This window comes from Arthrobacter sp. AOP36-F1-5, assembly GCF_058137995.1.
Genome location: NZ_CM176892.1, coordinates 3,031,567 through 3,143,237 on the forward strand (window position 1 = coordinate 3,031,567; position 111,671 = coordinate 3,143,237).

The 111,671-nt window shown below is 68.0% G+C and carries 105 protein-coding genes, 1 tRNA gene and 2 riboswitches (2 of these 108 only partly in view); of the genes, 46 read left to right on the forward strand and 60 right to left on the reverse strand.

Annotated elements, in window-relative coordinates:
* Window positions 1-1,812: the 5' portion of an MMPL family transporter gene (locus tag AC3ZI9_RS13885; RefSeq protein WP_489923696.1), read on the reverse strand. 351 nt of this gene lie to the left of the window's left edge; 1,812 of the gene's 2,163 nt are visible here — the first part of the coding sequence; its start codon is at window positions 1,810-1,812; the stop codon falls past the left edge of the window.
* Between the two features lie 137 nt (window positions 1,813-1,949).
* On the opposite strand from AC3ZI9_RS13885, the gene AC3ZI9_RS13890 reads away from it, so the two are divergent.
* Genes AC3ZI9_RS13890 through AC3ZI9_RS13905 form a run of 4 tightly spaced genes read left to right on the forward strand, consistent with a single transcriptional unit; the run spans window position 1,950 to window position 5,733 of the window.
* Window positions 1,950-2,420 (forward strand): MarR family winged helix-turn-helix transcriptional regulator, encoded by a 471-nt coding sequence (locus AC3ZI9_RS13890; protein ID WP_489923697.1) that lies wholly within the window; start codon window positions 1,950-1,952, stop codon window positions 2,418-2,420.
* Between the two features lie 27 nt (window positions 2,421-2,447).
* On the forward strand, window positions 2,448-3,074 hold the full coding sequence (locus AC3ZI9_RS13895; RefSeq protein ID WP_444554877.1) for a LysE family transporter: 627 nt from the start codon (window positions 2,448-2,450) through the stop codon (window positions 3,072-3,074).
* A 54-nt stretch (window positions 3,075-3,128) separates the two neighbouring features.
* On the forward strand, window positions 3,129-3,632 hold the full coding sequence (locus AC3ZI9_RS13900) for a low molecular weight protein-tyrosine-phosphatase (protein WP_444554876.1): 504 nt from the start codon (window positions 3,129-3,131) through the stop codon (window positions 3,630-3,632).
* Window positions 3,622-5,733, forward strand: a complete 2,112-nt coding sequence (locus AC3ZI9_RS13905; protein ID WP_444554875.1) for a chorismate-binding protein — start codon at window positions 3,622-3,624, stop codon at window positions 5,731-5,733. The genes AC3ZI9_RS13900 and AC3ZI9_RS13905 overlap by 11 nt, the downstream gene beginning before the upstream one ends.
* Before the next feature lie 10 nt (window positions 5,734-5,743).
* Here the strand turns inward: AC3ZI9_RS13905 and cls are convergent, their stop codons facing one another.
* Complete coding sequence (cls, locus tag AC3ZI9_RS13910; RefSeq protein ID WP_444566929.1) at window positions 5,744-7,183, reverse strand: cardiolipin synthase; 1,440 nt, start codon at window positions 7,181-7,183, stop codon at window positions 5,744-5,746.
* A 116-nt stretch (window positions 7,184-7,299) separates the two neighbouring features.
* On the opposite strand from cls, the gene AC3ZI9_RS13915 reads away from it, so the two are divergent.
* Window positions 7,300-8,190, forward strand: a complete 891-nt coding sequence (locus AC3ZI9_RS13915; RefSeq protein WP_444566919.1) for an aminodeoxychorismate lyase — start codon at window positions 7,300-7,302, stop codon at window positions 8,188-8,190.
* 6 nt (window positions 8,191-8,196) lie between these two features.
* Here AC3ZI9_RS13915 and AC3ZI9_RS13920 read toward each other — a convergent pair whose 3' ends face one another.
* Complete coding sequence (locus AC3ZI9_RS13920; protein ID WP_444566920.1) at window positions 8,197-10,635, reverse strand: ATP-binding cassette domain-containing protein; 2,439 nt, start codon at window positions 10,633-10,635, stop codon at window positions 8,197-8,199.
* Between the two features lie 4 nt (window positions 10,636-10,639).
* Window positions 10,640-11,260 (reverse strand): ECF transporter S component, encoded by a 621-nt coding sequence (locus tag AC3ZI9_RS13925; RefSeq protein ID WP_444554872.1) that lies wholly within the window; start codon window positions 11,258-11,260, stop codon window positions 10,640-10,642.
* A gap of 53 nt (window positions 11,261-11,313) precedes the next feature.
* Window positions 11,314-11,440: riboswitch (TPP riboswitch) on the reverse strand.
* 69 nt (window positions 11,441-11,509) lie between these two features.
* Here AC3ZI9_RS13925 and AC3ZI9_RS13930 point away from each other — a divergent pair.
* Window positions 11,510-11,779 (forward strand): DUF4235 domain-containing protein, encoded by a 270-nt coding sequence (locus tag AC3ZI9_RS13930; RefSeq protein WP_444566921.1) that lies wholly within the window; start codon window positions 11,510-11,512, stop codon window positions 11,777-11,779.
* A gap of 6 nt (window positions 11,780-11,785) precedes the next feature.
* Here AC3ZI9_RS13930 and mnhG read toward each other — a convergent pair whose 3' ends face one another.
* The 6 genes from mnhG to AC3ZI9_RS13960 are packed head-to-tail and all read right to left on the reverse strand — an operon-like array spanning window position 11,786 to window position 18,296.
* The gene (gene mnhG, locus AC3ZI9_RS13935) at window positions 11,786-12,184 is read right to left on the reverse strand and encodes a monovalent cation/H(+) antiporter subunit G (RefSeq protein WP_444566922.1); all 399 of its coding nucleotides are present in this window, start codon (window positions 12,182-12,184) and stop codon (window positions 11,786-11,788) included.
* On the reverse strand, window positions 12,181-12,447 hold the full coding sequence (locus tag AC3ZI9_RS13940; protein ID WP_444554869.1) for an MrpF/PhaF family protein: 267 nt from the start codon (window positions 12,445-12,447) through the stop codon (window positions 12,181-12,183). Before AC3ZI9_RS13940 ends, mnhG begins: the two co-directional genes overlap by 4 nt.
* A complete protein-coding gene (locus AC3ZI9_RS13945; protein ID WP_444566923.1) occupies window positions 12,444-13,112 on the reverse strand; it encodes a Na+/H+ antiporter subunit E in 669 nt (222 codons plus the stop codon). Before AC3ZI9_RS13945 ends, AC3ZI9_RS13940 begins: the two co-directional genes overlap by 4 nt.
* Window positions 13,109-14,740, reverse strand: a complete 1,632-nt coding sequence (locus AC3ZI9_RS13950; RefSeq protein WP_444566924.1) for a Na+/H+ antiporter subunit D — start codon at window positions 14,738-14,740, stop codon at window positions 13,109-13,111. Before AC3ZI9_RS13950 ends, AC3ZI9_RS13945 begins: the two co-directional genes overlap by 4 nt.
* Complete coding sequence (locus AC3ZI9_RS13955) at window positions 14,737-15,309, reverse strand: Na(+)/H(+) antiporter subunit C (protein ID WP_444566925.1); 573 nt, start codon at window positions 15,307-15,309, stop codon at window positions 14,737-14,739. The genes AC3ZI9_RS13950 and AC3ZI9_RS13955 overlap by 4 nt, the downstream gene beginning before the upstream one ends.
* A complete protein-coding gene (locus AC3ZI9_RS13960; protein WP_444566926.1) occupies window positions 15,306-18,296 on the reverse strand; it encodes a Na+/H+ antiporter subunit A in 2,991 nt (996 codons plus the stop codon). Before AC3ZI9_RS13960 ends, AC3ZI9_RS13955 begins: the two co-directional genes overlap by 4 nt.
* A 150-nt stretch (window positions 18,297-18,446) precedes the next feature.
* Here AC3ZI9_RS13960 and AC3ZI9_RS13965 point away from each other — a divergent pair, with 150 nt between their 5' ends.
* Together AC3ZI9_RS13965 and AC3ZI9_RS13970 are read left to right on the forward strand one after the other, a co-directional pair.
* Complete coding sequence (locus AC3ZI9_RS13965; RefSeq protein ID WP_444566927.1) at window positions 18,447-19,790, forward strand: MFS transporter; 1,344 nt, start codon at window positions 18,447-18,449, stop codon at window positions 19,788-19,790.
* Entirely contained in the window at window positions 19,787-20,554 is a 768-nt protein-coding gene (locus AC3ZI9_RS13970) for an SDR family oxidoreductase (protein WP_444566928.1), read from the forward strand. Before AC3ZI9_RS13965 ends, AC3ZI9_RS13970 begins: the two co-directional genes overlap by 4 nt.
* Before the next feature lie 6 nt (window positions 20,555-20,560).
* On the opposite strand, the gene dcd is transcribed toward AC3ZI9_RS13970, so the two are convergent.
* The gene (dcd, locus tag AC3ZI9_RS13975) at window positions 20,561-21,142 is read right to left on the reverse strand and encodes a dCTP deaminase (protein ID WP_444554862.1); all 582 of its coding nucleotides are present in this window, start codon (window positions 21,140-21,142) and stop codon (window positions 20,561-20,563) included.
* A 103-nt stretch (window positions 21,143-21,245) separates the two neighbouring features.
* On the opposite strand from dcd, the gene AC3ZI9_RS13980 reads away from it, so the two are divergent.
* Entirely contained in the window at window positions 21,246-22,187 is a 942-nt protein-coding gene (locus AC3ZI9_RS13980; protein ID WP_444554861.1) for a M15 family metallopeptidase, read from the forward strand.
* Between the two features lie 24 nt (window positions 22,188-22,211).
* On the opposite strand, the gene AC3ZI9_RS13985 is transcribed toward AC3ZI9_RS13980, so the two are convergent.
* Together AC3ZI9_RS13985 and AC3ZI9_RS13990 are read right to left on the reverse strand one after the other, a co-directional pair.
* Complete coding sequence (locus AC3ZI9_RS13985; RefSeq protein WP_489923586.1) at window positions 22,212-23,204, reverse strand: IS481 family transposase; 993 nt, start codon at window positions 23,202-23,204, stop codon at window positions 22,212-22,214.
* Window positions 23,205-23,328: 124 nt separating this feature from the next.
* Window positions 23,329-25,035, reverse strand: coding sequence for a fumarate hydratase (locus AC3ZI9_RS13990; protein ID WP_444566826.1), 1,707 nt, complete (start codon window positions 25,033-25,035; stop codon window positions 23,329-23,331).
* Window positions 25,036-25,167: 132 nt separating this feature from the next.
* On the opposite strand from AC3ZI9_RS13990, the gene AC3ZI9_RS13995 reads away from it, so the two are divergent.
* The 7 genes from AC3ZI9_RS13995 to AC3ZI9_RS14025 all read left to right on the forward strand — a co-directional run bounded on the left by AC3ZI9_RS13995 (window position 25,168) and on the right by AC3ZI9_RS14025 (window position 29,775).
* A complete protein-coding gene (locus tag AC3ZI9_RS13995) occupies window positions 25,168-25,656 on the forward strand; it encodes an SseB family protein (protein ID WP_489923698.1) in 489 nt (162 codons plus the stop codon).
* Between the two features lie 109 nt (window positions 25,657-25,765).
* Window positions 25,766-26,248 carry a cation:proton antiporter regulatory subunit gene (locus tag AC3ZI9_RS14000; protein WP_444554858.1) on the forward strand — a complete coding sequence of 161 codons (483 nt, stop codon included), beginning with the start codon at window positions 25,766-25,768 and terminating at the stop codon, window positions 26,246-26,248.
* A 9-nt stretch (window positions 26,249-26,257) separates the two neighbouring features.
* Window positions 26,258-27,451, forward strand: coding sequence for a cation:proton antiporter (locus AC3ZI9_RS14005; RefSeq protein WP_444554857.1), 1,194 nt, complete (start codon window positions 26,258-26,260; stop codon window positions 27,449-27,451).
* Window positions 27,452-27,545: 94 nt separating this feature from the next.
* A tRNA-Gly gene (locus AC3ZI9_RS14010) sits at window positions 27,546-27,616 on the forward strand.
* Between the two features lie 57 nt (window positions 27,617-27,673).
* Complete coding sequence (panD, locus tag AC3ZI9_RS14015) at window positions 27,674-28,105, forward strand: aspartate 1-decarboxylase (protein ID WP_444554856.1); 432 nt, start codon at window positions 27,674-27,676, stop codon at window positions 28,103-28,105.
* A gap of 4 nt (window positions 28,106-28,109) precedes the next feature.
* The gene (locus tag AC3ZI9_RS14020; protein WP_444554855.1) at window positions 28,110-29,039 is read left to right on the forward strand and encodes an AEC family transporter; all 930 of its coding nucleotides are present in this window, start codon (window positions 28,110-28,112) and stop codon (window positions 29,037-29,039) included.
* Between the two features lie 67 nt (window positions 29,040-29,106).
* Window positions 29,107-29,775 carry a hypothetical protein gene (locus AC3ZI9_RS14025; protein ID WP_489923699.1) on the forward strand — a complete coding sequence of 223 codons (669 nt, stop codon included), beginning with the start codon at window positions 29,107-29,109 and terminating at the stop codon, window positions 29,773-29,775.
* 199 nt (window positions 29,776-29,974) lie between these two features.
* Here AC3ZI9_RS14025 and AC3ZI9_RS14030 read toward each other — a convergent pair whose 3' ends face one another.
* From AC3ZI9_RS14030 to AC3ZI9_RS14055, 6 genes are all read right to left on the reverse strand, one after another.
* A complete protein-coding gene (locus AC3ZI9_RS14030) occupies window positions 29,975-31,663 on the reverse strand; it encodes an MDR family MFS transporter (protein ID WP_489923700.1) in 1,689 nt (562 codons plus the stop codon).
* A gap of 67 nt (window positions 31,664-31,730) precedes the next feature.
* On the reverse strand, window positions 31,731-32,231 hold the full coding sequence (locus tag AC3ZI9_RS14035) for a MarR family winged helix-turn-helix transcriptional regulator (protein ID WP_444554851.1): 501 nt from the start codon (window positions 32,229-32,231) through the stop codon (window positions 31,731-31,733).
* Between the two features lie 146 nt (window positions 32,232-32,377).
* Complete coding sequence (locus AC3ZI9_RS14040) at window positions 32,378-33,595, reverse strand: cystathionine gamma-synthase (RefSeq protein WP_444566824.1); 1,218 nt, start codon at window positions 33,593-33,595, stop codon at window positions 32,378-32,380.
* Between the two features lies 1 nt (window position 33,596).
* Entirely contained in the window at window positions 33,597-34,985 is a 1,389-nt protein-coding gene (locus AC3ZI9_RS14045; RefSeq protein WP_444554849.1) for an O-acetylhomoserine aminocarboxypropyltransferase/cysteine synthase family protein, read from the reverse strand.
* A gap of 86 nt (window positions 34,986-35,071) precedes the next feature.
* Window positions 35,072-37,462, reverse strand: a complete 2,391-nt coding sequence (gene metE, locus AC3ZI9_RS14050) for a 5-methyltetrahydropteroyltriglutamate--homocysteine S-methyltransferase (protein ID WP_444566823.1) — start codon at window positions 37,460-37,462, stop codon at window positions 35,072-35,074.
* A 63-nt stretch (window positions 37,463-37,525) separates the two neighbouring features.
* Window positions 37,526-38,461, reverse strand: coding sequence for a methylenetetrahydrofolate reductase (locus AC3ZI9_RS14055; RefSeq protein ID WP_444554847.1), 936 nt, complete (start codon window positions 38,459-38,461; stop codon window positions 37,526-37,528).
* Window positions 38,462-38,952: 491 nt separating this feature from the next.
* Between AC3ZI9_RS14055 and AC3ZI9_RS14060 the strand changes: the two genes are divergently transcribed.
* Window positions 38,953-39,945: a zinc ribbon domain-containing protein gene (locus tag AC3ZI9_RS14060; RefSeq protein WP_444554846.1), complete on the forward strand. Its 993-nt coding sequence runs from the start codon at window positions 38,953-38,955 to the stop codon at window positions 39,943-39,945.
* A gap of 6 nt (window positions 39,946-39,951) precedes the next feature.
* Here the strand turns inward: AC3ZI9_RS14060 and AC3ZI9_RS14065 are convergent, their stop codons facing one another.
* The 10 genes from AC3ZI9_RS14065 to AC3ZI9_RS14110 all read right to left on the reverse strand — a co-directional run bounded on the left by AC3ZI9_RS14065 (window position 39,952) and on the right by AC3ZI9_RS14110 (window position 50,782).
* Entirely contained in the window at window positions 39,952-41,238 is a 1,287-nt protein-coding gene (locus AC3ZI9_RS14065; RefSeq protein WP_444554894.1) for an MFS transporter, read from the reverse strand.
* A gap of 5 nt (window positions 41,239-41,243) precedes the next feature.
* A complete protein-coding gene (locus AC3ZI9_RS14070) occupies window positions 41,244-41,684 on the reverse strand; it encodes a MarR family winged helix-turn-helix transcriptional regulator (protein ID WP_444554845.1) in 441 nt (146 codons plus the stop codon).
* Window positions 41,685-41,839: 155 nt separating this feature from the next.
* Window positions 41,840-43,789: an NHL domain-containing thioredoxin family protein gene (locus AC3ZI9_RS14075; RefSeq protein ID WP_444566822.1), complete on the reverse strand. Its 1,950-nt coding sequence runs from the start codon at window positions 43,787-43,789 to the stop codon at window positions 41,840-41,842.
* A gap of 131 nt (window positions 43,790-43,920) precedes the next feature.
* Window positions 43,921-44,754, reverse strand: a complete 834-nt coding sequence (locus AC3ZI9_RS14080; RefSeq protein ID WP_444554843.1) for a hypothetical protein — start codon at window positions 44,752-44,754, stop codon at window positions 43,921-43,923.
* Complete coding sequence (locus tag AC3ZI9_RS14085; RefSeq protein WP_444554842.1) at window positions 44,744-46,882, reverse strand: bifunctional copper resistance protein CopD/cytochrome c oxidase assembly protein; 2,139 nt, start codon at window positions 46,880-46,882, stop codon at window positions 44,744-44,746. The genes AC3ZI9_RS14080 and AC3ZI9_RS14085 overlap by 11 nt, the downstream gene beginning before the upstream one ends.
* Window positions 46,883-46,976: 94 nt before the next feature.
* Window positions 46,977-48,254, reverse strand: a complete 1,278-nt coding sequence (locus AC3ZI9_RS14090) for a Dyp-type peroxidase (RefSeq protein ID WP_444566821.1) — start codon at window positions 48,252-48,254, stop codon at window positions 46,977-46,979.
* On the reverse strand, window positions 48,254-48,787 hold the full coding sequence (locus tag AC3ZI9_RS14095; RefSeq protein WP_444554840.1) for a copper chaperone PCu(A)C: 534 nt from the start codon (window positions 48,785-48,787) through the stop codon (window positions 48,254-48,256). Before AC3ZI9_RS14095 ends, AC3ZI9_RS14090 begins: the two co-directional genes overlap by 1 nt.
* Before the next feature lie 176 nt (window positions 48,788-48,963).
* On the reverse strand, window positions 48,964-49,656 hold the full coding sequence (locus AC3ZI9_RS14100; protein WP_444566820.1) for a copper resistance CopC family protein: 693 nt from the start codon (window positions 49,654-49,656) through the stop codon (window positions 48,964-48,966).
* Between the two features lie 47 nt (window positions 49,657-49,703).
* Window positions 49,704-50,342 (reverse strand): hypothetical protein, encoded by a 639-nt coding sequence (locus tag AC3ZI9_RS14105; protein ID WP_444554838.1) that lies wholly within the window; start codon window positions 50,340-50,342, stop codon window positions 49,704-49,706.
* A gap of 155 nt (window positions 50,343-50,497) precedes the next feature.
* Window positions 50,498-50,782, reverse strand: coding sequence for an HU family DNA-binding protein (locus AC3ZI9_RS14110; RefSeq protein ID WP_087001218.1), 285 nt, complete (start codon window positions 50,780-50,782; stop codon window positions 50,498-50,500).
* A gap of 306 nt (window positions 50,783-51,088) precedes the next feature.
* Here AC3ZI9_RS14110 and AC3ZI9_RS14115 point away from each other — a divergent pair, with 306 nt between their 5' ends.
* Window positions 51,089-51,763, forward strand: coding sequence for a DnaJ family domain-containing protein (locus AC3ZI9_RS14115; protein WP_444554837.1), 675 nt, complete (start codon window positions 51,089-51,091; stop codon window positions 51,761-51,763).
* 102 nt (window positions 51,764-51,865) lie between these two features.
* Here the strand turns inward: AC3ZI9_RS14115 and rpsN are convergent, their stop codons facing one another.
* The 4 genes from rpsN to AC3ZI9_RS14135 all read right to left on the reverse strand — a co-directional run bounded on the left by rpsN (window position 51,866) and on the right by AC3ZI9_RS14135 (window position 53,490).
* A complete protein-coding gene (gene rpsN / locus AC3ZI9_RS14120; RefSeq protein ID WP_087001213.1) occupies window positions 51,866-52,171 on the reverse strand; it encodes a 30S ribosomal protein S14 in 306 nt (101 codons plus the stop codon).
* Between the two features lie 4 nt (window positions 52,172-52,175).
* The gene (gene rpmG, locus AC3ZI9_RS14125) at window positions 52,176-52,343 is read right to left on the reverse strand and encodes a 50S ribosomal protein L33 (protein WP_087001211.1); all 168 of its coding nucleotides are present in this window, start codon (window positions 52,341-52,343) and stop codon (window positions 52,176-52,178) included.
* 1 nt (window position 52,344) lies between these two features.
* The gene (rpmB, locus tag AC3ZI9_RS14130; protein WP_087001209.1) at window positions 52,345-52,581 is read right to left on the reverse strand and encodes a 50S ribosomal protein L28; all 237 of its coding nucleotides are present in this window, start codon (window positions 52,579-52,581) and stop codon (window positions 52,345-52,347) included.
* Between the two features lie 435 nt (window positions 52,582-53,016).
* On the reverse strand, window positions 53,017-53,490 hold the full coding sequence (locus tag AC3ZI9_RS14135; RefSeq protein WP_444554893.1) for a MarR family winged helix-turn-helix transcriptional regulator: 474 nt from the start codon (window positions 53,488-53,490) through the stop codon (window positions 53,017-53,019).
* Between the two features lie 177 nt (window positions 53,491-53,667).
* Here AC3ZI9_RS14135 and AC3ZI9_RS14140 point away from each other — a divergent pair, with 177 nt between their 5' ends.
* Window positions 53,668-55,545, forward strand: a complete 1,878-nt coding sequence (locus tag AC3ZI9_RS14140) for an acyl-CoA dehydrogenase family protein (RefSeq protein WP_489923701.1) — start codon at window positions 53,668-53,670, stop codon at window positions 55,543-55,545.
* Between the two features lie 11 nt (window positions 55,546-55,556).
* Here the strand turns inward: AC3ZI9_RS14140 and AC3ZI9_RS14145 are convergent, their stop codons facing one another.
* Window positions 55,557-56,291, reverse strand: a complete 735-nt coding sequence (locus tag AC3ZI9_RS14145; RefSeq protein ID WP_444566819.1) for a class I SAM-dependent methyltransferase — start codon at window positions 56,289-56,291, stop codon at window positions 55,557-55,559.
* 225 nt (window positions 56,292-56,516) lie between these two features.
* Here AC3ZI9_RS14145 and AC3ZI9_RS14150 point away from each other — a divergent pair, with 225 nt between their 5' ends.
* The 3 genes from AC3ZI9_RS14150 to AC3ZI9_RS14160 all read left to right on the forward strand — a co-directional run bounded on the left by AC3ZI9_RS14150 (window position 56,517) and on the right by AC3ZI9_RS14160 (window position 58,305).
* Window positions 56,517-56,657, forward strand: coding sequence for a hypothetical protein (locus tag AC3ZI9_RS14150; RefSeq protein ID WP_444566818.1), 141 nt, complete (start codon window positions 56,517-56,519; stop codon window positions 56,655-56,657).
* Window positions 56,658-56,738: 81 nt separating this feature from the next.
* Window positions 56,739-57,221 (forward strand): hypothetical protein, encoded by a 483-nt coding sequence (locus AC3ZI9_RS14155; protein ID WP_444566817.1) that lies wholly within the window; start codon window positions 56,739-56,741, stop codon window positions 57,219-57,221.
* Window positions 57,222-57,354: 133 nt separating this feature from the next.
* The gene (locus tag AC3ZI9_RS14160) at window positions 57,355-58,305 is read left to right on the forward strand and encodes a metal ABC transporter solute-binding protein, Zn/Mn family (protein WP_444566816.1); all 951 of its coding nucleotides are present in this window, start codon (window positions 57,355-57,357) and stop codon (window positions 58,303-58,305) included.
* A 76-nt stretch (window positions 58,306-58,381) separates the two neighbouring features.
* Here AC3ZI9_RS14160 and AC3ZI9_RS14165 read toward each other — a convergent pair whose 3' ends face one another.
* The 7 genes from AC3ZI9_RS14165 to gcvP all read right to left on the reverse strand — a co-directional run bounded on the left by AC3ZI9_RS14165 (window position 58,382) and on the right by gcvP (window position 68,630).
* Window positions 58,382-59,521 carry a baeRF2 domain-containing protein gene (locus tag AC3ZI9_RS14165; protein ID WP_489923702.1) on the reverse strand — a complete coding sequence of 380 codons (1,140 nt, stop codon included), beginning with the start codon at window positions 59,519-59,521 and terminating at the stop codon, window positions 58,382-58,384.
* A gap of 124 nt (window positions 59,522-59,645) precedes the next feature.
* Entirely contained in the window at window positions 59,646-61,004 is a 1,359-nt protein-coding gene (gene mgtE, locus AC3ZI9_RS14170; RefSeq protein ID WP_444566814.1) for a magnesium transporter, read from the reverse strand.
* A 324-nt stretch (window positions 61,005-61,328) separates the two neighbouring features.
* On the reverse strand, window positions 61,329-62,738 hold the full coding sequence (locus AC3ZI9_RS14175) for an L-serine ammonia-lyase (RefSeq protein WP_489923703.1): 1,410 nt from the start codon (window positions 62,736-62,738) through the stop codon (window positions 61,329-61,331).
* Window positions 62,739-62,836: 98 nt separating this feature from the next.
* Entirely contained in the window at window positions 62,837-64,162 is a 1,326-nt protein-coding gene (gene glyA / locus AC3ZI9_RS14180; protein ID WP_489923704.1) for a serine hydroxymethyltransferase, read from the reverse strand.
* Entirely contained in the window at window positions 64,159-64,539 is a 381-nt protein-coding gene (gcvH, locus tag AC3ZI9_RS14185; RefSeq protein ID WP_444555572.1) for a glycine cleavage system protein GcvH, read from the reverse strand. Before gcvH ends, glyA begins: the two co-directional genes overlap by 4 nt.
* A gap of 39 nt (window positions 64,540-64,578) precedes the next feature.
* Window positions 64,579-65,706 carry a glycine cleavage system aminomethyltransferase GcvT gene (gcvT, locus tag AC3ZI9_RS14190; protein WP_444555571.1) on the reverse strand — a complete coding sequence of 376 codons (1,128 nt, stop codon included), beginning with the start codon at window positions 65,704-65,706 and terminating at the stop codon, window positions 64,579-64,581.
* 38 nt (window positions 65,707-65,744) lie between these two features.
* Window positions 65,745-68,630: an aminomethyl-transferring glycine dehydrogenase gene (gcvP, locus tag AC3ZI9_RS14195; RefSeq protein ID WP_444566810.1), complete on the reverse strand. Its 2,886-nt coding sequence runs from the start codon at window positions 68,628-68,630 to the stop codon at window positions 65,745-65,747.
* A 190-nt stretch (window positions 68,631-68,820) separates the two neighbouring features.
* Window positions 68,821-68,919, reverse strand: a riboswitch (glycine riboswitch).
* A 205-nt stretch (window positions 68,920-69,124) separates the two neighbouring features.
* Here gcvP and AC3ZI9_RS14200 point away from each other — a divergent pair.
* Both AC3ZI9_RS14200 and AC3ZI9_RS14205 read left to right on the forward strand, forming a co-directional pair.
* Window positions 69,125-70,621, forward strand: a complete 1,497-nt coding sequence (locus AC3ZI9_RS14200) for an amino acid permease (protein ID WP_444561805.1) — start codon at window positions 69,125-69,127, stop codon at window positions 70,619-70,621.
* Between the two features lie 117 nt (window positions 70,622-70,738).
* Entirely contained in the window at window positions 70,739-71,293 is a 555-nt protein-coding gene (locus AC3ZI9_RS14205) for an RDD family protein (RefSeq protein WP_444561803.1), read from the forward strand.
* 33 nt (window positions 71,294-71,326) lie between these two features.
* Here AC3ZI9_RS14205 and AC3ZI9_RS14210 read toward each other — a convergent pair whose 3' ends face one another.
* Window positions 71,327-72,061 (reverse strand): VIT1/CCC1 transporter family protein, encoded by a 735-nt coding sequence (locus AC3ZI9_RS14210; RefSeq protein WP_444561802.1) that lies wholly within the window; start codon window positions 72,059-72,061, stop codon window positions 71,327-71,329.
* Window positions 72,062-72,089: 28 nt separating this feature from the next.
* Complete coding sequence (locus tag AC3ZI9_RS14215; protein ID WP_444555568.1) at window positions 72,090-72,851, reverse strand: SGNH/GDSL hydrolase family protein; 762 nt, start codon at window positions 72,849-72,851, stop codon at window positions 72,090-72,092.
* 180 nt (window positions 72,852-73,031) lie between these two features.
* Here AC3ZI9_RS14215 and AC3ZI9_RS14220 point away from each other — a divergent pair, with 180 nt between their 5' ends.
* Together AC3ZI9_RS14220 and AC3ZI9_RS14225 are read left to right on the forward strand one after the other, a co-directional pair.
* Window positions 73,032-73,319 carry a hypothetical protein gene (locus tag AC3ZI9_RS14220; protein ID WP_443384133.1) on the forward strand — a complete coding sequence of 96 codons (288 nt, stop codon included), beginning with the start codon at window positions 73,032-73,034 and terminating at the stop codon, window positions 73,317-73,319.
* Complete coding sequence (locus tag AC3ZI9_RS14225) at window positions 73,316-74,131, forward strand: FAD:protein FMN transferase (RefSeq protein ID WP_443384132.1); 816 nt, start codon at window positions 73,316-73,318, stop codon at window positions 74,129-74,131. Before AC3ZI9_RS14220 ends, AC3ZI9_RS14225 begins: the two co-directional genes overlap by 4 nt.
* Before the next feature lie 16 nt (window positions 74,132-74,147).
* Here the strand turns inward: AC3ZI9_RS14225 and AC3ZI9_RS14230 are convergent, their stop codons facing one another.
* Window positions 74,148-75,293 carry a serine hydrolase domain-containing protein gene (locus tag AC3ZI9_RS14230; RefSeq protein ID WP_444555567.1) on the reverse strand — a complete coding sequence of 382 codons (1,146 nt, stop codon included), beginning with the start codon at window positions 75,291-75,293 and terminating at the stop codon, window positions 74,148-74,150.
* A gap of 55 nt (window positions 75,294-75,348) precedes the next feature.
* The gene (locus AC3ZI9_RS14235) at window positions 75,349-76,377 is read right to left on the reverse strand and encodes an RNase H family protein (protein WP_444555566.1); all 1,029 of its coding nucleotides are present in this window, start codon (window positions 76,375-76,377) and stop codon (window positions 75,349-75,351) included.
* A gap of 85 nt (window positions 76,378-76,462) precedes the next feature.
* Between AC3ZI9_RS14235 and AC3ZI9_RS14240 the strand changes: the two genes are divergently transcribed.
* Complete coding sequence (locus AC3ZI9_RS14240) at window positions 76,463-76,936, forward strand: hypothetical protein (protein ID WP_444555565.1); 474 nt, start codon at window positions 76,463-76,465, stop codon at window positions 76,934-76,936.
* A gap of 32 nt (window positions 76,937-76,968) precedes the next feature.
* The gene (locus AC3ZI9_RS14245) at window positions 76,969-77,418 is read left to right on the forward strand and encodes a hypothetical protein (protein WP_444555564.1); all 450 of its coding nucleotides are present in this window, start codon (window positions 76,969-76,971) and stop codon (window positions 77,416-77,418) included.
* 7 nt (window positions 77,419-77,425) lie between these two features.
* Here AC3ZI9_RS14245 and AC3ZI9_RS14250 read toward each other — a convergent pair whose 3' ends face one another.
* Window positions 77,426-78,538 carry a glutathione S-transferase family protein gene (locus tag AC3ZI9_RS14250; protein ID WP_444555563.1) on the reverse strand — a complete coding sequence of 371 codons (1,113 nt, stop codon included), beginning with the start codon at window positions 78,536-78,538 and terminating at the stop codon, window positions 77,426-77,428.
* A 92-nt stretch (window positions 78,539-78,630) separates the two neighbouring features.
* On the opposite strand from AC3ZI9_RS14250, the gene AC3ZI9_RS14255 reads away from it, so the two are divergent.
* The 5 genes from AC3ZI9_RS14255 (at window position 78,631) to AC3ZI9_RS14275 (ending at window position 83,140) form a co-directional block, all read left to right on the forward strand.
* Window positions 78,631-79,893, forward strand: a complete 1,263-nt coding sequence (locus AC3ZI9_RS14255) for an Nramp family divalent metal transporter (RefSeq protein WP_444566807.1) — start codon at window positions 78,631-78,633, stop codon at window positions 79,891-79,893.
* Entirely contained in the window at window positions 79,890-80,606 is a 717-nt protein-coding gene (locus AC3ZI9_RS14260) for a metal-dependent transcriptional regulator (RefSeq protein ID WP_444555561.1), read from the forward strand. Before AC3ZI9_RS14255 ends, AC3ZI9_RS14260 begins: the two co-directional genes overlap by 4 nt.
* A gap of 47 nt (window positions 80,607-80,653) precedes the next feature.
* Window positions 80,654-80,986: an ArsR/SmtB family transcription factor gene (locus AC3ZI9_RS14265; RefSeq protein WP_444566806.1), complete on the forward strand. Its 333-nt coding sequence runs from the start codon at window positions 80,654-80,656 to the stop codon at window positions 80,984-80,986.
* Window positions 80,974-81,657 carry a cation diffusion facilitator family transporter gene (locus AC3ZI9_RS14270; RefSeq protein WP_444555559.1) on the forward strand — a complete coding sequence of 228 codons (684 nt, stop codon included), beginning with the start codon at window positions 80,974-80,976 and terminating at the stop codon, window positions 81,655-81,657. Before AC3ZI9_RS14265 ends, AC3ZI9_RS14270 begins: the two co-directional genes overlap by 13 nt.
* A gap of 181 nt (window positions 81,658-81,838) precedes the next feature.
* Window positions 81,839-83,140 (forward strand): MFS transporter, encoded by a 1,302-nt coding sequence (locus tag AC3ZI9_RS14275; protein ID WP_489923705.1) that lies wholly within the window; start codon window positions 81,839-81,841, stop codon window positions 83,138-83,140.
* A gap of 41 nt (window positions 83,141-83,181) precedes the next feature.
* On the opposite strand, the gene AC3ZI9_RS14280 is transcribed toward AC3ZI9_RS14275, so the two are convergent.
* Window positions 83,182-84,567: an MFS transporter gene (locus AC3ZI9_RS14280; RefSeq protein WP_444566804.1), complete on the reverse strand. Its 1,386-nt coding sequence runs from the start codon at window positions 84,565-84,567 to the stop codon at window positions 83,182-83,184.
* Between the two features lie 215 nt (window positions 84,568-84,782).
* On the opposite strand from AC3ZI9_RS14280, the gene AC3ZI9_RS14285 reads away from it, so the two are divergent.
* Window positions 84,783-86,033 (forward strand): phospholipase D-like domain-containing protein, encoded by a 1,251-nt coding sequence (locus tag AC3ZI9_RS14285; RefSeq protein ID WP_444566803.1) that lies wholly within the window; start codon window positions 84,783-84,785, stop codon window positions 86,031-86,033.
* Between the two features lie 241 nt (window positions 86,034-86,274).
* Here AC3ZI9_RS14285 and AC3ZI9_RS14290 read toward each other — a convergent pair whose 3' ends face one another.
* Entirely contained in the window at window positions 86,275-88,143 is a 1,869-nt protein-coding gene (locus tag AC3ZI9_RS14290) for an ABC transporter ATP-binding protein (protein WP_489923706.1), read from the reverse strand.
* A gap of 101 nt (window positions 88,144-88,244) precedes the next feature.
* On the opposite strand from AC3ZI9_RS14290, the gene AC3ZI9_RS14295 reads away from it, so the two are divergent.
* On the forward strand, window positions 88,245-88,751 hold the full coding sequence (locus AC3ZI9_RS14295) for a MarR family winged helix-turn-helix transcriptional regulator (RefSeq protein WP_444555554.1): 507 nt from the start codon (window positions 88,245-88,247) through the stop codon (window positions 88,749-88,751).
* Between the two features lie 39 nt (window positions 88,752-88,790).
* On the opposite strand, the gene AC3ZI9_RS14300 is transcribed toward AC3ZI9_RS14295, so the two are convergent.
* Both AC3ZI9_RS14300 and AC3ZI9_RS14305 read right to left on the reverse strand, forming a co-directional pair.
* Entirely contained in the window at window positions 88,791-89,132 is a 342-nt protein-coding gene (locus AC3ZI9_RS14300) for a carboxymuconolactone decarboxylase family protein (protein ID WP_444555573.1), read from the reverse strand.
* A gap of 136 nt (window positions 89,133-89,268) precedes the next feature.
* Window positions 89,269-89,844, reverse strand: a complete 576-nt coding sequence (locus tag AC3ZI9_RS14305; protein WP_444555574.1) for a DUF488 domain-containing protein — start codon at window positions 89,842-89,844, stop codon at window positions 89,269-89,271.
* 154 nt (window positions 89,845-89,998) lie between these two features.
* Here AC3ZI9_RS14305 and AC3ZI9_RS14310 point away from each other — a divergent pair, with 154 nt between their 5' ends.
* Window positions 89,999-90,952: an oxidoreductase gene (locus AC3ZI9_RS14310; RefSeq protein WP_444555575.1), complete on the forward strand. Its 954-nt coding sequence runs from the start codon at window positions 89,999-90,001 to the stop codon at window positions 90,950-90,952.
* Window positions 90,953-90,984: 32 nt separating this feature from the next.
* Here AC3ZI9_RS14310 and AC3ZI9_RS14315 read toward each other — a convergent pair whose 3' ends face one another.
* Window positions 90,985-91,491, reverse strand: a complete 507-nt coding sequence (locus tag AC3ZI9_RS14315; RefSeq protein ID WP_444555576.1) for a GNAT family N-acetyltransferase — start codon at window positions 91,489-91,491, stop codon at window positions 90,985-90,987.
* 66 nt (window positions 91,492-91,557) lie between these two features.
* Entirely contained in the window at window positions 91,558-93,291 is a 1,734-nt protein-coding gene (locus AC3ZI9_RS14320; protein WP_444555577.1) for an SIP domain-containing protein, read from the reverse strand.
* 77 nt (window positions 93,292-93,368) lie between these two features.
* Between AC3ZI9_RS14320 and AC3ZI9_RS14325 the strand changes: the two genes are divergently transcribed.
* Window positions 93,369-94,187, forward strand: coding sequence for an MBL fold metallo-hydrolase (locus AC3ZI9_RS14325; protein WP_444555578.1), 819 nt, complete (start codon window positions 93,369-93,371; stop codon window positions 94,185-94,187).
* Between the two features lie 250 nt (window positions 94,188-94,437).
* On the forward strand, window positions 94,438-95,241 hold the full coding sequence (locus AC3ZI9_RS14330; protein WP_444555579.1) for an SDR family NAD(P)-dependent oxidoreductase: 804 nt from the start codon (window positions 94,438-94,440) through the stop codon (window positions 95,239-95,241).
* A 90-nt stretch (window positions 95,242-95,331) separates the two neighbouring features.
* Here AC3ZI9_RS14330 and AC3ZI9_RS14335 read toward each other — a convergent pair whose 3' ends face one another.
* The 7 genes from AC3ZI9_RS14335 to AC3ZI9_RS14365 form a co-directional block, all read right to left on the reverse strand.
* Window positions 95,332-96,810: a S8 family peptidase gene (locus tag AC3ZI9_RS14335; protein WP_444555580.1), complete on the reverse strand. Its 1,479-nt coding sequence runs from the start codon at window positions 96,808-96,810 to the stop codon at window positions 95,332-95,334.
* 264 nt (window positions 96,811-97,074) lie between these two features.
* On the reverse strand, window positions 97,075-97,830 hold the full coding sequence (locus AC3ZI9_RS14340) for an iron ABC transporter ATP-binding protein (protein ID WP_444555581.1): 756 nt from the start codon (window positions 97,828-97,830) through the stop codon (window positions 97,075-97,077).
* Window positions 97,827-98,894: an iron chelate uptake ABC transporter family permease subunit gene (locus AC3ZI9_RS14345; RefSeq protein ID WP_444555582.1), complete on the reverse strand. Its 1,068-nt coding sequence runs from the start codon at window positions 98,892-98,894 to the stop codon at window positions 97,827-97,829. Before AC3ZI9_RS14345 ends, AC3ZI9_RS14340 begins: the two co-directional genes overlap by 4 nt.
* Window positions 98,887-99,873, reverse strand: a complete 987-nt coding sequence (locus AC3ZI9_RS14350; RefSeq protein WP_444555583.1) for an ABC transporter permease — start codon at window positions 99,871-99,873, stop codon at window positions 98,887-98,889. Before AC3ZI9_RS14350 ends, AC3ZI9_RS14345 begins: the two co-directional genes overlap by 8 nt.
* A gap of 15 nt (window positions 99,874-99,888) precedes the next feature.
* Window positions 99,889-100,863: a siderophore ABC transporter substrate-binding protein gene (locus AC3ZI9_RS14355; protein ID WP_489923707.1), complete on the reverse strand. Its 975-nt coding sequence runs from the start codon at window positions 100,861-100,863 to the stop codon at window positions 99,889-99,891.
* A gap of 159 nt (window positions 100,864-101,022) precedes the next feature.
* Window positions 101,023-102,339 (reverse strand): permease, encoded by a 1,317-nt coding sequence (locus AC3ZI9_RS14360; protein ID WP_489923708.1) that lies wholly within the window; start codon window positions 102,337-102,339, stop codon window positions 101,023-101,025.
* On the reverse strand, window positions 102,336-103,103 hold the full coding sequence (locus tag AC3ZI9_RS14365) for an ABC transporter ATP-binding protein (RefSeq protein ID WP_444555586.1): 768 nt from the start codon (window positions 103,101-103,103) through the stop codon (window positions 102,336-102,338). The genes AC3ZI9_RS14360 and AC3ZI9_RS14365 overlap by 4 nt, the downstream gene beginning before the upstream one ends.
* A 347-nt stretch (window positions 103,104-103,450) precedes the next feature.
* Between AC3ZI9_RS14365 and AC3ZI9_RS14370 the strand changes: the two genes are divergently transcribed.
* The 5 genes from AC3ZI9_RS14370 (at window position 103,451) to AC3ZI9_RS14390 (ending at window position 108,731) form a co-directional block, all read left to right on the forward strand.
* Complete coding sequence (locus AC3ZI9_RS14370; protein ID WP_444555587.1) at window positions 103,451-103,990, forward strand: AMIN-like domain-containing (lipo)protein; 540 nt, start codon at window positions 103,451-103,453, stop codon at window positions 103,988-103,990.
* Between the two features lie 79 nt (window positions 103,991-104,069).
* Window positions 104,070-105,047, forward strand: a complete 978-nt coding sequence (locus tag AC3ZI9_RS14375) for a PhzF family phenazine biosynthesis protein (protein WP_444555588.1) — start codon at window positions 104,070-104,072, stop codon at window positions 105,045-105,047.
* A gap of 37 nt (window positions 105,048-105,084) precedes the next feature.
* Window positions 105,085-106,614 carry a DHA2 family efflux MFS transporter permease subunit gene (locus AC3ZI9_RS14380; RefSeq protein ID WP_444555589.1) on the forward strand — a complete coding sequence of 510 codons (1,530 nt, stop codon included), beginning with the start codon at window positions 105,085-105,087 and terminating at the stop codon, window positions 106,612-106,614.
* 26 nt (window positions 106,615-106,640) lie between these two features.
* A complete protein-coding gene (locus AC3ZI9_RS14385) occupies window positions 106,641-107,354 on the forward strand; it encodes a TetR/AcrR family transcriptional regulator (protein WP_444555590.1) in 714 nt (237 codons plus the stop codon).
* 108 nt (window positions 107,355-107,462) lie between these two features.
* Window positions 107,463-108,731: an acyl-CoA dehydrogenase family protein gene (locus AC3ZI9_RS14390; RefSeq protein ID WP_489923709.1), complete on the forward strand. Its 1,269-nt coding sequence runs from the start codon at window positions 107,463-107,465 to the stop codon at window positions 108,729-108,731.
* Here the strand turns inward: AC3ZI9_RS14390 and AC3ZI9_RS14395 are convergent.
* Window positions 108,721-109,497 (reverse strand): alpha/beta fold hydrolase, encoded by a 777-nt coding sequence (locus AC3ZI9_RS14395; RefSeq protein ID WP_444555592.1) that lies wholly within the window; start codon window positions 109,495-109,497, stop codon window positions 108,721-108,723. The two genes, AC3ZI9_RS14390 and AC3ZI9_RS14395, sit on opposite strands and share 11 nt — an antisense overlap.
* 281 nt (window positions 109,498-109,778) lie before the next feature.
* Here AC3ZI9_RS14395 and AC3ZI9_RS14400 point away from each other — a divergent pair, with 281 nt between their 5' ends.
* From AC3ZI9_RS14400 to AC3ZI9_RS14410, 3 genes are all read left to right on the forward strand, one after another.
* On the forward strand, window positions 109,779-109,949 hold the full coding sequence (locus AC3ZI9_RS14400) for a hypothetical protein (RefSeq protein ID WP_444555593.1): 171 nt from the start codon (window positions 109,779-109,781) through the stop codon (window positions 109,947-109,949).
* Between the two features lie 326 nt (window positions 109,950-110,275).
* Window positions 110,276-110,905 (forward strand): hypothetical protein, encoded by a 630-nt coding sequence (locus AC3ZI9_RS14405; RefSeq protein ID WP_444555594.1) that lies wholly within the window; start codon window positions 110,276-110,278, stop codon window positions 110,903-110,905.
* 93 nt (window positions 110,906-110,998) lie between these two features.
* Window positions 110,999-111,671, forward strand: the 5' portion of a protein-coding gene (locus AC3ZI9_RS14410; RefSeq protein WP_444566801.1) for an aldo/keto reductase. It continues 389 nt past the right edge of the window; the window shows 673 of its 1,062 coding nt (coding positions 1-673); its start codon is at window positions 110,999-111,001; its stop codon lies off the right edge, out of view.

The window sequence follows — 111,671 nt, forward strand, 5'->3', positions numbered from 1 at the left end:
GGGGTCGGCCCCGGGGAAGTCGAAGATCCCGTTGAACACCCAGGCCGAGACGCCCATGGCCGTCCCGTAGGACAGCACCGTGGTGATGACCAGCAGCACCGGGGCCAGGATCGAACGCAGCAGCAGCATGAGGATCACCAGGATGGCCAACAGGATCAGCGGGATGATCTTCACCAGGTCCTCCTCGGCAGTGACGTTGGTGTCCAGGGAGATCGCGGTGGGACCGCCGATGAGTGCGTCCGGATCCACCTGCCGCGCTTCTCGGCGCAGCGACACTACCGACTGTTCCGCTGCAGCGGAATCGGCCGCCGCGTCGAGGGTGATGGAGATCAGGTTCCGTCCGTCCACCTCCTGGGCGGGGCGCTCCCGCCCCGGGGCTCCGACCCCTGCCGGCCCGCCGCCCTCCGCCTGCAGGTAGGCCGAGGCCACGCCGTCGTCCTTCTTCACCGTCTCGAGCATTGTCCCGGCGCTGCCGCTGGCGGTGATCAGCACCGCCGGGCTGCCGGCTCCGGCGTCGAAGTGCCGGGCCAGGACGTCCTGGCCGGTCGCCGATTCGGTCTCGCCCAACACCAGCTCGCTTTGGGGCACCCCGGTGGCCTTGAGCTGGGTGATGCCCAGGGACCCGACGATGAGCACCAGCGCCGTGGCGATCCAGATCCGGCGTGGATGCCTGCCAACCAGCCGGGCCACCGAGCCCCAGAGGCCGATCGCGGCCACGGGAGAGGGATCGAGATGATCGGCATGGTGCGGAACGAACGGCCAGTAGGCGGTCCTGCCCAACAGGGTCAGTGCCGCCGGCAGGAACGTCAGGACGGCAATCACCGAACAGATGATCCCCGAGGCCCCGATCGGCCCGAGCGCCTTATTGGAGTTCAAGTCCGAGAACGTCAGGCACAACAACCCGACGGTGACCGTCCCGGCCGAGGCGACGATGGGTTCGGCGGCCCCCTTCAGCGCCCGGGCGGCGGCATCGAATCCGCGGTGGCCGGCTGCAATGGTCTCCCGATGGCGGGCCACCAGCAGGAGCGAATAGTCGGTGGCGGCGCCGATCACCAGGATCGAGAGGATCCCCTGGCTCTGTCCATCGAGTTTGATCCAGTCCCATTTGGCCATCCAGAACACCGCAAGGATCGCCAGGCACAGGGCGGCGACGGCGGTGAACAGCACCGTGAACGGCAGCAGCAGGGAACGGTAGACCAACAGCAGGATCACCAGGACGGCGCTCAGGGCCACGAGCAGCAGGATCCCGTCGATCCCGGCGAAGGCCTCCACCAGGTCGGCGGTGAATCCCGCCGGGCCCGTGACATAGGCGTCCACCCCGTCGGGGACCTGCTGGGCCAGGACCTCGCGCAGCTCGGCCACGGCGGCGTCGGCTTCCATGTCCTCGGTCAGCGGGACCACCAGTTCCAACGCCGTGCCGTCCTCGGACGGGAAGGGCCCGGCGATGTCCCCGGAGACCAGGTGCTCCGCCTCGATCTTCTTCTTCAGTGCGTCGGCGTCGAAGGAGTCGACATCGGCCGCGGTTCTTCCTTCGAGCACCACGACGGCGGGGACTGCTTCGCTCTCGCTGAAGCCGGCCTGGGCGTCCAGGGCCTGTGTGGCCTCGGCCGTGGCCGGGAGGAACCCCGCCTGGTCGTTGGTCTGCACCTGGTCCAGCTTCCCGAAGGTCGGACCTCCGACCCCGGCCACCCCGAGCCAGACCGCGACCACGAGCACCGCCAACAGGGCCCGAAGCACCGGCCCCCGGTTCCGGCGGCTCCCGGCCGGTGTCAAGGGCGAACCGGTCTGGGGGTCCTGGCTCTGCTGGGTCATCTCTACTCCTCGGCCCGGGCGGCACGGCCGTCCCCGATGTTCGTTTCCCTCAGATCCTACTTTAGTTCCACCATGAAATAATATGATTTTCTGATAAAATTATCGGCCTCCACGTCTGCCCGGCATAAACTGTCTGCATGGAAAGCCCGCCGGATCGTCGCCTCATCGAACTGCTCCAACGGTTCGTCATGGCCACGGACCGCTACGTGGAGACCGCCGGCGCGGGGCACGGAATGCACCGGACCGATCTCAATGCACTGTCCTTCGTCATGCGCACCGAACAGGAAGGCCAGGCCCCGACGGCCAGCAACCTCTCCGCCGTGCTGAACCTGAGCTCACCGGCGACCACCGCCCTACTCAACCGCCTCGCCGCCTCCGGACACATCACCCGCGAGCGCAACGACGACGATCGCCGGGTGGTCAGGATCCGCAGCACCGCCAGTGCCGCGCAGGACGGGCGGGCCATGTTCACCGCCCTGGCCACCGAGCTCGGCGAGGTCATTGCCCGCTTCGACCCCGCCGAGCGCCTGGTCCTGACCCGATTCATGGCCGACGCCTCGGCGGCCGTGGACCGGGCGACCGGGGCGCACCGCCCCGAAACCACGTAGCCGGCTCCGGACCCCTAGAATCCTTGGGTGACCCTCTCCCTCTGGCTTTCGCTGCTGGGTGCCTGCATCCTGATCAGCTTCACCCCCGGCGCCGGGGCGATCAACACCATGAACAACGCCCTCAATGCGGGGTTCCGGCGCTCGTTCTGGGGCATCCTGGGACAACAGGCCGCCTTGCTGGTGCACGTGATGATCGTCGCCGCCGGCATCGGGGTGCTGGTGGCCAACTCACCGGTGGCCTTCGCCGCCATCCGCTATCTGGGCGCCGCCTATCTGGTGTATCTGGGCGTGGGCCTGCTGCGGGCCAAACCGGACCCCGATACGGCGGCGGTTGACGTCAGGGCCCATGAGTCCGGCGTGTCCATGTTCCGGCGCGGGCTCTGGGTGAACCTCCTGAACCCGAAGGCGATCGTCTTCTTCCTGGCGTTCACCCCGCAGTTCATCCGGCCCGCCGCTCCCCTGCTGCCCCAATACCTGATCCTCATCGGGACCATCGTTGCGGTGGACATCCTGGTCATGTGGTTCTTCTTCGCCGCCACGGCCAAGGGATTCCGCCGTTTCACCCGCAATGCCCGCGGCCAACGCATCCTGAACCTCTGCTTCGGGACCTTGTTCATCTTCGTGGCCGCCCTGCTGGTGCTGATGCACCAGTAGCCCCGCCGGGGCGTGAGGCTGTCACCGGAACCACGGCGCACCTAGACTGGCAGCATGTACAGGATCACGACAGTGTGCACCGGCAACATCTGCCGGTCCCCGATGGCCGAACACCTGCTCCGCGCCGCCCTGCAGGAGGCCGGCGTCGAGGGCGTGGACGTCGATTCGGCGGGAACGAGCGACTGGGAGATCGGGCGTCCCATGGATCCGCGGGCCGCCGAGCTGCTCAGGCGCCAGGGCCTCGACCCGTCCGGGCATGCCGCCCGCCAGTTCGCCGCCGAGGACTTCGCCGACACTGATCTGGTCCTGGCCCTGGACACCGACCACTTCGGGGCCCTGCGCCGGCTGGCCGGAAACGAATCCGATCGTTCAAAGGTCCACATGCTGCGGTCCTTCGACCCCGAGGTGGCCCAGAAGGCCCCCGCCCAGCAAGGCATCTACGACCCCTGGTACGGCGACGAGGCGGACTTCGCGATCACCGAACAACTCATCACCGCCGCCGTGCCGGGGCTGGTACGCCACATCAGGACCCGGACCGCGGATCCGCGTGGCGCGTAGATCACCGGTCATCATTGCGGTCGATGGCCGCTCCGGGGCCGGCAAGTCCACCCTGGCCCTGGAACTGGCCACCAGTCTGAGGGTCCACCGCAGCGTCTCCCTGTTCCACCTCGAGGACATCTACACCGGCTGGGACGGGCTCGCCCGCGGCCGCGAACGCTATGTCACCGAGGTGCTGGACTCCCTGTATTGGGGTGAGGACGCCCGCTGGACCTCCTGGGATTGGGAGCACGGCACCGACGGCGAGCGCCGCACCACGGTGGCCGCCGACGTCGTCATCGTCGAGGGGGTCGGGGCCTCCTGCCGTCAAGCACGCGCCTATCTGGATGCCAGCATCTGGGTCGAGGTGGAGGACGACGTCCGACGGCGGCGTGCCCTGGCCCGGGATGGCGACACCTTCGCCCCGCATTGGGAGCGCTGGGCGGCACAGGAGCAGGGGTGGCTGGACCAGGACCCGGTGATCGAACGCGCCGATGTCATCGTGGCGAACCATGCCGACGGCAGTGCCCCGCCCGATGCACTCCGGGCCCTGACCCAGCTGCCGGTGCTGCAGGAACCCCTGCGGCCCGAACTCCAGGCGGCAGCGAACGGGTCGCTGCTCGCCCGCCGTCTGCCGCTGCCTGACATCCCACAGGTCGCGACCAGCCTCTTTGAACGGTTCTTCCCCGGCGAACATGCCGTCCTGCTGGAATCCTCGAACGCCTCCTGCCCCGGGGCCACCCGCAACCGCTTCAGCATCCTGGCGGACGATGCCGGCGAGGCCGCCGCCCGGGCCGAACACCATGACGGCCTGACCGAGGTGGTCATCGGTTGTGCCCGGGTGCGGGTGGCCGGCCCGTTCTTCGCCTGGCTGGACCGCAACTGGGGCACCGCCCGGCTCCAGGGGCCGGCGGGACTGGACTGCGGCTTCGCCCTGGGGTGGCTCGGCTGGCTGGGCTACGAGCTCGGCCGCGAATCCGGGGCGGTCCCCAACGCCTCCAGCCCGACCCCCGATGCCGCTCTCCTGCACCCGGGACGGGCCCTCGTGATCGACCATGAACGCGCCGAAGCCTGGCTGCTGGCCCTGGAGTCCCCGGATGCCCGCAACTGGCTGGATTCCACGGCCGACGCACTCCGGCGGCTCCCCGGCCCCCGGGCCCATCCGGCCATGGGCGAACCGCCCCTCCCCCCGGAGCCCGCCGCCGCGACGAACCCACCCCCGCGTTTCACCGCACGGGACACCCGGGAGGGATACCTGGCCAAGATCCTTGCCGCCCAAGCCCAGATCACCGAGGGCAACAGCTATGAGATCTGTCTGACCACCGCGGTGGAGGCCACCGTCGCCCCGGAGGCCTTCGACCCGTGGCGGACGTATCTGGCCCTGCGTCGGACGAGCCCCGCCCCGTTCGCCCACTACATCCGGTGGGGTGGCACCGTGGTGGCCAGCTCCTCCCCCGAACGTTTCCTGTCCCTGGACGCGGCCGGCCTGTTGCGGGCCGAACCGATCAAGGGCACCCGCCCGCGCTCGCAGGACCCGACCCTGGACGGCAGGCTGGCCCACGATCTGGCGACCTCGCCGAAGGACCGGGCGGAGAACATCATGATCGTGGATCTGCTGCGCAACGATCTCTCCCGCTTTGCTGTTCCCTCGACCCTGCGTGTTCCGCGCCTGTGCGCGGTGGAGAGCTACGCGACCGTCCACCAGCTGGTGTCCACGATCGAGGCCCGGCTGCTCCCCGACGCCCCGCGGGCCGAGGCCGTGGCCGCCGCCTTCCCGCCGGGGTCCATGACCGGGGCCCCGAAGATCTCGACGATGGCCATCCTGGACCGGCTCGAGGAGGGCCGGCCCCGCGGGGTGTATTCGGGGGCCGTCGGATACTTCTCCCACACCTCGGCCGCCGATCTGGCCGTGGTCATCCGCACGCTGGTCGCCCGACAGGATCCGGGGACCACCTCGGGGCCCGACGTCGCGCAGGCAGCCCCCGGCCCGTGGCGACTCGGCCTGGGACTGGGCGGGGCCATCACCGCCGATTCGGATCCGGCCGGGGAATGGGATGAGGTCACGACCAAATCCCGGGGCGTGCTCTCGGCCCTGGGCACCGGGTTCGACGCCGGGGACTGACCGCCTTGCCCTACTGCAGGGTTGCGGTCAGCCGGGCCACGTTGTCCAGGTAGCGCATGGTGCGTGGACGGTCCAGCCAGTCCTCCAGGGTGAGCAGGGTGCACTTTTCCTTATACGCGTCCTGGACCTTCTTGATCTCCCCCACGGCCCGGGATCCCAGCAGCATCAGGGACACTTCCAGATTCAGCGAGAAGGACCGCATATCCATGTTGGAGGACCCGAAGACCGCCACCTCGTCGTCGACGGTGAAGCACTTGGTGTGCAGAACCATCGGCTGCTGATACCGGTAGATCTTCACCCCGGCCTTCAACAACTGCAGGTAGTAGGACTGTTGGGCGTGATGGACCAACGCCTGGTCGCCGCGTTCGGAGACCAGCAGCTCGACCTCGACCCCCCGCTGGGCCGCGGTGGTGACCGTGTAGAGCATCGAATCATCCGGGACGAAGTACGGGCTGGTGATCGTCAGTTTCTCCGTGGCCGAATACATCAGCGTGTTGAACAGGCGCAGGTTGTTCTCCGACTCGAATCCCGGTCCGGAGGGAACGATCTGTCCGGTGGTCGTCCCGCAAGGCAGGGGGACACCGCCCTCGTTGAGGTCCTCCAGCAGGTACTCGTCCGTCTCCTGCGACCAGTCCGTGGCGAAGACGACGTCGAGGCCGGTGACCATCGGTCCTCCGACGCGGGCCATCAAATCGATCCATTCGCGGCCGAGCTTATGCGAGGACTTGCGCTTATAGCCGGGCTCGATGAGGTTCTGGCTCCCGGTGAAGGCGGTTTCGCCGTCGATGACCAGGATCTTCCGGTGGTTGCGCAGATCCGGGCGCCGCCACTTCCAGCGCAGCGGTGAGATGGGAAGCATCCGCCGCCATTCGATGCCGCTGCCGCGCAGACGCCGTAACAACTCGCGGTATCCCTCGGTGCGCATGGTGCCCAGATGGTCGAAGAGGAACCTGACGCGCACCCCGCGGTCGGCGGCATCCTCCAGCGCCGTCAGGAAGGGGCCGGTGAGCTCGGGATCGTCGCCCACGATGTAGAACTGGGCGTTGACGTAGTCCTTCGCCTGGTTGATCGCCTCGGTCATCCGGCGGATCGATTCGCTCGAATCGGTGATGAAATCGAACTGGTTTCCTTCCTGCAGGGGGAAGGCCCCGAGGTTGCGGTTCAGTTCGATCGCCGACCGGACCCACTCCGGGGCGTCCGGGGGGCCGTTGTCCACGTCCAGGGTCGCGGTGGCATCGATCACCCGTTGGTTGACGTCGGTTTGCCGGTCGATCCGGCGTTGCGAGAGCTTGAAGTTCCCGAACAGCAGGAACAGACCCAGTCCGACGACGGGGAAGAAGAAGATGGACAGCAGCCAGGCCATCGCGGTGGTCGGCCGCCGGTTCCCGGGGACGACACCGAGCATGACGATCCGGATCCCGAGGTCGACCACCCAGAGGAGCGACACCATCCATCCGGGAAGGTTCTGCCAAAGGAACAGCGATTCGGTCAAGGACGCACCTCTCAACGATGTCGGGACGGTCCAAGCCTAGTGGCAGGAACAAACCGCAAGGGTATTCTTGGCCCATGACAGTCTTGGTGTTCTTGGACCCCTCCAGGCCGGCCGGCCGCCTCGCCGATGCCTCCGCCGCGCAGTTGCTCGTCACCGATCAGGGGGTCATCCGCGGCGACGGGGTCTTCGAGTCCATGTTGTATACCGCCGGCGCCGTACGGAAACTGGACGCCCACCTCTCCCGGCTCAGGGGCTCGGCGGCCAGCTGCGACCTGGACCTGCCCGGGGAGCAGTCCTGGCGGGCGGCCATCGCCACCGCGGTGGCCCGGTATGACCAGGAGCGTACCGCGGACCCGGAGGACCCCGATGAGGCCGTGGTGAAACTGATCGCCACCCGGGGCCCGGAGGACCAGCCCCACGGCACCGCCTGGGTCACCGTCTCCCCCGCCCCGGAGTCCGGACGCCGCCAACGCACCGAGGGTGTCGCCGTCGTGCTCCTGGACCGCGGTTACGACTCCTCGTTGGCCGAACGGGCCCCGTGGCTGCTCCAGGGCGCCAAGACGCTTTCCTACGCGGTGAACATGGCCGCCCTGCGTCATGCCCACACACTGGGGGCGGAGGACGTCATCTTCACCTCCAGCGACGGACGCGTGCTCGAGGGGCCGACCTCCACGGTGCTGCTGGCCACCCGAGTGAACGGGGTCAAGCAGCTGGTGACCCCGATGGTGGAGACCGGAATCCTTCCCGGAACCACCCAGGGCGCGATCTTCGCGGCCGCCGAAGCCGCCGGCTGGACGTTGGGCTACGGCCCGTTGGAACCGGCGGACCTGTTCGATGCCGACGCCGTATGGCTGGTCTCCAGCCTCCGGCTGCTGGCCCCGGTCACCTCGATCGATGGCACCCCGATCTCCCGGGATCGGGCCCTGGGCACCGAACTGGCGGCCCTGCTCGAAGCCGTCGGCTAGGACCGGCTAGCCCCAGACGAGGTTCCAGGCGCCGGTGAGCAGGGCGGCCGCCGTGGCCACCACCCCCAGGGACAGGCCTCCGGCCACCAGGGCCCCGTCCCGCCAGGAGAAGGTGGCGGTCCGCGCCCAGGTGCGGTGGGTCCCGCCGAAGCCCTTGGCCTCCATCGTGACCGCCAGCCGCGAGGCGCGGCGGATGGCCTGGACCATCAGCCCCAGGCTCTGCCCCGCATTGGCCCGCAGACGCTGCACGAATCCTCCTTGGGCGCCCACGCCCCGGGCCCGGCGGGCCATGCCCAACGTCACCCATTCCTCGGCCAGCAGCCCGATCAGGCGCATCCCGGCCAAGGCACCCAACACGAAACGGTGCGGAAGCCTGGCTTGTTGGGCCAGGGCATTGGCCAGATCGGTGGGGTCGGTGCTCGAGAGGACGATGACCGCGGGAACCGCTACCGCGAAGATCCGCAGTCCGGTGGCCACCCCGGAGACCAGGGACCCCTCGCTGATCGTGGCCACCCCCAGGTCCAGCAGGACCGCGCCGGCATCGTTGCCGACCAGCGCGGTGCCCCAGGCGGCAAACAGGGCCGCCACCAGTAAAGGCCACGCCCGCAGGAGGAAGCGTCCCGGGGCGATCCCCCCGAGCCGGAGCAGCAGCAGGCTGGCGAGGACGACGATGCTGGAGGTCACCAGGTCCAGGGAGGCGATCAACGGCACCGTGGCCAGCACCACCGCAGCAAGCTTGGCCAACGGGTTGCACAGCCCGAAGAAGCTCGCCCGGGCCCCGGCATCGGGTTCCAGCCCCGGCATCCCCCCGGAGGCCCGGGCGGTGGTGGGGTCCGGGCCCTGCGGTGTGGTCCTGCCCGGTTCCCGGCAGGGGCGTCGATCGGCGACGACCTCGACCGTGGAAGCCCCCAAGGCGGCGGCGAAGCCCGCATCGTGCGTGACCGCGACGACGGCGACGCCGTCCTGGAGTTGTTCGCGCAGCAACAGCGCCAGTTCCCTCCAGGTATTGGCATCCTGGCCGAAGGTCGGTTCGTCGAGGATCAGTAGTCGGGGGCGGGCGGCGAGCACGGTGGCCACCGACAGCCGGCGCTTTTCGCCTCCCGAGAGGGTGAACGGGTTCGCCTCGGCCAGATGCCTCAGCCCCAACCGGTCCAACAGCTCATCGACCCGTCCGGTGATTTCCTCGTCGGTGTACAGCCGGGTCTTCGACCCCGGTCTGCGGGCCCGTCGTGGGCCGAAGGCCAGTTCCTCGCGCACGGTGGCGGTGACGAATTGGTGCTCGGGCTCCTGGAAGACGGTGCCGATCCGGGCGACCAGTTCCCCGGCCCGCCACCGGTAGGGCCGGTCGGCGTCCCCGGGGTCGGAGGCCCCCGCGGCGCCCTGGTCGCCGCTGAGGCCCGGCAGGGCGGCGACGCTGCCGGCCCGTTCGGGCAGCAGCCCGGCCAGGGTCAACGCCAGTGTTGATTTGCCCGCCCCGTTGGCCCCGGTGATGCACAGCGCCTGCCCGGCGTCGATCCGCAGGTCAAGACCCGATACGGCGGCAGGACCCTGGGCCGTTCTGGACACGGCCAACCCCCGTCCCCTCAACAGGCCGGCGGCCGGTGCTGCCGGCTTCGGCCGGGCCGGCAGCACGGGAGTGTGGCCGGGAACCCAGACCCCGGCGTCGATGAGCCGGTCCCGGATGGGTCCGGGGGCGAAGAGCCGGGCCGGTGTGCCCTGGTAGGCGATGCCGCCGCCGGGCTCCAGGACGATCACGCGGTCCACGGCGTCGGCCCAGGCCGCCAGCCGGTGTTCGACGATGATCATCGTCGCCCCGCTGGCGCCCACGGCGTCGATCACTGCGTCACGGACCTCCAGCACCCCCTCGGGGTCGAGGTTCGCGGTGGGTTCGTCCAGCAGGACCAGTCCCGGGCGCATGGCCAGGATCCCGGCCAGGGCCAGTCGTTGCTTCTGTCCCCCCGACAGGGAGGAGGTGGGGTGGTCCAGGGGCAGGCTGAGCCCGACGGCGTGCAGGGATTCGATGACGCGGGGCCAGATCAGTTCCGGATCCACCGAAAGGTTTTCCGCCCCGAAGGCGACGTCGTCCCCCACCCGGGCCTGGACGATCTGGGTCTCGGGGTCCTGCTGCATCAGCCCGGTCCGGCCGTGGGCGGCCGCGGCGGGTCGGCCATCGATGAGCAGTTCCCCTGCGGAGGCGTTGTCCTCATCGTCCTGCAACACCCCGGCCAGGGCATGCATGAGGGTCGATTTACCGGCCCCGGACGGGCCGACGAGCAACACCTTCTCCCCGGCGTCGATGTCCAGGTCCAGCCCCAGCACGGCGGGCTCCTCGCGTCCGGCATGCTGCCATCCCCAACCGCTGGCCCTGACCGCCGCCGCGCGGACGTCGCCGACCCCGGTGGCCGGTGAAGGGCCCCGGGCCCCGGTCGGTGCATCATGTGTCATCGGTTCAACCCAGGACCCGTTCCTGGGCGGCCTTCCGCGACGCCATCGAGGACAAGGCCCCGGTTCGCGACAGGGCCCGGGTCAGTGCCCAGGATCCCAATCCGGCGATGACCAGGCCCGAAATGGCCATGAACACCACATAGGCCAGTTTCATGCTCTCGGTGTAGTCGGGGAACCAGGAGAAGACGAAGGCGTCGTTCACTCCACCGAAGATCCCGGTCAGCAGCCCGGCGAACAGCGCCACCGGCAGCGACCAGCGGCGGTAGAGCAGCACGGCGAAGACGATTTCGGCGCCGAGGCCCTGGATGATCCCCGAGGCCCAGACCGTCCAGCCGTATTCGGAGCCCAGGAGCGAGGAAACGACCGCGGCTACCATCTCGCAGAACAGTGCGGCCCCTGGTTTGCGGATGATCAGTGCCCCCAGGACGGCGGGGAAGAGCCACATTCCGGCCAGCAGGGCGGATGAGGGCGGGAAGGCCACGAAGATGAAGTCGAAGGCGTGGTGGGTGGTGTTCCAGGCCCAGAAGATCACCCCGGAGGCCACGGCGATGACGGAGGCGACGACGATGTCCACGACGCGCCAGGTGTAACGGGCGGTCGGTGCCGCCGAGAGGGTGCTGCTCATGTGGTGTTCCTCCTTGGGTCCAAGGAGGGGAGGACCCCGCGGCGGTTCCGCGGGTCCTGAGATTCTCGACTCCCTTCGCCGGTACGAGCCGGAGCAGGTTCGAGGGTCTGCGGTGTTCCGCACTCTCAGCGTCGAAGATTCCGGCCGTGGCCGGTCGGCGACGCTCCCCTGTCGTAGGTGATTCAGTAGGGCCGAGTCTACAGCGCGTTATGCTGGGCAGGTAATCACCTACCGACGGGAGAATCGTTCGTGAACGCATTATTGAAGATCGTCGGCGCGGTCGTGTCGATCGGCGCCGGCTTCGTCGGCGGCAAGCTCGTGGACACCATCTGGTACAAGGTCACCGGAGAGAACCCCCCGAAGCCGAACGACAAGGAAGCCCAGGCCGAGGCATCGATGCGTCATGCGCTCGGGTTCGCTGTGGTCTCCGCCGTGGTGTCCGCAGTGATCCAGGTCCTGACCAACCGTGGCACGCAGCGGGCCATTGCCCGCTTCAACCACACGGCCGACGAGGTCTGATCCTCGTCAGCGGCCTTCGTCCAGGCGGCGCTGGGCCTCGGAGACCACTTCATTGAGGTCGTCGAGGACCAGCGTCTCCTGTTTGAGGTGCCGGGTCCGGTAGCCGGCACGACCGACCATATGGGCGGTCACCGGGGCGGTGAGCAGCTGGAAGAACCAGGCCAGCACCAGTATCGGCACCGCGGACCAGGCCCTGATCTGCAGGGCGACGGAGAGCAGCATCAGGAACAATCCCAGGACCTGCGGTTTCGTGGCCGCGTGCATGCGGGAGAAGAGGTCCGGGAAACGCAGCAGGCCGATGCCTGCGGCCACGGACAGCAGAGCCCCGGAGACCATGCTGATCACCACGATCCAGTCCAGGACCTGGTCCAGCATCCCGCCCTCGGTCAGTCCAAGCACGATCATTGCCCCCTCCGATCGGTGACGTAGCGGGCGATGGTGACCGAACCGATGAAGGCCACCAGCGACCCGACGACGATGAACACGATGTGGTTCAGATGCCGGTTCACGACCATGTCCACGCAGAGTCCGCACAGGATGATGATCAACAGGACGTCCAGGGCCAGAGTCCGGTCCAGGATCGACGGGCCCCTGGCCAACCGGATCAGTGCCATGACGGCGCCAAGCGCCAGGGCGACCCCGGCGATCCAGGCAGCGACGATGATCATGGGTGCTCCTTCATCGATCGGTTCGCTCGTGCTGCGGGGTCGGGGCCTGCGGGGCCCTCGGCGTCCAGGGCCGCCAGTTCCTCCCGGCTGCCCATCATCCGGATGATCCTCGCTTCGATGGACCTGACCTGCCGCCGGAAGTCCTCGGCCTCCTGGACGGTGTTGATGTCCAGCACGTGCAGGTAAAGCGTGGAGGTCGTCCGGTCGATCTCCACGACGAAGGACCCCGGGATGAGGGTCAGCACATGCCCCAGGACCGTGGCCATGAGGTCTTCCTGGCTGCGCATGCGGATGCCGATGACCGCGTTGCGCACCTTCGGCCCGCGCCGGAGGACCACGAGCACCACCTGGATGCTCGCCCGCACGATTTCACGCAGGAACAACACCGTGAACACCAGCCCCTGCCAGGGGTTGAACCGGCCGGAGAGCTCCACGGGAGGCAGTTTGAAGGTCGTCACCACCCCCAGGGCGATGACGAACCCGAAAATCAGGTTCCCGGGGCTGAAGTCCCGCCAGAGGGCGCCCCACACCAGGACCAGCCACAACATCAGGGGAAGTTCGATCAGGAAGCGGGCACGACGCCGTCGTGCCCTGGTCCGGGCGCTGCGGGCCCCGGTGAGCAGTTCCGAGGGCCGTGCCGGACGCGGATGCCGGTGCGGGCTCATCGTCCGCCTCCCGTCTCGGAGGCGCCCAGGACGGCCTCGATGTAGGGCGTGCGTTCGAGCATCTGCTGCGAGGCCTGGTCGGCCAGGTCGAAGAGCGGCCCGGCGAAGATGGTCAGGGCCACCCCCAGGGCCACCAGCACCCCGGTGGCGAAGACCATGGTCGGGGGCAGCACGGCCGCATCCCCCCGTCCGCTCAGGCGATGTGGCTGGGTTTTGACGCCGGTCGTCCCGGTGGCGGGACGGCGGGCCTCCTCCGCGGCGATCAGCAGGATCGGGTCGGCGTCCTCGGCGTCCTCGGCGCGACGCCAGAACGCCCGGTTCCAGACCCGGGCGACGGCCAACAGGGTCAGCAGGGAGGTCACCAGGGCCCCGGCCAGCAGGACCCAGGCCAGCGGGGTCCCCAGGTCCACGCCGCCGCGCAGCAACCCGACCTTGCCCAGGAACCCGGAGAACGGCGGGATGCCGGCCAGGTTCATCGCCGGGATGAAGAACAGTACCGCCAGCACCGGTGACAGCTTGGCCAACGACCCGAGCCGGTCCACGTTCGAGGTCCCGCCCCGGCGTTCCATCAGCCCGGCGACCAGGAACAGCGAGGTCTGCACGATGATGTGGTGGGCCACGTAGTAGACGGTGGCCGCCAGGGCGACGGCGCTGCCGGTGGCGACCCCGAACATCATGTAGCCGATGTGGCTGGTCAACGTGAAGGAGAGCATGCGTTTGAAGTCGGCCTGGGCGAGGGCGCCGAGGATCCCCACGAGCATGGTCAGCAGGGCGACCACCAGCAGCGCCGTGTTCAGCCGGCCCCCGGGGAAGAGCAGGGTTTCGGTCCGGATGATCGCATAGACACCCACCTTGGTCAGCAGGCCGGCGAACACGGCCGTCACCGGCGCAGGAGCCGTCGGGTAGGAGTCGGGGAGCCAGAAGGACAGCGGGAACACCGCGGCCTTGACGCCGAAGGCGACCAGCAGCATCACATGCAGGATCTGTTGGGTTCCGGGGTCGATCTCGGCGAGCTTGCCGGCCAGATCGGCCATGTTCACGGTCCCGGTCGCGGCGTAGACCAGCCCGATCGCCAGCAGGAACAGGATCGAGGAGACCACCGAGACCACCACATAGGTGACCCCCGCACGGATCCGGGCCGTGGTCCCGCCCAGGGTCAGCAGCACGTAGGAGGCGGTCAGCAGGATTTCGAAACCGACGTAGAGGTTGAACAGGTCGCCGGCCAGAAAGGCGTTGGACACCCCGGCGACCAGGATCAGGTAGGCGGGGTGGAACACCGAGATGGGCCCGTCCTCGTCCCCGTCGGCCATGCCTTGGCCGGTGGCGTAGAGCAGCACGGTCAGGCTGACCGCCGTGGAGACCACGAGCATCAGTGCGGAGAACTCGTCGACCACCATGGAGATCCCGAACGGTGGGGCCCATCCGCCGATGACGACCGCTTGCGCCCCATGTCTCCAGGCCGATACCAGGAGCCAGGATTCCAGGGCGAGGGTCAGGCACAGGGTCCCGATCGTCGCGGTGCGCTGGGCCAGCGGGTGCCGTCGCAGCACGAAGGCCAGGGCGGCGCCCAGGATGGGCAGCAGCACCGCCAGGGGGGCGACGTCGATCGCGGCCAGGTCCTCCATCATCGGGCCTTCCTGTTGCGTCGTTTGTTGTTGGTTCCCGCACTCTCCTCGGAGGAGGCCTGCCGCAGTTCGCTGGCCAGCCGTTCCCCGGCGACCCGGGCGGCCGCCGCCCTCCGCGATTCCTCGGTGTGGACCCCCTCCCCCTCGTCATCGATATCGGCCGGGAACTCCGAGGTCTCCAGCTCGACTTCGGAGTCCTCCTCGAAGTCGAAGGTGTCCTTGGAGGCTACCCGGCGGTCCTCGGCGTCGTCGGTGAGTTCGTCCCGGCGGGCGATGACCCAGGACCGGTAGATCATGGCCAGCAGGAACGCGGTGACCGCGAAGGTGATGACGATGGCGGTGAGGATCAGCGCCTGCGGAAGCGGGTCGGCATAGTCCTCCGCCGGGGTCCCCGCCTCGTAGAGGGGGGCGAGCCCGCTGCGCCCGCCGGCGGCCAGGATCAGCAGGTTCACCCCGTTGCCGACCAGGATGATGCCCAGCAGCACCCGGGTCAGACTGCGTTCGAGCAACAGGTAGATCCCCGCCGCGAAGAGCACGCCCATCACGATCAGCAGGGTCATGTTCACACTCATTGCCGGTCCCCCGCCCGTTGGACGACGGGCCGGCGAGGCCGGCGCACCCCGCCGGAGAGCAGTCCGCGCTTCTCGGTCTTCTCATCGATCTCCGAGCCGAGGCTGCGCAGCACGTCCACGACCAGCCCCACCACCACCAGGTACACCCCGATGTCGAAGAACGTGGAGGTGACGAATTTCTGCTCCCCGAAGACGGGCAGGGCGAATTCAAGGACCGCGGTCTGGAACAGTTGGCCGCCCAGCAGCAGGGGGACGACGCCGGAGAGGGCCGAGGTGGCCAGACCGAGGCCCAGCAACGTGCCGGGGCTGATGGGGGTGGCTTCGGCGAGTTCGAACCGCCCGCCGGCCAGATAACGGATGGTCAGGGCCAGTCCGGCCAACAGCCCGCCGGCGAATCCGCCGCCGGGGGAATTATGTCCGGCCAGCAGGAGGTAGATGGAGAAGATGATGATCGTGTGGAAGACCAGCCGGGCAACCACTTCGAAGATGATGGACCGGCGTTCGGGGGCCAGCGTCTTGCCGGCCACCAGCCAGGCGTCCTTCGCCGACTGGGCGAAATGCCGGGCGGTCGCCAGGGCCGCCGCGGCGCGGGTGCCGCCGGGCTGTGGTCTGGCCCGCCCCACGGATCCGGGTTCCGCCTCGACCACCCGGTGCCTGATGTCGCCCCGGCCGCGGACGAAGATCAGCGAGGCCACCCCGGTGGCGGCCACGGCCAACACGGTGATCTCCCCGAAGGTGTCCCAGACACGGATGTCCACGAGGGTGACGTTGACGATGTTCTTGCCGGCCCCGCCGAAATAGGCCAGTTCCGGGAAGGACAGCGACACCGGGTCCGCGGTACGTGAGGCCATGGCGGCTGCGGCGATGCCGATCATCGCCACCCCGAACCCGATCCCCAGCAGGGCCCGCGCCATGCGGTGCCCCGTGGGGTTCAGCGTCCAGAGCGGTGGGGGAAGCACCCGCAGCGCCAGCACCATCGCCACCAGGACGATCGTTTCCACCAGCAATTGGGTCAGCGCCAGGTCCGGGGCACCCTGCAGGGCGAAGATGAAGGCCATGCCGTACCCGGTGACGGAGACCATCAACACGGCCAGGAAGCGCCGGTTGGCCCGGATGGCCGCCAGGGCCCCGACGATCATGCAGAGTCCGGCGATCAGTTGGGCGGGGGTGTCGAACCAGACGATGTTCTCCGGCAGGGGTGTCTGGTTGGTCAGCCCCGCGACCGCCGGGACCACCAGGGCAACCAGGAGGATGACGCCCAGGTAGAACGGCAGCGAACCACGCTGGGTCCGCCCGGTGGTCCAGACGGAGACCTCGTCGACCGCGTTCAGCGACCACTTGTACACCTGCTCGGCTTCGAGCAGGGCCGGGACGCGGGACTGCAGGGCGCCGAATCCGGCCCGCCACCGATGCACCAGCAGCCCGGCGGCGATGACGAGCACCGAGAAGCCCAGCACCGGGGTCGGACCGTGCCATAGGGCCAGCTGGACCGGGTGCTCGGAGGCCGGGAACAACGAGGCGAATCCGGCCGCAGCCTTCCCCAGCGGCGTCGGGAGGAACCCGAACACCACTGTTGCCGCGGTCAGGACCGCCGGCGCCGCCAGGAAGGACCACGGGACGGCCTTGAACGCCGTGGCCGGCATGCCCGGTTTGGAAGCGAAGCCGCCCCAGATGAATCGTGCGCTGTAGGCGACGGTGAAGACGGAGCCGAGCAGCACCCCCAGGAACACGATGATCCCCGCGATGTCATGAGCACCGGCCAATAGGACCTCGAGCACCGATTCCTTGGCGACGAAGCCATACAGCGGTGGGATGCCGGCCATCGAAGCCGCCGAGATCACCGCCACGACGAACAGTTTCGGAGCGGTCCGCCACAGTCCCGACAGCAGTCTCACGTCGCGGGTTCCCGCCTGGTGGTCGATGATCCCCACGACCAGGAACAATGCCGCCTTGAAGAAACCGTGGGCCAGCATCAGGGCCAGCCCGGCGAGGGCGGCATCCGCGGTGCCCTGCCCCACCACCAACATGATGAAACCCAGCTGGGAGACGGTCCCGTAGGCCAGCACCAGTTTGATGTCGGTCTGTCGCAGGGCCCTCCAGCCACCGACGAGCATGGTCGCCAGCCCCAGCCCGATGATCATCCCGTCCCAGTAGGTGGTCCCGGAGAATCCGGGGGCCAGGCGGGCCACCAGGTAGACCCCTGCTTTCACCATGGCGGCGGCATGGAGGTAGGCGGATACCGGGGTTGGTGCGGCCATGGCACCGGGGAGCCAGAAATGGAAGGGTACCAGTGCCGATTTACTCACGGCCCCGAGAAGCACCAGGGCGATGGCGATATCGATGAGGGTTCCGCGCGAGGCCAGTTCCGGGGCCATGGCCATGATTTCGGAGAGCCGGTAGGTGCCGGCGGTCTGGCCGATCATCACCAGGCCCAGCAGCATGGCCAATCCGCCGAAGGTGGTCACCAGCAGCGCCTGCAGGGCGGAGCGGCGGGCGAAGATGCGGGTCCGGGCGAAGCCGACCAGCAGATAGGACAGGATCGTCGTGATTTCCCAGAAGATGAACAGGAGGATCAGGTCATCGGCGATCACCAGCCCGAACATGGCCCCGGCGAAGGCCAGCAGCTGGGCGCCGAAGGGCCCGATGTTGGCGTCCTCGTTCTTGAAATAGCGCGCGCAGTAGAACAACACCAGCGCACCGACGCCCAGGATCAGCAAGCTCAGGACCGCGGCCAACGCATCCATCCGGAAAGCCAGGTCCAGTTGCAGGACGGGGATCCAATGGAGCAGTAATCCAGGTGGCGCATTCGGTTCCCCGGCGGCCGCCGATTGGTCGGCGGAGATGAAGGAATCAAAGTTGACCAGCAGCCACACGAATGCGGCGGCGGGGACGGCACCGAGGAGATAGAACGAAGCCCGGCCGAAGCGGCGGAACAAAAGCGGCGCCACGGCGCTCACCGCAAAGAGCGCGATGAGGACCACGGCCACGATGTTCTCCTGAGGGGTTCTGGGCCACGCATGGTTCGACACTGCAGCACTCGGTCAGGTAATTAATTTAGTTTAACAGTTCATCAATCCGATTCCGTAGAAAGCACCTTAATAGGCCGGTAATTTCGCGCAGGGCGTTACGCTTCAGGAATGAGCCCGAACGCCACGCCCACGGCGCTGCCCGAGCGCGGAGCACGAACGATTTCGAAACAAGTCATTGCCTGGGCCTCCTGGGACTGGGGCGCCTCGGCGATCAACGCGGTGATGACGACCTTCGTGTTCACCGTCTACCTGACCAGTTCCGCGTTCGGGGATACCGATTCCAACACCTCCGCGCTGTCGCTGGCGCTGACCGTCGCCGGTTTCACGATCGCCCTGTTGGCCCCGGTGACCGGCCAGCGGTCGGATGCGGGCGGCCGCCGCCGCTTCTGGCTGGGCGTGAACACGGCCCTGGTGGCCCTGGCCACCGCCGCCGCCTTCTTCGTCTTCCCCGATCCGCGCTTCCTGGTGCTGGGGGTCGGTCTCATCGCCGCAGCCAGCGTCTTTTCCGAATTCGCCGGCGTCAACTACAACGCCATGCTCCCGCAGATCTCCACCCCGAAGACCATCGGCAAGATCTCGGGCTTCGGATGGGGCATGGGCTACGTCGGTGGCATCCTGGCCTTGTCCCTGGTCTTGTTCCTCTTCGTCCAGCCCGTGGTCGACTGGCCGGGTTCCAACACCGACAACGCCTTGAACATCCGGCTGGTCGCGGTCTTCTCCGCCCTCTGGTTCTTCGGTTTCGGGCTGCCGGTGCTCTTCGCCGTCCCCGAGGTCTCCCGGCGGCAGAAGATGGCCAAGGTCAGCATCCTGGAGTCCTACAGACAGCTGGGCCGCAACGTCGCCTCGCTCTGGCGCACCGAGCGGAACACGGTCTTCTTCCTCATCGCTTCGGCCGTGTTCCGCGATGGGCTGGCCGCCGTCTTCGCCTTCGGCGGGGTGATCGCCGCCGGAACCTTCGGCTTCGAACTCTCCGAAGTGATCGTCTTTGCCATCGTCGGGAACCTCGTGGCTGCCGCGGGCGCCCTGGTCGGTGGGGTGCTGGATGACAAGATCGGCCCCAAGGCGGTCATCATCGGCTCCCTCGTGGGCCTGCTCGTCGCCGCTGGGGGGGTGTTCCTTTCCCCCGACGCCACCGGCTTCTGGATCTTCGGCCTGATGCTGACCCTGTTCGTCGGGCCCGCACAGGCCTCGTCCCGCGCGTTTCTGGCCCGGCTGGCCGCCGAAGGCCGCGAAGGCGAGCTCTTCGGCCTGTATGCCACGACCGGCCGCGCGGTCTCCTTCCTGGCCCCGGGCTTCTTCACCATGGCCATCGTCCTGGCCACGAGCCACGTGGCTGAAGGCGGCGCCCAGCGCTACGGCATCCTCGGGATCATGCTGGTCCTGCTGTTCGGATTGCTCCTGCTGCTGCCGGTGCGCAAACCCACCCCCTCAACCGATCAGGAGAACGCATGACCATCCCCCCGAACACCCCGGAATCAACCGTCCGTGTCGCCGTCGTCACCGGTGCCGGCTCGGGGATCGGCCGGGCCGTGGCCCATGAACTACTGGATCACGGCTGGTACGTCGCGCTGGCAGGACGACGGTCCGGGGCCCTGGAACAGACGGCACGGGCCAACGACCGGGCCCTGGTCGTCCCCACGGACATCACCGACCCCCAGCAGGTCGAGGCCCTGTTCTCGACGGTGACCGGAACCTGGAACCGGGTGGACGTCCTGTTCAACAACGCCGGCGCCTTCGGCCCCCGCGCCTCGGTCGACGAGATCCCGCTTTCGGATTGGAACGACGTGGTGGCCGTGAATCTGACCGGCAGCATGCTCTGCGCCGCAGCGGCCGTCAGGGCGATGAAGTCCCAGGATCCGCAGGGCGGCAGGATCATCAACAACGGGTCGATCTCCGCCCACGCACCGCGACCGCAATCGGTGGCCTACACGACGACGAAACATGCCATCACCGGGCTGACGAAGTCCATCGCCCTCGATGGGCGCACCTCACGGGTCACCGCCTCACAAATCGACATCGGCAACACCGCCACCGAATTGACGGCGGGATTCACCACCGGGACCCTCCAGGCCGACGGCAGCACGAAGAACGAGCCGGTCTTCGACGTCCATCATGCGGCCCGGGCGGTGAGGCAGCTGGCCGAACTCCCCTTGGAGGTCACCGTCGACTCATTGGTCATCACGGCCACCGGCATGCCGTTCACCGGTCGCGGCTGAGCCGGTTCAGGCCTGCAGGTCGGTGCGGTGGAAGTTCAGGTGACTCCGCGACGCCGTCGGACCGCGTTGGCCCTGGTAGCGGTTCCCGTAGGGTCCGGAACCATAGGGGTGCTCCGTCGGCGAGGTGAGCTTGAAGAAGCAAAGCTGGCCGATCTTCGATCCCGGCCACAGTTTGATCGGCAGGGTCGCCATGTTCGACAGTTCCAATGTCACATGCCCCGAGAAGCCTGGATCGATGAAGCCCGCGGTGGAGTGCGTGAGCAGTCCCAGCCGGCCCAGCGATGACTTCCCTTCGAGCCGGGCCGCGACGTCGTCGGGCAGCGTGACCCGTTCGTAGGTCGAGCCGAGCACGAATTCCCCCGGGTGGAGGACGAACGCCTCGGTGGGGTCGACTTCCACCAGGCGGGTCAGCTCCGGTTGGTCCTGCGAGGGGTCGATATGGGCGTATTTGTGGTTGTCGAAAAGCCTGAAATAGCGGTCCAGGCGGACGTCGACGCTGGCGGGCTGGATCATCCCGGGCTCATACGGGTCCAACCCGATGCGCCCGCTGTCCAGTTCGGTCCGGATGTCGCGGTCAGATATCAGCACGGTTCCCAAAATAGCCTATGCCGGGCCCCCGGCGTTATCCTGTAGCTCGGTGGGTCGAACGGCCCTGCGAGGTCCGCAGGCTGCTCCACGCACCACACACACCATGATGACTACACCCGACACGCTCCGCCGTCTTCCCGCAGTGGCGACCAGCATCGCGCTCGCGGCTGCCTTCCTGCTGCCTGCCGCCACGGCCCAGGCCTCCCCCGTCGGTGACCTGCAAAGCACCCAGGCCACGCCCTCCAGCGCGGCCACCGCAGAGGCGACGCCCGGGAAGAATTCGAAGTCCTCCACCTCCGATCACCAGTACGCCGCCTACAGCACCGACCCCGCCTCCCCGTTGGTGCTGGTCAACAAGGATCATCCGTTGCAGCCGCGCGACTACGCGCCCAAGGATCTGGTCTCGGTCTCCGGAAACGGCACCGAGATGGTTCCCCGCGCCGCCAAGGCCATGAAGAAGCTCATCGCCGGCGGCGCCCGGGATGGGCAACGACTCACGGTCATCAGCGCCTACCGCTCCTATGACCACCAGCTCGCCCTCTTCCAGCGGTACACGAGGAAGTACGGCAAGGACTATGCCGCACGCATCTCGGCCAAGCCGGGAACCAGCGAACATCAGCTCGGGCTTTCCGCCGACGTCGGAGCCGCCAGTGGCCAATGCGCCCTGAAGGCCTGCCTGGCCGATCTGCCCTCCGGCAAATGGATCGCCGCCCATGCCGCCGACTACGGTTTCATCGTCAGGTACCCCCAGGACGAGCACGAAACCACCGGCTACAACTTCGAGCCGTGGCATCTGCGCTATGTCGGCACCAAGGCGGCACAACGGATGGACCAGCAGGACATGGCCACCTTCGAAGAGTATTCCGATCATTTGGTGGCCGACCGGAAGAAGCAGAAGTCCAAGACCGCGAAGAAGGAAGCCGCGGCAGAACGGCAGGCCGCCCGGGAAAAGGCGGCCCGCGACGCCGAATGGGAGCGTCAGGAGCGCCGCGCCGAGGAAACCCGCTGGTGGCCCGACTGGGCCCGCAGCGCCTTCACCGAGTAGCCTTCCGGCCCCGGTCCGGGGCGCCTAGCTGTACTGCCCATAGACGTTAGTTAAGCGGCTGATTGGTGGCTGGTTCCCGATTGCAGTGTGGGGCCTGTGGTGATTGTACGCATGGATCCAATCCGGCAGTGCTTCGCGGCGGGTGGCCTCGCTGCCATAGAACCTGGCGTAGGCCCAACCGTCGTTCAGGGTCCGATGGAACCGCTCGATTTTCCCATTGGTCTGGGGCCGGTAAGGGCGGGTCCGCTTGGGCGTGATGGCCAGCTCGGCGCAGGCGTCACGCCAGGCATGCGAGCGGTAGGCGGACCCATTATCAGATAGCACGCGCTCCACGACGACGTCACGGGCAGCGAACCACGCCACGGCCCGTTCCAGTACCGCGATGGCCGTTACCGACTTCTCATCATCATGAATCTCGGCATAGGCGATACGCGAGTGATCATCGATGACCGTGTGCACGAAGGCGGTTCCCATTTTCGGGGTGTGGTTCGCATTGCGGGGCTTGTCCGGGGTTGCTGCACGGTTCTTGTCTCCGGCCTGCCGGCCCACGAACCGGTGCCCGCCGCCGTCGGGAATATTGCCGAATTTGGTGACGTCCACGTGGATCATCGATCCCGGATAGGGGTGCTCATAGCGGCGGATTTTCTCACCGGTGACCCGGTCGATATAGCGCAGCCTGTTGATCCGGCAACGTACCAGCACTGCGTGCACCGTCGAGGCAGCCAGGCCCAGCCGGTAGGCGATCTGGACGGGCCCCAAGCGCTTGCGCCAGCGCAGTGCCACGATTTGTTTGACCGCTGCCTGCGGGGTGCGTGCAGGACTTGTCCGGGGTCTGCTGGGCTTGTCGGCCATCCCGGCCGCGCCGTGGGCTCGGTAGCGGTCGGCCCAGCGTTTGGCGGTGGGCCAGGAGACCATGAACATTTTCGCTGCGGTGGAGACGCTCCACTGCTGGTCAACGATGAGCTTGGCGATTCTCAGACGTGCTTTGGGGGTCAGGGCTGCATTAGCGTGGGACATGAAGGCCTCCTGTTTGTGAAGTGGTTTCTTAGACAGCTCCACTCCACATCGGGGGGCCTTCGTCATCCCATCAATTCAGACCGTGTCGTCGCACGAGTTCAACCAACGTTGCTGGGCAGTACACCTAGCCCGCCCGGACTGGGATCGCGGTGAAGGTCGGGGTCAGGGGCTCGGCGAAGAAGTCATTGCCCTGGTCGTCGACCACGATGAAGGCCGGGAAGTCCTCCACCTCGATGCGCCAGATGGCTTCCATCCCCAGCTCCTCGTACTCGAGGACCTCGACCCGGCGAATGCAATCCTGCGCCAACCGGGCCGCGGGGCCGCCGATCGAGCCCAGATAGAAGCCGCCATGCTTCTGGCAGGCATCGGTGACCTGCCGGGACCGGTTGCCCTTGGCCAGCATGACCATCGAACCGCCGGCCGCCTGGAACCGGTCGACATAGGGATCCATCCTCCCCGCCGTGGTCGGGCCGAAGGAACCGGAGGCCATGCCCTCGGGGGTCTTCGCCGGGCCGGCGTAGTAGACGGGGTGGTCCTTCAGGTACTGGGGCATCTCCTCCCCGGCATCCAGTCGTTCGCGGATCTTCGCGTGGGCGATGTCGCGGGCCACCACCAGCGGACCGGTCAACGACAGGCGGGTCTTCACCGGGTGTCTGGATAGTTCGGCGAGGATCTCCGGCATCGGACGGTTCAGGTCGATCCTGACCACCGAGGAGCCACCGGTCCCGCTGACACCGTCGGTGTCGTCGTCGTGCGCGGCGACCGCCGGGTGATCCGTTTCGGGCATGAAGCGGGCCGGGTCGGTTTCAAGCTGTTCGACGAAGACGCCTTCGGCAGTGATCTTCGCCAACATCTGGCGGTCGGCCGAGCAGGAGACGGCGATCGCCACGGGAAGCGAGGCACCATGGCGGGGCAACCTGACGATGCGGACGTCGTGGCAGAAGTATTTGCCCCCGAACTGGGCTCCGATACCGAAGTGGCGGGTCAGCTCCAGGACCTTCTCCTCCAGGTCGATGTCGCGGAATCCCCTTCCGGTCATCGCCCCGGTGGTCGGCAGGTGGTCCAGGTATTTGGCCGAACCGTATTTGGCGGTCTTCAACGCGAATTCGGCGCTGGTTCCCCCGATGACGATCGAGAGGTGGTACGGCGGGCACGCAGCGGTGCCCAGCGAGCGCAGCTTCTCGTCGAGGAAGGCCAGCATGGCATTCTCGTTCAGGATCGCCTTGGTCTCCTGGTAGAGGAAGGACTTGTTCGCTGATCCCCCGCCCTTGGCCATGAACAGGAACTTGTACTGTTCCTCGTGGCCGGGCTCGGTGTCGGCATAGAGCTCGATCTGGGCCGGCAGGTTGTTCCCGGTGGAGGTTTCCTGCCAGGTCGTCAGCGGGGCGAGCTGCGAATAACGCAGGTTCAACTGGGTGTAGGCATCGTAGATGCCCTGCGAAAGGGCCTTCTCGTCCGGGCCTTCGCTGAGCACCTGCTGGCCCCGCTTGCCCATCACGATCGCCGTGCCGGTGTCCTGGCACATCGGTAGGACCCCGCCGGCGGCGATGTTCGCGTTCTTCAGCAGGTCAAGCGCCACGAACTGATCGTTCGCGCTGGCTTCCTCGTCGTCGAGGATGTTGCGCAACTGCTGCAGATGGGCTGGACGCAGGTAATGGGAGATGTCATGCAGGGCGGTGCGGGCCAGATGCGCCAGGGCCTCGGGGGCGACCTGGAGGAAGCTCCGTCCCCCGGGGCCCTCGAGGCGGCGGACCCCCTCGGTTCCGATGAGGCGGTAGGGGGTGTCGTCCTGGCCGATCGGCAGCAGGTCCTCGTACTGGAACTCGGTCATGGGGCATCCTTGGCATCCGGTGGGTTGGTTGCCGCCCAGTCTAATTCGGCCCGCGTCCGAACCCCGAACCGCCAGCTACTTGATCCGGGGCACGGCTTGCACATCCTCTACGGGCGTGATCGGCTGGAAGGCATGAGCGACGAGCCAACGCAGAACCCATCCGAAAATCCGGACCCCGACGAACCGCAAACGCACCTGGAGACCGTGCTGCAGCAGGGCCAGGCCGATGAGGCCATGGCCGGTCAGGTCATTGCGACCTTCCTGTCCGAGGAAGTCTTCTTCCTCAGCCGCGAGGAAGTAACCGAGGAGACCGACAACGTCCAGCCGCTGCTGCTGCAGAACAAGGACGGCGAGCCCGTAATCGCTCTGTTCACGCAGGTGAACCGGATCCCCGAGGCCTACACCACCGAGGCCCCCTACGCCGTGCGCGTGGTCGGCGCAGCGGTCGTCGACAACCTCAACGGTGCCGGTGTGGTCCTGAACCCGGGCCACCAGCTCGGTTTCGAGATCCCTGCCGAAGGCGTCGACGCCATCCGCCGCGATTTCGCCCCCGATGGTTCCCCGGCACCGCAGGAGCCCACCGAGGGCACCGCCGACGGCGAATCACCCCCGGAGGCCTGAGCCCCGACACCACCATCACCCAAGGGCCGTCGCCGGAACACCGGCGGCGGCCCTCTGTGTTCGGTGCCCCGGGGCTGCCAGGGACTGCCCCGGGGTCTACGCTGGTGTCATGAATCTGGAAGAAACGCCCCTTCCGGGCATCGGCACGCGCCGCGACGTCATGTTGGCCACGGGACGACGCGTCGGCGTCGTGATCAAACGCGAGGGCGGCATGGAGCTGATCATCTCCGAAAAGCAGGACCCCGATGCCTGCCAGGCGGCCATCCCGCTGACCTCGGAGGAAGCCGCGGCGATCGGCGGCCTGCTCGGTGCCCCGCAACTGGTCTCCGATCTTTCCGCGGAGCATCGCGAACTACCGGGGGTGAACACCCAGCAGTTCGTCATCAGCCAGGACAGCCCCTACGCCGACCACACACTGGGTGACACCCATCTGCGCACCCGCACCCACGCCTCCATCGTCGCTATTTCCCGTAGTGGCCAGGTATTCGCCTCCCCCTCGCCATCATTCGAACTCGAAGCCGGTGATGTCGTCATCGTGGTCGGCACGGCCGAGGGCCTCGACAAGGCCGCCCACCTGCTGAATCACGGATAGGGCCTGCCCGTGGACCCCACCACCATCGTCCTGATCGAACTCGGCGCCGTCTTCCTCGGCCTCGGGCTTCTCGGACGTCTGGCGGCCCGGGTCGGCATGTCACCGGTCCCGCTGTACCTGCTGGGCGGGTTGATCTTCGGCCATGGCGGCCTGGTCCCGCTGTCGGGGATCGAATCGTTCGGGGACGTCGCCAGCGAAATCGGCGTGGTCCTGCTGTTGCTGATGCTGGGGCTGGAATACACCGCCAAGGAGCTGGTCACCGGTCTGCGCCGGTCCTGGTTGGCAGGTCTGGTCGACCTGGTCCTGAACTTCGTCCCCGGTGCCGCCCTGGCCCTCATCCTGGGATGGGGGGTCATCGGCGGTCTGGTCCTCGGCGGGGTCACCTACATCTCCTCCTCGGGGATCGTGGCCAAGGTCCTGACTGATCTGGGGCGGTTGGGCAACCGCGAGACCCCGGTAGTGCTGTCCATCCTGGTGCTCGAGGACCTCGTGATGGCCGTCTACCTGCCCATCCTCACCGCGGCCTTGGCCGGGGTGAGTTTCTGGGGTGGGTTCCGGGCCGTGGGCGTCGCCCTGCTGGCCGTGACCCTGGTGCTGCTGCTGGCCCTGCGGTATGGACCCCAGATTTCCCGGCTCGTCCACTCCCCCGATCAGGAGAACTTCCTGCTCAAACTCATCGGCGCCGCGCTGCTCGTGGCGGGCCTCGCCGCGGCCTTGCAGGTCTCGGCGGCCGTGGGCGCCTTCCTGCTGGGCATTGCGATCTCCGGTTCCACGGCACATTCCGCAGCCAAGGTCCTGGCCCCCCTCAGGGATCTGTTCGCCGCCATGTTCTTCGTCCTGTTCGGCATCAACACGGACCCGGCGACGATCCCCCCGGTCCTGGTCCTGGCCCTGGCTTTGGCCCTGGTGACCTCGGTGACCAAGGTCCTCACCGGGGTCTGGGCCGCCCGTCGGGCCGGGATCGGCGTACCGGGCCGGATCCGCGCCGGCACGGCACTGATCGCCCGGGGCGAGTTCTCGATCGTGATCGCCGGACTGGCCGTCGCCGGTGGAGGTGCCTCCCCGGAACTGGCCGCCCTGGCCACCGCCTATGTCATGTTGTTGGCCGTTCTGGGCCCGATTGCCACCAAGCTGGCCGAACCGGTGGCGCGGGCCCTGACGGGCCGCCCGGGCCGGTCCCCCCAACGGGCGGGGCATGATTAGCACGCTGGGTGGGTGGAGTTCCAATATGCATGTGAACGCCCATTGGGCTATGCTGAGATGCACCCGCGGGTACGAACGGACCGGCGGGTGTTTTGCGGGCGTAGCTCAATGGTAGAGCGCCAGCTTCCCAAGCTGGACACGCGGGTTCGATTCCCGTCGCCCGCTCTCTTCATGCCAGGGCCGGGAGTCCAACCACCGCACGGCGCGTAGACTAGGAGTGCCATGAAACGCACAATGTTCAAGTCGAAGATCCACCGCGCCACTGTGACCCATGCCGATCTGCACTATGTCGGTTCGGTGACCGTCGACCTCGATCTCCTCGAAGCCTCCGACATCCTTCCCGGGGAACTGGTCAGCATCGTCGATGTCACCAACGGCGCCCGGCTCGAGACCTACACCATCGCCGGGGACCGCGGAAGCGGGGTCCTGGGGATCAACGGTGCCGCCGCACATCTGGTGCATCCGGGCGATACGGTCATCCTCATCAGCTTCGCCGAGATGGAGAATGCCGAAGCACGCAGCTATGTGCCGCGCATCGTCCATGTCGACGCCAACAACACGATGATCGCCCTGGGGAGCGACCCCTCCGAGTCGCTGTCCACCAATGCCGTGCGCCCACCGCACGCCATCGCCGGCTCCGCCGCGGACTCCTAGGACCGTGCTCGGGGTCCTCTCGGGATTCTCGATCGTCTGGGCCGTCATCATCGTCGGCTACCTCGTCGGACGCACGGGGGTCCTCGGACCCGAGGCCCGCTATGTCCTGAATCGACTGACGTTCTTCGTCGCCAGCCCGGCCCTGCTCTTCGTCACCGTCGCCGACGCCGATCCCCGCGCCGTCCTGGGGCCCAGCCTGGCCGTGGCGGCCATCAGCGCCACGGGTGTTGCCCTGCTTTATTTCGGTGTCACCGGCTGGTGGTTGCCCCGCGGGCGCCCCGAACGACTGGTCGGGGCCATGAGTGCCTCGACGGTGAACTCGGCGAACCTCGGGCTGCCGATCGCCGCCTATGTCCTGGGCAGCACGGCGCATGCGGCCCCGGTGATCCTCTTCCAGCTGGCCCTCTGGAGTCCCGTCTTCCTGTCCCTGCTGGATTCAAGCACCTCGGGCCGACGTACCACCCCGACCGCCCTGGTGCTCAGCACCCTGCGCAACCCGATGATCGTCGCCTCGTTGGCGGGACTGTTGTTCGCCGTCTTCGACTGGACGCTCCCGCAGCCGATCGCCGACCCCGTCGAGCTCATCGCCGGTGCATCCATTCCGGCGATGCTCCTGGCCTTCGGCATTTCCCTCGTGGGTTCCAAACCCCTGGAAAAAGCCACCCACCGACGCTCCGACGTCCTGATCGGCACCGGGTTGAAGCTGATCGCCCACCCGGTGCTGGCCTGGCTCGCCGGGGCCCTCCTGTTCCGGCTGCACGGGGCGGAACTGTTTGCCGTGGTCATCATGGCTGCATTGCCCTCGGCCCAGAACGTCTTCGTCACGGCTTCCCGGTATGAGCAGGGCCTGGTGGTCGCCAAGGACACCGTCCTGCTGACCACGATCGCCGCCGTCCCGGCGATGATGCTCGTTCCCTTGCTGCTGAACTCCTGAATCAGCCGGTAGGGGAAAGAGGGTGCGGCGGCTTCGGAAGGCCACCGGCACCCGGGATAATTGATGCGTGGCTAGGAAGCGTCTTGAAATCAGTTGGATCGGATCGGTCGGCTCCGCCTTGGGCGCCGTCACCTCCGCGGTGGTGTTGTCCACCTTGGGTGTGGGCGGAACCATCATCGGGGCCGCGCTGGGTAGCTTGGTGATCACCGTCGGCGGGTCGATCTACTCGCAATCCCTGCAGCGGACCAAGGACCACGTGGGCGAAAGGGTCAACGTCGGGCGCCCCAAGCCCCGGCCGTCCAACGGCGCGCAGCCACCACATGCGACAGCGCGGGACGCCGGCCCTGTTGGAACGAGCGTCGATGAGGTCGACAAACCATCGAAGGACGCCGGGCGCGGAATCCTGCAACGGTTGCCGTGGAAGCACATCATCGGCGTCACCGTCGCCCTGTTCGCCATCACCATGGCCCTGATCCTCGTCTTCGAGCTCTCTGCCGGGCGCAAGGTGTCCTCGTTCACCGGCGGTACCAGCGGAACCGGCGGCACCTCGATCCCGGGGATCAGCGGGACCACCCACCAGAGCGATGACTCCGGAACCATCAACCAGGACCCGGACGCCCCGGCAGGAGACGACGCGCCCGACCAGGAACAGCAGCAGGAACCGAACCAGGAGCCCGCACCGCAAAACCAGGAACCCGCCCCGGCCCCGGCACCGGATCAGCCTGTGGAGCCGTAGGCCACCAGCTGCCAGCGGAATCTGGACGGGACGTCCAGTACCGGAAAGCCAGCAAACTCCGACGGGGCTCACAGTGCGGTCAAAGGACCGTTTCCTAGTATTGAAAGTGCCTCATCAAGGTGCGAGTGATGCATAAGGTCCCAGCCGTTCCCCCTCGGCTGGGACCTTTTTGCGTGTCACGGCGCCGCGAACCTGGCCCCTAGGGTGCCGGCGGCCGGTGGAGATCCTGATCGTTAGCCCGGTGGCGCCCCTTGGCCGGTAGCTCGGCTGGGGCGGCAACGTCCTGCGCCTCGGACCGTCCGGGCTCCTCAACAGAGGGGGATTCCTGAGCCGGTTCCACCCCTCCCACCTCGGTACGTAGTGCCTGTTCATGAATGAACACCACCAGGACAAGCCCGGCCAGCATGACCGGAACGCCGTAGAGGAACAGAGGCGGCAGGGCCTCGGCGAACCCCTGGGCGATGAGTTCCTGGACCGGGGCCGGGAGCTGGGCCAAGAGTTTCGGTGTTAGTGAGCTGACGGAGTCCGCGCTGAAGCCCCCCTTTCCGGCGCTTGCCGGAAGCGATGAGAAGGCATCGGTCAACCGGGAGACGAAGAGCGCCCCGAACACCGAGATGCCCAGCGAGGCCCCGATCTGACGGAAGTAGGACGCCGAACTGGTGGCTACTCCCACGATCCGGTGGGGGACGCTGTTCTGTACGACGACGACGAGGTTCTGCATCGAACACCCCACCCCGAGCCCGACGACGAACATGGCCAGGGCGGTGTACCAATACGGGACGCCCACCCCGATCTGCGCCAGCATGAACAACCCCGTGGCACCAATGGCGGGCCCGACCAGCAGCCACACCTTATAGCGCCCGGTGGAGGAGACCAGCCGCCCGGTGGTGATCGTGGCCAGGAGCATGCCGGTGGTCATCGGGATCAGCATGAGGCCGGATTCGGTGGCGTTGACCCCCTCGACCATCTGCAGGTAGGTCGGCAGATAGGCGATGGTGGCAAACATAGAGATGCCGATGGTCACCCCGGCCAGGGCCGGGAGGATGAAGTTGCGTTCGGTGAACAGGGTCAACGGGATGATCGGCTCGGCGGCCCGACGTTCGGCCAGCACGAACACCACCGCCGACACGACTGCCACGGCGCCCAGGACCAGCACCTGGACGCTGCCCCAGGCGTAGGTGGTTCCACCCCAGCTGGTGATGAAGACGGCCGCCGCGCTGAACACGGCCAGAGTCAGGGTGCCCAGGACGTCGATCCGTGGTGCTGCCCCGGAGGGCCGGGGCAGGTGCAGGGCGAAGATCACGGTCCCCAGCGCCGCCAGGCCCAGCGGGATGTTGATGTAGAAGATCCACCGCCAGCCCATGTTGTCGGTGAAGAAGCCGCCGATCAGCGGCCCCGCGACGGAGGCCAGACCGAATACGGCGCCCATGAAGCCCATGTATTTTCCGCGGTCACGGGGGGAGACGAGGTCGGCGATGATGGCCTGCGCTCCGATCATCAGGCCACCGCCGCCAATGCCTTGGATGGCGCGGAAGATGATCAGCTGGATCATGTTCGTCGCGGTCCCCGACAGGATCGAGCCGGCCAGGAAGACGACGATGGCGAACACGAAGACCGATTTGCGCCCGTAGAGGTCACCGGCTTTGCCGTAGATCGGTAGGCCTATTGTTGCCGCCAGCATGTAGGCGGTGATCACCCAGGAAATGTGCTCGAGCCCGTTGAGGTCGCCGACGATGCTGGGCAGGGCCGTCGCAACGATCGTCTGGTCCAGTGCTGCCAGGAGCATGGCCAGCAGCAAGCCGGTGAAGGCCCAGACGAACTCGCGTTTGGTGCGGACCGGTTGCCGGTCGTCACGAGCTGGGGATTCTTGTGCCGTGTCGTGTGCCATGTGGGTTCCTGCGGTTCTGGAGGGGAGGTACGGGTGGTGTTGCCGGCCTCCCGGACAGTGAAAGCGTCTAGCAGGAGGGAGACGGTGTCGAAGCAGCCGGGGCGCCCGGCCAGCCGTCGGCACTGAGCAGGACCTTGAGCAACAGTCGTCGAAGTTCGACGCGCTCGTCCTCGGCCAGTCCCGAGAGGAGGTTCAGCTCCGCCTCCGTGGAAGCCGCGGCAACGTCGCGAGCGATCTCAGTTCCGGCACTGGTAATGGCGACGATGATGCGTCGTCGATCCGTGGGGTCGGGGCGTCGTTCAATGAGACCGCTGCGTTGGAGGGATTCCACGTAGGTGCTCACATGAGATCGGTCGGTGTTCAGCCGGGTCGCCAACTCGTGGGGAGCCAACGGGCCGAGATCCACCAACGCCATCAATACCGCGTAGTGAGGGAAGCCCAAACCGCGGTCTTTGAGCGTGGCGACCATGCCTGCTTTACCCAGTCGGGCCAAGTTTCCGGCCAGATAGGTCGTCCGGGACATGAGCGATGGCGGTGGAAGACCGACCTGCTCTTCAACTTGAGGCATGGGACCATAATAGCGCGATGCCACTACCGACGAACAGGGTTCTGGACTGCTGGATTCAAGCCTCGCGGTTCGTCAGGCCCCGGGTCCCGACCTACCGGAACCAGCCGTGGCCGTCCCCGTTACCGAGCTCATCAGCCACGCCCGGGCTACCGGGCGCCCACCGGCACGCGTAACGAGGCGACGGTGGCCAGCGCCTGGTCCAGGTCCCCCCGCAGGTCACGAACGTCCTCCACCCCGACCGAGAGCCGCACCAGATCCGTGGGGGCGGCCAGCTCGGTGCCGCGCACCGAGGCGTGGGTCATTTCCGAGCTGTAGCAAACCAGGGATTCGACTCCGCCGAGGCTGACCGAGAGGCCGAAGAGACGCGTGGAAACGGCGAATTTCCGGGCGGCGGCCTCCCCTCCGGCCAATCGGATCGAGACGATGCCGCCGAAGCCGTCCATCTGCCGAGCGGCCAACTCGTGCCCGGGATCTTCGGGGAGTCCCGGATAGTGCACGGCGGCGATCTCCGGCTGAACCCGGAGCCATTCGGCGAGCGCGAGCGCATTGGCCCCGTGCCGGTCCATGCGCAATCCCAGGGTCTTCAGCCCGCGGGCGGCCAGATAGCAATCCTGCGGCCCGGCGACGGCCCCGGCGGCGAACTGCTGGAAGCCCACCAGTTCGGCCACCGGCTGCCCGCGGTGGAGGGCGTCGGAGACGACGACGGCTCCCCCGAGCACATCGGAGTGGCCGCCGATGTACTTCGTGGTCGAATGCACCACGACGTCGGCCCCCAGGTCCAGGGGGCGCTGCAAATAAGGCGAGGCAAAGGTGTTGTCCACGACCAGCAGCGCCCCGGCGTCGTGCGCTATCCGCGCCCATCCGGCGATATCGGCGACGGCCAGCAACGGGTTCGACGGCGTTTCCAGCCACAGCACCACGGTGCCGGAGGGGCGCACCGCTGCCCGGACCGCCGCCAGATCGGTGATGTCCACCGCGGTGTTCTCCACGCCCCAGCGGCCCAGGATCTGGGTGATGAGCCGGTGGGTTCCGCCGTACCCGTCGGCACCCAGGATCACGTGGTCTCCCGGGGACAGGACGGCACGCAGCAGGGCATCCTCGGCGGCGATGCCCGAGGCGAAGGCGTAGGCCGAGGCGCCGTGTTCCAGGGCGGCGAGCTGGGTTTCGAAGCCGTTGCGGGTGGGGTTGGAACCACGTGAATACTCGTGCCCCCCGCGCAGGACGTTGATGCCGTCCTGGATGAAGGTGCTGGTCTGGTAGATCGGTGGGATGACGGCCCCGGTCAGCGGGTCCGGTTCCTGCCCGGCATGGATGGCCGTGGTGTTGAAGCCCCGCGGCTGGTCGGTGGCACCATGGATGGTCATTTCAGGCCCTGCTTCCTGCGGTGGAGGGGGCGGAACGGCCCCGGTGGTCGGTGGGGACGGCTTCGCCGACGACGGCGTCCAGGCACCGACACAGATCGGCGATGAGGTCCTCGGGGTCCTCCAAACCAATGGACAGCCGGATGGTGGTCGCCCCGATGCCGGCCGCCGTGCGCTGGGCCGCACTGAGCCGGCAATGGGTCATGGCCGCCGGATGGGCCACCAACGACCGGGTGTCACCCAGGTTGGCGACCAGCTTGAACAGCGACAGGGCGTCGATGAAGGGCCCCACCGTCTCGGCGGTGGCCGCCAGGTCGAAGGAGAACACGGACACCTGCCGCCGCCGGTCGGGTCCCCCGGCGTCGTCCAGGCCGGGGTGGTGGACGCGGGCGACGGCGGGATGGGTGTCCAGGAACCGGGCCACCCGCAATGCGTTGGCCCCGTGCCGTTCCAGACGCAAGCCCAGGGTCTCCAGGCCGCGGCTGATCTCTGCGGCTGCCGGCGCGGACAGGCTGGGACCGAGGTCGTGCAGGTATTTGCTGCGGGCCAGGGCCAGATAGGCGGCCCGGCCGTGGCGTTCACTGAGAACCTGTCCCCCGTATCTGGCCTTCGGGGTGGCCAGTTGCGGCCATTTGCCCGGGTCGGCGGCGAAGTCAAAGCGTCCGGCCTCGACGATGACCCCGGCCAGCGCGGTGCCGTGGCCGCCCATGAACTTGGTGGCCGAATGCACCACGATGTCGGCCCCGTGGTCGATCGGCCGGTACAGGGCAGGGGTGGCCAGGGTGTTGTCCACGACCACCGGGACGCCTGCTGCGTGGGCGATCGTCGCGATCGTGGCGACGTCGGGCAGCGTGGACAACGGGTTGGTGATCGATTCGACCAGGACGGCCCGGGTGTCGGGCGTGATGGCCCGTTCCCAGGCGCCGGGATCGTCCTGGTCCACGAAGTCGACGCGGTAACCGAAGTCGGCGAAGGAGTCGGTCAGCAGGTCCACGGTTCCGCCGTAAAGCTGGGAGGAGGCCACGACATGGTGCCCTCCGGGCAGCCGGGCCCCGTCCTCATCGCGTCCCCCACCAAGCAGGGCGAGCAGAGCGATGGCGACCGCCGATTGTCCGGTGGCCGTCGCGATCGCCCCGATCCCGCCCTCCAGCGTGGCCACCCGTTCCTCGAAGTCGGCCACGGTGGGGTTTCCGGTCCGCGAGTAGGTGAAGCCGGGGGTCCGCAACGCGAACATCTCCACGGCGGTGGCATGGTCGGGGAATTCGAAGGCCGCCGAATGCACGATGGGTGGGGCCACGGCAAAGTGCGGGGCGGCGGGGGTGTAGCCGGAGTGGATGGCCGCGGTGGCCGGGCCGATGGGTGCTGCGGGACGTTCCGGGGTGCTGGTGCTCATGGCGGGGCTCCTGGTCCAGAGGCTGGGTGGTGGAAGGTGGTCTCCGGTGCCGTGCCGGCCGGAACCGGCACGGCACCGGAAGGGGATCAGGCTCCGGCGACGACGGCCGGTTCCCCGGCGGTGAGCCCGCTGCGGGCGGATCTCGCCGCGGCCACCAGATGGCGCAGCGACTCCTCGGTTTCGGCGTAGCCGCGGGTCTTCAGCCCGCAGTCGGGGTTGATCCACAGCCGGGAGGCGTCCAGCCCCTGCAAGGCGGTGTCGATGAGCCCGGCGATCTCCTCCTCGGTCGGCACCCGCGGGGAGTGGATGTCGTAGACCCCGGGCCCGATGCCGCGGCGGTAGCCGAAGCCGGCCAGGTCGGCGACGACCTCCAGGCGGGAGCGGGCCGCCTCGAGGCTGGTGACATCGGCGTCGAGACCGTCGATGGCGCTGATGACCTCACCGAATTCCGAATAGCACAGGTGGGTGTGGATCTGGGTGGCATCCCCGACCCCGGAGGTGGCCAGCCGGAAGGCGGAGACGGCCCAGTCGAGGTAGGCGTCCTGGTCGGTGGCCCGCAGCGGCAGCAGTTCACGCAGGGCCGGCTCATCGACCTGGATGATGGCCGTTCCTGCCTCCTCGAGTTCGGCGATCTCCCCGCGCAGGGCCAGGGCCACCTGGTTCGCCGTTTCGGCCAGCGGCTGGTCGTCGCGGACGAAGGACCAGGCCAGGATCGTCACCGGTCCGGTGAGCATCCCCTTGACCGGGCGGGCCGTCAGCGACTGGGCGTAGCGGGTCCATTCCACGGTGATGGCCTCGGGCCGGATCACGTCCCCCCACAGGATGGAGGGCCGGGTGCAGCGGGACCCGTAGGACTGGACCCACCCGTGCTCGGTGGCGGCGAAACCATCCAGGTTCTCGGCGAAGTACTGGACCATGTCGTTGCGTTCGGCCTCGCCGTGCACCAGCACGTCGAGGCCGATGTCCTCCTGCAGTTCGATCACCCGAGCGATTTCACGGCGCAGGAACTGCTGGTAGTCGGCCTCGGACAGGGTTCCCTTCCGCGCCGCGGCGCGGGCGGTGCGGACCTCGGTGGTCTGCGGGAAGGAACCGATGGTGGTGGTCGGCAGCAACGGCAGCGACAGGCGTTCGCGCTGGTCTCCGGCCCGGGCTGCGGCGTCGCCGCGTTCGAAGTCCGCCGGGGCCAGCGCGGCGGTACGCGCCCTCACAGCCTCGAGGTGGACGCCGGCGCCGTGTTCACGGGCGGCCCGCGCCGCGGTGGCGGCGTCGAGCTGCGTCCGGATGGCCCCGGAGCCTTCGGCCAGGCCGCGGGCCAGGGTCAACACCTCGGTGGCCTTCTCGTCGGCGAAGGCCAGCCAGTCGGCCAGGTCAGCGGACAGGGAGGTTTCCACGTCGAGGCGGTGCGGGACGTGGAACAGCGAGGTGGTGGTGGCCACCGAGGGGGCCGTGGTGGTCTCCGCCAGGTTCTCCAGCGTGCCCAGCGAGGCGTCGAGGTCGTTGCGCCAGATGTTCCGTCCGTCGACGATCCCGGCGACGAAGCGGGTCCCGAAGGCCCCGATGCGCAGCAGCGTCTCCGCCTGGGGCAGGGCCCCGCGCCGCAGATCCGCGTGGACGGCGTCGACCCCGAGTTCGGCCAGCACCGCCAGGGTCTCCCCCGGGGTGTCCCGCGACCCGGCGGTCCCGTAGCCGGTGGTGACCAGCACGGCAGGACGGTGTCCGCCGTGGTAGGAGGTTCCGCCGTCGTCGGCGGCCAGCAACGAACGGTAGGCGCGTTCGACGGTTCCCGTATGGGCGGCCCCGCGGTCGGTGACCAGACCGGGTTCGTCGAGCTGGATCCATTCGGCCCCGGCATCGGCCAGGGCGGCGAGGATCCCGCGGTAGGCGGCGACGACGTCGTCCAAGCGGTCGAGCGGGTCGAAGCCTTCCGGTGCCCCGTCCTCGGCCTTGGCCAGCAGCAGGTAGGTGAACGGTCCGACCAGGACCGGGCGCAGCGTCCTGCCGGCCCGCCGGTGCCCGGCGATCAGGCTGGTCAGTGCGTGGGCCAACGGGGCGAAGGGGGTCTCCGGGCCGATTTCGGGCACGAGGTAGTGGTAGTTGGTGTCGAACCATTTGGTCATTTCCAGCGGCTGGCGCTCGGCATCACCGCGGGCGAGGGTGAAGTAGCCCTCCGTGTCGATCGATCCGTCGGGACCTGCCAGGTCCGCGAAGCGGGCCGGCAGGGCGCCCAGGGCGACCGTGGCGTCCAGGACCTGGTCGTAGAGGGAGAAGTCGGCCGGGATGGAGGAGTCGGTGGCGGAGAGGCCCAGTTCGGTCAGCCGGGAGATGGTGCCCTCCTGCAGCGCCTGGCTGGCGGCCTGCAGTCCGGCCGCGTCGAGCCGTCCGGCCCAGTGGGCGTCCAGTGCCTTCTTCAGTTCGCGGTTCGGTCCGATGCGCGGGTAGCCGAGGATGGTTGCTGCGGGGAAGTTCGCGGTGCTCATGGTGGTGCTCCTGTCGGTGGTGGTCATTGGGTGGGTGGTTCGGTGGGGCGGTGGTGACGCGGCTCAGGCGGGTACTGCCGTGAGCCGGCCGTACTGCGGGGCGGGATCGCCGAACCGGCCGGTGAGGCCGAGGCGGTCGACCACGTCCAGCGGGCCGCGGTGGTCGTTGAAGGTGTACAGATGCAGACCGGGGGCCCCGTCGGCCAGGGCGCTGCGCCCGAGCTCCACCGCGGTTTCGACTCCGATCCGGCGGCGTTCCTGCCCGTCGCGGGCGGCTTCCAGCCGGTGGGCCAGCACCGGGTCCGGGGCGATGCCGGCCAGTTCGCTGAGTCGGGTCAACCGCCGGACGGAGTCGAAGGCGATCAGCCCGGGCACGATGGGGATGCCCACCCCCGCCTCGCGGGCGCACTGCAGGAGGTGGGCGTAGTCCCCGGGACGGAAATACACCTGGCTGATGGCGAAGTCGGCGCCGGACCGTTCCTTGGCCAACAGCACTTCGACGTCGTGTTCGAAGGACGGTGATTCGGGGTGGCGTTGCGGGTAGGCGGCGACGCCCACGGAGAGCCGTCCGCCGCAGAGGGCGGCGGAGTGGCTGCCCTCCACGTCGCGGATGAGTTCGATGAGGTCCCCGGCGAAGGGCAGGTCCCCCCGCGAGGTGCTTCGGTCCTCTGGCAGGTCCCCGCGCAGGGCCAGGACCCCGCGGACCCCCAGGCCGATGAGGCGTTCGACCAGGGACGTCAACGAGGCCCGGCTCTCCCCGACGCAGGTCAGGTGGGCCAGCGGGCGCAACCGGGTGTTGGCGGCCAGATGCCCGACCAGTTCCAGGGTGGCTTCGCGGCGCTGTGGTGCCCCGCTGTAGGTGACGGCGACGTAGTCGGGTCGGGCGGCCGCCAGTTCCCCGATGGTCTTCACGACCTTCGGGACCGCCGCGTTGTCCAGCGGCGGGTAGAGCTCGAAGGACAGGGCCGGTGGGGCCGTGCCGTTGCTGTCATGGGGCATGTGGTTCCTCGCAGTGTCGGTGCGAGGGAGCGCACCGGCCTGCGCCGGATCGAACGATCCCCCGGGGCCACGGGCGGCCGTGGTTCCGAGGGGTCCGCGGATGCGTCTCCATCGCTTCTGGCGGGAGCACCGGTCGCCTGGTCCCCGGTCCTTCCGGGGGGCGGTGGTTGCTGCGGCGTCGTCGATCCAGATCTCTCGGCCGCTCTTGATGGGTTGGTCCAACCATCTAACGCAGCCCCGCAGCGCCACGGCAAGCGGCGTCGACCCGGCCGCGTCATGATCGGGAACATGACCCGATGTTGCGCGGATCCGAGCCCGTACGGCGTCATCCGGGGCCCGGGGCCCGTCATATGACGGCTCCATGACGGGAGGCCTCGGCAGGCGGTGGCGGGCGGGCCCACAGCGCCCTATCCTCGCGCGCGTCGCCGGTTCCTGCCTCGCCGTCGTCGGGGGTCCACCGCGGCGCCGGCATTCCCGGTAACGTGGAGCAGGTGAAAAACGCTTCCCCGCCCATCCGTGTCCTGGCCGCCTGGCTGGCCGCACTGATGGTCCTTGCCGTGGCCGCGGTCATCACCATCACCCTGGTGAACCAGAAGGTCTTCAGCCCCGAACAACAGGTGGGCCAGTACTTCTCCCTGCTCCAGGAGGGCGAGGGCGAGCAGGCGATGGGGCTGCTCGATCCGGAAACCCCGCAGGGCAACTCCGTGCTGCTCGACGGCGAGGCGCTGCAGGCCTCCGTGGAACCGATCCAGGATTTCCAGGTCGAAGACGCCCGGGAGGTCACCGATGGCGCGGTGGAGGTCGCCACCAACTACACGGTGGACGGGCAGAAGCACCAGACCATGTTCCATCTGAAGCGCAGCGGCCGGGACTGGCTGTTCTTCGACCGCTGGCATTTCGCCGCGACCGACATGCCGCAGCTCTCGGTGTCGGCCGATACCACCAACCAGGTGCGCGTCAACGGCGAGGATGCCCCGCTGACCAAGGGCACCGCCAAGCTTCCGGTCTTCCTGCCGGCCGTGGTCGACGCCAGCTACCGCGAGAAGTACTTCCAGGGGGCCAAGCGCCGGGTCGTCGTCGATTCCCCCTCCGCGGCGGGGACCGATGGGTTGGAACTGACGACGAAGCCGACCAAGGAACTGGTCCAGGAAATCGACGACCAGTTGCATGAATATCTCGATGATTGTGCCGCCCAGCAGGTCCTCAAGCCCGCAGGATGCCCGCTGAGCTACAACACCGAATCCCGGGTGGCCGGCGATTCGATCCATTGGAAGATCACCGATTACCCCGAGGTCAAGGTCGGCCCGTACGACGGCGGATGGGTCCTGCGCTCGCTGAAGGTCGGCACCTCGTTGAATCTGGTGGAGCAGAACCTGATGACCGGTGCCAAGAGCGGGAACACCGTCAGGCACGACTTCGGGTTCACCGCCAAGCTGGAGGTCTCCGGGGACTCGGTGACCGTCACCCCCGTCGTCGGGGACTGAACCGGACTACGCCGTCGGTTTCCCGCTGCTGGTGGGGACCCCTCCCCCGCGGGTGTCCTGGGGGTCCTGGGGGTCCTCGACGGTGGCGAAGACCGGTTTGTTCAGCTTGCCCTTGCGCACATGCTGCAGCGCCCAGAGCCCTGCGGCCAGGGCGATGAGCCCTCCGGCCGCGATCGACCAGCGGGCTCCGAATTCGGTGCCGAGCCAGCCCACCAGCGGGGCACCGATCGGGGTTCCGCCCTGGATGACCATCACGTAGATGGCCAGCACCCGGCCGCGGAACCGCGGTTCGACGGAAAGCTGGATCGAGGTGTTGCAGCTGTTCAGGAACGTCAGGGAGGCCAGCCCGACCGGGACCAGGGCGATGGCATACAGCCAGAACGTCGGCATGACCGAAGCGGCCGTGGTGAAGACGCCGAAAAGGATCGCCCCACCGATCAGGTAGCGCAGCCGGAACCGTCCCCGGCGGGCCGCCAGGAGGGCCCCACCCAGGGTGCCGACGGCCATGACCGAACCCAGCAAACCGTATTCGCCCGGGCCCACCCCGTAGACCCCGGTGGCCATCATCGCGTTGGTGATCTGGAAGTTCAGTCCGAAGGTGCCGATCAGGCCGGCCAGGACCAGGATCATCACCAGATCGGGGCGGCTGCGCACATAGTGCAGCCCCTCGCGGATCTGTCGCTTCCCGCGGACCGCCGGTTTGGGGGTGTGGAGCAGTTCGGGCTTCATCTTCCAGATCGAGAACAGCACGGCGGCGAAGCTGGCGGCATTGATCAAAAAGGCCGGGGCGGTGCCCACCGCGGCGATCACCAGGCCGGCGACCCCGGGGCCCGCCAGCCGGGCCAGGTTGAAGGAGGCGCTGTTCAACGCCACCGCGTTGGGGACGTCGTCGGGGCCGACGATCTCCGAGACGAAGGCCTGCCGGGCAGGAGAGTCGAAGGCGCTGGCGAGGCCGAGCACGAAGGCCAGGGTGTAGACATGCCATAGTTCGGCGGTTTCGGTGAGTACGAGCAGCCCCATGACCAGGGCGCAGAGGCCCATGACGCTCTGCGTGACCAGCAGCAGCTTGCGTTTGTTGTACCGGTCGGCGACCAGTCCCGCATAGGGGCCCAGGAAGAGGATCGGGACGAACTGCAGACCGGTGGTGATGCCGGCGGCCGTCCCCGAGTTGTCGGTGAGGATGGTGAGCACCAGCCAGTCCTGGGCCACGCGCTGCATCCAGGTGCCGATGTTGGACACCAGGGCACCGGAGACCCACAGCCGGTAGTTCGGCGATCCCAGGGCCTTGAACATCTTGCTCACCAGGCGTTCATCTCCTTGAGGAGTTCGGCGGCGCGCCCCAGGACGGCCCGGTCGGCGGGGCCCAGCTCGGCGACGTGCCGTGAGAGCCAGGCGGTGCGCTGGCCCCGGACGTCCTCCACGATGGCCCGGCCTGCGTCGGTGATGGCGATGAGGACCTGCCGGCCGTCCTCGGGGCTGGTCCTGCGTTCGACGTAGCCTTGTTCCTCGAGCGCCTTGGCGATCCGGGTCATCGAGGGCGCCTGGACGCGCTCTCGCTCGGCCAGCTGGCCCAGGGTGCGCGGTTCCTTCCCGAGGCAGATCAGGACCGAATACTGTCCTGCGGTGACCGCCCCCGCCCCGACGTCGACCCGGAGCCGACGCGATACACGCATGATCGCCACCCGCAGGTGGACGGCGAGGTCGTCATCGACGACCGGTTCGGGGGCATTCGGGGACACTGGACTCCTGGTCTCGATTCCGGGGCGGACGGGCGGCATCCACCACGGGGAATTAGTTGCTTAGCACTGCTAACCATACTCCGCTGGTTTCCCGTGCGCCATGGTTCCCGTCACGAACCCGGGAGCGCTCCGTCATGGAGCGCCCCCGCAATGACTCAGTCCAGTCCGCGCAGATCCAACGTCAACCCGTCATCGCCGTCCCGACGCAACACGACCGGGATGCCCCAGTCCTGCTGGTACAGGTGGCAGGCGGCATGATCGGGGATCGCTCCCCCGGCTTCGCCGTCGCAGGCCGCGGCGCGGGCCGTGATGTGCAGGACGCCCTCGGGGACCTCGGGGTTCAGCTCCAACTGCCGGTGCAGCCCGGTGGAGGTCCCCCCGCCGGAGAGGAGCAGTTCCTCGGGTGAAGAGGAGATCTTCAGCTGGGTGGGATCCCCCCACCGGTCGTCGAGCTTCTGCCCCGTCGGAGCGGAGAAGCGCACGCTGATCCGGTGCCCGCCCGGGGCGACCGGAGTCTGCGGGCGCTGGGTCTGCGAGGCTCCTTCGTCGACGCTGAGCGCCTCATGGGGCAGCGGCAGCCGGACCAGCCGGTGCTGGTTCGTCTCGACCACCAGCAGGACGGGGTCCCCGTCGAGCGAGGTGTCCAGCAGGACGTCCGAGGGCTCGGCGAGGTCACGGGCCAGGGTGGTAACCGACGACGTGCCCGGATCGTAGCGGCGGACCGCCCCGTTGTAGGTATCGGCCACCGCCACCGAACCATCCGGCAGCACGGCCACCCCCAAGGGGTGCTGCAGGCGTGCCTCGGCGGCCTGGCCGTCACGGAACCCGAAGTCGAAGAGCCCGGTCCCGATGGCCGTCTCGACCGTGTCGACGGATCCTGACTGGCCCACGCGCAGCACGCGCAGGGCCGAGGTCTCGGAGTCCGCCACCCAGATCTCCCCTGCGGGCCCTTCGGCCAGTCCGGAGCTCTGGGCGAACCAGGACCTGCCGGGGGCCCCGTCCTCCAGGCCTTCGAGCCCGGTGCCGGCGAAGACGTCCAGGGCCCCGGTCACCGGGTCGAAGGCGAATATCTGGTGGGTTCCGGCCATCGCGACGATGACGCGGGAGGCCTTCGCGGACCAGAGCACGTCCCAGGGCGAGGACAGCGAGGTGTTCAGCGGGTCGTCCCCGAGATCGCTGATCCAGGCATCCGGGTCGTTCGCCGCCTCACCGGCGGCGAGTGCCTGTTCGGCGTCGAGCAGGCGTTGGATGCCGTTGCCGGCGACCGTGGTGACGTTGCCCGTGGCCAGGTCCACCCCGCGCAGCCGGTGGTTGACCGTGTCGGCGACGACCAGGTCGTAGCCGGTCCGACCGGCGACCTCGGCGGGCAGCAGGGCCAGACCCTGCGGTTCGTTGAAGGAAGCCGCCTGCGCCGTACCGTCGGCGTGACCGCGTTCCCCGGAACCGATGGTGCGCAGCACCGTCTTCAGATCCGAGTCCAGTTGCACGATCCGGTGGTGTCCGGTGTCCCCGACCAGGAACGTGCCATCGGGCAGGGTCAGGACCTTGCCCGGGAAGCGCAGGTCCCCTTCCCGCGGGGCGGGGGCGACGTACGGGCCGTCTCCGCGGTTCAGTGTTCCCTGGGCCTCGTGTTCGGCCACGAGCTCCTCGATGAGCGATTCCAGGCCCGGGGCATGGCCCTCCCCGGAGAGGTGGGCGGCCACGTAGCCCTCGGGGTCCAACACCACCAGGGTCGGCCAGGCCCGGGCCGAGTAGGCCTGCCAGGTCTCCAGTTCCGGGTCGTCCAGCACCGGGTGGGCGATTTCGTAGCGTTCCACGGCGGAGGCGAGGGCGACGGGGTCGGCTTCGTGTTCGAACTTCGGGGAGTGGACGCCGACGATGACCAGCAGGTCCCGGTACTTCTCCTCCAACGGGCGCAGTTCGTCGATCACATGCAGGCAATTGATGCAGCAGAAGGTCCAGAAATCGAGGATGACGATCTTGCCGCGGAGTTCCTTCAGCCCCAGTTCCTTGCCGCCGGTATTCAACCAGTTGCGGCCCACGAGCTCGGAGCCGCGCACCCGGTAGGCGGCACGGACTGAATCGGTGGTGGAATCTGCACTCATGTAACGGCTCCCGTTGGTAGTTGGCTGGCATGGGGTCCCAACCCCAGTATGGCTTCAGTTGTTCCCGGCAGCGGGATCGATGACGCCCCACGGCACCGGAACCCGCCGGTGCGCAGGCCGCGTGGGCCGGCTCAGCCCAGGTCGTTCAGCGTGGCGGTCAGGATCCCGTCGGCCATGGTGGCGAACTTCGGGTCGTCGATCCCGCGGGGCCCGATGAACGAAACCATCGCGACCTGACCCGCCCGTTCGCCGATGAGGACCAGTGCCTGCTGTTCCAGCTCGCTGCCCGTCGAGGCCCTGCTCCAGAGCAACGCCGATTCCGCTCCGGCCTCCGGGCTGGTTTCGGGGGCGCTGCTACGCAGGGGGACCTCGGATCCGGAGATCGACAGGGTCACTTCGGAGCAGTCCCCGAGCATCTGCTTCACGGTGGCATAATGCTTGCGCAGCTGGGCCCGGTCGGTGACCCGGGCGACTTCGATGGATCCGGTGGCTTCCACCCCCTCGGCGGCGAAGTCGGTGCGGGCCGGGTCCTGGCCTCCTTGGGCCGGGGACCAGTTCAGCTGCCGGACCGCGTCCAGGCAGGAGGCCGGCTTTACGGTCGCCCCTTCCAGGGTGTCCTGCGGATCCGCGGACAGGGACTCCAGTTCGGCATCGGAGGCCACCGCGGAGAGCGTGAAGTTATAGGAGGCCGCCCGTTCCACGCCGGCGGCCACGGCCTCGGCGGCAGCACCCGAGGGGGCGGGCCGCGAGGAGGCTGCTGCCGGCGGGGCCGTGGCACTGCCCGACCCCTCGGCGGCCTCCCCCGAGGCGGTGGACTCGCCCCCGGCGTCGGAGGAACAGCTGGTCACCGCGATCACGATGGCGACGATGAGGACCGCCAAGGCCAACCAGCGGGCCACGACCAGTGCCGTCTTCTGGGCCCGGACCCCCGGCGGGGGTGTCCTGCCGGCTGGTTTACCTGCCACTGGCGTCGTACCTCCGGTCCTGCTCCTTCAGTTGCGCGAACATCTGGTTGTAGGCAGCCAGATCGGCTTCGTTGTTACGATCGGCTTGTCGGTCCCGGCGCACGGCTTCGCGGGTGTCGGACCGGTTCCAGGTCACCACCACCCCCAGAGCCAGCATCAGCGTGGGTACCTCGCCGATCCCCCACATGGCCCCGGCCCCGAGCTTCTGGTCGGCCAGGGGGGTCGGGCCCCAATCCCGGCCCATGTTGCCGAACCAGCTGGCCTGCATCAGCGATTCGCTGCCCATGATGGAGACGCCGTAGAAGGCGTGGAAGCTCATCGTGGCCAGCAGGATGACCAGCCGCATCGGGTAGGGCGCCCGGCGGGGCAACGGATCGCCGTCGATCATGTTCAGGGCGAAGATGTAGCCGGTGAGCAGGAAGTGCAGGTTCATCAATTCGTGCCCGGTGTGTTCGGCCAGGGCGAAATGGAAGGCGTCGGTCGCGTAGAACAGCACGATCGATCCGGCGAAGTTCGCTGCCGCGAACAGCGGGTGGGTGACGAGTTTGGAGAACCGCGAGTGGATCCCTGCGAGCATCCATTCACGGGGCCCACGAGTCCCGTCGGCGCGTGCGGGGATGGCCTTCAACGCCAGGGTCATGGGCGTGCCCAGGACCAGGAAGAACGGGGCCACCATGGTCATCGCCATATGCCCGACCATGTGCATGGAGAACAGGACGACGCCGTAGACGGCCATCGCCCCGGAGGTGATGTAGAACAGGGCGATCAACCCCAGGAACCAGGACACCGTGCGCATCACCGGCCAGGAATCGCCGCGACGGCGCAGCGTACGGATCCCCTGGAGGTAGGCGATGGCCAGGAAGATGACCACGGCCAACCAGAGCCAGTCCATGCGCCAGACGGTCAGCCAACTGGATCCGGTCAGTTCCGGGGGCAGATCGTAGCCGGTGAGGATGCGCGCCGGAGTTGCTTCGGGGGGCAGTTCCTCGGGGACCGGAGGCGCGGTGCGCGACAGGGCCGTCGCCACCGCCATGGTCGCCGCCATGACGATCACTTCGCCGGCGACGATCCGCCAGGCGGTCGTGGTCGCCCGCAGTTTGCCGGCCATCAGCTTCGGGATGACCCAGCGCCGGTGTCCCAGCCCCATCAATCCCAGCACCAGGGTCAGTACCGCCTTGATCAGCACCAGACCGCCATAGCCGCTGAGCAGCTGCGACCAATGGTCCATGCGGACGGTGGCACTGACCACCCCGGAGGCGAAGACCACGAAGAAGGACATGGTCGCCAGGGCCGAAAAGCGGTGCAGGACGACGCCGGCGAGCACCGGCCGGGTGGAGGAGAACTTCCCGGGGGCCGGGGTCTGGAGCTGTGGGGCGACGCAGGCCAACACGACGATCCCGCCCACCCAGATGCACAGGCCCAGCAGATGCAGCAGGATCCCGTTGACCGCGCCCCAGTGGTCGTCGCCTCCGGCGGCGTGGCCGATCAAGGACAGCGGGATGATCCCGAAGAGCGAGAAGACGGCGCTCAGGCCCACCCCCACCGGGGAACGGACCACGAAGGCCAAGGAGCTGGCCACCGCGGCGATCACGATCATCCAGGCCCACGCCTGGCCCAGCGAGATGTTGAGGATGTAGTCCTTCATTGAGTCCGTGTAGGCGGCATCCGCTGAAAGCGGCAGGCCGGAGACGTCGGAGAAGGTCAGGATCAGCACGGCCACCGCGGCCAGGGTCCACACCATGGCCGCTCCGGCCGCGATGTTCATCGTCCGGGCGAAGGCCGGGTGCACCTCCCCACCGTCGGTCCCGTGCGAGCCCTTGCGGGCCCGATGCGGTTTGGTCGACCTCGGCAGGACGGTGGCCGCGAAGACCAGGGCCCCGATGGTGACGGCCATGGCGCTGTGGTGGATCAGGGTGGCAAAGGGCAACGCCCACCGGGTGAAGGCCCCCGGGTCCGAGAGTTCGGTGCCTTTCGCCGCCCCAGAGAACTGCAGGGCCAGCACGAGCACGAGGGCGCCGATCGGGATCGCCGGCAGCACCAGGTCGGGGCGCCACGTCGACGCGGGCCGACGTTCCGGGCCACGGGGGCCCGCGCCGGACACCTTCTCCGGTAGTACGCCCTGGCTCATCGTTGCATCCCTGTCCGCATGCCTTCCATTCTCTCACCTTCGACCCGGACCGCACTGCCGTCGTGGCCCGGCTCACCCCCGGGCCCGACGCCGCTCATCCGAACAACTCCTCCCCGATGAACCCGCCCTCGGGACACCCCGGAGGGATGGCGTAAACGGCCGATCCGATCGGGGTGGTCCATTCGTTGAGCATGTCCGATTCGTCCAGTCGACGCTGGATCGGCAGGAACTGGCGGTCCACATCGGCCTGGTAGGAGGCGAAGAGCAGCCCCGAACCTGGCAGCCCGTGGGAGTCCGCGGCCCCGTCGTCGTAATTATAGGCCCGGCGGACGATCTTCTCCCCGGGCTTCTGCGCCGTGGCCCGGGCGACATGGCTCTGCGGGGAAATGACCTTCAGACCCCCGTCGTCGGTGGCGCCCAGGTTCGGCACATCGTGTTCCTTGCTCCCGGTCAGCGGGGCGCCGGTGCTCTGGTGCCTGCCCAGTGCGAAGTCCCGGCCGGGCCGGTCGACCCGATCCCATTCGTCCAGGTCCATGGCGATCCGGCGCAGCACCAGCGAGGTGCCTCCCGGGGTCCAGGCCGGGATCCGGTCCCCGCCCCAGAGGGCCTGCTCGCGGGCCTCGCGCAACGGATTTCCGGTGCCGTCGAGCTGGCCGAAGAGGTTGCGCATGGTCGCCCCCTCCTCGGCCGAACCATAGGCGGTGCGGAATCCCGTCTGGATCCACCGCAACCGGGTGAAGGAGCGGGCGTCCTTGAGCAGCATCCGTTGGGCATGGGCCAGGGCCAGCGGGTCGTCCGAGCAGATCTGCAACAACAGGTCCGTCTGCCCGTACTCCTCGGTGAGTTCGTCGATCCCGAAGGCCGGCAACGGGCGCAGCCATTCGGGCTTCTGCGCCGGGGCGACGGCATCCAGCAACCCGGGGCCGAACCCGAACGTGATGCTCAAATTCGACGGGGAGACCGCCAGCTCCGGTTCGCTGTCCGCCAGCGGCGGGCGCCCGGCACACAGCCGGGACGCGTCGTCGCTGAGCAGACGCAGGAGTCGGCGGACATCGTCGGCCGGTGGATGCTTCCGGCCCTTCGGGGCCAGCAGGTCCAGCCCCACGAACCCCGCATGCGCCTGGGCGGTGGTGTCGACCCCTGCCTGCCGGTTCCCGTGGAACCCGACGGTCGAGCCCGCGTTGGCCCCGTCCTCGTCGCGGCCCGCCGCCGGTTCCGGGGCTTCCTCCGAGGCCAGGGCCGCCGCCGTTCCACCGGCCCCCGCGGCGGCACCCACGGCGGCGCCGGCCGCCCCGAACAGGAAGCTGCGCCGTCGCGGATGGCGCGGGGAGACGGGGCATCCTTCCCCGGGTGTTCCGTTGTCGGGCACCATTACTCCTGCTCGCCGTATGATTCGTCGGCGCCGCTGTAGTCCTTCGTGGTGAACGGGACCGTTGCCGTGGAGCCGTCCGCGTACGTCAACGTGATGTCCACCGGGTCCCCGGCCTTCAGTTCGTCCTTGAGCTTCATCAACATGATGTGGTCTCCGCCCGGTGCCAGCTCGGCGCTCTGGCCGGGGGCGATGCTGAAGCCGCCGTCCTTCTCCTGCATCGACATCGACCCGGAGGTACCGGTCATTTCGTGCAGTTCGACCATGCCGGCCTCGGGGCTCTCGGCCTTGACCAGCACCGCCTCGGAGTCGGAGGTGTTGGTCAGGGTTCCGAAGGAGCCGCTCATATCGGTGTCGGTGGCCTTGGTCCAGGTGTCCTGGACCTCCACGGCGTGGGCCTGATCGGTCGCGGTGGACGCGGAGGGGGTGGAACCGGCCTCTGCGGCGTTCCCGGCACAACCGGCCAGGGCCACGGCGGCGGCGGCGACCAGGGCGGCGGTTGCGGTGGTGCGGGGGGTGGGAAGGGTGATGTTCATGGTCTGGATCCTTGGGGTCGTGGCGCAGGGGCGCCGGAAGCTGTGATGGGTCGGCCCGGCACGCCCCGCAGGGGGCGGCGGAGGGCAGGGCGTATCAGCGGATCCGCGACCCCGGGACGTGCCGGGGCGTGCCGGGGCGTGCAGAGCCTACTGAGGTCCCTCGGGTGGGGGCTGGGCTACTTGCCCGAGCCCGACTGACGGCGCACCTTGGCGAATACGACGCCGGCGGCGGCGATGACGGCGACGGCGAGGATCACCCAGATCAGGGCGGTCGGCAGACCCCCGTCGCTGGAGGCCTGCTCATCCGGGGCCTGGGTCGCCGAGGTGTCTTGCGCGGCGGGGGCCGACAAGGCCGTGTTCTGGGTCCCCTCGGCGGCGGAGGAGGAGCCGGTCGCCGGTGAGGAGGAGGGGGTCGAGGCTTCGGCCTCGCCACCCTCCACGGTGAAGGTCAGCGCCTCGTTGTTGTCGCTGGTCCCCTCGATCGGGTGTCCGTCGCTGGAGACCGCACGCCAGGTGAGCGTGTAGTCACCGGCCGGCAAGGCCTGCCCGAAATCCACGGTGAGCACATTGCGGCTGACCGAGGTGTCGGCGTCGTACTTCTTGCCCTCGGCGTCGGCGAGGCTGACCTCCGTGCCGATCGACTTGAGTTCACCGCTGAAGTTCAGGTCCACGGAGTCCAGCGGCTCGGTAACGGTCGCCCCGTTCTTGGGAGTGGAACCGATCAGCGAATCATGGGCCAGCGCGGCCGGTGCGGTGCTCAGCGCCAGCCCCATCAGCAGGGCGGCGGCGGCAGCAGCGAGGATCGCACGAAGCGTGCCGGGCCGCTGGCGGACCGCTGTTCGGGGGGCATGGGGGTGTTCGGTGTTCATCTTTGTCCTTTGGTATCCCCGTCTGGCGGGGCCTGCGTTCGACGTCTCTAGGATGCGAAGGCGGGAAGGACGGGCGGACCCCGGTCACGCAAGGCGCGCAGTGGCACACCCAGGTCGGGGAGACCGGGGACCTGGACCCAGACCAGGCGCGGCGGCCCGATGGAGGCGATCGGTGGACGGGGGCGCAGGATCCGGCGCGGTACGGCCAGGCCCAGGACCTGCATCAGGGCCAGGACCGCCAGCCCGCCCTTGCGCAGCACCAGGATGGTCAGGATGGCCGCGACCACGTGGGCGATCCACATGCCCAATGCCATGGCGTTCGCGTCCTGCGTGGCCGCCCCGGTCAGCAGGGCGTCCGGGTCGACGGAGATCAGGTGGCCGGCATGGGCGCCGGTGCCACCGGCAGACAGCAGATGGTGGTCGTGGCCACCGTGATGGCCCCCGAGCATGCCGAAGGCCGAGTGGTAGATCCCCTGGCTGATCAGCACGGCAGCAGCGGTGCGCCAGAAGGAAAGGGCCCGTCCGGCCAGGGCGGTGCAGGCGGCCCCGGAGAGGGCCAGGATCAACGCCAGCAGCGCCGGTTCGGGAAGCGCGCCTCCGGCCACCGTATGCGAGGCGGCCGCCAGGGCGGTTGCGGCCAGGGCACCGAGCCATCCACGCACCAGGCGCAGGCTTCGATACTCCACGACGGCTCCCCTTCATCGGGCCCGGCGGCCCTTCATGATCCATCAGGGATTCTACGCCATGTAGAAGCTTCTGCCGAAGCCGGTCCGCCCGGAGCCAGAACAGGGCCCGTTCCACCACCTGGTGGAACGGGCCCTGTCGACCGCTGGTGCGGGAACTACTTCTTGGAGACGGCAGCCTTCAGCTTCGAGCCGGCGGTCAGCTTCACGGAGTGGCCTGCCGGGATCTGGATGGTCTCGCCGGTCTGCGGGTTGCGGCCGGTGCGGGCGGCACGGTCGGTGCGCTCGACGGCGAGCCAGCCCGGGATGGACACCTTCTCGCCCTGGGAAACCTGCTCGACGAAGGTGTCGAACACCGAATCCAGCACGGCGTTCACGGCGACCTGCGAGTTGCCGGTCTTCTCGGCGACGACTGCAACGAGTTCACTACGGTTCAAAGCCAATGTATTTCCTCCTGGACTAATTCGTGCCCGCCCGTTTCCGGCCGGGTTGCCCTGCGGTTGCGGGGACTACTGTGAAGGAAACTATCAGGCCTCACTGACGGACACGCCCAGTTTTGGGGCGTTTGGCCGGAATTTTTTCGATATTCCCTGCAAATTGGCGGTTTTTGGGTCCCGACCGGGTATTTGGGGTCTTCATCCCACCCCGGCACCGACGGCACCGATCCACTGGCGGAAACCCTTGAGGGCCGGTGTCACGGGTCGCTACGCTGGAGCTCAGGAACCATCGGATCCAAGGCGGTGCCCACGATGAGCCCAGAACCTACCGCGTCCCATGACGCCGCCCGGTTGCAGGCCGCCCGTTACCGCGACGCGCAGGACGCAGTGTTGGAACCGGCTCCCGTGGACGAGTATGAACGCCGTTCCGGGGAACTCTTCAGGGCCAAGGCCGAACAGGCGGGGATCGAGGTCCAGGGTGCCCCGGAGGCACCGCCGGTGTTCCACTCCACGGACTCCGCCGGGCAGGTCGCCACCCCCAGCATCGACCGGGCCATTGCCCGGGGGGATTTCGACCACCTCGCCTATGCGGGCCTGCCGCTGCCCTCGCTGGATTCCACCGACCCCGACTGGTGGATGAAGTCGCTCATGCGGCGGGAGCGGATCAGTGGGGTCGGCCCGCCGGCCCTGCTGCTGCGAACCGAGGACGCCGCCCTGGACGACACGCTCGATGCCTTGCCCGGCGAGTTGGCCGTCCGCGAGACCGTCACCGATTTCAACGCCCGCATCCGGGAGGCCCGGCGCCAGCTGCTGGGTGGCCCACCGGTGATCACCGACCCCCGGGACCCCGACGAGGAGATCCGGCGCTGGCGGGAACGCCGGGCCGTTGACGGGCCGCCCCGCTCCCCCGCCGGCCCGACCGGGACACCCCGGCCCGCGGGGCGGTGGCGCCGCCTCTGGGTCTGGCTCTGGTCGCCGTCGACCTAGGGCAATCCGCAGGCCGCGGTGGGCCATGACCTGCTCCTGGGATTAAAAAAACCCGGGGCCCCTTCTGTTGCCAGAAGGGGCCCCGGGGAAAATCGCTGGTGTCTACCAGGACGACTTGGTGATGCCCGGAAGTTCGCCACGGTGGGCCATGTCGCGGAAGCGGACACGGGAGATTCCGAACTTCTGGAACGTACCGCGCGGGCGGCCGTCGATGGAGTCGCGGTTACGCACGCGAACCGGCGACGCGTTGCGGGGCAGCTTCTGCAGGCCCAGGCGGGCCTCTTCGCGTGCCTCGTCGGTGGCGTTTTCGTTGATCAGGGTCTTCTTGAGCTCGGCACGCTTCGCGGCGTAACGCTCCACGATGACCTTGCGCTGCTCGTTGCGAGCAATCTTGGACTTCTTAGCCATGTGTTTAGCGCTCCTCTCGGAAATCGACGTGCTTGCGGACGACCGGGTCGTACTTCTTCATGACCAGACGGTCAGGGTTGTTACGACGGTTCTTGCGGGTCACGTAGGTGAACCCGGTACCGGCAGTCGACTTGAGCTTGATGATGGGGCGTACATCCTGGACTCTTGCCATGTTAGAGCTTCACACCTTTCGCCAGCAGGTCAGCGACAACGCGGTCGATGCCACGGGCATCGATGGTCCGAATGCCCTTGACCGACAAGGTCAGCGTGACATTACGGCGCAGGGACGGAACCCAGTAGCGCTTCTTCTGGATGTTCGGGTCGAACCGACGCTTGGTGCGGCGGTGCGAGTGGGAGATGCTGTGTCCGAAGCCCGGAACTGCACCTGTCACCTGGCATACAGCTGCCATGATCACTCCTCAGTAGTAGTAAATATTGGCGGTACTCGATAAAACAGATCACAGCGCGGTGTTGCTGCCTCTGAACCTGCGTTGAAGAGTCCCGCCACCAGTTGTGACACCGTGTATTACTGCGACGTGCGAAGGTAACCAGGCTGGGTGAGAACCAACCGAAGCGCCTTACTTGCGCGAAAGACGGTGAATACAGCGTCCAGGTTGAGCATTTTTCCCTACTCGGTCGGGACGCGTTATTCGGTTTACGGGCAACCACGCGATCCCCTTGACCCACTCCTCACGGAGCACGCCACGACGAACACGTGACTTAACGCCTTACCATCCTAGAACGGCGGGCCGCAGATGACAAACTGCAGGGTACGACGCCGGTACCCCTCTCCCGCGTCGACTCGCCGGTCCCTTCCGGGTCGCCGGCCGCCCCCACGGGAGTGCTCAGCGGAGGATCCAGTGCTGCGGGTCCATCCCGCCGACCAGTTTGCGTCCGATCCGGGTCAGATCCACGATGTCCTGCTCGTCCAACCCGTCGAAGACCAGCCGCCGCACCGACTCCACGTGTTCGGGCGCCAGGCCGCGCAGCATGTCCAGGCCCGGATCGCGCAGGTGGGCGACGCTGACCCGGGCGTCGTCGGTGCTCTGGGAGCGTTCGACCCAGCCGCGGCCCTCGAGCTTCTTCACCACATGGCTCAATCGCGACAGCGAGGCATTGGTTCGTCCAGCCAATTCACTCATCGGCAGCAACCGCCCCTCGGACTCCGAGAGCATCGCCAACACGTGGTAATCAAAGAGCGTGATGCGTCCTTGCCGGTGCAGTTCGGTATCGAGCAGGCTCGGCAATTGCATCGAAAGGGCCATCAGTGCCATCCAGCACTCACGTTCCTGGGCTGAAAGCCAGCGGGTCGCGGTCATGGAAACCATGATGACACATGAACATTCAGCTAAATCCACGCGGCCGCCACCGGGGAGGAACCCCTCTTGATCCGGCGGCGTAGCCTTGAGGGACAGCGTGTGGGCCACCGTCCCGCGGCAGGCCCCGGTGCTTTCCACCGCGCGGCCTGCGGCACGCCGAGGTCCGAGGGAGTGGTCATGGACGCCACCGTTTCCAGCAGCACGATCGATGAAAAAACCGCCCGCGCAGTGGCCGAAGCAGCCCGCGATGCCGGTGACGCCCGCCCGAGTTTCGCCCAGGGCCTGTATCTGGGCAAAACCGATTTCGGGCTCATCCACCCGCATCCACGCCCCACCGCCGAGCAGACCGAACGCGGCGAAGCCTTCCTGGCGAAGTTGCGGGAGGCCGTCGCCTCCTTCGACGGGCGCCTGATCGACCGTGAATCCCGCATCCCCGACGAATACATCACCGTCCTGAAGGACCTGGGGGTCTTCGGGATGAAGATCCCCACCAGGTATGGCGGGCTGGGCCTGACGCTGGCCTACTATGGCCGGGCCCTGATGCTGTTGGGTTCCATCAGTCCCAGCATCGGCGCCCTGGTCTCGGCGCACCAGTCCATCGGCGTCCCCGAACCGGTGAAGATGTTCGGAACCGCCGAGCAGAAGGACCGTTTCCTGCCCCGCTGTGCCGCCGGTGCCATCACGGCCTTCCTGCTGACCGAGAACGACGTCGGTTCGGATCCGGCGCGTCTGGGCACGACGGCGACCCTGGCCCAGGACGGGCAGTCCTACGTGCTCGAGGGGGCCAAGTTGTGGACGACGAACGGCTCGGTGGCCGATCTGGTCGTGGTCATGGCGCGGGTACTCCCCCACCCCGGCCCCGACGGCACCCGGGAACGCGGGGGCATCAGCGCCTTCGTCGTCGAAGCCGATAGCGAGGGCCTGGTGGTGGAGAACCGCAATGTGTTCATGGGCCTGCATGGCATCGAGAACGGGGTGACCCGCTTCCACGGCGTCCGTGTTCCGGCGGCCAACCTGCTCGGGCGTGAAGGCCAGGGATTGAAGATCGCGTTGAGCACGTTGAACACCGGCCGCCTGTCCATCCCGGCGCTATGCGCCGGGGCCGGGAAATGGAGTCTGAAGATCGCCTACATCGCGGCGACCTCGTTCGCCGTGGAATCCGTCTTCGAGCTCTCCGCCGCACTGGCGGACGCAGGCATGAAGGATGTGCGGATAGAGGCGGCCCTGGCGAAGCTGTTCTGCAGCGAGAAGACCTCGCAGATGGCCGACGAGCTGCTGCAGATCCGCGGCGGCCGGGGGTATGAGACGGCTGATTCCCTGGCGGCCCGCGGCGAACGCGCCGTGGCGGTGGAGCAGTTGGTGCGTGACCTGCGGATCAACAGGATCTTCGAGGGCTCCACCGAGATCATGCATCTGCTGATCGCCCGTGAGGCGGTGGACGCCCACCTGAAGGCGGCCGGGGATCTGGCCAGCCGGGATGCCACCACCCAGGAGAAGATCCGTGCCGCTGCCGGGGCCACCGGGTTCTACGCCAAATGGCTGCCGACCCTCGCCGCGGGTCCGGGCCTGTTGCCGACGTCCTATTCCGGGGCCGGAAAGCTGGCCCCGCATCTGCGGTACGTGGAACGGGCTTCGCGCCGGCTCGCCCGGCACACCTTCGCCGGAATGGCCCGTTGGCAGGCGGGACTGGAGACCAAGCAGGCCTTCCTGGGCCGGGTGGTGGACATCGGCACCGAACTCTTCGCCATGTCGGCGTGCGTCTCACGCGTGGAGTTGCTGCGCGAGACGGAGCCGGGGCGGGCCCACGGCGCCGCCCGGCTCGCAGACGCCTTCTGCCACCAATCCCGCCACAGGGTGGAGGCGCTGTTCGATGACCTATGGGAGAACTCCGATGCCACCGATGCCCAACTGGCCAAGGAAGTGTTGGCGGGGGACTACGAGTGGGCGGAGGAAGGGGTGATCGACCAGTCCGAAGGCACCGGTCCGTGGATCGCCGGCTGGTCCGATCCCGAAGAACACCGCCCGGATCTGCGCCACCCCTACGGAAGTGACTAGGGGCCGCCCGATCAGGCCTTGGACAGCGAGTGCAGCAGGTACCCGTAGTCCAGGGCGGTCCGGCCGGGGCGCGCGGCGATATGGGCGTCGGCGACCTCGGCCGGGAACTCCAGCCGCAGGACGGCGTCCCGGTCGGTCGCGGTCTCGAACCTCCAGCTGCTCATCACCTCGCGGGTGGTCGCCCCGCGGGTGGCCCACCAATCACGAATGAACTCCCCGGCGCCTTGGTAGGTCTGGGCACTATCGGAGGCACGCAGCAGTTCGGCGAACTCGCCGTTAGCCTGGTCGTTGTCGATGACCACCAGCGTCCCGCCCGGTTTGAGCACGCGCATCGACTCGCGCAGACCCGGAAGGCAGTCATTGGCCGGGGTCGGGAAGAAGTAGGCGAATCTGGCGTGGACCACGTCCACGCTGGCATCCTCCAATGGAAGGTGTTCCGCCGAACCGTGAAGAACCTCGACGTTGGTCAGCCCATCACGCTGGACCCGTTGCCGGGCCAATTCAAGCAGACCGGAATCGGGTTCGACGCCGAGGACCGAGCCCGCGGTCGACGCATAACCCGTCAGCCAGAATCCACTGCCGCAGCCCAGATCCACCACGGTGCGCCCCGAAAGATCGGCGGTCTCCTCGAGGGCCTGCCACAGGGTGCCTTCGTGGTCGATGGCCCGGTTTTCGATCTCATATAAGCCGGGGGCACCCGCCTGGTTCGGGGCCGGGGTGAAGTCCGTCAGCTGCGTGGTGTCCATCGTGACAGCATAGTTGCCTTCAACCATTTTCTTGTTGACACTGCTCGTCAGATGCGGCTCCGGCCTGCTGCGGGGCCACCTTCCAGCGGTTGAAGTACCGTGGTTTGCGGGGGCGGGGGCACGCTCGATCACCGACCGCCCCTTCCCCGACCGCTGGAACAACGTTCAGTTGGAGGAAATCGTCATCGGAGGACAGTGGAAAAACTAGTACGCGTTGTCGGCACAGTGAGCATTTTCGTGGTCTTCTTCGCCGTATTGGGGGCATGGGACCTCAACGGTGCGGTTCGGGTGATCTTCTCCGCCATGTTCGCGGCCGCCTTCGGCGTACTGGTTTTCGGGCCGAGCCGGAAGAAGGCCACCCGGTAGATCCCTGCCGGCCCCCGCGCAGACCCGGGATCGTGCCACCGCTGGTTGACAGTAGTTATCCGGAGTCTCTAGGTTCAAAAGATGGAACACATCTGGGCTTTTGAGTCATCGGCCATCACCGCGGTCCTCGTGGATTTCCTCGATCCGGCCCTCGTCGATCAGCCTGATATCCGAGAACGCGGGGTACGCCTGGAGATCCGCCCGATGGAGGTGGCCAGCCCGAACACGATCTACTCCTCCCCCCTGGCCTCGTTGCGTCCCGCCGTCGTTCGGATCGACATGCTTGAATCGGCGCCCCATGAAGCCGACCGGATGCATTTCCATCCCGGCATGGTGGACGGGGAACCCGGGGACCGGACGTTCGACGAGCACATGGTGGAAAGTCCCATCGACTGGCTGCGCTCCTACCTGAGGCAGCTGCACGAGGTGGTGGGGCCTGTCGACGGCGCGGCCATTGCCGAGGCAGCGGAAGTCATCGCCCGGGAAGCTGCCCGTCTGCTCGAGGAGGCCCGCCAGCCGTGGCCCGACGTGACCCACGATGAGCGCGGTCTGGTCGTCGGTTAGACGGGACGATTCACGGCGCCGGCAGTGAGGCGTCCTGCCCTCCCCGCATCGATGACACACACCTCGAAGATGCAAACGATTCTCATTTAGTATAAGATGTGAGGGCTTCCTTCCCCTGCCCGAAAGGCCGCCCGTGCATTCGCGTTTCGTCGTCGTCCCCGCCCTCCTGCTGGGTCTGGGACTGTCCGCCTGCTCGGGGCCTGCTTCCGGAGAGGGGGACGACACCCTCACGGTGGTCACCTCCACGAGCGCCTACGGGGATATCGTCCGCCAGGTCGCCGGGGACTCCGTCACGGTGGATTCGATCATCGACAGGCCTTCACAGGACCCGCATTCCTACGAGGCCACCCCACAGGACAAACTCACGCTGTCCCATGCCGACCTCGTGGTGGAAAACGGAGGCGGCTACGATTCCTTCGTCGATCTGCTGATCCGGGGGCTGGGGATCGACGACTCGGCCATCATCACGGCCATCGACTACTCGGAGGCCGCCCACGCCGAGGACCACGAGCCGGAACCGGAGGCCGGGCCCGATGACCACGACGGGCATGACCACACCAGCTTCAACGAACACGTCTGGTACGACCTGCCCACCGCTTCGGCCGTGGCCGCGGAAGTCGCCGACCGCCTGGGCGAGCTGAAACCGGAGGAAGCGGAGACATTCACCGCCAACGCCCGGGAGTTCGCCACGAAGATCGACACCTTGGAGGAACGCCTCGGGAAGCTTTCCACCACGACGGAGGGCCACCAGTACGCCATGACCGAGCCGGTGCCCTACTACCTGCTGGAGCGGGCCGGCCTCTCGGATGGAACTCCCGAGGGATTCAGCGGCGCCATCGAAGCCGGCAACGATGTCTCCCCGCTACTGCTGAACGCCTTGGACGAAAAGCTTTCCGCGGGAGGGATCTCCCTGCTGGCCTTCAACCCCCAGACCAGCAGCCCGCAAACCCAGATAGTCCGCGCCCAGGCCGAGGATGCCGGGGTCCCGGTCGTGGAATTCACCGAGACGCTCCCGCAGGACACCGACTACCTGGGCTGGATGGGGGCGAACATCGACGCCATCCAGGCGGCCGTGAAGGACTGACCGCCGGCCGTCCGGGGGATGTATCCGCAGCCGGCGGGATGGACCACCGGCTGCGGAACGGCCCCGAGGATTCCGATCAGGCCGCTTCGGCCTTGGGCCACCGCAGCAGTGCCGCGATCCCGGCCCCTCCGGGAAGCACCCCGGCGGGGACGTACCTGATCGAGGCATCGGTCATGGCGACGGCGCGGAGCAGGACCTCCGGTGCGGGCCATGAGCCCAAGGCCCCCGATCCTTGGAGATCGGCCCCCTCGGAAGCCAGCCAGGGCTCCCCTTCAAGGGCCAGCAGCGAATGGTCGTCCTGGAATTCGGCCACGACGACCGTGGCGGCCTGACCCTGTTGCAGAGCCCAGACGACGTCCTCGAAGCCGAGCACCGCCCCCGGCTGGACGGCGTTGACCTGGTTGGAGATACGTTCCGAGAGTTCACGGATGTCCTCGGCCAGCAGGGCCGCGACATGCGCTTCGACTTCCTTCTCCACGGCCGTGGCATCGGCGCCTCCGGTCCGTGTGTGCTGGTCAAGTGTCACCGCCAGGGCCCGGGTCGGTTCGGCCAGTTGGGACAGGACGAGCTCGCGGGCCTTCGTGTCCCCGGACAGGACCACCAGCCGGGCCCGGGTGTCACGAGCCACCTCGTCGACCAGCCGGGCGATCTCGTCGGCGTTCCGGCGCCAGACCTCTGCCGTCTGGTGCTGGTTCTTCGATTCCTCGTATCGGCCGGGCACCCGCCGGGCATGGTGGGCGTCGTCGCGATCATTGGCCACCCGGTACTCCTCGGCGACCCCGGCCACGGCCGAATGGCGCAACCGCACCTCTCCCCCGTCACGGCCGACTTCGGCGACCAGGTAGGGGAACTGTCCACCGTGGGCCCGCGCCAGCGGCACCAGGTTGGGGAACTCGCTGCAGTCCACCTGCGGTGAATCGGTCTTCACCCCCTGGACCAGCTCATCCAGGACGACCTGTCCGTCGCAGACGGCGACGAAGCGGGAGACCGGCGAGGGACGCCCCTCGGCGGGATGCATGGCGGCGCGCATCGCATCTATGTCGGGGGCGCTGGCCTGTTGGCTTTTCAGAAGTCGGGCAACTGTATCGGGCAGGGCATCGGCGGCTTCCTGGGCTGCCGTAGTACCGAGCGAGGCATCTACGAAGGCCGTGCACCACGGACCTTCTTGTCGAAACAACGTGGCATCAATTCCGCTGGAACCTGCCCTATTTGCCATGGGGAAACTCCTTCCCACGCGACGCCTTCGCCGCGTGACTACTGGGTCCGTGAGCCCACCGTAGCATCGCCGGGACCCGGCGAACAGAGCCTGTTTCCCCGCCCCGGCAGCCCCGCTGCCGACCCTAGATACCCAGCACTGCCTTCGCGATCACGAAGTACAGGATCAGGCCGGCGGCGTCCACGAAAGTGGTGATGAACGGGTTGGAGAACACCGCCGGGTCGGCCTTGATCGCCTTGCCCAACAGGGGCATGATCCCGCCGACCGTGGCCGCCATCGTGCAGACCCCGCCCAGGGTCAACCCGATCACCCAGCCGATGTCGGGACTGTAGATCAGCGCCGCGATGGCGAAGCCCAACGCACCCAACAGCAGGCCCAGCATGGCGCCCACCCGTACTTCCCGGGCGAACACGCGCAGGATGTCGCGGGCCCGGACATCACCCAACGCCAGGGCGCGGGTGACCGTGGTGGCAGCCTGGTTGCCGGTGTTGCCACCGGTGCCGATCAGCAGCGGAATGAACGAGGTCAGCACCGCCACCTCCATCAGGGTCGCCTCGAATTCGTGCAGGACCCGCACCGTCAACGTGGCGCCGATGGCCAGGACCAGCAGCCACACCACCCGGGACTTGACGATCTCCCAGATCGGGGTCGCCAGATAGGGCCGGCGCAGCGGTTCGGTACCACCACTGCGGGCCGCATCCTCGGATTCGGCGGCTTCGATGATCCGCAACGCATCGTCGACGGTCAGGATGCCCAACAGCCGGTTCTCCGTATCGACCACCGGCAGCGCCAGCACCTGCAGGTCGGCGCAGCGCCGGGCCGCGGTCTCCTCGTCCACGGTGGCCCGGACGGATTCCGCATCCACCATGATCTCGCCCACCGTCTTGCCCGGATCCGCGCGCAGCAGGTCACGCAGGCTGATGATCCCCACCAGGGCCCGCCCGGCATCGGTGACCGGCAGGGTGTAGATGGTCTCGGCGTCGTCCAGGCCCGTGCGGACCTTCTCCAACGCCTGGTCCACGGTGGTCCAGGGGTGGGCGCTGATGAATTCGGGGCTCATGCTGCGCCCGATCGAGCCCTGTCCGTAACCCAGCACGGCGTCGGTCAGGGCGCGTTCCCGGCCGGAGAGGCCCAGCAGGAGTCGACGGGCCACCACCGAGGGAAGCTCGTCGAGCAGGCCCACCCGGTCATCCGGGCTCAGGTTGTCGAAGACCTCGGCGACGTCGGTGTCCTTCAGCCCCTGGATGAGTTCGGATTGCAGGGTCGGGTCCAGCCGTTCGAAGACGGCCAGGGCCCGGTCCTTGTCGAGCAGGCGGTAGAGCACCGCCCGGTCGCGGTCGTTCAGCCGTTCCAGTTCGTCCAGGGTCTTGGAGATGGGCAGGTGGGCAACCAGCCCACCCGCGGCGGCCAGGTCATCACGGTTGAGGGCCTGCTTCAGGGCCTCGATGGTGTCATCGATTTCCACGGTGTCTTCGGGGTTCATGATCCGGGTTCCCTCCGGTACGCGTCCCCTCGAGGGACGCTAGCTGATGACTGCGCGAGGCGCAGGGGAATACCGACGGCCCACAAGGAACGACGGCGAGGTGTGTGGACCCGCGGCGGGCGCGGGTTCTCGAGACGGTCCGTCGTCCATATGCGGGTCACCTCCCGATTCGGCAAGCCATACGCGGGCACGGGCCATCAGCCCGGCAGGCGTCGATCAGCGAAGCACGCCGATCCCGACGGCTCCAAGCCCCACCCTAATCCGAATCGGTGTTCCGCGCCAAAGCAGCACCGGTACCCCGGCAGCATCCCCCACGACCGGGAACTAGCACTCCACCACGTTCACGGCGAGCCCACCCATCGCGGTTTCCTTATATTTATCGCTCATGTCCTTGCCGGTTTCGCGCATGGTCACGATGACTTCGTCCAAGGAGACCCGGTGTTCGCCATCGCCCATCAGCGCCATCTTCGCCGCGTTGACGGCCTTGGAGGCGCCGATCGCATTGCGTTCGATGCACGGGATCTGCACCAGACCGCCGATCGGATCGCAGGTCAGCCCGAGATTGTGTTCCATGGCGATCTCCGCGGCGTTCTCCACCTGGGCCGGGCTGCCTCCGAGGACCTCGGCCAGTCCCGCGGCGGCCATGGAGGAGGCCGAGCCGACCTCGCCCTGGCAGCCGACCTCGGCACCGGAGATGGAGGCCTGCTCCTTGTAGAGCACCCCCACGGCGGCGGCAGCGAGCAGGAAGCGGACGATGATGTCTTCCTTGTCCTCGCCGGTGGCGTATTCGGTTCCGGGCAGGTAGTGCGTGGCGTAGAACATGACCGCGGGGATGATCCCTGCCGCCCCGTTGGTCGGCGCGGTCACCACGCGCCCGCCGGTGGCGTTCTCCTCGTTCACGGCCAGGGCGACGAGGTTGACCCATTCCTGCCAGTAGCGCGGGTCGCGGTCCTTGTCCTCCTTGGTCAGGCGCTCATGCCAGTCGGGGGCCCGGCGACGGACCTTCAGGCCCCCCGGCAGCAGCCCTTCGCGGGCGATGGCCGAATCCTTGCACTGTTCCATGACGTCCCAGATATGCAGCAGGCCGGCACGGATCTCCTCGCGGGACCTGTAGGTCAGCTCATTGGCGAGCATCACGTCGGCGATGCCCATTTCGCTGGCGTGGCAGTGTTCGAGCAACCGGGCCGCGGTGGTGAAGGGGTAGGGGATCTCTTCGTTGACCTCATCGAGTTCGGCGGCCGCGGCATCCTCGTCGCCGTCACGGACGATGAATCCGCCCCCGACGGAATAGTAGGTCTCATCCAGCAGGACGCCGCCGGAGGCGTCCAGGGCCTGGAAGCGGATGCCGTTGGTGTGCCGGGGCAGGATGGTCAGCGGACGCTGGACCATGTCATCGGCGGAATAGGACAGATCCTTCCGGGCCCCTAGTTCGGCGGCCAGGCGCAGGGTTCCGGTGGCGGCGATGTCCTCCAGCCGCTCCTCGACCTGGTCGGGCAGGATGCTCTCGGGCTCGAACCCCTCCATCCCCAGCAGGACTGCGGTGAACGTCCCATGGCCCTTGCCGGTGGCGGCGAGCGACCCGTAGACGTCGATCTGCAGATCGGCGGTGGCTTCAGCCAGTTGGCCTTCCACGAGGTGCGCGGCGAAACGCTGGGCGGCACGCATGGGCCCGACGGTATGGGAACTCGAGGGGCCGATGCCGATCGAGAAGAGGTCGAAGACGCTGATGGCCATGGTGTGGTTTCCTTTGCACGAGGTGGGTGCGGTCATGCGTCGGGCCCGGGGTTCGATGCCCCCGGGCCCGACGACGCCCGTGAGGGGCTGGAGGCGGCTCAGCAGAGCTGAGGAAGTTCCGGGTAGAGCGGGTGGGCGGTGGCCAGGGCGGTGACCCTGGCCTTCAACCCGTCAAGGACCGCCGCGTCGGCACCGCCGTCGGCGGTCCCGGCGATCAACGCCAACGCGATGATGTCGGCGACCTCGGTAAAGGCCGCCTCCGAGAAACCACGGGTGGCCAACGCCGGGGTCCCGATCCGTAGCCCCGACGTCACCATCGGAGGCCGCGGATCGAACGGGACCGCATTGCGGTTGACCGTGATCTCGATCTTCGCCAACAGGTCCTCGCCTTCCTGGCCATTGAGGACCGAATCCCGCAGATCCACCAACACCAGGTGCACATCCGTGCCCCCGGTCAACACGCTGATCCCGCACTCGGCGACATCTGCGGCCGTGAGGCGTTCGGCCAGGATCCTCGCCCCGGCCAACGTGCGCGCCTGGCGCTCGGCGAACTCTTCGGAGGCGGCGATCTTGAACGCCACCGCCTTGCCGGCAATGACATGCTCCAACGGCCCGCCCTGCTGACCGGGGAACACCGCGGAGTTGATCTTCTTGGCGATATCGGCCTCGTTGGTCAGGATGATCCCGCCGCGCGGGCCGGCCAACGTCTTATGCGTGGTGGAGGTGACCACATGGGCATGGGGCACCGGGGAAGGATGCAACCCGGCAGCGACCAGACCGGCGAAATGGGCCATGTCCACGAACAAGTAGGCACCGACCTGATCGGCAATGGCCCGGAAGCGTTCGAAGTCCAGCTGACGCGGATACGCCGACCAGCCGGCCACGATCATCTTGGGCTGGTGCTCGATCGCCAACGCCTCGACCTCGTCCATATCGATCCGCAGATCCGTTTCGGACACCGAGTACGGGACGATGTTGTACAGCCGCCCGGAGAAGTTGATCTTCATCCCGTGGGTCAAGTGACCGCCATGGGCCAGGTTCAGGCCCATGACCGTGTCCCCGGGACGGATCAACGCGTGCATCACCGAGGCATTGGCCTGGGCGCCCGAATGCGGCTGGACGTTGGCGAAACCGGCCCCGAAGAGGGCCTTGACCCGCTCGATCGCCAGCGACTCGATCACGTCGACATGCTCGCAGCCGCCGTAGTACCGGCGCCCGGGGTATCCCTCGGCGTATTTATTGGTCAGCACCGAGCCCTGGGCTTCCATGACCGCCTGGGCGGTGTGGTTCTCCGAGGCGATCATTTCCAGACCGTCCTGCTGGCGGGCCAGCTCGGCATCGATCCGCGAAGCAACCTCGGGATCAAGCTCCGCCAGCGGGGCCGTGAGGCTGGAGGAGAGGACCTGTGCGGATTCGATGGTCACTCGACATCGCCACCGTTGGCCGAGGCGTAGTCCGCTGCCGAGAGCAGCGGTCCCTCTTCGGAAACCTCGACGGTGAACAGCCATCCGCCGCCGTAGGGGTCGTCGTTCAGCAGGGCCGGGTTGTCCTCCACGGCCGGGTTGGTCTCCACGATGGTGCCGGTCACCGGCGCGTAGAGGTCGGAAACCGACTTGGTGGATTCGACTTCCCCGCAGGTCTCCCCGGCGGTGACGGTCGAGCCGACCTCGGGCAGGTCGACGTAGACGACGTCGCCGAGTGCGTCGGCGGCGACCTGGGTGATGCCGACCTTGGTCGGGGTGGAGTCGTCAACCCACTCGTGCTCGGCGGAGTAACGGAGGGTCGAAAGAACCTTGCTCATGTGTTGTCCTTAGTCTCTGGATCCACGGATGTGGGGGATTTACTTCTGGCGGGAGTAGAACGGCAGGGCGACGACCTCGAAGGGCTGGGCCTTGCCACGGAGGTCGACATCCAGTGCGGTGCCGGCCTCGGTGAGTTCGACATCGACGTAGGCCAACGCGATGGGGTGGCCCAGCGTGGGGCTGGGCTGGCCCGAGGTGACCTCGCCGACGACGTTCCCGTCCTTCATCACAGCGTAGTGGGAACGTCCGGCTCGACGCCCCAGGCCCTTCAGACCCACGAGCTTGCGCGCCACGCCTTCGGCCTTCTTGGCTTCCAACGCGGTCCGCCCGAGGAAGTCCTCCTCCTTCTTGAAGGAGACGATCGGTCCCAGACCGGCATCGAACGGGGTGATGTCCGTGGACAGCTCGTTGCCGTAGAGCGGCATCCCGGCCTCCAGGCGCAGCGAGTCACGGCTGGCCAGTCCGGCGGGAATGAGCCCTGCCTCGGTGCCGGCCTCGAGCAGTGCCTTCCACAGGGTGGTGGCCTCGGCGTTGGGCAGGTACAGCTCGAAGCCGTCCTCGCCCGTATAGCCGGTGCGGGCCAGCATCACGTTGATCCCGGCGACGGTGACGTCATCGGCCGCGTAGTACTTCATCTCCTGGACGGTCTCGACGTCGGCGCCGGTGACCAGCCCGGTGAGGATCCCCGCGGCGGCGGGTCCCTGGATGGCGATCAGGGCCGTCTCGGCCGACTCGTCGGTGACGGTGACCTCGAAGCCGGCGGCGCGTTCGGCCAGTGCTGCCGCCACGACGTCGGCGTTGCCGGCGTTGGGGACCACGAGGAAGTCCTCCTCGGCGCGGCGGTAGGTGATCAGGTCATCGAGGATCCCGCCCTCGGCGTTGCAGATCACCGAATATTTGGCCTTGCCGATCTTCATGATGGCCATGTTCCCGGCCAGCGCACTGTTCAGGAACTTCGCGGCCTCGGGGCCTTCGACCCGGACCTCGCCCATATGGGAGAGGTCGAAGAGCCCCGCGGCTTCGCGGACGGCCTGGTGTTCGGCCAGTTCGGAACCGTATTTCAGCGGCATGTCCCAGCCACCGAAGTCGGTGAAATGCGCGCCCAGTGATTCGTGTTCGCCGTGCAGGGGCGTCTGCTTCGGCGTGGTGGTGGTTTCGGTGCTCACAGCTCAGGCTGCCTTTCGTCGGGTTCCGCGGATCCGGTCTAGTTCTCGAATGCCTCGGGTGGCGGGCAGGAGCAGATCAGGTTCCGGTCGCCGCCGGCCCCGTCGATGCGTCCCACCGGGGCGAAGTACTTGTCCTGGCGCAGCCCGGGCAGCGGGAAGGCCCCCTGCTCGCGGGTGTAGGCCCGGTCCCAGTCGCTGGAGACCACGGCGGCCGCGCTGTGCGGGGACAGCCGCAGCGGGGATTCCGCCGCGGTGAACTCCCCGGAAAGGACCTGCTCCATTTCGGCCCGGATCGCGATCATGGCGTCGATGAACCGGTCGATTTCCGCCAGGTCCTCGGATTCGGTCGGCTCCACCATCAGCGTGCCGGCGACCGGGAAGGCCAGTGTCGGGGCGTGGAAGCCGTAATCGATCAGGCGCTTGGCCACGTCCTCGGCGGTGATGCCGGTCTTGGCGGTGGCATCGCGCAGATCCAGTATGCATTCGTGGGCGACCAGGCCCTGGTTGCCGGTGTAGAGCACCGGGAAGTACTCGTTGAGCCGCGAAGCGACGTAGTTGGCGGTCAGCAACGCGTTCTTGGTGGCGTTGGTCAGGCCCTCGGCGCCCATCATGGCCACGTAGGCCCAGGAGATGGGCAGCACGCCGGCCGACCCGTAGGTGGTCGCGGCGACCGCGGTGCCGGTGCGTGCGGTGGCTTCGCCGGCCGGGGCTCCGGGCAGGAACGGGACCAGGTGCTCGGCCACGGCGACCGGGCCGACGCCGGGTCCGCCGCCGCCGTGCGGGATGCAGAAGGTCTTATGCAGGTTCAGGTGCGAGACGTCGCCGCCGAACTGGCCCGGCTGGCCGAGGCCGACCAGGGCGTTGAGGTTGGCTCCGTCGATGTAGACCTGTCCGCCGGCGGTGTGGACCTTATCGCAGACCTCGCGCACATCGTCGTCGTACACCCCGTGCGTGGACGGGTAGGTGATCATGATGCCCGCCAGTGCCTCGCGGTGGGTTTCGATCTTCGCGTCCAGGTCGGCGGAGTCGATGGTGCCGTCGGCTGCGGTCTTGACGACCACGACCTTCAACCCGGCCAGCACCGCCGAGGCTGCGTTGGTCCCGTGGGCCGAGGCCGGGATGAGGCAGACGGTGCGTTCGGCGTCGCCATTGGCCAGGTGGTACTGGCGGATGGCCATCAGACCCGCGTATTCGCCCTGCGAACCGGCATTGGGCTGGATGGAGACCCCTGCGTACCCGGTGATGGCCGAGAGCCTGGATTCCAGGTCGTCGATCAGTTCACGCCAGCCCACGGTCTGGTGGGACGGGGCGTAGGGGTGGATGGAGGCGAACTCCGGCCAGGAGATGGATTCCATCTCGGCGGTGGCGTTGAGCTTCATGGTGCATGAGCCCAGCGGGATCATGGTGCGGTCCAGTGCCAGGTCGCGGTCCGAGAGGCGACGCAGGTAGCGCAGCATCTGGGTTTCGGAACGGACCGTGTGGAAGATCGGGTGGGTCATGTACTCGCTGGAGCGCACGACGGCGGCCGGAAGCTGTTCGGTGGCGGCGGCTTCGGCCTGTTCGATGGCGGCGGCCGCGTCGGCGACGCCGAAGGCCTCGGCGATCGCGACCAGGTGGGCGGTGGTGGTGGTCTCGTCGGTGGAGATGCCCACCGTGTCGGCGTCCAGGCGACGGAGGTTGATGCCGTTGTCCTCGGCGGCGGCCACCAGCTCATCGGCCCGGCCGGGGACCTGCAGGGTCAGCGTGTCGAAGAAGGATTCGTTGGCCACGGTGAAGCCCGCGTCACGGAGCACCGAGGCCAGGGCACCGGCCCGCAGGTGGGCCCGCTGGGCGATCGCCTTGAGGCCCTCGGGGCCGTGGTAGACGCCGTACATCGAGGAGGTGATGGCCAACAGCGCCTGGGCGGTGCAGATGTTGGAGGTGGCCTTCTCGCGGCGGATGTGCTGCTCACGGGTCTGCAGGGCCAGACGGTAGGCGGGTAGTCCGGTGTCGTCCTTGGACACCCCGACCAGGCGGCCCGGCAGCGAGCGCACCAGGCCGTCGCGTACCGACATGTAGGCGGCGTGCGGGCCACCGAAGAACAGCGGGACACCCAGGCGCTGGGTGTTGCCCACCGCGATGTCGGCTCCCTGCTCGCCCGGCGGGACGATGAGGGTCAGGGCCAGGATGTCGGCGGCGACGGTGACCATCGCCCCGCGCTCCTTGGCGGCGGCGATCACGCCTGCGTGGTCGGAGACCCGGCCCGAGTTCCCCGGCTGCTGGAGCACGATGCCGGAGATCTCGCCGTCGGGCAGCCCCTGGGACAGGTCGGCGATCTCGAGTTCGAAGCCCAGTGCCTCGGCGCGTCCCTTCACCACGGCGATGGTCTGCGGGAACATGTCGGCATCCAGGACGGTCTTGGCCTCGGCCTTGGCCTTGTTGGCGCGGCGCATCAGCAGGACGGCTTCGGCGACGGCCGAGGCTTCATCGAGCAGCGAGGCGTTGGCGATCGGCAGCCCGGTCAGATCCGAGACCATGGTCTGGAAGTTCAGCAGGGCCTCGAGCCGGCCCTGGGAGATCTCCGGCTGGTATGGGGTGTAGGCGGTGTACCAGGCGGGGTCCTCCAGAACGTTGCGCAGGATGACCGGCGGGGTGATCGTGTTGTAGAACCCCTGGCCGATCATCTGGGTCTTGACGATGTTCTTCGCCGCGATGGCACGCAGGTCATCCAGGACCTCGGCCTCGGAGCGGGCCGCCGGCAGGTCCAGGGGCTTGGCCTGGCGGATGTCGGCGGGGACCGCGGTGTCGACGAGATCGTCGAGGCTCGCGTAGCCGAGCTGCCGGAGCATGGTCTCGGTGGCGTCGCCGCGGGGGCCGATATGACGGTCGGCGAAGGCAAGTTCGCCGGCGGTGCTGGTGGTGGGACGGGCCGTGGTCTCGGTCATCAGGGGAACTCCAAGTGTGGTCGATGTGTGGTGCACACCGAATGAGCTTCGGTTCCTCCCCGACTCTGTATTGGACCTGAGAGATTCCGCTACGTCCGGAGTTGACCGGCCGCGGCTTGCACCGTCGGTGAGCGCTTCGCCTGCTGGTCGGGTGCCCCCGGCCGGCGATGCGTCTTCTTTCCAGAGTTGCCTCTGCGCGGCGGTACGGGGGCCTGAGAGATTCCCGGGGAGGGTATTGCTCCTACGGCGCCCGCCAGTGGATCTGACGGGACTCTCCCGCCGCAAGTCATAGGCGTGTGCCCTAGTGGACACGTCTTCATGATACGTGGAGACCCATGCCACGGACAACCTCCGCGTCGCGCCATCGATTTTCATATTCATGCATGATGGTGCGAAAATATGTAAGTTCATTTGCCGACACCGGCACCTGCCGCGATCCGACGGGCGCCGCCCGACCGCAGGCCCACCCGGCCCCGCCAAGGACCCAGTTGCAGATTCCATCGAAGCATCCAGCCCCGGACCTCCCTGCCCCGGCCGCCGGCCGCCGGCCCTTGACGCTGGGCCGGCAGCTCCTGCTCCGCAAGGACGTCGAAACACTACAGGCCGACGCCGGCCACGGTTCCGGCGGCGGGACCATGCGCCGCACCCTGGGGGTGCTGCAACTGACCATGATCAGCGTCGGTGCCACGCTGGGCACCGGCATCTTCGTCGTGCTGGGCTCCTCGGTGCCGATGGCCGGGCCCGCGGTCTGGATCTCCTTCACCATCGCCGGGGTGGCCGCCCTCCTTTCGGCGCTGTCCTACGCCGAAATGGCCGGGGCCGTCCCGGTTTCGGGGTCCAGCTACTCCTACACGTACGCGACCATGGGTGAAGGTCTGGCCTGGATCTGTGGCTGGTGCCTGCTGCTTGAATACGGGGTCTCGGTGGCCGCCATCGCCGTGGGCGCCGGGGAATACGTCAACGAACTCGCCGGGGTCTTCCAGCTGGACCTGCCCGCAGCGCTGACCAATCCCCCCGGAGCCGACGGCGGCCTGTTCAACGTCCCGGCCGTCCTGGTCGTCGCCCTGGCCATGGTCCTGCTGATGCGCGGGGCCAAGGAGTCCGCGACGGTGAACACGGTGCTGGTGTTCGTGAAGATCGTCGTGCTGCTCTTCTTCGTCGTCATCGCCTTCAGCGCCTTCCATACCGGGAACTTCACCCCGCTGCTGCCCATGGGCACCGCGGGCGTCTCGGCCGCGGCGGCCCGGCTGTTCTTCTCCTACATCGGTTTCGACGCCGCATCCACCGCCGGCGAGGAGGCGGTGAACCCGCAGCGCGATCTGCCACGGGCCATCATCGCCTCGATGATCATCGTGACCGTGCTCTACATCCTGGTCGCCATCGCCGCCGTCGGGGCCAAGGACTGGCAGTGGTTCATCGGCAAGGAGGCGGCCCTGGTCCAGGTCCTCGAAGCGATCACCGGCCAGGCCTGGGTGGCCCTGGTCTTCTCCGTCGGCGCGGTCGTGGCGATCATCAGCATCGTCATCACGGTGCTCTACGGCCAGACCCGCGTCCTGGTGGCCATGTCCCGCGACGGGATGGTCCCCCGCGTCTTCGGCCAGCTCAACCCACGGACCGGGACCCCGGTCCTGAACACCTTGATCACCGGCGGCGTCATCATGATCACCGCCGGATTGGTCCCCCTGGGGGAGTTGGCCGACGCCACCAGCATCGGCACGCTCTTCGCCTTCAGCCTGGTCAGCCTCTCGGTGATCCACCTGCGCCGCAACCGCCCGGAGCTGCCCCGCACCTTCCACGTACCGTTCTACCCGGTGACCCCGATCCTCGCGGTCGCCGGCTGCGTGTTCCTCATGGCCAACCTCGGGGTCACCACCTGGACCGTCTTCGGACTGTGGATGATGCTCGGCGCCGCCGCCTATCTGGCCTACGGGCGGCGCCGCTCCACGGCGGCCGCCTCCTATGCGGAAGCCCCACGGCACCCCGTCCGCTAGATCCCCCTCCACCGCCATCGGCTAGCGTGCCGGAAAACGCATATGTACCACTCAGCCCGAAAATGTAGATCCTGCCCACCCATGGTCTTGGGACAGTTCCTTGCGTATGGTGGGGCCATGAGCGATCCCACACCTCCTCCGCCCCAGCCCACCGGCCCCGCCATGCCCCCGACCGGCACACGCCCCGGGGAGCTCCTCGACCGGTTCCTGGCCCGGCTGATCGACGGCGTCATCCTGCTGATCGTCAACTTCCTGGTCGTAGGCCTGATCATCACCGGCGCGATCATGGGGGCCGGAGGAGCCGGCCTCGGGCTCGGCGGCAGAAGCTTCGGCGCGACGGCGGTGTCAGCGGTGGTCAGCGCCGTCATCTACGTCGGCTACTTCGCCTTCATGGAGTCCAGCCGGGGACAGACCGTGGGCAAGATGCTCATGAAACTGCATGTCGTGGGCGCCCAGGGCGGCCACCCGGATATGACCGAGGCGATCAAGCGGAACCTCTGGATGGGCTTCGGGATCATCGGAATCCTGCCGATCATCGGTACCGTACTTGGTTCGCTCGCCTCGCTGGCCGCGGCGATCGTCATCGCGGTGACCATCAACAACGACACCGTGAAACGCCAGAGCTGGTTCGATAAGTTCGCCGGCGGCACCCAGGTCATCAAGCAGGGCTGATCCGCTCCACCGGGGCCCCGGGCCGGGGCCCCGCTAGCCGGTGACCCCGCTGCTACCCAACCAGGTGCCGATGAGGAACGTGGCCCCCAGGGCCAGGATCCCGCCGACCACGACCCTCACCACCGGCTTGAACACCGGCGCTCCCCCGAGGCGCGCCCCCAGCCCCCCGGTCACGGCCAAGGCCACCAGGACGGCGAGGAAGGTCACCGGGATCCTCCACTGCGCCGGCAGCAGGACGGCCGTCAGGAACGGCAGCAACGCCCCGGCCGTGAAGGACACCGCGGACGCGGCGGCAGCACTCCACGGGCTGACCACGTCCTCGCGGTCGATATTCAGTTCGGCGTCGAGGTGGGCCCCCAACGCATCATGGGCGGTGAGTTCGGTGGCCACCGTCCGGGCGGTGGCGGCGCTGAGCCCCTTCCGCTCATACAGGTCGGCCAGTTCGTCGAGTTCCTCCTGGGGCAGGTGCGCCAGTTCGCTGCGTTCCTGGGCGATGAGGGCCCGCTGCGAATCCGCGGAGCTGGACACCGAGACGTATTCACCCAGCGCCATGGACACCGCACCACCGATTAGTGCCGCCGCCCCGGCGGCCAGGATCGGGCCGGTGGCAGTGGTCGCGCCGGCCACCCCGACCACGACGGCGGCGGTGGAGACGATCCCGTCGTTGGCGCCCAGGACCCCGGCCCGCAGCCAGTTCAACCGTTCGGCCAGTCCCCCGCCCTCATGCGGTTCGCCGTCGTGCTGGTTTGCTCCGGTGGATGGCTTCATGGCCACCAGTCAATCACTGCGCCGTCCTTCAGAGCCGGATGTAGGCCGGGTAGCGGGGGCCCATCGAGTCCCCCGAGGAGGTCCCCCGCACACGGCGCCCGATCCACGGCACCACGAATTCGCGGGTCCAGCGGGCGTTGGAGGCGAGTTGTTCCCTACGGGTCGGCTCCGGGGCGCTCTCCAGCTCCGGGGTCGCGATCGCGTCGGCGCCCTCGAGCAGGGTCAACACCTTCTTGGCCATCAGCGTATGCCCGGGGGGACCCATATGCAGCCGGTCCACCGCCCAGTACCGGAAATCGCTGAATTCACGCCAACGCCAGTAGTCGGCGACGAGGGCGCCATGGCGGTCAGCTGCTTCACGCACCCATTCGTTGTAGATGGCGGTCCGGCCCCGGGTCTTGCCGAAGACGGCCGAGGCCGAGGAGTCGAACCCGGTGAACACCACGACGGTTGCACCGGTGGCCCGCAGGCGGGCCACCATGTCGTCGTAACCGGCCATCAGCGCGTCGATATCCACCCGGGGGCGCAGGATGTCGTTGCCCCCGGCATAGAGCGTGACCAGGGTCGGTTCCATGGCCAGGGCCGTTTCGAGCTGTTCGTCGATGACCTGGTGGATCTTCTTGCCACGAATGGCCAGATTCGCATACCCCCAGGCCGGGTCGGCGGCACAGAGTTGCTCGGCCACCCGATCGGCCCACCCGCGGACGCCGTGGGGACGGGTCGGGTCCTCATCACCCACGCCTTCGGTGAAGGAGTCCCCCAGGGCCAGATACCGTTTCTCGAATTCCACCCGTCCAGCCTACGTCCACCGCTCTCCGGACGCCCGCCACCGGTCGATATGTATCCGCCCTCGGCGAAACCCGCCCGCCTGGGGCCGCCATGCGGGCCGGTCACAGGGTGTTCACAGTTCGGTTCGACAGGCTGGTTTCATGCAACACCGACAGGAACCCGTCCTCGAAAGGACCACCTCGTGAACATCCGCCAAGCCATCTTTGCTTCCGTGGCCTCCGCCGGGGTGTTGGCCGCCGGTTGGGTCGGCAGCACGCCACCGGTCGCCCAGGCGACACCGGCTCCCGCACCCTATCGACTCGGGTCCACCACGAGCGGTTCCGCGGTTGCGATCACCACGAGGCCGGCGGCCAGTCCCTCGACCCTGTCCAGTGTCAGGCGCCAGCAGCTGCGCGGTTCGGAGCCCGTCCAGCTCATCAGCACGCCGGACCACATGGCCCCGGCAGGTCTCGCGGGACCCCGGGCATGAGCGTGGTGGACGAAGCGACGGGCGGGCCGGCCGATCCGCGGATCCCGGAGCTGGCCCACCGGTCGTTCCAGGCCCTGGGCACGACGGTCGGCATCAGCGCGCCGCTGGAGCCCGACGAGCTCGACGCCGCCGTGGAAACGGTCCAGCGCATCTTCCTCGACGCCCAGACCTCCTTCGGCGTCGACGGCCAGGGCCCGGTGGAGAGCCTGCGTCGCGGGGACATCGAACTCCGGTACGCCCACCGCCGGTTGCGGGCGCTCTATGAGCAGGCGACCGTCTGGCGCCAGGCGACCGACGGTGCCTACACCCCGCACACCTCCACCGGACCGGTGGATCTGAGCGGGCTGGTCAAGGGGTGGGCCATCGCCCACGCCGGCCAGGCCATGATGGACCTCCAACTGCCGCATTGGTCGGTCACCGCCGGCGGCGACGTGCTGTGCAGCGGTTCGCCCTTCCCGGCAGAACCCACCGGAACCGACCCGTTCTATGGCAGGCATTGGCGGGCCGGGATCACCGATCCCTTCGATCCGGCGACCTTGGTCGCCGATGTGCCGTTGGCCGGGACCCCCGGGTTCACCGCGGCGTTGGCCACCACTTCGACGGGGGCGGGATCCGGGCCGAACGCCTATCTGCAGGTCAGCGTGTTGGCCGAGGAGATCGTCACCGCGGATGTGCTGTCCCAGGCCATCATGGTCGGCGGGGAATCCACCCTGGAGGCCGCCGTCCGCGATTTCGGGGTCGCGGTCCTGGTCTGCGGGCACGACGGCGAACTACTCGCCTCCTCGACCTGGCCCCTGCAGCAGAGCGCGTGAACCCCGGTGCCGCCGCTCAGCCGCCGGCGAGGGAGAGCAGGACCTGGCGTACGGCCACGCTGAGTTGCCCACCCCGGGTGCCGGTGCCGCTCTCCTCGGCCCGGGCCGGCACATAACCGAATCCGATGCCGTAGGCGGGGTCGGCGTAGGCCAGCGTGGCGTTGGCCCCGTCGTGGCCGAAGGACTGCCAGGACCCGAAGTCGTTGCGCGGGATCGATTTCATGAACATCACGGCGAACGCCCCGGTCAGCCCGTTGGCCCGGTCGAGGCCGAACACCTGCTCGGCGGCCACCGTCCCTCGCGTGTCCTCGGTCAGGAAGGGCCCATCGGCGGCCCCGTCGTCCCGGACGACGCCGGTGCTGGCCGCCGCATAGAGCCGCGCCAGGCCGCGGGCACTGGCCACTCCCCCGGCGGCCGCGAGGCCCGAGGCCCTGATCCGCCGGTAGTTGGGCAGGTCCAGCAGGTCGTAGCTGATGCCCTCTCCGATATCGAAGCCCGCCGTGGAGTTCAGCGCCAGACCCAGCGGACCATACGGGTCGATGAAGGGAAGCTCCGGGCTTTGCGCGGGTTTGAGCACCTCGCGGAACCGGGGCTCCTCGCCCTCGGGCAGACCGAGGTGGAAGTCGATGCCGAAGGGCTCCCGGATGCGGGTCTCGTAGACCTGCTGCAGGGTCTGCCCGGTGATGCGCCGGACGAGTTCCTCGGCGAAGATCCCGATGGTCAACGCGTGGTATTGGTGCGTGGAGCCGGGTTTCCAGACGGGAGGGGCGGCGGCCAGGCGTGCGGCGCCCTGGGATGATTCGGTGTAGTGCTCCACCGCCATGCCGCCGTCGACCCCCGGCAGCCCGGCCTGGTGGCTCAGCAGTTGCCCGACCGTGATGGCCTTCTTGCCCCGGGCCGCGAATTCCGGCCAATACCTGGTCACCGGTTCCTCCAAGTCCAGCAGGCCATCCTGCACCAGCAGGGCGATGACCATGCCGGCGGCCCCCTTGGAGGCGGAAAAGACCCCGGTCAGCGAATCCAGCTGTGAGTTCGGTCCCACCGCATGGTCGATGACGGGGTGCCCACCGGCGTAGACGCAGAGCTGGGCCGAGTAGTCGGGGTCCGCCGTGGCGAAGGATTCCAACAGCTCGGTGACGGGGGCGAAGCGCGGGTCGTTCACGGTGGGGCTCCTGGGCTCTGCCGATTCCGGGGAGGGGTCCCCGGCATTCGGGGATCTAGACTTCGGGGGTTTCCTGGCGGAAGCGCAACCGCCAGCGCTGCTCTTCACGCTGCCACAGGGAACCGACGGTGACCGCCGATTCCGTTCCGACCAGACGGTAGGTCAGGTGGATCGCCTCCACCCCCACGCGGATCGCCTCGAGCAGTTCGAAGGCACGGTCGATCCCGGGGCCGGCCGGCGGGGTCGACCATCCGCCGTGCGGGACGACGTCGTCCTCCTCGCCCACCTGATCGGCGGCTTCCAGCAGGTCCACGGCCCCCGAGGACAAGACGGTCACCGCGGTCTCGCGTTCGGTCAGCGTCCCCCGGGACGTGACTTCGCGGTAGTCCGGATGCAGCAGGAAGTTCAGCTGTCCCACTTCGCTGCGGACCCGAGGATCCAGCAACTCCCGTTCCAGGGCGACCACGGCATCGATCTCGGCGCTTCCGCGGCCCGTTTCGGCGGGGTCCTCGAGGGAGGAGAACAAGTCGTCCTGTTCCAGGGGGTCCGCACCGGTGGGGGCCGGCTCGGCCTGCGGGGAAGGGCCGGGGTCCGCCGGGCCGGCCTCAGGTGACCCGGATCCCGGGTAGCCCGGGCCCGCGTCGCTGCCCCGCCCGGACTGGTAGGCGGTGGCCGCAGCCCGGGCGCGGTCATCGGCCGCCTCGTTGAGGTGGTGCCCGGCATGGCCCTTGACCCATTCGAACCGGTAGTCGCGGCCGGTGATGGCCTCATCGATCTGCTTGAGCAGGTCCACGTTCAACACCGGCTTGCCGTCGGCCTTCTTCCATCCCTTGCGTTTCCACCCCGGCATCCACTTGGTGATGCAGTTGATGACGTATTGGGAATCGCACAGGATGTGCAGGTGCTCGTCGGCGACATGTTCGGTGGAACGGAACAGATCCAGCACGGCCATCAGTTCGCCCATGTTGTTCGTCCCGTGGGGCCAGCCGCCGGCCCGCCAGGCGGAGTCGTCGACGTACCAGGCCCAGCCGGCGGGTCCTGGGTTTCCAAGCGCGGAGCCGTCTGCGGCGGCGGTGATCGTCATGGGTTCCATCCTGCCATGCCACCCCGACGCTTCGCGTTGGCCCCCGACGGTAGCCAGGAGCCTGCCCATCGGGCACGCTGTCCCCATGCGCCCTCGCCTCATGGTTCCGCTGCTGGCCTTATGCCTGGCTCCAGTGGCAGGGTGCGGCTCCACCGGCGCGGGCCTGGAACTCCTCGATCGGCCGGCCACCGCGGAGGATGCCCTGCCAGCCGACACCGCCGTGGCGGGCTTCCAGCCGGGAACCACCCGGTTGCTCACCCGGACCGATGGCTTCTCCTTCTATCTGGCCCGGCCACCCCTGACGGGCGGTCCGGCGAACCTCCCGCCGGGGTGGGGGGCCTGCCTCATCGTCGCCGAGCCGGAGGTCATCACCTGCGGACCGCTGCCCTTGGAAACCCGGTTCCTCGGCGTCTCGGCCCGATTCGTGCCCGACGCTGAGCACACCCCGCACCCGGCACCCGAGGGGTGGGAACAGCTGCAGCGCCAGCTGTTCGTCAAGGGTCTGGACCACAGCAGCAGGACACCCCCACGCCATCCGGTTCCCGAGGACGAGGGGTAGCCAGAATCCAACGCGTCGGGGAGGCTGGCCCCATGCGACGTCACCTTCTGGTTCCGCTACTGGCCCTACCGCTCCTGGCCGGGTGCAGCAGCCCGGCGGATCAGGGCATCGAACTACTCGATGAGCCGGCCACCGCGCAGGACGAGTTGCCCTCCGATCTCCATGTCGGCGGATTCGAACCGGATACAGTGCGCTTTGCCGCCCAGGTCGACGGCCTCTCGTTCTATATGGCCCGCGCAGCCACCGGGGATGCCAGGCAGAGCGCCGAATCGGATGAGGGCCTCTGCCTGATCGTCGCGGAGGAAGATCACATCGCCTGTGCCGGCATGCCGTTCGACGTTTCGTTCTACGGCATCTCGGCCAGGATAGAGGCCGACGACTTCGAGGCCTCCAAACTGACCTCCGAGGGCTGGGACCAGGTCCAGAAAAACCTGTTCCTGAAGGGTCTTGACGATCGGGGGCAGCCCGGACGCAACGGGTAGCCGGACCTCAACCGGGATGGAGCGGGTTGTGCCCGGCGGTGACTTCCTCCCCGGCACGCACCGGTCCGGGCGCCGTTCCGGAGCCGAACGGGGAACCGCCCAGTTCCTCGCGTCCGTGGGCCTGGAGCCAGTTGTCCAGCGCGGGGCCCTGCGGCACGAATCCGGTGGGATTGATGTCCTCGTGCACGATGTAATAGTGCCGTTTGATCTGCGTGAAATCGACGGTGTCCCCGAACCCCGGGGTCTGGAACAGGTCCCGGGCATAAGCCCAGAGCACCGGCATCTCGGCGAGCTTGTTCCGGTTGCATTTGAAGTGCCCGTGGTAGACGGCGTCGAAGCGCACCAGGGTGGTGAACAGGCGGACATCCGCCTCGGTGATGGTCTCCCCCATCAGGTACCGCTGCCCGGCGAGGCGTTCCTCCAACCAGTCCATGGCAGTCCAGAGGCGCTGGTAGGCCTCGTCGTAGGCCTGCTGCGAACCGGCGAAACCACAGCGGTAGACCCCGTTGTTGACCTCGGTGAAGATCCTTTTGATGACCGGGGCCATCTCCTCCCAGCGCCCTGCAGGCAGCAGGTCGGGGGCCCCCGCCCGGTGGAACTGCTTCCATTGGGTCGAGAAGTCCAGCGTCATCTGCGGGTAGTCGTTGGTCACGACGCCGCCGGTGGGGATGTCCACCATTGCCGGAACGGTGATGCCCCGCGGGTAGTCGGGGAAGCGCCGGAAGAAGTTCTCCTGCAGCCGTTCGGTCCCCAGGACGGGGTCCCGGCCTCCGGGATCCAGATCGAAGGTCCAGGACCTGACATCGTGGGTCGGACCGGGCAGTCCGACACTGAACGCCTCCTCGAGCCCCAGCAGCCGGCGCACGATCAGGGCCCGGTTCGCCCACGGGCAGGCGCGGGCCGCCACGAGCCGATAGCGTCCGGCCTCCACGGGCCAGGCCCGGGCCCCCTCCGAGAGTCCGGCCCCGGGGTCCCCGATGGAGCCACCACCCTGGGCGGCTGAGGCCCGGACGGCCTCCGGATCGGCGACGATCCGATCATTGATGTAGTTCGTGTCACGGGTGAATTCCTCACCAACGTTCACATAGGCGCCGCGGGTGGAATACCGGTTCTCATCCATGGGCCCATCCTAGGCCGGTTCACGTCATCCCGCTGGCGTCATCGGGTCCCGGAACGATAAGTTAAGTGGACTTAACTCAAAGGATCCGTGCGATGAAACGAACTGGTTCGACGGCACCGTCCGTCGTGGAACGGCAAGGACACCCCCAGCGACGCCTGGTGTGGCTGCTGGGTCCGGCCTTCGTTGCGGCCATCGCCTATGTCGACCCCGGCAATGTCGCGGCGAACCTGACCGCCGGAGCCCAACACGGCTACCTGCTCGTCTGGGTGCTGGTGGCGGCGAACGTCATGGCCGTGATGATCCAGTACCTCTCGGCGAAGCTGGGGCTGGTCACCGGCAGGTCGTTGCCCGAGATCCTGGGCGCCCGGCTCTCGCGCGGCGGCCGCCTGGCCTTCTGGGGCCAGGCCGAGCTCATCGCCATGGCCACCGATCTGGCCGAGGTCATCGGCGGGGCCATTGCACTGCACATCCTCTTCGGCCTGCCGTTGCCGTTGGGCGGGCTGATCGTCGGGATCGTCTCGATGGCCCTGCTGACCATCCAGTCCCGGCATGGTCAACGCCCCTTCGAACTGGTGATCATGGCGCTGCTGGTGCTGATCACCATCGGATTCGTTGCGGGCCTGCTGGTCAGCCCGATGGACTGGGGTGCCGCCGCCGGCGGGCTCGTTCCCAGGTTCGAGGGCACGGGCACGGTCCTGCTCGCGGCCGGCATGCTCGGGGCCACGGTCATGCCCCACGCCATCTACCTGCATTCCTCCCTGGCCCGGGACCGGCATGGTGAAGGGCACACCGAATCGGGGATCCGGCGACTCCTGCATGCCAACCGTTGGGACGTCGTCCTGGCGTTGATCGTGGCCGGTTCGGTCAACATCGCGATGTTGTTGCTGGCGGCCTCGAGCCTACGCGGAGTGGAGGGCACCGACACGATCCAGGGCGCCCATGGGACCATCGTCGAGGCGCTGGGACCGGTCATCGGCGTCATCTTCGGCGTCGGACTCCTGGCCTCGGGCCTGGCATCGACCTCGGTGGGTTGCTATGCCGGTTCGGCCATCATGTCGGGCCTGCTGCAGCGCCGGATCCCCCTGCTGGCGCGCAGGGTCGTCACGCTGATCCCGGCACTGGCCATCCTCACCGTGGGGGTCGACCCGACCTGGGCCCTGGTGCTCAGCCAGGTCTTCCTCTCCATCGGCATCCCCTTCGCACTGGTCCCTCTGGTCCGCTATACGGGGATGCGTTCGGTGATGGGCCGGTTCATCAACGGCCTGGGCACCCAGGTCTTCGCGTGGGCGATCACCGTGGCCATCATCGCCTTGAATCTGCTGCTCATCTACCTGACCGTCACGGGGGCCCAATGAGACAAGAACACACTCCGGCAACCCCGCCCCCGGGCTCCGGGGAAATCAGCCGCGTCGCCGAGGATTTCCTGAAGGCCATCTGGTCCGCCACCGAATGGGGCGGCTCCCCGGTCACCGGAAAGGCGCTGGCGGAACGCTTCGGGACCACCGCCGCCAATGTCTCCGACACCATGCGCCGGCTTCACGCCCAGGGGCTGGTCATCCACGAGCCCTACCAGCCGGTCCGCCTCACCGCCGCTGGACAACGCCATGCCGTGGCCATGGTCCGCAAGCACCGTCTCCTCGAATCCTTCCTGGTCCGTACGTTGGGGTATTCCTGGGAGGAGGTCCACGACGAGGCGGAGAACCTCGAACATGCCGTCTCGGACACGCTGATCGAACGCATCGATTCCCTGCTGGGGCACCCCGTCCACGACCCCCACGGAGACCCGATCCCCACCGTGGCCGGAGCCACGCGGCGTCCGGCACATGCGGTCAACCTCGCAGAGGCCCTCCCGGGAACCTATGAGGTCACTCGCATCTCCGACGAGGACCCCGGTCTGTTGCGCCTACTCGCCCGGCACGGGTTGCGCCCGGGCGCGCTGGTCGACATCGCGGCAGCCGAAGCCAATGGCTCCCTGGCCCTGGCCCCGCACGACGACGAGGCCCGGGTGGTGTTGCGCCCCGAAGCCATCCGGGCCCTGTGGGTCACCGCCACGGCCGCCGATCACTAGGTCATCCACGCTTTTGTGAATTCAGGATTAGCTGTACCGTGGTACTCATGCATCCCACCGCCACCGCCTCGCATACCGCCGCACTGTCCCGCTTCGGCCATGCCGTATCCGACCCCACCCGCGTCGGTGTGCTGCTGGCCTTGCGGGAACGACCGGCTTATCCGTCCGATCTGGCCGAGGCCCTCGGCGTCTCCCGGCAGGTCATGTCCAACCAGCTCGCCTGCCTGCGCGGCTGCGGGCTCGTCGAGGCGATCCCCGAGGGCAGGCGTTCCTGGTATCGCCTGACCGACCCCCATCTGGCAGCCGCCATGGACGAACTACTCAAGGCCGCCCTGCGGATGGAACCCGACTGCTGTGCAGGGCCCGGATGCACGTGCTGAGGGCTCCCGGGGACCGCGACCAACGACGCGAGGTCCTGAAGCGCCGCATTCGGCTGATCGTGGCGTTGACGATCAGCTACAACGTCATCGAAGCAGTGATCGCCTTGGCCGCCGGCACCGCAGCGTCATCGGTGGCGCTGCTCGGCTTCGGCCTGGATTCCATCGTGGAAGTCCTCTCCGCCGCGGCAGTGGCCTGGCAATTCTCGGCCCCGGATCCGCAAAAACGGGAACGGACGGCACTGCGGTTGATCGCCTTTTCCTTCTTCGGGTTGGCGGTCTTCATCAGCATCGACGCGGTACTGACCCTGGCGGGGCTGCGGGAGGCCGAACACAGCACCGTGGGCATCGTCCTGGCCGCCGTCAGCCTCGTTGTCATGCCGTTCCTGAGTTTGTGGGAGCGCCGGACGGGCCAGGCCCTCGGGTCGGCCTCGGCCATCGCCGACTCGAAGCAGACGCTGATCTGTTCCTACCTCTCGGCGGCCGTGTTGTTCGGCCTGCTGCTCAACAGCCTCTTCGGCTGGACCTGGGCCGACCCGGTGGCCGGGCTGGTCATTGCCGTCGTCGCCCTGCGCGAAGGTCTCGAGGCCTGGCGGGGCGATGCCTGCACGCAACCGCTCTCGGCGATCACCGGCGAGGCCGAATCCGCCGGCTCGGACCCGCACTGCTGCTGATCCGCCCGGGCCGCCCCTGGGGGCAGTAGGCTGGTTCCACTCTGTCGGAAAGAGGGGCGCGGATGGAACTCGCAACAGGGGTCGTGCCGTCCCGGCCCTACGGCGCAACCACCGGCGGGAGCCGGGCCCCCGCACTCCCGGACCGCCTCACGGTTGCACACCGCGACCCCGGGGTCCCGCAGTGAATACCCGGGGCGTCTATCAACGCCTCGTCCGGGCGGATCGACGCGACCAGTCGCAGGCCCATCAACGGATCATCGCCCGCAACGGCCTGCGCCAGGTGGTCGCCAACTCGCTCCAGGCCGTCGGGGACCAGGTGGTCAACGCGAAGACCGTGTTGCCGTGGCTGCTCGCCTCGTTGGGAGCTCCGATGGTCCTGGTCGGGCTGCTGGTGCCCATCCGCGAGTCCGGATCCATGCTGCCGCAGGCGGCTATGGCCCCGATGGTGCAACGCCGGGGCCGGCGGACGACGGTCTGGATCATCGGCGCCGCGGGCCAGGCGCTGGCGACGGCGGCCCTGGCCCTGATCGCCGCGACGCTGGATGGACAAGCGGCAGGCGTGCTGCTCCTTGCAGCGCTGGCGCTCTTCTCGGTGTCCCGGTCGCTGTGTTCGTTGGCGGGCAAGGATGTGCTCGGGCGTACCGTGCCCGAAGGCGAGCGCGGTCAGATCAACGGGTGGTCCACGGTGTTCTCGGGCGCCGTCGCAATCACCCTGGGGCTGTTGATCCGTCTGCTCGGTGGTGATGACGTCTCGACAATGGTGCTGGCGGCCTTGCTTGGGGCTGCCGCTCTGGCTTGGGTCCTGGCCGCAGTGGTGTACCGGGGAGTCCGCGAGCCCGAGCAGGAGAATCCGCCGGCTTCGGCTGTCGAGGACGAGGGGTGGGCCCGTTCGGCATGGAACCTGCTGCGCAGCGATGCCGGGTTCCGCCGATTCGTCGTCGCCCGCGCCCTGTTGCTGGTCTCCGCGCTCAGCCCGCCCTTCGTCGTTGCCCTCAGTGCCGCAACCGGCGATGCCGGGCTCGGGTCGCTCGGTCCGTTCGTCATGGCCCAGGGCGTGGCGGCTTTGGTGGGTGGACGGCCCTTCGGCCGCTGGGCCGATCGCTCCTCACGCCGGCTGATGCTCTGGGGTGCCGCCTTCGCCACGCTCGTCGTGGTCCTGTTCCTCGCCGTCGTGCTGTTCATCCCGGGTAGCCGGGAACTGTGGTGGATCTATCCGGCGGTCTATCTGGTCCTGGTCCTGAGCCATACCGCGGTGCGGGTGGCACGGAAGACGTATGTGGTCGACCTCGCCGAGGGAGATCTCCGCACCCGGTACATTGCCGTGGCCAACACGGCGATGGGGGTCCTGCTTTTGGTCGCCGGTGCGATCTCCGGCGCCCTCGCCGCGCTGGGCCCCGAAGCCGCGCTGGGTTTCCTGGCCGTGCTCGGGGTCGCAGGGGTCGTCGTGAGCCATTCGCTCCCCGAGACCGGGAAAACCGGCTAGCTGCCGCACGGCACGCGGCAGTGGCCGGCCGTGACCGGGGCCTACCCCCTCGCCTTTTCGAACGCGGGGGCGCGTCGCTGATCGAAGATGGTAGCCCCCACCTCCTGCTCGGCCTGGTTGTTGATGGACAGGTTGATCCCGGGCCGATCCCGCAGGATCAGCACTGCGGCAATGGCCACGACGGTCATGAGCAGCAGATAGACCGAGATGGATGCCCCGGTGCCGGTGGCGTTGATCAGGGCCTGGGCGATGGTCGGGGCGAAGGCCCCACCCAGGATCGCCCCGAGGGCATAGGAGATCGACACCCCGGAGAACCGCACGGAGGCCGGGAATATCTCTGAGTACCAGGCGGCCTGCGGACCGTAGGTCAACCCGAGCCCGATCGTGAACAGTCCCAGCGCGAGGTAGAGCAGGGGGAGCGAGCCGGTATCGATCATCCAGAAGAGCGGGAAGACCATCAGTATCTGGATGCCGAAGCCGATCAGGTAGGTTCGTTTGCGCCCGATCTTGTCCGCCAGCACCCCGGCGGCGAAGGTGAAGATGAACCACATGGCAGCGGCGAAGGTCATGGCCACCAGGACATCCGTGCGGTCCAGGCCCACGGCATCACTGGTCGCGTAGCTGGGGATGAATCCGCCGGTGGCCATGTAGCCCGCGGCGTTGTTGCCCGCGAAGACCAGCGCGGCCAGGAGCACCAGCAGCCAATGCTTGCGGAACAGCTCGGCGATCGGCACCTTGGTCTGCTGCTTCTTCTCCGCGATCTCCTGGAACACCGGGGATTCGTCCACCGCACGGCGGACCATGTAGCCGACGGCGATCAGCACGACGCTGAGCAGGAACGGGATCCGCCACCCCCACTGGACGAAGGCCTCCCCCGGGGAGATCCACCCGGTCATCAGTGCGGTCACGCCAGTGGCCAGCAGCAGGCCCAACGGCACACCCAGCTGGGGGAATGCGCCGGCCCGACCCCGGCGGTCCGCCGGGGCATGCTCGACGGCCATCAGTACCGCTCCACCCCATTCGCCGCCGGCGGAGACCCCCTGCAGGATCCGCAGCAACAGCAACAGGATGGGGGCCAGGATCCCGGCGGTCCCATAGGTCGGCAACACGCCGATGAGGGTCGTCGCGGAGCCCATCATGATCAGCGTGATGACCAGCATCGGTCTCCGGCCGATCCTGTCCCCGTAATGCCCGGCAAGGAACGCCCCCAGCGGCCGGAAGAGGAAGCTGATGCCCACGGAGGCGAAGGCGAGCAGCAGTCCGATGGACTCCCCCGCCGGGGCGAAGAACACATGGGCGAAGACCAGGCCGGCGGCCGTGGCGTAGATGAAGAAGTCGTACCACTCGATGGTGGTCCCAACGATCGTGGCAAAGGCGACGCGTCGCTGGGTCTTGCGTGCGTGGGCATCGAGCCGTGCTGTGCTCATGGTTCACTCCTGGACTGGTGTGGCGGTTCCGGCGCCCCCACCTGGCTTCTGCTGCGCGACGACATCTCTGGCGCCACCTACAGATCCTGACTTAATATACTAAATCGTATATTATCCAGTGTGAGGGACGACACCCCCGCCGTCAACCCCGTCTCCGCCCCGGGGGCACCGAGTCGCACGAGCCCCGACGCCGGCATCGGAACTAAACTCACACCATGTCTTCCGTGATCCCGCCCGCCGTCATGGCGGGCTTGAAAAAAACGGCCGCCCGATTGGCGCTGGCCTTCGTGGCCTTGCAGGCCACGGTGGTGGCCGGCCTGGTGATCTTCGATTCGCTCAAACGCCGCCAACGGACCCGCCGGGCGGGGTTCCCGCGCCCGGGGGCATTCGACGCCCCCGTCAAGGACTCCGAGACGAAGATCTACACCTACGGCGAAGACCTCTACGCCGATATGCTCGCCGCCATCCGCGGCGCCGAAGAACACGTCTTCCTGGAGACGTACATCTGGAAGTCCGACGCGACCGGACAACGCTTCAAGGAAGCCTTGAACGATGCCGCGGCCCGCGGGGTCGACGTCTTCGTCATCTACGACGGCTTCGCCAACCTCGTCGTCCCCCGCTCCTTCTTCCGGTTCCACCCCGGGGTCCACGTGTACCGGTTCCCCGTCCTGCGCCCCTCACGGTTGTTCACCCCGCTGCGAAGCACCGGCCTGGACCACCGCAAATTGCTAATCGTGGACGGCGAAACCGGATTCGTCGGCGGCTACAACATCGGGGATCTCTACGCCACCGAATGGCGCGATACGCATCTGCGCCTCAAGGGTCCGGCGGTCTGGGAACTGCGCCAGGCATTCCTGGACGTCTGGAACACCGCCTGCGGCCGGCCGGAAATCCCCCACCAGCCGGCGCTGACGTGGGATCCGCACATCCGCACGGCCAACAACATGCCCTCCCATCTGGTGTACCCGATCCGGGGGGTCTACCTCGACGCCATCAACCGGGCCAGCGATCACATCTACATGACCACCGCCTACTTCATCCCCGATCGGCAGATCCTTGATTCACTGCGGGCCGCCAGCAGGCGGGGCGTCGATGTCAGGCTCATCCTCCCGGAGGATTCCAACCACGTCCTGGCCGACTGGCTGGCCCGGGGGTTCTTCACCACCATGCTGCGGGAGGGGATCTCCATCCTGCTCTACCGCGACGCCATGATCCACGCCAAAACCGCCACCATCGACGGCCAATGGTCCACGATCGGCACCGCCAACATCGACCGGCTGAGCCTGACCGGGAACTACGAGACGAACCTTGAGATCCACGACCCGGAGTTCGCGGCGAAAATGGAGAGGATCTTCAAAGTCGACAGCACCAACTGCCGGGAACTGACGCTGTCCGACTGGAGCCGGCAGAACCCGGCTGCCAAGATCAGCGAAGTCATCCTCATTCCGTTGCGCCCGTTCCTCTAGCCGTCCATCCAGCGCGACCGGAGCCCGCCCCTGCGAAGGACCGCGGCGCGCCCCGGCGTCGGCCCGACTGCCAGTTGCCTCCTACGGTCCGCACAGCCGGCTCCCAGCCGGCGCTCCTAGGCTGGGGAGTACCTCAAGAAGGTGCGAGTGATGAAAAGGCCCTTGGAAACCAGGCTGGGTTTCCAAGGGCCTACTCATGTCCCGGACCGGCCCCAGGCCGCGCCGCGGGCCCACCCGGCGGCTACCACGAGCCAACCGGCCCGCTGTCCTCCAGCCGCAGTTCGTCGGCCGCGGCACGGACCCTCAGCAGGCGGGCGAACGGGCCATCGGCCGACCGCAAGTCGGCAGGGCTCCCCCGTTCGACGATTCGCCCCGCATCCAGCACCACCAGCTGATCGGCCCGCTCCACCGTGGAGAGCCGGTGCGCGATCGTCACCGTGGTCCGTCCCTCCGAAAGCCGGTCCAGGGCGGCCTGGACCTGGGCCTCGGTCGTGTTGTCCAAGGCCGAGGTGGCTTCGTCCAGGACCAGGATCCGCGGATTGCGCAGGATGGTCCGGGCAATCGCCAGACGCTGCTGCTCCCCGCCGGAGAACCGGTGTCCCCGAGCCCCGACGATCGTCTCCAGCCCGACCGGCAACGCGGCGATCAACTCATCGATCCGCGCTGCCTCGAGGGCCGCCCACAACTGCTCGTCGGTGGCTTCGGGGGCCGCCAGGCGAAGGTTCTCCCGGATGGAGGCGTGGATCAGATAGGACTCCTGGGAGACGACCCCGACGATCCGGGCCAGGTCGGCGGGGGCCAGGTCCTTCACGTCGACCCCGTCGATGGTGATGCGCCCCGCGCTCGCCTCGTGCAACCGCGGGACGAGGGCCCCGAGGGTCGTTTTCCCCGACCCCGTCGCCCCGACGATCGCCGTCGCGGTCCCCGCGGGCACCACCAGATCGATATCGGCCAGGGCCCGGGATTCGCCGTCGTACGAGAACCCCACGCCTTCGAAGCGCAGTTCCCCGCGGACGGTGTCGGAGTCGATCCGCACGGGGTGATCGGGGGCGGTGATCTCCGGGACCAGGTCGAGGTATTCGAAGATCCTGCTGAAGAGTGCCATCGCCGTGACCCATTGGACCCCGACGTTCAGCAGTCCCATGATCGGGCGGAAGATGGTCGACTGCAGTGCGGTGAAGGCGACGATGGTGCCGATGGTCATCCCGCCGGTGGCGGCCGGGAAGCCGCCGGCGAGGTAGATGGCCGCGGGGATGGCCGCGAAGACGATCTGCATGGTGGCCATCCGCCAGCGTCCGGCCAGTTGCGAGCGCAGTTCGAGCCCGATGAGCCGGTGCGAGCTGGCGGTGAAGTCCGCGGCGTCGCGTTCGGTGGTGCCCAGCGTCTTGGCCAGGCGCACCCCGGATACCGAGAGGCCCTGTTCGACCTGGGTGTAGAGGTTCGCCAACTCCGCCTGGCGGTCCGCGGTGATATCGCGTCGCAGCAGGGCGACCCGGCGGCTCAGGAAGACCGCCGGCGGGATGACGATGAGCGAGAGGATGCTGAGCATCGGGGACAGGGCGACCATGGCGATGGCCGTGGCGACGGCGGTGGTCAGGTTCGTGGCGATGGATGTTGCCGTGGTGGTCACCACCGATTGCATTCCGGCGATGTCGCTGGTGAGCCGCGACTGGATTTCTCCCCCGCGGGTCCGGGTGAAGAAGGCCAGGGACTGGGCCTGGAGGTGGGTGAACATGCCGGTGCGCAGGGTGTGCATGACCCGTTGGCCCATGTCGGTGGCCATCCAGGTCTGCACGACGCCGATCAGGGCGGTGATCGCCGCGATGACGACCATGGCCCCGGCCAGCCAGGCCAGCAGCGGGACGTTTCCGTCGGGGATGGCGCCATCGATGATGCCGCGGATCAGGAACGGTTGGGCCAGGCCGGCCACCGACGCCACGCTGATGAGCAGCATCAACACGGTGATCATCTTCCGGTGCGGGGCGAAGAGCCCGGCGACCCGGCGCAGGCTCACCGGATGGCGGGCGAGCTGGTTGCGGTCATCGGCGCTGATCCTGCCGGGGCCCCCACGGCGGGGGGAGGGTGGTTCTGGAGTCCGTGCCGGTTTCATCGGCAGCACCTCCTGGGTTGAAGAAGTCGCCCGGGATGCCCGGCAACTATGCAGAGGTTACCTCATTATGTGGGAGGATCGCAAATGGGTACACTGAGGGCATGACCGCTGATGTGCCCCCCGGCCTGACCGAAGATCCCGATCTCGGCGACCTCTTCCACGCTGCCTTCCGGGGGCTCCGTCGCCGCTGGACGCACGAATTGGCCCCCTTTGAATTGACCCCGCACCAATGGCGGGCGCTGAATACGCTGGCTCGCGGGTGTGGACCCTGCCCGCCCGAGGTCCGGGGGGCGGGGGGCGGCCCGGAGGCCGGGCTGCGGCTGAAGGCACTGGCCGATCTGCTGCGGATCGCCCCGCGGTCGGCGACCGAAGTCATCGACCAGCTCGAAACCAAGGAGCTGGTGGAACGGGCGCCGGACCCGCTGGACCGCCGGGCCGTACTGGTCCGCCTCACCGCCGACGGGCAGGAACTGCGCTCCAGGATCCACCAATCGCGTCGCAGGCAGTCCACCGAATACTTCGGCCGGCTCGATTCCGGCGAGCGCGATGAGTTGGCCCGCCTGCTGGGCGTCCTGGCCGGGGACGAACCGGTGGCCCAGCACCGCTAGGGCGGACCCCGGCGGCGTCCACCGGCCCGGTGCCGCCGGTCAGTGCTGGTGGGGGACTTCCCCGATCGCATGCAGGGCGATGGTGGAGTGCGCGAAGGCGCCGCCGGCCCGCATTTCTGCGGCCACCCAGATGGCTTCCATGATCTGCTCGGCCGTGGCGCCCTTGCGCTTGGCGAGTTTGCTGTGGCCTTCGATGCAATAGGGGCATTGCGTGACATGGGCGACGGCGACGGCGATCAGTTGTTTGGTCTGCTCGTCCAGGGCGCCCTCGGCGAAGACCGCCTTGCTGAAGTCCTCGAAGGCCTGCGTGGCGTCCGGGGTCAGTTCCTTGCGACGTTTGGCCACCGCAGGGGTGGCCTTGGGGAAGAGATCGTCTGACATGGTGGGGTCCTCTCCTAGGGTGCGGCTGGCGCCGACACCTCCGCACCCGTTGCGCACGGGGATGACCACCAACCGGCTCCGGGCTCCACTGCTCCGCGGGGCCCTCTTTCACTGTAGGCAGGTGGCACAGATAAAGTCACTGCCCCGGTGCCGGGTAGGTCACCACGCCGTCGTCGTGCACCCTCGGCTCGGCTCCCCACCGGCCGAGTTCATGCTCGGTCGGCTTCGCGGTATTGGATAGGTGCACCACCGTCCACCCCCGGGCGGCGAGCACGTTGGCGATGAGCAGCCGGTGGCAACGCCAGGGCATCGGCTCCCCGCACAGCACCACGACCCGCCGGTCCCGGGCCCACCGCATCAGCCGCTCCAGGCCCGTGGCGAACTCCTCGGTGAGCGTATGGTCCGCATAGTTCTTGAAGCTGGCGTTCTGCCACCCGGCGTTGACCCTCGGGTCGATGCCATGCTGCCGCGGCCTACGGCCTCCCAGTTCGGGCACATGGTGGTATTCGATGCCGATGTCGGCCAACCAGGCAGGCATCTGATCCGCATCGAATTGTGGGCTCCGCCGCGATCCGGGCATCTTGCGCACATCGGCCAGCAATTCGATCCCGGCCGATTCCAACGTCTCGGCCACGACCTCCGGCGGACAGGTCCAATGCCCCAGGGTCCAGATGGTCCCCGCCGCGTTGCCGTTGGATGGTTCCGCTGCCATGCCTGCCCGCCCTTCGCCTGGATGCTCCCCTCCTTCAGGATGCACCACAGCACGGGCGGTTGTCGCCCCGGGATCGCCTGCGGGATCGAGGGGCAGGTCCTGCCCGGGCCCTAGACTGGGGCCGTCCATGTGAGCCGACCAGCAGGAGGAGCCCATGCCGCGCACCAGGTCCTGGAGCACCACCGATATCGGCGATCTCACCGGCACGACGGCGGTGGTCACCGGCGCGAACAACGGCCTGGGGCTCGCCACCACCCGGGAGCTGCTCCTGCATGGCGCCCACGTCGTGATGGCGTGCCGGGATCCGGGCAAGGGGCGGGCTGCCGCCGACCGGCTGAGACCGGAGCTGCTGGCCTCCGTCGGCGAGCTGCGCACGGAAGTCATCCAGCTTGATCTGTCGATCCTTTCCACGGTCCACTCATTCGCCCGGACGGTGCTGACCACCCACGAGCGGTTGGATCTGCTGGTCAACAACGCCGGCATCATGATGACCCCGTATGGGCTGACCGCCGAGGGGTACGAACTGCAATTCGGCACGAACCACCTGGGCCATTTCGCCTTGACCGGCCTGCTGCTGGATCTCCTGGCGGCGGTGCCAGGCTCCCGGGTCGTGTCGCTGTCCAGCCTGGCCCACCGGGGCGGGCGCATGGATTTCGACGATCCCCTGTTCGAAGAGGGTGGCTACACCCCCGTGGCCGCCTATAACCGCTCGAAGCTGGCCAACCTGCTGTTCACCGACGAGTTGGATCGGCGTTTGCGGGCCGCCGGCCAGGAAACGATCGCCGTCGCCGCCCATCCGGGAGTGGTGGGCACCGACCTCTTCGGCCATGTCTTCGACCGGCCCTCCCTGCGTCCGGCCCGGGCCCTGTTCAACGCCGTGATGCCCCGACCGGCCCAGGGGGCCCGGCCGACGTTGCGTGCGGCCTCCGATCCGAGCGCCCGCGGCGGGGAATATTACGGTCCAGGCGGTCCCGGGGAGTGGCGCGGGGCGCCCCGCCTCGCGCAGCGGGCGGAGGCGGCCCGGGATCCGGCGGCCGCCGGCCGGCTGTGGGAGCTTTCCGAGGAACTGACGCAGGTCAGGTACCTGGACGCACCGTCCCGGCCCTGATTCCCAGGGGCTGGTTCCCCGGCGGGGGCTGATCAGATGAGCGGCAGCGTCAGGCCCAGCTCCACCACACCGGGGCGGTCGGGAACCTCTTGGTGTTCCCCGGTTTCCAGGAACCCCTGGCGCCGGTAGAACTCGTGGCCGCCATGATTCCCTGCGACCACCCACAGATCCAATCGTCCGGCATCGGCCCGGCGGGCCCAGCCGGCAGCGGCGGCGACCAGTTCCCGGCCGACGTGCAGTCCGCGCACCGCCGGATCAACCCACATGCCGATGAGTTCACAGCCTCCGGTCCCCGGCCGCAGGACCGTTCCCGCGAGTCCGTCAGCCAGCTGCGTGGCGAGGCCGGTCGAGAGCGGGGACCAGGCCAGGAACCAGTTGCTTTGTTCCGCCCGTTCACGCCAGCGCTCCTCACCGAAAGCGGACTCGCGTTCCCACGTGGAGCTGAAGAGCGACGGCGCGTCCGCCAGTGCCCGGAGCCGCACCGCACGCAGCGCCTGCCAATCCTCGGTCATGGCCCGGCGGACCTGGGTGTGCATCATTCCCATATTTTCCCACGGCGGAAGTCAATCCCGTCCTGCGTGACGAGCCACGACGCGGATCAATCCCTAGGCTTCGGCCCGGCCCGCACGCCAATACCCCATGAAGGAGACCTGCTTGCGGTCGATTCCAACCTCACGGACCAGATAACGACGCAACGATTTGATGACCCCCGCCTCGCCGGCGAGCCAGGCGTAGAAGGGTTGGCCGGCTCCGGCCGTCGTCTCCCACAGGATGCCCTCGTCGACATCCACGTCCTCCAACTCGTCACCCGGGTCCACGGCACCGGCCCCCGGGAGCGCGATCGCCGAACGCACGGCCGTCTCCAGCAACGTGCCCGGGGCCTGCATGCCGCGCGGAAGCCACTGCACGGCAACCCCTGAACGGGTGAAGGAACCCTGGATGTCCTCGACGGACGGGACCTCGATGAAGGCGTCCCCGGTGATCCCCGGGGGCAGTGATTCCAGGATCGAACAGATCGCCGGGGCCGCCGTCTCGTCGCCGGCCAGCAGGATCCGTCGCGCCTTGCCGGGCCGGAATTCGATACCCCCGTAGTCGGGCCCGCAGAGCGCCCGATTGGGTCCCAGGATGATGACGTCGTCGCCGATGGCGGCCTCCGCCGCCCAGACGGAGGCCGGCCCGCCGACCAGGACGCCGTTTTCCCGGTGCACGTGCAACACGAAGTCCAGATCGAGTTCCGGGGTCGGCCCCGCGTTGCCGGGATGGCCTGCAGGGCGGAAGGAACGCACCGTATAGGTGCGCATGGATCCGCGCTCGGCGGGGTCCCGGGCCAGCCAGGTCCGGTACCAGCCGGCCGAATCCTCCGGGGTGATCCGGCCCCCGGGGGCCAGATCGGCGAAGAGCGTGCGCAGGCGGGCCACGGATTCCTCGCCCGCCGGCGGCACCAGGACCTTGATCCGCAGGTCCAGTGGATGCCCGCCGGTACCGAAGTGTTCGAGTTCCGGCCCGGCCAGGGTCAGGCGGCGGAACCCGGGCCCGAGCTCCTGGACGTCGACGACCTCCAGGCTGAACGCCAGCGTCGGGCAGACGTCCACGGCGGGGCGGGCCACGGTGGGGACGACCACGGATTCCAGGGGAGTCTCCGGCCTCGGGCGTGGTCCGGCAGGCTGCCTGGTGGGCGGTGGCCCGGCTCGGCCGGTGTCGGGGCGGCGGAACCGGTGGCGTCCGATCGGCACCATCAGGGGCGTTCCGGCCACCGGGTCGGGAATCACCCGGGCCCGGAGTCCGAAGACCTCGTGGACCAGTTCGGTCGTGAGGATCTCCGAAGGGCGCCCGGCGGCGATGATGCGTCCTGCCACCAGTGCGAGCATCCGGTCCGCGTAGCGGGCCGCCAGGCCGAGGTCGTGCAGGACCATGACCACGGTCGTCCCGCACCGGCGGTTCACCTCGGCGATGGCGTCGAGGACCTCGAGCTGCCCGGCGATATCGAGATGCGCCGTCGGCTCGTCCAGCAGCAACACCTCCGATCCGCGGGCCAGCACGTCGGAGATCCGTGCCCGTGCGGCGCTGGCTTCATGGCCCCCGGGGGTCTCCGGCAGCAGGGACAGGATGCTGGCAAGGTCATCGACCGGGTGGTCGTGCAGCTCGGTCGAACCGATCCTCACGGTTCCGGAATCCGGTTCCTGCGCTCCGGCCAGTCCGCGCAGCAGCGTGGATTTGCCGGCGCCGTTGGGGCCGATGACCACGGTGATCTCCCCGACCGGGATCTCCACGCTCAGGTCGGTGAGCATGGCGCCGGAAGGGTGGGACAAGGACAGGTTCTCTGCCGTCAGGCTCTGCATGTGTTCCTTGGGTTGAAGGGGGTTCCCACGAGGTCGTGGCGGGGGAAACGTCGTCTCGGCTGCCCTAGACTGTCGGCATGCCACAGCCGACGCCTTCCCCCATCCAGCACGTGAGCTCCTGCGCCGATCTGATCACGGCACCGAATCCCGGTCCGATGACGTTGGAGGGCACCAATTCCTATCTCCTGCATGCCGCAGGAGCCGGGACCGGCCCGGTGGTGGTCGTGGACCCGGGGCCCGCCGACGAGGACCATCTGCAGGCCCTGGCCGCTGCCGGACGCGTCGAGCTGGTGCTGATCACCCACCGCCACCCCGACCACACCGAGGGCATCGACCGCCTGCACGAACTGACCGGGGCCCCGGTGCGGGCGGCCCTGGCCGACCATTGTCGGCAGGCCCCGGTCCTGGGCGATGGGGAAGTGATCACCGCGGCGGGGATCAGGGTCCAGGTCGTGGCCACCCCCGGGCATACCTCCGATTCGCTGTGCTTCCTGCTGCCCGACGACGGACCCCACGGTTCGGTCCTGACCGGCGACACCATCCTGGGGCGTGGGACGACCATCCTGGACTTCCCCGACGGAACGCTCGGTGACTACCTGGCCAGCCTCGATGTCCTGTCCGGATTCGGCTCGGCGCTCATGCTTCCGGCCCACGGCCCCACGCATCCGCAGCTGGGTACCGTCATCGAGCAGTACACGGCCCATCGGCTCCAACGTCTCGAGCAGGTCCGTGACGCCGTGGCCCGGCTGGCCGCCGCTGATCCCTCCGGCCGGCCGGGGACGGCCGAGGTCACGGATCTGGTCTATGCCGACATCGATCCCGCGGTGCGCGGGGCCGCAGAGCATTCGGTCAAGGCCCAGCTGCACTACTTGTCCGGGACCACCCCGGCCCCCTAGGCCCCTACCCACCGGCACGTGGCTCAGTTCCCCGGCAAGACGGGGTCCTGCCCCTGAAGCAGCGTGAATCCACGATGGTCTCCCTGACGATCCTTATCCGGGACACCCCCGGAAAATCCTGATGTAGTTAGGCTAGCCTTGGTGGTCGGTATTACACAAAGTTCTAGTGCCCTATTGTGCTCCGGTGACGATTTCGCCTCACCCGCGCAGCCTCCTTGGACTGAATCGCACGCCCCGCTACAGTCAAGGCATGGCCAGTCCCACACAGCACCCCGAGACGCACTACTCCGCCCAGCCGACCGTGACCGCGCTCATCACCGGAGCCACCTCGGGACTCGGCGCCGAGTTCGCCCGGCAACTGGCGGCCCAGGGGTACTCCCTGGTCCTCGTGGCCCGTGACCAGCAACGACTGGATGCCACCGCCGAGAGCCTCAGCGCCCGCTACGCCGTCCAGGTGCAGACGATCAGCGCCGACCTCGTCACCGAGGCCGGCGTCCAGCAGGTCGCCAACCGGCTGGCCGACTCCACCAATCCGGTGACCACCCTGGTGAACAATGCCGGATACGGAATGGCCGGGAACTTCGCCGACAACGACCTGGCCGAGGAGCTGGCCCATGTCGGCATCCACGTGCGCACCCCGTTGATCCTCTCCCACGCCGCCCTGCGGGCCATGGCGAAGATCGGGGGCGGGCGGATCATCAACGTCGCTTCCGTCGCCGCCTTCACTCCTCGCGGCACCTACTCGGCGTCCAAGGCGTTCCTGGTGAACTTCAGTCGGTGGGCCAATGTCTTCTACCACGACCGCGGAATCTCGGTCACCGCCATCTGCCCCGGATTCGTGCACACCGAATTCCATGACCGGATGAAGATCGACAAGAAATCCATCCCCTCCTGGTCGTGGCTGGAACCCGAAGAGGTGGTGCGCAGCGGGCTGACGGACGCCATGGCCGGCCGTTCGGTGTCCATCCCCAGCACCAAGTACAAGATCATCACCTTCCTGGCACGGGTCGCCCCGGATGCCCTCGTGGCCCGTCTGGCCCAACGCGGCCGCTGAGCCGACACGTCACCACCGGTACGACGGCAAGCTGGCCGGGACACCGTGATGACGGTGTCCCGGCCAGCGGATTGCAGGTCCTACCGTGGATTAGTACCCGAGCGAATACAGGGTCTGCCCTGCATCGACCAGGCCGGCCCCACAGCCACCCGAGCAGCCGCCGGGCATGGCGCGCGTCCCCGCCTTGAGCGAGGATTCCACGGATGACGGGCTCATGTTGGGACTGTTGGCGCGCATCAGCGCCACCACACCGGCAACATGCGGGGCAGCCATCGAGGTGCCCTGGAACTCGGCGTAGGCTTCACCGCGCGGGGTCGTCCGTCCGGAGTTGATCGTGGACAGGATTCCCCCACCACGGCTTGAGGTGTCGCCACCGGGGGCGGTGACGTCCACGGACGAACCGTAGTTGGAGTAGAAGGCCCGCGAGCCGGACTTGTTGCTGGCCGCGACGGTGATCACGTTGTTGCAGTTCGCCGGCCGGGAGTTGGCGGCATTCTGCGATTCATTGCCGGCGGCCACCACGACGGACGTCCCCCGGGAAACGGCCGAGTTGATGGCGTTCTGGTAGGTGTAGCCGCAGGCTCCGCCACCACCGAGGGACATGTTGATCACATCAGCCGGGTTGGGGTTGGACGGAATGCCCGAGACGTTCCCACCCGAGGCCCAGACGATCGCGTCGGAGATATCCGAGAGCGAGCCACCGCATTTGGCCAGCACCCGCACCGGGACGATCTTGGAGGTGGGGGCGACCCCGGCGACTCCCTTGCCGTTGTTCGTCACCGCGGCGACGGTGCCGGCGACGTGCGTGCCGTGCCAGGAGGAGTTGCTGCCGTTGGCCGAACCACATTCACCGGGGTTGACCCAGTCGCCCTCGTCGGCGGGGTTGGAGTCGCGGCCGTTTCCGTCGCGGGCCGCGGAGGCATTGGAGACGAAATCGTAGCCGGGCAGGATGTTCGCGTTCAGGTCGGAGTGGCTGGTGATGCCGGTATCCAGGACCGCGACCACGGCCCCGCTGCCGGTGGAGTAGTTCCACGCGGATGGCGTGCGCATGCCGTTGGACCCGTGGAAGTCCCACTGTTGCCCGTAGTGGGTGTCGTTGGGGGTCGCCGCGATCGTCATCATGGCATCCGGTTCAATGGAGTCGATGGTCCCGGTCTTGGCCGCGTCGAGCATGAACTGCTTCGCCTCGGCGGTGGAGAGTTTCTCGTTCGTCTGCAACACGTGGCCGCCGGTGGCGGTGGGGCGCAGTTCCTTCACTGAGACGCCGGCTTCCTTGGCGGCGGGGCCCATGGAGTTCACGCGGGCCTGCTTCGTCGCGGAACTCGCCGAGTCCTTATAGGAGACGATGAACTGGTCGTAGCTCGTCCCGGATTCCAGGGCGCCGGTCGCGGCCTGGGCGGTGTTCGCGTCGGCGGCGACCGCGACGGTGTTCGAGACCGTCGGCCCGGACGTCGGTGTCGCGGCGGTGGCCGGCAGGCCGGTCAGCCCGCCGATCAGCGAACAGGATCCTACGAACGCTGCCGTGGACAAGACCACTGCGCGGGTCAATCTGATGGGTTTCTTACCCATGTTGCACTCCTTGCTTCGTTTTTCTGTGGTGTGCCCGGCAGCTCGACCTTGAGCCGATCCGGGGCACGCTACGGATGATAAGCACGAGTTGACCATATTTGAAAGTCTTGTTTGAAAACTGATAATTAGATATTCAAATGTAGTGTTTACAGTTCACAAATATTGTGATTGTCAAAGATCCGTCCACCGCTGAGCCTGCCGCGGCATCATCGCGATGCCGGGCCGGGGCCCTTGTTTACGCAAGTGCGGGAGAAACTCTACCGGTCAGTAGTAGACGGCCAGCGGGCCGCGGGGCCCCTCGATGACTTCCACGGGGGTGTCGAAGACCCTGCTGAGCACGGCGTTGGTCATGATCTGCTCCGGGGGCCCGAAGTCGACGACCTGCCCGTCCTTCACGGCGCAGATGTGGTCGGCATAGTGTCCGGCGAAGTTGATGTCGTGGATGACCACCACGATGGTCCTGCCCAGTTCCCGGGCGGCACGGTGCAGATGTTGCATCATCTGCACCGAATGCCGCATGTCCAGGTTGTTCAGCGGTTCGTCGAGCAGGACGTATTCGGTGTCCTGGGCCAGCACCATCGCCACGTAGGCGCGCTGCCGCTGGCCGCCGGAGAGCTGGTCGAGGTAGCGGCCCTCCAGTTCGCGCAGATTCAGGAAGTCGATGGCCTGGGAGACGACCTGCTCATCGACCACCGTCAGCCGGCCCCGCGAATGCGGGAACCTGCCGAAGCCGACCAGTTGGCGCACGGTCAACCGGGTAGTGAAATGGTTCTCCTGCCGCAGGATCGATACGATCCGGGCCAGGTCCTTCGAGGCCGAGGTGGAAACGTCGTAGCCGGCGATTTCGATGGCCCCCGCATCCAGGCCGAGCAGGCGCCCGATCATCGTCAACAGCGTCGATTTGCCGGCACCGTTGGGGCCGACCAGGGCGGTGATGCCCCCGACGGGGATCTCGAAGCTGACCGGCCCGATCTCGGTGCCGTTGCCATAGCTCTTGCGGACGTCGTTCAGCGTGATCACAGCCGACCCTTTCGCAGGATGAAATACAGGAAGAGCGAGCCGCCGATGACTTCGATGATGATCGAGACGACCCCCTCGGCGTAGAAGAGGTTCTTCATGATGAAGTAGGCCCCGGACAAGGTCACGAACCCGATGAGCGCGGCCACCGGGAAGACCAGGCGGTGGTCGTGCGTATCGGCGATCTGGTACGCCAGGGTGGCCACGAGGAAACCCAGGAACGTCATCGGGCCCACCAGGGCGGTGGAGGTGGCCATCAGCAGGGAGACCAGGAACAGGGTCCGCATGACCATGCGCCGGTGGTCCAGCCCCAGGTTCATCGTGGTGTCCCGGCCCAGGGCGACGACGTCCAGGTTCCGCGAGTTCGCCCACAACAGCACCCCGGCGACCAGGCACAGCGGGATCGCCACCGGAAGGTACCCGGCGTCGGCGTTGGAGATCGACCCGAACAGCCGGGCGGTGAGGACATCGAATTCGCTCGGCGAGAGCAGACGCTGCATGAACGTGGACACCGACGCCAGTCCGCCGCCGATGATGATGCCGATCAGCAGCATGACCTGGATGTTCGCGTATTTCCCCGAGAGAAGCCAGCCGTAGAGCGCCAGCGAGAGCCCCACCATGACCACCACCTGCAGCACGAATTGCGGCAGCCCCTGGACCGCGGTCACCCCGGCGGCCCCCAGGAAGAACACCGCAGCGGTCTGGACCGCCACATACAGCGATTCGAAACCCATGATCGACGGGGTGATGATGCGGTTGTTCGTCACGGTCTGGAAACTGACGGTCGCCATGGCCTGGCAGCAGGCGACGACGAGCATGACCACCACGCTCGTGCCGCGCAGTTCGGCGATCCGCCAATAACCAGACGAACCCGCGGGCATGGGGTTGTCCCAGATCAGCAGTCCGCCGCCGAAGCCCACGGCCAGGAGGGACAGCACGGTGACCACGATCAGGTACCGCCGGCGCGCCCGTCGGGTGGGAAAGGCGGAGGAGTTGCGCGGGGGCCCCTCGGGGCCCCGGCGCCGGGGGGAGGCAGCCAGCCGTGGAGGGGAAGCGGTATCAGCCATGTCGACGCTGCCTCAACAGGAGGCCGATGAAGACCACTGCCCCCACGATCCCCAGGATCAACGACACGGGAACTTCGAAGGGCATGATGATCGTGCGTCCGATCAGATCGCAGACGGTGACGATGCCGATGCCCAGCAGGCAGACCCACGGCAGGTTCCCGCGCAGGTCGTCCCCGCGGAACATGGAGACGATATTGGGCACGATGAGCCCGAGGAACGGCAGGTTTCCGACCACGACGGTCACGATGCCGGTGGCCACGGCGATCAGTCCGGTGCCCAGCAGGATGATCCGGTTGTAGTCCAGCCCGACGTTGGTGGCGACCTCTTCGCCGAGCCCAGCCACCGTGAAGCGGTCGGCCACCCAGAAGACGGCGGCCCCGACCAGGGCCACGATCCACAGCACCTCGTATTGTCCGCGCAGCACCGAGGTGAAGCTGCCGGCGAACCAGATGCCCAGGCTCTGGAGCATGTCGGTCTGCAACGCGATGAACGTGGATATGGCTCCGACGACGGCGCCGAGCATGATCCCCACGATGGGCACCGTCAAGGAGGCCTTGAGCGAAACCCTGCGCAGGAAGAGGAAGAACACCATCGTTCCGATGAAGGCGGCCACGATGGCCCCGATCATCTTGGCCATGATGCCTGCTCCGGGAGCGAGGATCATCACCGTCAGCAGGCCCAGTCCCGCCCATTCGGTGGTCCCGGTGGTCGTGGGCTCGACGAACCTGTTCTGGGTCAGCAGCTGCATCACCAGCCCCGACATCGCCATCGCGGCCCCGGAGAGCACCAGGGCCATGGTGCGCGGGATGCGCGTGATGGCGAACATCCTCCCCCCATCCTCGGCCCCGAAGATGTCATAGACCCCGGTCAGCAGGGAGAACCCGAGCAGGGCGACGACGACGGCGACGCCGACCAGAAGGGAAGGCTCGAAGAGCCGGCCTTTCCGGCCGACGCCGCGTCCGGTGGTGCTGGTGGTCATGGGTGCGCGCCGCGGCTAGCCCTCGAGGGCGTCGGCGAAGGTGTTGAGGAACTCGGTATAGGTCTGGATCCCCTCGTTGGTGTAGGTGTCGGCCGGCATGTAGATGACGTTGCCATCCTTGACCGCGGTGACGTTGCCCAGTGCGTCCGAAGAGGTCAGCAGTTCGTTGGCCGGCTGGTAGTCGGCATCGTCGGCGGCGATCGCCGCATCGCGGTCCATGGCCAGGATCCAATCCGGATTGGAGTCGGCGATCGCCTCCACGGAGATGTCGTCCCCCTGGTGGTCGTCGCTGGCGTCGTCGACTTCCAGTGCCGGGGTCAGGTCCAGCATGTCGAAGACCGGCCCGAGGGTGCGTCCGTTGGAGGGCGCCGAGTAGCCGATGTCCCCGCCCGAGGTGATGACCGCCATGACCTCGTCGCTGTCGTCGTAGGCGGCCTTTGCCCGCTCGATGGCGGCGTCGAAGTCGTCGTTGATCTTTTGTGCCTCGTCCTGCTTGCCGAAGACCTCGCCGAGCACCTCGGTCTGGCGTTTGAGCTCGGCGTCGAAGGGTTCGTCCTCGCGGGGGTCCAGTTCGAGGATGGTGGCATCGGGGACGAGCGAGGCGAAGTCCTCGTGGTACTGGGCGAAGCGCTGGCCATTGACGATCAGATCGGGTTCCGCGGCCACGACGGCTTCCAGATCCGGTTCGCGGTGGTTGCCCAGATCCACGATGGAGTCATCCTTCGTGTAGTCGATGGTTTCCGGCATCAGGGCCACGGCCCCGGCGGTCAGTTCCACGCCCCAGTCCGAGAGGGTCTCGAACGTCCGGTTGTCGGTGGCGACCACCGAGGACGGCGGATTAGGCACCGTCTGCGTTCCGTTGTTGTCTTCAACGCTCACGGTGCTGGCGTCGGAAGCCGTCGATGGGGCGTCGGAGGATCCGCCGCAGGCGGTCAGAGCGAGGGCCGAAGCGCCCAGTAGCGCTCCCAGGCGCAGTTTCAGGGAGGACATATGTTCCTTTCGTATGAGGCGGCCCGTGCGGGCCGTTGAATGGGACTTCGGTCCAACTTACCCCACCCTGAGTAGATAACGCACATTGAGCCTGATGTTATTCTCGTCACCTTTTCCGGGTTGCCGGGCTCCGTGTTTCCGGGTAATACGCGGGCCCGTTCAGGAACTGTGTAAAACCAGTCGTGCGCCGGCCAATGCCACGGAGGCCCGGACCGCCACCACCCCGGCGGCCAGGGTCCCCACCACGACGAGGATCGTCAGCGGGGACAGGACCAGGGCGACGCCGACCAGGGGCAGCAGCAGGATCCCTGCGATCAGGGCCGACCCCAGGCACACCCACAGCAACGGCCCCATCACCGCACGGACCCGGGCCCGGTCCATCGTGGCGGCATCCATTCCCAGCCGGCCCAGGTTCACATAGAGCTCCCGGCGGTCCAGCGTCTGGGCGCACTGGTTGATCACCGCCGAGCAGCAGACGCCGATGAAGGAGACCAGGACCGTCACCACCACCCCCGTCAAGATGTCCTGGGCCAGGGCCCGGTCCCCGGCCGCGGACTCCTCGGTGACCGAGGCCTTCATCAACGCGGCCCCGGACCCACCCAGCACGGCCACGAAACTGGTCATGGCCACGGCCGAGACCTGCCGCCACGCCGCCGCCGGGGATTCGAGGATCATGCGCGCGGCCAGCAGTCGTTCGGGGGTTTGTGCCCGTGTGAGCGAATGTCCGGCCAGCAGCCGCACCGCCCAGGGGCCCACGATGTTCAGCACCGCCAGCACGGCGGCGAAGGCCCCGATCAGCACCGCGATCATGAGCGCGAAATCCCGGAATGCCGAGAGGAACTGCAGGGCCGTGAACGCCGTGACGATGACGACTCCGGCGATCAGCGCCCGGATCCACCGTGCGCCCGGTGCTGCCGCGCGGGTCCGCACACCCAGCGGGGAGACATTCAACCGGCGCAACCCGACCACCGCGGAGACCACCCCCACGGCGACGACGGCCAGCGCCAGCAGGGCGATGGTACCGACCGGCATGAACATCGCCGCGCCGATCGCCTGCCCCCGGAAATGCAGCAGCCCCACCAGCGGGGCCCCGAGCAGGTACAACACCACCCCGATCAGGACCCCGGCGAGCGCGACGGCAGCGGATTCGATGACCGTGACCGCGGCGGCGAGCGCGGGGGTGCCGCCCAGGAGGCGGACGGTGGCCAGCCGCTGGTCGTGGGAGCGGGCCGATAGGCGCGCCGCCGCAGCACCCAGGACCGCCAACGGCACCACCAACAAGGCGACGGCGAGACCGGCCAGCACCAGATAAAGCCCACTGAGTTCGTCCTGCACGGCGGTGAAGGACCATCCCCCGGCCGCCACGAGCATCAGCAGGGCCGCGGTCAGGGCGTAGGCGGAGGCGGTGAGCAGCTGGGGTCCCAACCGTCCGCGGACCGGCCGGCCCAGCAACCACGCCAGGGAGAAGGCCTTCATGCCCGGGCCCCCGGACGGGCCGCGGAGGCATCGGCGTCGTGCCGGATCCTGCCGTCGAGCAGGTGGATGATGCGGTGGCAGCGCGAGGCCACCTCCTGGTCGTGGGTGACCATGACCAGGGTGTTCCCGCGGCCGATGGTGGCCTGGAGCAGGATCTCGAGGACCTCTGAGGAGGTGGCGGAGTCCAGGGCGCCGGTCGGCTCGTCGGCGAAGGTGACCGTGGCCCCGGTGATCTGGGACCGGGCGATGGCCACCCGTTGGGCCTGTCCCCCGGAGAGCTGGCCGATCCGACGTTCCTCCAGGCCCGCCAGCCCCAGTGCCTGAAGCCATTCGGCGGCATGGGGCACCGCGGTCGACCGGGGGATGCCGGTGATCATCAGGGCCATCGCGACGTTCTCGACGGCGGTGAGTTCGGGGATGAGCAATCCCGATTGGAAGACGAACCCGAAGCTCTGCCGACGCAACCGGGAGCGGGCCCCTTCACCCAGCGCGGTGATGTCCACGGCGCCGGAGGCCCCTGCCGGATCACGGAAGTGCACGGAGCCGATATCGGGGGCCTCAATGCCGGCCAGGGTGTGGAGCAGCGTCGATTTCCCGGAGCCGGAGGGCCCCATGATGGCCACGGACTCCCCCCGCCGCAGCTCCAGGTCCAGGCCACCCAATGCGTCGGTGGCGCCGAAGGCCTTCTTCAGGTTGATGGCGGAGAGGACGCCGGGGGCGGATCGGAGCGCCTCGTCCTCGGGGGTCGGTGTGTTTTCAGGCATGGATCCAGTCTCCGGGCCCACCGGGGTCCGGCGGATCAACCGCTGAGATGAACCTTCGACGGCCCCCTCCTACCAGGGTCTGATGCCGGGCCCGGCGCGGGGGGCCGGCCCGGGAGGGCCGCCCCCCGGGATCCCTGATCGTGATCCGGCTGTCCGCTGCGCGGATCCAGCCCGTTCCACGGACCCGAAATGCCGCCGTTTTGACGCCTTAACGGTGCTGATTCCCTTCCTTTTCCACTCCCGCATCACATTGGTGCACCAAAGTGAATAACCACTTCCCCCGGTCTCGTCCCGGGCGCATCATGGAGGCATCATCCACCGCAACATTCCTGGGAAGGAACACCATCATGAAGGCCATCAAAGTCGGCCTGGCCGGGGCACTGTTGGTCGCGGGCCTGGGGTTGGCCCCCGCACTTCCTGCCGCAGCAGCCACCACCGCACCGTATTGCGGCATCACCTGGGGTTCGCTCGCCGACTCCCACGGGTCTTCCTCCTCGGCCCGGGTCACCGGGGTACGCACCGGGGAGCATGCCTGCTTCGACCGGCTCGTCGTCGATCTGAAGGGCAAGGTCAAGGGATACGACGTCAAATACGTGAACGCCGTCCGCACCGAAGGCCAGGGCCGGCGCGTGCCGCTGACCGGCGCCGCCGATCTGCAGATCCTCGTGGCCTCACCTGCCAGCACCTCCTACGCCCCCGCCCACCGCACGAAGGCAGCCGACGTGACCGGCTACCGCACGTTCGGCCAGGTGGCCTATCTGGGCAGCTTTGAAGGCCGGAGTTCCTTCGGACTCGGCGTCCGCGCCCGCCTGCCCTTCCGCACCTTCGTCCTGGACGGGCCCGGCACCGGTTCACGGCTGGTCATCGACGTCGCCCACCGGTGGTGATGTTTTCGATGCCCGCAACCGTACGTCACGAAGCCGGCGGGGGCCTTCTCCGCCGGCTTCGGTGTGCCACCATGGCGCAATGCCCCAACGCCAGTTCCGCCAAGTCGACGTCTTCACTTCCACCCCCTATCTGGGCAATGCCCTGGCCGTCGTGCTCGATGCCGACGGCCTGGATGAGGAGGCCATGCTGCGTTTCGCGAACTGGACCAATCTCGCCGAAACCACGTTCGTCCTGCCCCCGACCGACCCGAGCGCCGACTACCGCGTGAGGATCTTCACCACCACGACGGAACTGCCCTTCGCCGGGCACCCCACGCTGGGTACCGCCCACGCCTGGCTCGAGGCCGGCGGCCGCCCCCGCCGCCCCGGGGTGGTCATCCAGGAATGTGCCGCCGGACTCATCGAGGTCCATACCGGGGACCGTGACGGGCAGGGCCGGCACCAGTTGGCCTTCCTGTCCCCTCCACTGCGCCGTACCGGCCCCCTGGAAGACGATGTCCTGGAGTGGGCACTGGCCGGATTGGGGCTGCGCGCCGCAGACGTCGTGGCCCACCAATGGGTGGCCAACGGCCCGCAATGGGCGGTGCTGATGCTCCACGACGCCGAGGCGGTATTGGCCGTGGAACCGGATTTCGTGGCACTGGAGGGCCTGGAGATCGGGATCATCGGCCCGCATCTGGTCCCTGCCGTTGAGGCGGTGCCCGCTGCGCGGAGGGACGGGGAACGCCCGAAGGGCACCCGCGCCGAACTCGAACCGCTCCTACCGGCCGATGACTCCGCCGCCTTCGAAACCGCGGTGCGGCCCATCCCTGCCGACTTCGAGGTCAGGGCCTTCTGCCCGGGCGAGGGGATGCCCGAGGACCCGGTGACCGGAAGCCTGAATGCGGGCATCGCCCAGTGGATGATCCCGGCAGGACTCGTCGCCCCCTCCTACACGGTGCGCCAGGGGACCCGGCTGGGACGGGCCGGACACGTCGGGCTTTCGGAGCACGACGGCGGCATCCGCGTCTCGGGGGACGTGGTCACCTGCATCGAGGGAACGGTGTGCTGGGACTGAGCCGACACGGGCCCGGGCACCGGAGTATCCTCTACCGGTGACCAACCCCCAAAGACCTGCCCCGACCGCCCCCGACGACCGCGCCGCCTGGTCCGCGCTCTGGGCGCTGGTCATCGGCTTCTTCATGATCCTGGTGGACTCCACCATCGTCGCCACCGCCATGCCGGCGATCATGCGCGGCCTGGACACCGGCATCAACGGCGTCATCTGGGTCAACAGCTCCTACCTGCTGGCCTTCGCGGTCCCGCTGCTCGTGGCCGGGCGGCTGGGCGACCGCTTCGGCCCGAAGAACCTGTACCTGATCGGTCTGGCCCTGTTCACCCTCTCCTCGCTGTGGTGCGGCCTGTCGCCGAGCATCGGCATGCTGATCGCCGCCCGGGTGGCCCAGGGGTTGGGCGCGGCCCTGCTGACCCCGCAGACGATGACGTTCATCACCCGCATGTTCCCGGCCGAACGCCGCGGTGCACCGATGGGCGTCTGGGGCGCCGTGGCCGGGGTCGCGACCCTCGCCGGGCCCATCCTCGGCGGCGTGCTGGTGGACACGTTGAGCTGGGAATGGATCTTCTTCGTCAACGTCCCCGTCGGGGCCCTGGCCATCTGGCGGGTCTGGCTCAAGGTCCCCCAGCTGCCCCGGCACAGCCGCAACTTCGATCTGTTCGGCGTCGCGCTCTCGGCGATCGCCATGTTCCTAATCGTCTTCGGGATCCAGGAGGCCAACACCTACGACTGGGGAACGATCATCGGTCCCATCACCGTATGGGGCCTGATCATCGCGGGGCTGGTGGTGCTGGCCGGATTCATCGTGTGGCAGCGCTTCAACCGGCGCGAACCCCTGGTGCCGTTGGGCCTGTTCCGCAACGTGAACTTCTCGCTGGCCAATGTCGCGATCACGGCCATGGGCCTGGCCATCATTGCGCTGAACTTCCCGATCATCCTCTACCTGCAATCCGTCCGCGGCCTGAGCCCGACGCTTTCGGCGTTGATGATCGCCCCGATGGCGATCGTCTCGGGGGTGCTGGCCCCCTTCGCCGGCAAGCTGACCAACCGGATCGACCCCAAGTTGTTGGCCGTTCCGGGGTTCCTGCTCTTCGGCGGGGGGATCGTGGTCTACGGGCTGATCCTCAGCCCCGACATCCCGTTCTGGGTGTTGTTGCTGCCCCCGGTGGTCATGGGCATCGGCAGTGCCGGCATCTGGCCCTCGGTCTCGTTGACGGCCACCCGCGATCTGGGCCAGGCCACCGCCGGGGCAGGTTCCGGGGTCTACAACACGACCCGCCAGGTCGGCTCCGTCCTGGGGTCGGCCCTGATCGCCTTCCTCATGGAGGCCCGCATCAGTGCCGAGTCCAGCGCCGTGCTGGCCGGCACGGACCGCGCCGGCGACGGCTCCTCCGCCACCCCGGCCGGAGCGGCGGCCACCATGGGCCAGGCGGTCCCGGATTTCCTGCACGGCGCGTTCTCCACGGCCCTGGGCCAGTCCCTGCTGCTGCCCGGACTGGTGGCGATCTTCGCGGCACTGGTCTGCTTGTTCTTCCAGCCCCCGGCGGGGCGGAAGGCCAGCCGGCGGTGAACGCCGGCCGTGCTAGATTCACCGGCATGGACCACACAGCCACCGTTCCCGAGGAAGCCCTGCGACTGCTGGTCGAACGCGGGTTCGATGCCACCAGCGTGGACCAGCTGGCGGCGGTGCTGGGGATCAGCCGCAGTACCTTCTTCCGCCGTTACCTCTCCAAGGAGGACATGGTCTTCGCGGACATGGACACCGTCATCGACGGGGTCCATCGCGAATTGGCGGCCCCCGGACGCCGGCTGGCCGACCGGCTGGCCGCCGCCGCCCTCTTCGTATTCGATCACCACACCGGCCGGCCCCGGGCCTCGCTGCTGCGCTTCGAACTGCTGCAGGAGGTTCCCGCCCTGCGCGACCGGGAACTGGTCAGCACCCATCGCTATGAACGGGCCTTCCGTCGCGGCCTGCGCGCCGCCCTGGACGTGGACCCGGGCCTGGACGACGTCAACCTGGCGATCACCTCCTATGCGGCCTCGGTGGTCGCGGTGCACAACGCGTTCCTGCGCAGCTGGCTGAACACCTGCGATGCCGGCCTGCGGTCCGGACTCGTGGACGAACTGGCCCAACTGGCTGCCCTGCATCTGCCCCGGCTGCAGGAACAGACCCCCCCAGCGGGGGCGCCCCCGACCCGGCCGGAGGTCGTCGTCACGGTGTCGAACAGCGGCACCGACCCCGAGCAGATCGTCGACGCCGTCCGCCGGGCGCTGGATCAACAGCCCGGGCGGACCCCACCCACCGCCTGACACTGAGTGTCTTGACCTGAACCTCGGTTTCATGGATGCTGGTACGGATCGATCCCCCGTGACCGGCGCCACCTCCCAGTGCCGGCCACGCAACGCCGAAGGACACCCGTGAGCACCTCAGAAACCACCTCCCCCCACCCCGGACACGACACCCCGATCGCCGAATTCCCGCTCGGTGTCGTCGAGCCCGACTATGAGCTCTGGGGCGAGGTCGACGTCGACCCCACCGGCCTCTTCGGCGCCGAGGACATCCCGGCGGACGACCGCGCCTACTGGGACCGGGCCCGGCGCTTCGGCCTGGACGAAGTCCGTCCAGAGATCGACGACTACTGGGACCGTGCCGACTTCCCGTTCCATCTGGCCACCCGACTGGGCGAACTGGATCTGCTGCGCGACGGCATCGACGTCGACGGCCACCCGGCCATGAGCACGCTGGGCGCCGGACTGGTGAACATGGAACTCTCCCGCGCCGACGGGTCGGTCGCCACCATCGGGGCGGTCCAGTCGGGCCTGGCGCTGCGCTCGGTCGCCTTCTGCGGCTCCGAGGAACAGATCGCCCACTGGGTTCCGAAGCTGGCCCGGGCCGAGGTCCTGGGTGCCTTCGCCCTGACCGAACCCACGCACGGCTCCGATTCGGTCTCCCTGGAGACCCGGGCCACCCGCGTGGACGGCGGCTACGTCCTCAACGGTGAGAAGAAGTGGATCGGCAACGGCTCCACCGGCGGCATCACGGTCGTCTGGGCCCGCGACGATGAGGGCAACGTCCGCGGTTTCATCGTCCAGCAGGAGTGGGAGGGCTACACCGGGACCACCATCGAAGGGAAGCTGAGCCTGCGCGCCATCTGGCAGGCCCATATCCGCCTGGAGAACGTGTTCGTCCCCGACACCCATGTCATGCCCGGCGCCAACTCCTTCAAGGACACCGCCAAGGTCCTCTTCGCCACCCGGCTGGGAGTCGCCTGGTCCGCCGTCGGACATGCCATGGCCTGCTACGAATCAGCCGTGCAGTACGCGACCCAGCGCACCCAGTTCGGCCGCCCGCTGGCCGCCGCCCAGGTCGTGCAGGAACGCCTGGCCCGCATGCACTCGGAACTGGCGACCATGCAGCTGATGGTCATGCAGATGACCCGCCGTGAGGAGCGCGGAGAGCTCACCGGCCCGCAGGCCTCCCTGGCGAAGTACACCTGTACGCGCACCGCCCGCCAGATCGCCTCCAACGCCCGCGATCTGCTCGGCGGCAACGGCATCCTGCTGAAGAACAGGGTGGCCCGCCACTTCGCCGACATCGAGGCCATCCACACCTACGAGGGCACCGAAACCGTCCAGGCGCTGATCATCGGCCGCTCGATCACCGGGCTCTCGGCCTTCAATAAGTAGCTTCACCCTGCAGGAACGGGAGCAGCTGGGCCAGGACCTCGTCGACGGCAGCCAGCGTCGAGCCGTGGGTCCTGCCCTCCAAGGGGACGAACCGGGCCGCCGGCATCAATTCCGCCGCGGCCCGGGAGTCGAGGTAGCGCCGGCGGTCCCGGGTACCGGCGAACAACAGGGCCGGCAGCTCGAGCGAGGCGACCACCGATTCCTCGATCCCCGCTTCGATTTCGGTGCGTTCGAAGTAGGCGTGCAGGGCCCGGGCGTCGTTGTTCATGAAGGCGAACCGGGTCTGCGGATCCAGCTGCTGCCCGTCGACGAAGGCCTGCATGCCGCCGGTGCGCAGGGCCTGGAGATAGCCTTCGAAGAACACCTCGGCGATCTGGCCGCCCTGCGCCTTGAACGTCCCCCCGAGGCTCACGAGCTTCTCCACCCGGCCCGGGGCTGCGGCGGCCAGCGAAAAAGCGACGCGCGCCCCGAAGGAATACCCCATGATCACCGCACTGGCCAGCTGTTCGGCGTCGAGCACGGCCACCACGTCCCCGACCAGCAGATCCATGGCGTAGTCCTGCGGGCGGTGGGGTTTGGAACTGCGGCCGTGTCCGCGGAGGTCGATCCGCACCACGGTGAACCCCTCGAGGCCCTTGACGTAGCCCAGCCCGCGCCAGATCGCCCGCGATAGCGCCGAACCGTGCAACAGGACGATGGCGGGGCCCTGCCCTGAAATGTCGTAGGAGATGGTGCTTCCGTCCCGGGGATTCTGCGTCTCAGCCATCCCCACAGGCTATCGGGCGGCCCCGCCGGGCCGGCCACCCGTGATTCACACGGGGCTCTTCGGCATTTTCCAGCGAACACCAAGCTTTGGACCTTATTGTTTTTAAGTACCTCTTGAAGGTGCGAGTGATGAGAGCACCGGCTGGACCATCGATGATTCCCCCCAACTATCGATCCAGTCGGTGTTCATCTCGTTAAGCCCCGGCCCGGGCGCTGACCTCGACACCTCGTGGTTTCAGGACCAGACTGATGGCATAGGCCCCGTCAACGAGGGAGGATGCCATGAGCGAGAACACCGAGGGACTGTCCACGGGCGGTCCGGACGCCAAGCCCGAGAGCGCCGAGGAAGCCGCGAAGAAGGCCCGTCGGGCACAACACGATCACGACGACGCGCGCGTCGACGAGTGGGAGGAGGAGTCCTTCCCAGCCTCCGATCCGCCGTCGAACTACTGAGTGGCGACACTCCCACCGAGCTGACACGGGGCGCACAGGTGGTTCCAAGTTTCGCTGGTTAAGCTGAAGGAACCTTCTCAAAGGTGCGAGTGATCAGAAGCACCGGTTATAGCGGTTTGTCGCCTCCTTGTCCGCTATGGCCGGTGCTTCACTCTTTTAACGTCTGCCGCTCAATCGCGTCCGCGCTGGTTCCCACCCCGGCGGGCCCCACCAGATGCCCCCGGCTGAGGGAGCTCCCCGCGACGACAGGGAGGTGGTGGCCCCGGGCAGGGCCGCTTAGACTGATGACGCAGCCTTCGCCCAGCCCGAGGAACGATCACCACGACATGGCCATGAGAAACCCCTATCTTTCCCTGGTCCGCAACCGGCTCATCGCCGCGTTGGTGGGCTCCGCAGTGGCACTGTTGTGGTTCGCGGCGTTCCGGGCTCCCGTCCTGGCCATCGCCGGGGACGTCACCGGGGCGGAAACGGCCGAAACAGGCACCCTGTCCATCATCCAGCTGATCCGCTTCGGCGCGGGAATACTCCTTTTCACCGTCGTTCCAATCCTCGCCTACCTCGGGTGGCTTCGACTCATGCGCCCCGATGCACGCAAGGTCGTCGGTCCCGGGGCACGGTTCGCGACCATTGCCGCTGCGGTGGTTTCAATCGCCTTCTTTGTCATCTGCTGGCTGCCAAGCACCTCACGTACCACTTCCGTCCTCGAGGCCTTCCGCGAAGCGGCTGCCACCGAGGCGCTACCCGAAGGAGTCTTCCTCGGAAACACGCTGGCCGGCGCGGCGGTGACGACCGTCTTGTTGGTGATCTTCGGTCTGATCTGCCTGTTCCTGGCGCCACCACCACGCCCTGCTGCCGACACCCCACACCCCGGCTTTCCCACCAACTGGTGGTCATGGGTTCCCCTGCCTGCCTTCATGGTCGGGGTCCTCGCGGGGGCGCTGCCCTTCGCCGGCTAAGGGACACCGCCTGGTATCGATCACTGAGGGGTAGTTCCCCGGGCACCGCGTAGCATGGGGCTGACCTTGTCTTCCCGTCCCCAGGAGCACCCCATGGCTGATGACGTCCACACCCCCCGCACCCCGGAAACCCACGATCCCTACGTCGCCGCCCTCGAGCGCTACGACGACCTCCAGTACCGCAGGGTCGGCAACTCCGGCCTGCTGCTGCCCCCGTTGAGCCTGGGCCTGTGGTGGAACTTCGGGGACAACAGGACCTTCGGCACCCAGCGGGAGATCCTGCGCCACGCCTTCGACCACGGGATCACCCATTTCGACCTGGCGAACAACTACGGCCCGCCCGCCGGTTCCGCCGAAGAGAACTTCGGACGCATGATGCGTACCGATTTCCGCCCCTACCGCAACGAGATGATCATCTCCTCGAAGGCCGGTTACGACATGTGGCCGGGCCCGTACGGGAACTGGGCCTCGGCCAAGTACCTCCGGGCCTCCGCCGATGAATCCCTGCAGCGTCTGGGCCTGGATTACGTCGACATCTTCTACTCGCACCGACCCGATCCGAACACGCCCATCGAGGAAACCATCGGCGCACTGGACCAGCTGGTCCGCCAGGGCAAGGCCCTCTACGTCGGCATCTCCTCCTACTCACCGGAGCGGACCGCCGCCGCGAAGGCCGCGGCCCGTGAACTCGGCACCCCGCTGGTCATCCACCAGCCCTCTTACTCGATGCTCAACCGCTGGGTCGAGGACGGGTTGCTGGACACCC

What these genes read in the sequence shown, in the direction of transcription:
- AC3ZI9_RS13890 (WP_489923697.1), top strand. Translation starts at nt 1,950, where the DNA reads ATGGAAAGCCCGCCGGATCGTCGCCTCATCGAACTGCTCCAACGGTTC.
- AC3ZI9_RS13900 (WP_444554876.1), top strand. Translation starts at nt 3,129, where the DNA reads ATGTACAGGATCACGACAGTGTGCACCGGCAACATCTGCCGGTCCCCG.
- cls (WP_444566929.1), bottom strand. Translation starts at nt 7,183, where the DNA reads ATGGTGTCGCTCCTCTGGGTGGTCGACCTCGGGATCCGGATCGTCATG.
- AC3ZI9_RS13915 (WP_444566919.1), top strand. Translation starts at nt 7,300, where the DNA reads ATGACAGTCTTGGTGTTCTTGGACCCCTCCAGGCCGGCCGGCCGCCTC.
- AC3ZI9_RS13920 (WP_444566920.1), bottom strand. Translation starts at nt 10,635, where the DNA reads ATGACACATGATGCACCGACCGGGGCCCGGGGCCCTTCACCGGCCACC.
- AC3ZI9_RS13925 (WP_444554872.1), bottom strand. Translation starts at nt 11,260, where the DNA reads ATGAGCAGCACCCTCTCGGCGGCACCGACCGCCCGTTACACCTGGCGC.
- mnhG (WP_444566922.1), bottom strand. Translation starts at nt 12,184, where the DNA reads ATGATCGTGCTTGGACTGACCGAGGGCGGGATGCTGGACCAGGTCCTG.
- AC3ZI9_RS13940 (WP_444554869.1), bottom strand. Translation starts at nt 12,447, where the DNA reads ATGATCATCGTCGCTGCCTGGATCGCCGGGGTCGCCCTGGCGCTTGGC.
- AC3ZI9_RS13945 (WP_444566923.1), bottom strand. Translation starts at nt 13,112, where the DNA reads ATGAGCCCGCACCGGCATCCGCGTCCGGCACGGCCCTCGGAACTGCTC.
- AC3ZI9_RS13950 (WP_444566924.1), bottom strand. Translation starts at nt 14,740, where the DNA reads ATGATGGAGGACCTGGCCGCGATCGACGTCGCCCCCCTGGCGGTGCTG.
- AC3ZI9_RS13955 (WP_444566925.1), bottom strand. Translation starts at nt 15,309, where the DNA reads ATGAGTGTGAACATGACCCTGCTGATCGTGATGGGCGTGCTCTTCGCG.
- AC3ZI9_RS13965 (WP_444566927.1), top strand. Translation starts at nt 18,447, where the DNA reads ATGAGCCCGAACGCCACGCCCACGGCGCTGCCCGAGCGCGGAGCACGA.
- AC3ZI9_RS13970 (WP_444566928.1), top strand. Translation starts at nt 19,787, where the DNA reads ATGACCATCCCCCCGAACACCCCGGAATCAACCGTCCGTGTCGCCGTC.
- AC3ZI9_RS13980 (WP_444554861.1), top strand. Translation starts at nt 21,246, where the DNA reads ATGATGACTACACCCGACACGCTCCGCCGTCTTCCCGCAGTGGCGACC.
- AC3ZI9_RS13985 (WP_489923586.1), bottom strand. Translation starts at nt 23,204, where the DNA reads ATGTCCCACGCTAATGCAGCCCTGACCCCCAAAGCACGTCTGAGAATC.
- AC3ZI9_RS13990 (WP_444566826.1), bottom strand. Translation starts at nt 25,035, where the DNA reads ATGACCGAGTTCCAGTACGAGGACCTGCTGCCGATCGGCCAGGACGAC.
- AC3ZI9_RS13995 (WP_489923698.1), top strand. Translation starts at nt 25,168, where the DNA reads ATGAGCGACGAGCCAACGCAGAACCCATCCGAAAATCCGGACCCCGAC.
- AC3ZI9_RS14000 (WP_444554858.1), top strand. Translation starts at nt 25,766, where the DNA reads ATGAATCTGGAAGAAACGCCCCTTCCGGGCATCGGCACGCGCCGCGAC.
- panD (WP_444554856.1), top strand. Translation starts at nt 27,674, where the DNA reads ATGAAACGCACAATGTTCAAGTCGAAGATCCACCGCGCCACTGTGACC.
- AC3ZI9_RS14030 (WP_489923700.1), bottom strand. Translation starts at nt 31,663, where the DNA reads ATGGCACACGACACGGCACAAGAATCCCCAGCTCGTGACGACCGGCAA.
- AC3ZI9_RS14035 (WP_444554851.1), bottom strand. Translation starts at nt 32,231, where the DNA reads ATGCCTCAAGTTGAAGAGCAGGTCGGTCTTCCACCGCCATCGCTCATG.
- AC3ZI9_RS14040 (WP_444566824.1), bottom strand. Translation starts at nt 33,595, where the DNA reads ATGACCATCCATGGTGCCACCGACCAGCCGCGGGGCTTCAACACCACG.
- AC3ZI9_RS14045 (WP_444554849.1), bottom strand. Translation starts at nt 34,985, where the DNA reads ATGAGCACCAGCACCCCGGAACGTCCCGCAGCACCCATCGGCCCGGCC.
- metE (WP_444566823.1), bottom strand. Translation starts at nt 37,462, where the DNA reads ATGAGCACCGCGAACTTCCCCGCAGCAACCATCCTCGGCTACCCGCGC.
- AC3ZI9_RS14055 (WP_444554847.1), bottom strand. Translation starts at nt 38,461, where the DNA reads ATGCCCCATGACAGCAACGGCACGGCCCCACCGGCCCTGTCCTTCGAG.
- AC3ZI9_RS14065 (WP_444554894.1), bottom strand. Translation starts at nt 41,238, where the DNA reads ATGTTCAAGGCCCTGGGATCGCCGAACTACCGGCTGTGGGTCTCCGGT.
- AC3ZI9_RS14075 (WP_444566822.1), bottom strand. Translation starts at nt 43,789, where the DNA reads ATGAGTGCAGATTCCACCACCGATTCAGTCCGTGCCGCCTACCGGGTG.
- AC3ZI9_RS14085 (WP_444554842.1), bottom strand. Translation starts at nt 46,882, where the DNA reads ATGAGCCAGGGCGTACTACCGGAGAAGGTGTCCGGCGCGGGCCCCCGT.
- AC3ZI9_RS14090 (WP_444566821.1), bottom strand. Translation starts at nt 48,254, where the DNA reads ATGGTGCCCGACAACGGAACACCCGGGGAAGGATGCCCCGTCTCCCCG.
- AC3ZI9_RS14095 (WP_444554840.1), bottom strand. Translation starts at nt 48,787, where the DNA reads ATGAACATCACCCTTCCCACCCCCCGCACCACCGCAACCGCCGCCCTG.
- AC3ZI9_RS14100 (WP_444566820.1), bottom strand. Translation starts at nt 49,656, where the DNA reads ATGAACACCGAACACCCCCATGCCCCCCGAACAGCGGTCCGCCAGCGG.
- AC3ZI9_RS14115 (WP_444554837.1), top strand. Translation starts at nt 51,089, where the DNA reads ATGAGCCCAGAACCTACCGCGTCCCATGACGCCGCCCGGTTGCAGGCC.
- rpsN (WP_087001213.1), bottom strand. Translation starts at nt 52,171, where the DNA reads ATGGCTAAGAAGTCCAAGATTGCTCGCAACGAGCAGCGCAAGGTCATC.
- rpmG (WP_087001211.1), bottom strand. Translation starts at nt 52,343, where the DNA reads ATGGCAAGAGTCCAGGATGTACGCCCCATCATCAAGCTCAAGTCGACT.
- rpmB (WP_087001209.1), bottom strand. Translation starts at nt 52,581, where the DNA reads ATGGCAGCTGTATGCCAGGTGACAGGTGCAGTTCCGGGCTTCGGACAC.
- AC3ZI9_RS14135 (WP_444554893.1), bottom strand. Translation starts at nt 53,490, where the DNA reads ATGACCGCGACCCGCTGGCTTTCAGCCCAGGAACGTGAGTGCTGGATG.
- AC3ZI9_RS14140 (WP_489923701.1), top strand. Translation starts at nt 53,668, where the DNA reads ATGGACGCCACCGTTTCCAGCAGCACGATCGATGAAAAAACCGCCCGC.
- AC3ZI9_RS14145 (WP_444566819.1), bottom strand. Translation starts at nt 56,291, where the DNA reads ATGGACACCACGCAGCTGACGGACTTCACCCCGGCCCCGAACCAGGCG.
- AC3ZI9_RS14155 (WP_444566817.1), top strand. Translation starts at nt 56,739, where the DNA reads ATGGAACACATCTGGGCTTTTGAGTCATCGGCCATCACCGCGGTCCTC.
- AC3ZI9_RS14165 (WP_489923702.1), bottom strand. Translation starts at nt 59,521, where the DNA reads ATGGCAAATAGGGCAGGTTCCAGCGGAATTGATGCCACGTTGTTTCGA.
- mgtE (WP_444566814.1), bottom strand. Translation starts at nt 61,004, where the DNA reads ATGAACCCCGAAGACACCGTGGAAATCGATGACACCATCGAGGCCCTG.
- AC3ZI9_RS14175 (WP_489923703.1), bottom strand. Translation starts at nt 62,738, where the DNA reads ATGGCCATCAGCGTCTTCGACCTCTTCTCGATCGGCATCGGCCCCTCG.
- gcvH (WP_444555572.1), bottom strand. Translation starts at nt 64,539, where the DNA reads ATGAGCAAGGTTCTTTCGACCCTCCGTTACTCCGCCGAGCACGAGTGG.
- gcvP (WP_444566810.1), bottom strand. Translation starts at nt 68,630, where the DNA reads ATGACCGAGACCACGGCCCGTCCCACCACCAGCACCGCCGGCGAACTT.
- AC3ZI9_RS14205 (WP_444561803.1), top strand. Translation starts at nt 70,739, where the DNA reads ATGAGCGATCCCACACCTCCTCCGCCCCAGCCCACCGGCCCCGCCATG.
- AC3ZI9_RS14210 (WP_444561802.1), bottom strand. Translation starts at nt 72,061, where the DNA reads ATGAAGCCATCCACCGGAGCAAACCAGCACGACGGCGAACCGCATGAG.
- AC3ZI9_RS14225 (WP_443384132.1), top strand. Translation starts at nt 73,316, where the DNA reads ATGAGCGTGGTGGACGAAGCGACGGGCGGGCCGGCCGATCCGCGGATC.
- AC3ZI9_RS14235 (WP_444555566.1), bottom strand. Translation starts at nt 76,377, where the DNA reads ATGACGATCACCGCCGCCGCAGACGGCTCCGCGCTTGGAAACCCAGGA.
- AC3ZI9_RS14240 (WP_444555565.1), top strand. Translation starts at nt 76,463, where the DNA reads ATGCGCCCTCGCCTCATGGTTCCGCTGCTGGCCTTATGCCTGGCTCCA.
- AC3ZI9_RS14245 (WP_444555564.1), top strand. Translation starts at nt 76,969, where the DNA reads ATGCGACGTCACCTTCTGGTTCCGCTACTGGCCCTACCGCTCCTGGCC.
- AC3ZI9_RS14250 (WP_444555563.1), bottom strand. Translation starts at nt 78,538, where the DNA reads ATGGATGAGAACCGGTATTCCACCCGCGGCGCCTATGTGAACGTTGGT.
- AC3ZI9_RS14255 (WP_444566807.1), top strand. Translation starts at nt 78,631, where the DNA reads ATGAAACGAACTGGTTCGACGGCACCGTCCGTCGTGGAACGGCAAGGA.
- AC3ZI9_RS14260 (WP_444555561.1), top strand. Translation starts at nt 79,890, where the DNA reads ATGAGACAAGAACACACTCCGGCAACCCCGCCCCCGGGCTCCGGGGAA.
- AC3ZI9_RS14265 (WP_444566806.1), top strand. Translation starts at nt 80,654, where the DNA reads ATGCATCCCACCGCCACCGCCTCGCATACCGCCGCACTGTCCCGCTTC.
- AC3ZI9_RS14270 (WP_444555559.1), top strand. Translation starts at nt 80,974, where the DNA reads ATGCACGTGCTGAGGGCTCCCGGGGACCGCGACCAACGACGCGAGGTC.
- AC3ZI9_RS14280 (WP_444566804.1), bottom strand. Translation starts at nt 84,567, where the DNA reads ATGAGCACAGCACGGCTCGATGCCCACGCACGCAAGACCCAGCGACGC.
- AC3ZI9_RS14285 (WP_444566803.1), top strand. Translation starts at nt 84,783, where the DNA reads ATGTCTTCCGTGATCCCGCCCGCCGTCATGGCGGGCTTGAAAAAAACG.
- AC3ZI9_RS14290 (WP_489923706.1), bottom strand. Translation starts at nt 88,143, where the DNA reads ATGAAACCGGCACGGACTCCAGAACCACCCTCCCCCCGCCGTGGGGGC.
- AC3ZI9_RS14295 (WP_444555554.1), top strand. Translation starts at nt 88,245, where the DNA reads ATGACCGCTGATGTGCCCCCCGGCCTGACCGAAGATCCCGATCTCGGC.
- AC3ZI9_RS14300 (WP_444555573.1), bottom strand. Translation starts at nt 89,132, where the DNA reads ATGTCAGACGATCTCTTCCCCAAGGCCACCCCTGCGGTGGCCAAACGT.
- AC3ZI9_RS14305 (WP_444555574.1), bottom strand. Translation starts at nt 89,844, where the DNA reads ATGGCAGCGGAACCATCCAACGGCAACGCGGCGGGGACCATCTGGACC.
- AC3ZI9_RS14310 (WP_444555575.1), top strand. Translation starts at nt 89,999, where the DNA reads ATGCCGCGCACCAGGTCCTGGAGCACCACCGATATCGGCGATCTCACC.
- AC3ZI9_RS14315 (WP_444555576.1), bottom strand. Translation starts at nt 91,491, where the DNA reads ATGATGCACACCCAGGTCCGCCGGGCCATGACCGAGGATTGGCAGGCG.
- AC3ZI9_RS14320 (WP_444555577.1), bottom strand. Translation starts at nt 93,291, where the DNA reads ATGCAGAGCCTGACGGCAGAGAACCTGTCCTTGTCCCACCCTTCCGGC.
- AC3ZI9_RS14325 (WP_444555578.1), top strand. Translation starts at nt 93,369, where the DNA reads ATGCCACAGCCGACGCCTTCCCCCATCCAGCACGTGAGCTCCTGCGCC.
- AC3ZI9_RS14330 (WP_444555579.1), top strand. Translation starts at nt 94,438, where the DNA reads ATGGCCAGTCCCACACAGCACCCCGAGACGCACTACTCCGCCCAGCCG.
- AC3ZI9_RS14335 (WP_444555580.1), bottom strand. Translation starts at nt 96,810, where the DNA reads ATGGGTAAGAAACCCATCAGATTGACCCGCGCAGTGGTCTTGTCCACG.
- AC3ZI9_RS14345 (WP_444555582.1), bottom strand. Translation starts at nt 98,894, where the DNA reads ATGGCTGATACCGCTTCCCCTCCACGGCTGGCTGCCTCCCCCCGGCGC.
- AC3ZI9_RS14350 (WP_444555583.1), bottom strand. Translation starts at nt 99,873, where the DNA reads ATGACCACCAGCACCACCGGACGCGGCGTCGGCCGGAAAGGCCGGCTC.
- AC3ZI9_RS14355 (WP_489923707.1), bottom strand. Translation starts at nt 100,863, where the DNA reads ATGTCCTCCCTGAAACTGCGCCTGGGAGCGCTACTGGGCGCTTCGGCC.
- AC3ZI9_RS14360 (WP_489923708.1), bottom strand. Translation starts at nt 102,339, where the DNA reads ATGAAGGCCTTCTCCCTGGCGTGGTTGCTGGGCCGGCCGGTCCGCGGA.
- AC3ZI9_RS14365 (WP_444555586.1), bottom strand. Translation starts at nt 103,103, where the DNA reads ATGCCTGAAAACACACCGACCCCCGAGGACGAGGCGCTCCGATCCGCC.
- AC3ZI9_RS14370 (WP_444555587.1), top strand. Translation starts at nt 103,451, where the DNA reads ATGAAGGCCATCAAAGTCGGCCTGGCCGGGGCACTGTTGGTCGCGGGC.
- AC3ZI9_RS14375 (WP_444555588.1), top strand. Translation starts at nt 104,070, where the DNA reads ATGCCCCAACGCCAGTTCCGCCAAGTCGACGTCTTCACTTCCACCCCC.
- AC3ZI9_RS14385 (WP_444555590.1), top strand. Translation starts at nt 106,641, where the DNA reads ATGGACCACACAGCCACCGTTCCCGAGGAAGCCCTGCGACTGCTGGTC.
- AC3ZI9_RS14395 (WP_444555592.1), bottom strand. Translation starts at nt 109,497, where the DNA reads ATGGCTGAGACGCAGAATCCCCGGGACGGAAGCACCATCTCCTACGAC.
- AC3ZI9_RS14400 (WP_444555593.1), top strand. Translation starts at nt 109,779, where the DNA reads ATGAGCGAGAACACCGAGGGACTGTCCACGGGCGGTCCGGACGCCAAG.
- AC3ZI9_RS14405 (WP_444555594.1), top strand. Translation starts at nt 110,276, where the DNA reads ATGGCCATGAGAAACCCCTATCTTTCCCTGGTCCGCAACCGGCTCATC.